Source organism: Bradyrhizobium sp. CCBAU 051011 (assembly GCF_009930815.1).
GTDB lineage: Bacteria > Pseudomonadota > Alphaproteobacteria > Rhizobiales > Xanthobacteraceae > Bradyrhizobium.
Map to the genome: position 1 here is coordinate 5979130 of NZ_CP022222.1, position 111263 is coordinate 6090392.

The 111263-nt window shown below is 61.3% G+C and carries 116 protein-coding genes, 2 tRNA genes and 2 pseudogenes (2 of these 120 only partly in view); 52 read left to right on the plus strand and 68 right to left on the minus strand.

The window, feature by feature from the left end; all coding sequences use genetic code 11:
- A protein-coding gene (locus ACH79_RS27925; protein ID WP_161853803.1) for a hypothetical protein crosses the window boundary here: on the plus strand, positions 1-117 show its 3' portion. 102 nt of this gene lie to the left of the window's left edge; 117 of the gene's 219 nt are visible here — the last part of the coding sequence; its start codon lies beyond the left edge, outside the window; its stop codon occupies positions 115-117.
- Positions 118-399: 282 nt separating this feature from the next.
- On the opposite strand, the gene ACH79_RS27930 is transcribed toward ACH79_RS27925, so the two are convergent.
- Both ACH79_RS27930 and ACH79_RS27935 read right to left on the minus strand, forming a co-directional pair.
- The gene (locus ACH79_RS27930) at positions 400-906 is read right to left on the minus strand and encodes a ferritin-like domain-containing protein (protein ID WP_161853804.1); all 507 of its coding nucleotides are present in this window, start codon (positions 904-906) and stop codon (positions 400-402) included.
- 225 nt (positions 907-1131) lie between these two features.
- Positions 1132-2307: a zinc-dependent alcohol dehydrogenase gene (locus ACH79_RS27935; RefSeq protein WP_161853805.1), complete on the minus strand. Its 1176-nt coding sequence runs from the start codon at positions 2305-2307 to the stop codon at positions 1132-1134.
- Positions 2308-2667: 360 nt separating this feature from the next.
- Here ACH79_RS27935 and ACH79_RS27940 point away from each other — a divergent pair, with 360 nt between their 5' ends.
- From ACH79_RS27940 to ACH79_RS27960, 5 genes are all read left to right on the plus strand, one after another.
- Positions 2668-3393, plus strand: coding sequence for a YihY/virulence factor BrkB family protein (locus ACH79_RS27940; RefSeq protein ID WP_246738156.1), 726 nt, complete (start codon positions 2668-2670; stop codon positions 3391-3393).
- Between the two features lie 306 nt (positions 3394-3699).
- Entirely contained in the window at positions 3700-4101 is a 402-nt protein-coding gene (locus ACH79_RS27945) for an HAD family hydrolase (protein WP_161853806.1), read from the plus strand.
- Between the two features lie 150 nt (positions 4102-4251).
- Complete coding sequence (locus ACH79_RS27950; RefSeq protein ID WP_161856613.1) at positions 4252-4734, plus strand: low affinity iron permease family protein; 483 nt, start codon at positions 4252-4254, stop codon at positions 4732-4734.
- Positions 4735-4802: 68 nt separating this feature from the next.
- The gene (locus ACH79_RS27955; RefSeq protein WP_161853807.1) at positions 4803-5270 is read left to right on the plus strand and encodes a DUF1003 domain-containing protein; all 468 of its coding nucleotides are present in this window, start codon (positions 4803-4805) and stop codon (positions 5268-5270) included.
- Between the two features lie 134 nt (positions 5271-5404).
- Positions 5405-5713 carry a hypothetical protein gene (locus ACH79_RS27960; protein WP_246738157.1) on the plus strand — a complete coding sequence of 103 codons (309 nt, stop codon included), beginning with the start codon at positions 5405-5407 and terminating at the stop codon, positions 5711-5713.
- On the opposite strand, the gene ACH79_RS27965 is transcribed toward ACH79_RS27960, so the two are convergent.
- Positions 5710-6432, minus strand: a complete 723-nt coding sequence (locus ACH79_RS27965) for a hemolysin III family protein (protein WP_161853809.1) — start codon at positions 6430-6432, stop codon at positions 5710-5712. The genes ACH79_RS27960 and ACH79_RS27965 overlap by 4 nt on opposite strands.
- Before the next feature lie 525 nt (positions 6433-6957).
- Between ACH79_RS27965 and ACH79_RS43175 the strand changes: the two genes are divergently transcribed.
- The gene (locus tag ACH79_RS43175; protein ID WP_202639051.1) at positions 6958-7299 is read left to right on the plus strand and encodes a hypothetical protein; all 342 of its coding nucleotides are present in this window, start codon (positions 6958-6960) and stop codon (positions 7297-7299) included.
- Positions 7300-7932: 633 nt separating this feature from the next.
- Here the strand turns inward: ACH79_RS43175 and ACH79_RS27975 are convergent.
- The 11 genes from ACH79_RS27975 to ACH79_RS28015 all read right to left on the minus strand — a co-directional run bounded on the left by ACH79_RS27975 (position 7933) and on the right by ACH79_RS28015 (position 15837).
- Positions 7933-8277: a phasin family protein gene (locus ACH79_RS27975; RefSeq protein WP_161853810.1), complete on the minus strand. Its 345-nt coding sequence runs from the start codon at positions 8275-8277 to the stop codon at positions 7933-7935.
- 1077 nt (positions 8278-9354) lie between these two features.
- Positions 9355-10041 carry a Crp/Fnr family transcriptional regulator gene (locus ACH79_RS27980; RefSeq protein ID WP_246738159.1) on the minus strand — a complete coding sequence of 229 codons (687 nt, stop codon included), beginning with the start codon at positions 10039-10041 and terminating at the stop codon, positions 9355-9357.
- A 253-nt stretch (positions 10042-10294) separates the two neighbouring features.
- Positions 10295-10531 carry a hypothetical protein gene (locus tag ACH79_RS27985; protein ID WP_161853811.1) on the minus strand — a complete coding sequence of 79 codons (237 nt, stop codon included), beginning with the start codon at positions 10529-10531 and terminating at the stop codon, positions 10295-10297.
- Positions 10512-10694 (minus strand): hypothetical protein, encoded by a 183-nt coding sequence (locus ACH79_RS27990; protein ID WP_161853812.1) that lies wholly within the window; start codon positions 10692-10694, stop codon positions 10512-10514. The genes ACH79_RS27985 and ACH79_RS27990 overlap by 20 nt, the downstream gene beginning before the upstream one ends.
- A gap of 313 nt (positions 10695-11007) precedes the next feature.
- Positions 11008-11184, minus strand: a complete 177-nt coding sequence (locus ACH79_RS27995; RefSeq protein WP_161853813.1) for a hypothetical protein — start codon at positions 11182-11184, stop codon at positions 11008-11010.
- 14 nt (positions 11185-11198) lie between these two features.
- A complete protein-coding gene (locus tag ACH79_RS28000) occupies positions 11199-11450 on the minus strand; it encodes a hypothetical protein (RefSeq protein ID WP_161853814.1) in 252 nt (83 codons plus the stop codon).
- Positions 11447-11599 carry a hypothetical protein gene (locus tag ACH79_RS28005; protein ID WP_161853815.1) on the minus strand — a complete coding sequence of 51 codons (153 nt, stop codon included), beginning with the start codon at positions 11597-11599 and terminating at the stop codon, positions 11447-11449. Before ACH79_RS28005 ends, ACH79_RS28000 begins: the two co-directional genes overlap by 4 nt.
- Positions 11600-12616: 1017 nt before the next feature.
- Positions 12617-12997, minus strand: coding sequence for a hypothetical protein (locus tag ACH79_RS28010; RefSeq protein ID WP_161853816.1), 381 nt, complete (start codon positions 12995-12997; stop codon positions 12617-12619).
- A 188-nt stretch (positions 12998-13185) separates the two neighbouring features.
- Positions 13186-13332, minus strand: coding sequence for a hypothetical protein (locus tag ACH79_RS43180; RefSeq protein ID WP_202639052.1), 147 nt, complete (start codon positions 13330-13332; stop codon positions 13186-13188).
- Positions 13333-14088: 756 nt separating this feature from the next.
- The gene (locus ACH79_RS44325; protein WP_246738160.1) at positions 14089-14289 is read right to left on the minus strand and encodes a hypothetical protein; all 201 of its coding nucleotides are present in this window, start codon (positions 14287-14289) and stop codon (positions 14089-14091) included.
- A gap of 783 nt (positions 14290-15072) precedes the next feature.
- Positions 15073-15837 carry an alpha/beta fold hydrolase gene (locus ACH79_RS28015; protein WP_161853817.1) on the minus strand — a complete coding sequence of 255 codons (765 nt, stop codon included), beginning with the start codon at positions 15835-15837 and terminating at the stop codon, positions 15073-15075.
- A 589-nt stretch (positions 15838-16426) separates the two neighbouring features.
- On the opposite strand from ACH79_RS28015, the gene ACH79_RS44330 reads away from it, so the two are divergent.
- Positions 16427-16480 (plus strand): hypothetical protein, encoded by a 54-nt coding sequence (locus tag ACH79_RS44330; protein ID WP_246738730.1) that lies wholly within the window; start codon positions 16427-16429, stop codon positions 16478-16480.
- A gap of 833 nt (positions 16481-17313) precedes the next feature.
- Here ACH79_RS44330 and ACH79_RS43185 read toward each other — a convergent pair.
- On the minus strand, positions 17314-17490 hold the full coding sequence (locus ACH79_RS43185) for a hypothetical protein (RefSeq protein ID WP_202639053.1): 177 nt from the start codon (positions 17488-17490) through the stop codon (positions 17314-17316).
- Between the two features lie 1361 nt (positions 17491-18851).
- Here ACH79_RS43185 and ligD point away from each other — a divergent pair.
- Complete coding sequence (ligD, locus tag ACH79_RS28025; RefSeq protein ID WP_161853818.1) at positions 18852-19739, plus strand: non-homologous end-joining DNA ligase; 888 nt, start codon at positions 18852-18854, stop codon at positions 19737-19739.
- Here the strand turns inward: ligD and ACH79_RS44340 are convergent.
- The 7 genes from ACH79_RS44340 to ACH79_RS28055 form a co-directional block, all read right to left on the minus strand.
- The gene (locus ACH79_RS44340) at positions 19717-19911 is read right to left on the minus strand and encodes a hypothetical protein (RefSeq protein ID WP_246738162.1); all 195 of its coding nucleotides are present in this window, start codon (positions 19909-19911) and stop codon (positions 19717-19719) included. The genes ligD and ACH79_RS44340 overlap by 23 nt on opposite strands.
- A gap of 493 nt (positions 19912-20404) precedes the next feature.
- On the minus strand, positions 20405-21067 hold the full coding sequence (locus tag ACH79_RS28030) for an SOS response-associated peptidase (RefSeq protein ID WP_161853819.1): 663 nt from the start codon (positions 21065-21067) through the stop codon (positions 20405-20407).
- Positions 21068-21070: 3 nt separating this feature from the next.
- Entirely contained in the window at positions 21071-21487 is a 417-nt protein-coding gene (locus ACH79_RS28035; RefSeq protein ID WP_161853820.1) for a hypothetical protein, read from the minus strand.
- Positions 21488-21540: 53 nt separating this feature from the next.
- A complete protein-coding gene (locus ACH79_RS28040; protein ID WP_161853821.1) occupies positions 21541-21876 on the minus strand; it encodes a hypothetical protein in 336 nt (111 codons plus the stop codon).
- 117 nt (positions 21877-21993) lie between these two features.
- Complete coding sequence (locus ACH79_RS28045) at positions 21994-22266, minus strand: hypothetical protein (protein WP_161853822.1); 273 nt, start codon at positions 22264-22266, stop codon at positions 21994-21996.
- Between the two features lie 201 nt (positions 22267-22467).
- Positions 22468-22803: a hypothetical protein gene (locus ACH79_RS28050; RefSeq protein WP_161853823.1), complete on the minus strand. Its 336-nt coding sequence runs from the start codon at positions 22801-22803 to the stop codon at positions 22468-22470.
- Between the two features lie 275 nt (positions 22804-23078).
- A complete protein-coding gene (locus ACH79_RS28055; protein WP_161853824.1) occupies positions 23079-25103 on the minus strand; it encodes an AAA family ATPase in 2025 nt (674 codons plus the stop codon).
- 250 nt (positions 25104-25353) lie between these two features.
- On the opposite strand from ACH79_RS28055, the gene ACH79_RS28060 reads away from it, so the two are divergent.
- Entirely contained in the window at positions 25354-25638 is a 285-nt protein-coding gene (locus ACH79_RS28060) for an HIRAN domain-containing protein (RefSeq protein ID WP_161853825.1), read from the plus strand.
- Positions 25639-25642: 4 nt separating this feature from the next.
- Here ACH79_RS28060 and ACH79_RS28065 read toward each other — a convergent pair whose 3' ends face one another.
- From ACH79_RS28065 to ACH79_RS28075, 3 genes and pseudogenes are all read right to left on the minus strand, one after another.
- Complete coding sequence (locus tag ACH79_RS28065) at positions 25643-26116, minus strand: hypothetical protein (RefSeq protein WP_161853826.1); 474 nt, start codon at positions 26114-26116, stop codon at positions 25643-25645.
- 270 nt (positions 26117-26386) lie between these two features.
- Positions 26387-26584, minus strand: a pseudogene (locus ACH79_RS28070) (UvrD-helicase domain-containing protein); the annotation flags it as partial.
- Positions 26585-27106: 522 nt separating this feature from the next.
- A tRNA-Leu gene (locus ACH79_RS28075) sits at positions 27107-27193 on the minus strand.
- Between the two features lie 188 nt (positions 27194-27381).
- Here ACH79_RS28075 and ACH79_RS28080 point away from each other — a divergent pair.
- Positions 27382-27825, plus strand: a complete 444-nt coding sequence (locus ACH79_RS28080; RefSeq protein ID WP_161853827.1) for a twin-arginine translocation pathway signal — start codon at positions 27382-27384, stop codon at positions 27823-27825.
- A gap of 92 nt (positions 27826-27917) precedes the next feature.
- Here ACH79_RS28080 and ACH79_RS28085 read toward each other — a convergent pair whose 3' ends face one another.
- Together ACH79_RS28085 and ACH79_RS28090 are read right to left on the minus strand one after the other, a co-directional pair.
- Complete coding sequence (locus ACH79_RS28085) at positions 27918-29120, minus strand: FAD-dependent monooxygenase (RefSeq protein ID WP_161853828.1); 1203 nt, start codon at positions 29118-29120, stop codon at positions 27918-27920.
- 7 nt (positions 29121-29127) lie between these two features.
- On the minus strand, positions 29128-29373 hold the full coding sequence (locus ACH79_RS28090) for a zinc-finger domain-containing protein (RefSeq protein ID WP_057833775.1): 246 nt from the start codon (positions 29371-29373) through the stop codon (positions 29128-29130).
- Positions 29374-29623: 250 nt separating this feature from the next.
- Here ACH79_RS28090 and ACH79_RS28095 point away from each other — a divergent pair, with 250 nt between their 5' ends.
- Together ACH79_RS28095 and ACH79_RS28100 are read left to right on the plus strand one after the other, a co-directional pair.
- Positions 29624-30784 carry a hypothetical protein gene (locus tag ACH79_RS28095; RefSeq protein ID WP_161853829.1) on the plus strand — a complete coding sequence of 387 codons (1161 nt, stop codon included), beginning with the start codon at positions 29624-29626 and terminating at the stop codon, positions 30782-30784.
- Positions 30785-30838: 54 nt separating this feature from the next.
- Positions 30839-31591 (plus strand): alpha/beta fold hydrolase, encoded by a 753-nt coding sequence (locus ACH79_RS28100; RefSeq protein WP_161853830.1) that lies wholly within the window; start codon positions 30839-30841, stop codon positions 31589-31591.
- Positions 31592-31606: 15 nt separating this feature from the next.
- Here ACH79_RS28100 and ACH79_RS28105 read toward each other — a convergent pair.
- Positions 31607-32962 (minus strand): annotated as a pseudogene (locus tag ACH79_RS28105) (hypothetical protein); the annotation flags it as partial.
- Positions 32963-33168: 206 nt separating this feature from the next.
- On the opposite strand from ACH79_RS28105, the gene cysE reads away from it, so the two are divergent.
- Both cysE and ACH79_RS28115 read left to right on the plus strand, forming a co-directional pair.
- Entirely contained in the window at positions 33169-33996 is an 828-nt protein-coding gene (cysE, locus tag ACH79_RS28110) for a serine O-acetyltransferase (RefSeq protein ID WP_161853831.1), read from the plus strand.
- A 107-nt stretch (positions 33997-34103) separates the two neighbouring features.
- Positions 34104-34322 carry a DUF3126 family protein gene (locus ACH79_RS28115; RefSeq protein WP_025590201.1) on the plus strand — a complete coding sequence of 73 codons (219 nt, stop codon included), beginning with the start codon at positions 34104-34106 and terminating at the stop codon, positions 34320-34322.
- Positions 34323-34454: 132 nt separating this feature from the next.
- On the opposite strand, the gene ACH79_RS28120 is transcribed toward ACH79_RS28115, so the two are convergent.
- Positions 34455-35168, minus strand: a complete 714-nt coding sequence (locus tag ACH79_RS28120) for a hypothetical protein (RefSeq protein ID WP_202639054.1) — start codon at positions 35166-35168, stop codon at positions 34455-34457.
- Positions 35169-35387: 219 nt separating this feature from the next.
- Here ACH79_RS28120 and ACH79_RS28125 point away from each other — a divergent pair, with 219 nt between their 5' ends.
- Positions 35388-35717: a hypothetical protein gene (locus ACH79_RS28125; RefSeq protein ID WP_057860212.1), complete on the plus strand. Its 330-nt coding sequence runs from the start codon at positions 35388-35390 to the stop codon at positions 35715-35717.
- A 72-nt stretch (positions 35718-35789) separates the two neighbouring features.
- Complete coding sequence (locus ACH79_RS28130) at positions 35790-36320, plus strand: gamma carbonic anhydrase family protein (protein ID WP_161853832.1); 531 nt, start codon at positions 35790-35792, stop codon at positions 36318-36320.
- Between the two features lie 35 nt (positions 36321-36355).
- On the opposite strand, the gene ACH79_RS43190 is transcribed toward ACH79_RS28130, so the two are convergent.
- Together ACH79_RS43190 and ACH79_RS28135 are read right to left on the minus strand one after the other, a co-directional pair.
- Positions 36356-36523 carry a hypothetical protein gene (locus ACH79_RS43190; protein ID WP_202639055.1) on the minus strand — a complete coding sequence of 56 codons (168 nt, stop codon included), beginning with the start codon at positions 36521-36523 and terminating at the stop codon, positions 36356-36358.
- Complete coding sequence (locus ACH79_RS28135; protein ID WP_371419290.1) at positions 36520-36738, minus strand: hypothetical protein; 219 nt, start codon at positions 36736-36738, stop codon at positions 36520-36522. Before ACH79_RS28135 ends, ACH79_RS43190 begins: the two co-directional genes overlap by 4 nt.
- Positions 36739-36857: 119 nt before the next feature.
- Here ACH79_RS28135 and ACH79_RS44350 point away from each other — a divergent pair, with 119 nt between their 5' ends.
- The 4 genes from ACH79_RS44350 to ACH79_RS28150 all read left to right on the plus strand — a co-directional run bounded on the left by ACH79_RS44350 (position 36858) and on the right by ACH79_RS28150 (position 46053).
- The gene (locus tag ACH79_RS44350) at positions 36858-37355 is read left to right on the plus strand and encodes a hypothetical protein (protein ID WP_161853834.1); all 498 of its coding nucleotides are present in this window, start codon (positions 36858-36860) and stop codon (positions 37353-37355) included.
- 226 nt (positions 37356-37581) lie between these two features.
- On the plus strand, positions 37582-37734 hold the full coding sequence (locus ACH79_RS43200) for a hypothetical protein (protein ID WP_202639369.1): 153 nt from the start codon (positions 37582-37584) through the stop codon (positions 37732-37734).
- Between the two features lie 428 nt (positions 37735-38162).
- The gene (locus ACH79_RS28145; RefSeq protein ID WP_161853835.1) at positions 38163-43952 is read left to right on the plus strand and encodes an MBG domain-containing protein; all 5790 of its coding nucleotides are present in this window, start codon (positions 38163-38165) and stop codon (positions 43950-43952) included.
- A gap of 400 nt (positions 43953-44352) precedes the next feature.
- Positions 44353-46053, plus strand: coding sequence for a ShlB/FhaC/HecB family hemolysin secretion/activation protein (locus ACH79_RS28150; protein ID WP_246738732.1), 1701 nt, complete (start codon positions 44353-44355; stop codon positions 46051-46053).
- A 29-nt stretch (positions 46054-46082) separates the two neighbouring features.
- Here the strand turns inward: ACH79_RS28150 and ACH79_RS28155 are convergent, their stop codons facing one another.
- The gene (locus ACH79_RS28155; protein WP_161853837.1) at positions 46083-46970 is read right to left on the minus strand and encodes a dienelactone hydrolase family protein; all 888 of its coding nucleotides are present in this window, start codon (positions 46968-46970) and stop codon (positions 46083-46085) included.
- On the opposite strand from ACH79_RS28155, the gene ACH79_RS28160 reads away from it, so the two are divergent.
- Positions 46969-47328, plus strand: coding sequence for a hypothetical protein (locus ACH79_RS28160; protein WP_161853838.1), 360 nt, complete (start codon positions 46969-46971; stop codon positions 47326-47328). The two genes, ACH79_RS28155 and ACH79_RS28160, sit on opposite strands and share 2 nt — an antisense overlap.
- 75 nt (positions 47329-47403) lie before the next feature.
- Here ACH79_RS28160 and ACH79_RS28165 read toward each other — a convergent pair whose 3' ends face one another.
- The 7 genes from ACH79_RS28165 to ACH79_RS28195 form a co-directional block, all read right to left on the minus strand.
- Positions 47404-47910 (minus strand): hypothetical protein, encoded by a 507-nt coding sequence (locus ACH79_RS28165; protein ID WP_161853839.1) that lies wholly within the window; start codon positions 47908-47910, stop codon positions 47404-47406.
- A 144-nt stretch (positions 47911-48054) separates the two neighbouring features.
- Positions 48055-48942, minus strand: a complete 888-nt coding sequence (locus tag ACH79_RS28170; protein ID WP_161853840.1) for an alpha/beta hydrolase — start codon at positions 48940-48942, stop codon at positions 48055-48057.
- Between the two features lie 23 nt (positions 48943-48965).
- Positions 48966-49430, minus strand: a complete 465-nt coding sequence (locus ACH79_RS28175; RefSeq protein ID WP_161853841.1) for a GNAT family N-acetyltransferase — start codon at positions 49428-49430, stop codon at positions 48966-48968.
- A 258-nt stretch (positions 49431-49688) separates the two neighbouring features.
- Positions 49689-50318 (minus strand): transglutaminase-like cysteine peptidase, encoded by a 630-nt coding sequence (locus ACH79_RS28180; RefSeq protein WP_161853842.1) that lies wholly within the window; start codon positions 50316-50318, stop codon positions 49689-49691.
- 332 nt (positions 50319-50650) lie between these two features.
- Complete coding sequence (locus tag ACH79_RS28185; protein WP_057857240.1) at positions 50651-51268, minus strand: PilZ domain-containing protein; 618 nt, start codon at positions 51266-51268, stop codon at positions 50651-50653.
- A 56-nt stretch (positions 51269-51324) separates the two neighbouring features.
- Entirely contained in the window at positions 51325-52344 is a 1020-nt protein-coding gene (locus tag ACH79_RS28190; protein WP_371419476.1) for an acyl-CoA desaturase, read from the minus strand.
- Positions 52345-52379: 35 nt separating this feature from the next.
- Complete coding sequence (locus tag ACH79_RS28195; protein WP_161853843.1) at positions 52380-53549, minus strand: CynX/NimT family MFS transporter; 1170 nt, start codon at positions 53547-53549, stop codon at positions 52380-52382.
- A gap of 167 nt (positions 53550-53716) precedes the next feature.
- Here ACH79_RS28195 and ACH79_RS28200 point away from each other — a divergent pair, with 167 nt between their 5' ends.
- Both ACH79_RS28200 and ACH79_RS28205 read left to right on the plus strand, forming a co-directional pair.
- Positions 53717-54490, plus strand: coding sequence for an enoyl-CoA hydratase-related protein (locus ACH79_RS28200; protein WP_161853844.1), 774 nt, complete (start codon positions 53717-53719; stop codon positions 54488-54490).
- An 89-nt stretch (positions 54491-54579) separates the two neighbouring features.
- The gene (locus ACH79_RS28205; RefSeq protein WP_161853845.1) at positions 54580-55986 is read left to right on the plus strand and encodes an adenylate/guanylate cyclase domain-containing protein; all 1407 of its coding nucleotides are present in this window, start codon (positions 54580-54582) and stop codon (positions 55984-55986) included.
- Positions 55987-56055: 69 nt separating this feature from the next.
- Here the strand turns inward: ACH79_RS28205 and ACH79_RS28210 are convergent, their stop codons facing one another.
- The 7 genes from ACH79_RS28210 to ACH79_RS28240 form a co-directional block, all read right to left on the minus strand.
- Positions 56056-56784 carry an amino acid ABC transporter ATP-binding protein gene (locus tag ACH79_RS28210; protein ID WP_161853846.1) on the minus strand — a complete coding sequence of 243 codons (729 nt, stop codon included), beginning with the start codon at positions 56782-56784 and terminating at the stop codon, positions 56056-56058.
- Entirely contained in the window at positions 56771-57421 is a 651-nt protein-coding gene (locus ACH79_RS28215; protein WP_161853847.1) for an amino acid ABC transporter permease, read from the minus strand. Before ACH79_RS28215 ends, ACH79_RS28210 begins: the two co-directional genes overlap by 14 nt.
- A gap of 3 nt (positions 57422-57424) precedes the next feature.
- Positions 57425-58087, minus strand: coding sequence for an amino acid ABC transporter permease (locus ACH79_RS28220; RefSeq protein ID WP_161853848.1), 663 nt, complete (start codon positions 58085-58087; stop codon positions 57425-57427).
- A gap of 25 nt (positions 58088-58112) precedes the next feature.
- A complete protein-coding gene (locus ACH79_RS28225; protein ID WP_161853849.1) occupies positions 58113-58889 on the minus strand; it encodes a transporter substrate-binding domain-containing protein in 777 nt (258 codons plus the stop codon).
- A 224-nt stretch (positions 58890-59113) separates the two neighbouring features.
- On the minus strand, positions 59114-59668 hold the full coding sequence (locus ACH79_RS28230) for a PAS domain-containing protein (protein WP_161853850.1): 555 nt from the start codon (positions 59666-59668) through the stop codon (positions 59114-59116).
- 172 nt (positions 59669-59840) lie between these two features.
- Positions 59841-59978: a hypothetical protein gene (locus ACH79_RS28235; protein ID WP_161853851.1), complete on the minus strand. Its 138-nt coding sequence runs from the start codon at positions 59976-59978 to the stop codon at positions 59841-59843.
- Positions 59979-60103: 125 nt separating this feature from the next.
- Positions 60104-60382, minus strand: a complete 279-nt coding sequence (locus ACH79_RS28240) for a hypothetical protein (protein WP_161853852.1) — start codon at positions 60380-60382, stop codon at positions 60104-60106.
- 1421 nt (positions 60383-61803) lie between these two features.
- Between ACH79_RS28240 and ACH79_RS28245 the strand changes: the two genes are divergently transcribed.
- Both ACH79_RS28245 and ACH79_RS28250 read left to right on the plus strand, forming a co-directional pair.
- Positions 61804-62601, plus strand: coding sequence for a rhomboid family intramembrane serine protease (locus ACH79_RS28245; protein ID WP_202639056.1), 798 nt, complete (start codon positions 61804-61806; stop codon positions 62599-62601).
- A gap of 180 nt (positions 62602-62781) precedes the next feature.
- Positions 62782-63210: a CBS domain-containing protein gene (locus ACH79_RS28250; protein WP_161853853.1), complete on the plus strand. Its 429-nt coding sequence runs from the start codon at positions 62782-62784 to the stop codon at positions 63208-63210.
- A gap of 3 nt (positions 63211-63213) precedes the next feature.
- On the opposite strand, the gene ACH79_RS28255 is transcribed toward ACH79_RS28250, so the two are convergent.
- The gene (locus tag ACH79_RS28255) at positions 63214-64299 is read right to left on the minus strand and encodes a patatin-like phospholipase family protein (RefSeq protein ID WP_371419291.1); all 1086 of its coding nucleotides are present in this window, start codon (positions 64297-64299) and stop codon (positions 63214-63216) included.
- A gap of 236 nt (positions 64300-64535) precedes the next feature.
- Between ACH79_RS28255 and ACH79_RS28260 the strand changes: the two genes are divergently transcribed.
- Both ACH79_RS28260 and ACH79_RS28265 read left to right on the plus strand, forming a co-directional pair.
- Positions 64536-65612, plus strand: coding sequence for a hypothetical protein (locus tag ACH79_RS28260; RefSeq protein ID WP_161856618.1), 1077 nt, complete (start codon positions 64536-64538; stop codon positions 65610-65612).
- A 165-nt stretch (positions 65613-65777) separates the two neighbouring features.
- On the plus strand, positions 65778-68258 hold the full coding sequence (locus ACH79_RS28265) for an EAL domain-containing protein (RefSeq protein WP_161853854.1): 2481 nt from the start codon (positions 65778-65780) through the stop codon (positions 68256-68258).
- A gap of 134 nt (positions 68259-68392) precedes the next feature.
- Here ACH79_RS28265 and ACH79_RS28270 read toward each other — a convergent pair whose 3' ends face one another.
- The gene (locus tag ACH79_RS28270) at positions 68393-68956 is read right to left on the minus strand and encodes a nitroreductase (RefSeq protein WP_161853855.1); all 564 of its coding nucleotides are present in this window, start codon (positions 68954-68956) and stop codon (positions 68393-68395) included.
- Between the two features lie 83 nt (positions 68957-69039).
- On the minus strand, positions 69040-71085 hold the full coding sequence (gene thrS / locus ACH79_RS28275) for a threonine--tRNA ligase (protein WP_161853856.1): 2046 nt from the start codon (positions 71083-71085) through the stop codon (positions 69040-69042).
- Between the two features lie 114 nt (positions 71086-71199).
- Between thrS and ACH79_RS28280 the strand changes: the two genes are divergently transcribed.
- Positions 71200-72579, plus strand: coding sequence for a hypothetical protein (locus ACH79_RS28280; protein WP_246738164.1), 1380 nt, complete (start codon positions 71200-71202; stop codon positions 72577-72579).
- A gap of 45 nt (positions 72580-72624) precedes the next feature.
- On the opposite strand, the gene ACH79_RS28285 is transcribed toward ACH79_RS28280, so the two are convergent.
- A complete protein-coding gene (locus ACH79_RS28285; RefSeq protein ID WP_161853857.1) occupies positions 72625-73935 on the minus strand; it encodes an alpha/beta hydrolase in 1311 nt (436 codons plus the stop codon).
- Positions 73936-74227: 292 nt separating this feature from the next.
- Here ACH79_RS28285 and ACH79_RS28290 point away from each other — a divergent pair, with 292 nt between their 5' ends.
- Complete coding sequence (locus ACH79_RS28290) at positions 74228-75601, plus strand: APC family permease (protein WP_161853858.1); 1374 nt, start codon at positions 74228-74230, stop codon at positions 75599-75601.
- Positions 75598-76845, plus strand: coding sequence for a hypothetical protein (locus tag ACH79_RS28295; protein ID WP_371419292.1), 1248 nt, complete (start codon positions 75598-75600; stop codon positions 76843-76845). Before ACH79_RS28290 ends, ACH79_RS28295 begins: the two co-directional genes overlap by 4 nt.
- Positions 76846-76856: 11 nt before the next feature.
- Here ACH79_RS28295 and yidD read toward each other — a convergent pair whose 3' ends face one another.
- The gene (gene yidD / locus ACH79_RS28300; protein WP_161853859.1) at positions 76857-77210 is read right to left on the minus strand and encodes a membrane protein insertion efficiency factor YidD; all 354 of its coding nucleotides are present in this window, start codon (positions 77208-77210) and stop codon (positions 76857-76859) included.
- Between the two features lie 237 nt (positions 77211-77447).
- Between yidD and ACH79_RS28305 the strand changes: the two genes are divergently transcribed.
- A complete protein-coding gene (locus tag ACH79_RS28305; protein ID WP_161853860.1) occupies positions 77448-78377 on the plus strand; it encodes a hypothetical protein in 930 nt (309 codons plus the stop codon).
- Positions 78378-78477: 100 nt separating this feature from the next.
- On the opposite strand, the gene ACH79_RS28310 is transcribed toward ACH79_RS28305, so the two are convergent.
- Complete coding sequence (locus ACH79_RS28310; RefSeq protein WP_161853861.1) at positions 78478-78927, minus strand: iron-sulfur cluster assembly scaffold protein; 450 nt, start codon at positions 78925-78927, stop codon at positions 78478-78480.
- Between the two features lie 232 nt (positions 78928-79159).
- Between ACH79_RS28310 and folE the strand changes: the two genes are divergently transcribed.
- The 4 genes from folE to ACH79_RS28330 all read left to right on the plus strand — a co-directional run bounded on the left by folE (position 79160) and on the right by ACH79_RS28330 (position 83100).
- On the plus strand, positions 79160-79882 hold the full coding sequence (gene folE, locus ACH79_RS28315) for a GTP cyclohydrolase I FolE (RefSeq protein ID WP_161853862.1): 723 nt from the start codon (positions 79160-79162) through the stop codon (positions 79880-79882).
- A 28-nt stretch (positions 79883-79910) separates the two neighbouring features.
- Positions 79911-80339 carry a phosphoribosyl-AMP cyclohydrolase gene (hisI, locus tag ACH79_RS28320; protein WP_161853863.1) on the plus strand — a complete coding sequence of 143 codons (429 nt, stop codon included), beginning with the start codon at positions 79911-79913 and terminating at the stop codon, positions 80337-80339.
- Positions 80340-80481: 142 nt separating this feature from the next.
- Positions 80482-81546, plus strand: coding sequence for a transglycosylase SLT domain-containing protein (locus ACH79_RS28325; protein ID WP_161853864.1), 1065 nt, complete (start codon positions 80482-80484; stop codon positions 81544-81546).
- Between the two features lie 378 nt (positions 81547-81924).
- Positions 81925-83100 (plus strand): DUF2336 domain-containing protein, encoded by a 1176-nt coding sequence (locus ACH79_RS28330; RefSeq protein ID WP_161853865.1) that lies wholly within the window; start codon positions 81925-81927, stop codon positions 83098-83100.
- Between the two features lie 268 nt (positions 83101-83368).
- Here the strand turns inward: ACH79_RS28330 and ACH79_RS28335 are convergent, their stop codons facing one another.
- From ACH79_RS28335 to ACH79_RS28355, 5 genes are all read right to left on the minus strand, one after another.
- Positions 83369-83947 carry an Hpt domain-containing protein gene (locus ACH79_RS28335; RefSeq protein WP_161853866.1) on the minus strand — a complete coding sequence of 193 codons (579 nt, stop codon included), beginning with the start codon at positions 83945-83947 and terminating at the stop codon, positions 83369-83371.
- Between the two features lie 21 nt (positions 83948-83968).
- On the minus strand, positions 83969-84514 hold the full coding sequence (locus ACH79_RS28340; RefSeq protein WP_161853867.1) for a response regulator: 546 nt from the start codon (positions 84512-84514) through the stop codon (positions 83969-83971).
- Positions 84515-84659: 145 nt separating this feature from the next.
- Positions 84660-85439: an NAD kinase gene (locus ACH79_RS28345; RefSeq protein WP_161853868.1), complete on the minus strand. Its 780-nt coding sequence runs from the start codon at positions 85437-85439 to the stop codon at positions 84660-84662.
- A 124-nt stretch (positions 85440-85563) separates the two neighbouring features.
- Positions 85564-87693, minus strand: a complete 2130-nt coding sequence (locus tag ACH79_RS28350; RefSeq protein WP_202639057.1) for an adenylate/guanylate cyclase domain-containing protein — start codon at positions 87691-87693, stop codon at positions 85564-85566.
- A gap of 49 nt (positions 87694-87742) precedes the next feature.
- Entirely contained in the window at positions 87743-88414 is a 672-nt protein-coding gene (locus tag ACH79_RS28355) for a hypothetical protein (protein ID WP_161853870.1), read from the minus strand.
- Between the two features lie 293 nt (positions 88415-88707).
- Between ACH79_RS28355 and ACH79_RS28360 the strand changes: the two genes are divergently transcribed.
- Positions 88708-90288, plus strand: a complete 1581-nt coding sequence (locus tag ACH79_RS28360) for a S10 family peptidase (protein WP_161853871.1) — start codon at positions 88708-88710, stop codon at positions 90286-90288.
- 149 nt (positions 90289-90437) lie between these two features.
- Here ACH79_RS28360 and ACH79_RS28365 read toward each other — a convergent pair whose 3' ends face one another.
- A complete protein-coding gene (locus ACH79_RS28365; protein ID WP_161853872.1) occupies positions 90438-90968 on the minus strand; it encodes a lipopolysaccharide assembly protein LapB in 531 nt (176 codons plus the stop codon).
- A gap of 306 nt (positions 90969-91274) precedes the next feature.
- On the opposite strand from ACH79_RS28365, the gene ACH79_RS28370 reads away from it, so the two are divergent.
- The 5 genes from ACH79_RS28370 (at position 91275) to ACH79_RS28390 (ending at position 94890) form a co-directional block, all read left to right on the plus strand.
- Positions 91275-91589: a His-rich protein BRANT gene (locus tag ACH79_RS28370; RefSeq protein WP_161853873.1), complete on the plus strand. Its 315-nt coding sequence runs from the start codon at positions 91275-91277 to the stop codon at positions 91587-91589.
- 247 nt (positions 91590-91836) lie between these two features.
- On the plus strand, positions 91837-92229 hold the full coding sequence (locus tag ACH79_RS28375) for a hypothetical protein (protein WP_202639338.1): 393 nt from the start codon (positions 91837-91839) through the stop codon (positions 92227-92229).
- 169 nt (positions 92230-92398) lie between these two features.
- A complete protein-coding gene (locus ACH79_RS28380) occupies positions 92399-93454 on the plus strand; it encodes an alpha/beta fold hydrolase (protein WP_161853875.1) in 1056 nt (351 codons plus the stop codon).
- Between the two features lie 303 nt (positions 93455-93757).
- The gene (locus tag ACH79_RS28385) at positions 93758-94471 is read left to right on the plus strand and encodes an outer membrane protein (protein WP_161853876.1); all 714 of its coding nucleotides are present in this window, start codon (positions 93758-93760) and stop codon (positions 94469-94471) included.
- A gap of 179 nt (positions 94472-94650) precedes the next feature.
- The gene (locus tag ACH79_RS28390; RefSeq protein WP_161853877.1) at positions 94651-94890 is read left to right on the plus strand and encodes a hypothetical protein; all 240 of its coding nucleotides are present in this window, start codon (positions 94651-94653) and stop codon (positions 94888-94890) included.
- 101 nt (positions 94891-94991) lie between these two features.
- Here ACH79_RS28390 and ACH79_RS28395 read toward each other — a convergent pair whose 3' ends face one another.
- The 3 genes from ACH79_RS28395 to ACH79_RS28405 all read right to left on the minus strand — a co-directional run bounded on the left by ACH79_RS28395 (position 94992) and on the right by ACH79_RS28405 (position 96464).
- A complete protein-coding gene (locus tag ACH79_RS28395) occupies positions 94992-95246 on the minus strand; it encodes a hypothetical protein (RefSeq protein WP_161853878.1) in 255 nt (84 codons plus the stop codon).
- Between the two features lie 357 nt (positions 95247-95603).
- Complete coding sequence (locus ACH79_RS28400; protein WP_161853879.1) at positions 95604-96047, minus strand: hypothetical protein; 444 nt, start codon at positions 96045-96047, stop codon at positions 95604-95606.
- Between the two features lie 198 nt (positions 96048-96245).
- The gene (locus ACH79_RS28405) at positions 96246-96464 is read right to left on the minus strand and encodes a hypothetical protein (protein ID WP_246738165.1); all 219 of its coding nucleotides are present in this window, start codon (positions 96462-96464) and stop codon (positions 96246-96248) included.
- 328 nt (positions 96465-96792) lie between these two features.
- Here ACH79_RS28405 and ACH79_RS28410 point away from each other — a divergent pair, with 328 nt between their 5' ends.
- Entirely contained in the window at positions 96793-97896 is a 1104-nt protein-coding gene (locus tag ACH79_RS28410; protein WP_161853881.1) for a S9 family peptidase, read from the plus strand.
- A 148-nt stretch (positions 97897-98044) separates the two neighbouring features.
- On the opposite strand, the gene ACH79_RS28415 is transcribed toward ACH79_RS28410, so the two are convergent.
- Positions 98045-98584, minus strand: coding sequence for a MarR family winged helix-turn-helix transcriptional regulator (locus ACH79_RS28415; protein ID WP_161853882.1), 540 nt, complete (start codon positions 98582-98584; stop codon positions 98045-98047).
- A 384-nt stretch (positions 98585-98968) separates the two neighbouring features.
- Between ACH79_RS28415 and ACH79_RS28420 the strand changes: the two genes are divergently transcribed.
- Positions 98969-100549: a porin gene (locus tag ACH79_RS28420; RefSeq protein ID WP_161853883.1), complete on the plus strand. Its 1581-nt coding sequence runs from the start codon at positions 98969-98971 to the stop codon at positions 100547-100549.
- 450 nt (positions 100550-100999) lie between these two features.
- Here ACH79_RS28420 and ACH79_RS28425 read toward each other — a convergent pair.
- Both ACH79_RS28425 and ACH79_RS28430 read right to left on the minus strand, forming a co-directional pair.
- Positions 101000-101074: transfer RNA gene (locus ACH79_RS28425), tRNA-Thr, on the minus strand.
- A 169-nt stretch (positions 101075-101243) separates the two neighbouring features.
- Positions 101244-101660, minus strand: a complete 417-nt coding sequence (locus tag ACH79_RS28430; RefSeq protein ID WP_161853884.1) for a hypothetical protein — start codon at positions 101658-101660, stop codon at positions 101244-101246.
- Between the two features lie 201 nt (positions 101661-101861).
- On the opposite strand from ACH79_RS28430, the gene ACH79_RS28435 reads away from it, so the two are divergent.
- From ACH79_RS28435 to ACH79_RS28445, 3 genes are all read left to right on the plus strand, one after another.
- On the plus strand, positions 101862-102035 hold the full coding sequence (locus ACH79_RS28435; RefSeq protein WP_161853885.1) for a hypothetical protein: 174 nt from the start codon (positions 101862-101864) through the stop codon (positions 102033-102035).
- 161 nt (positions 102036-102196) lie between these two features.
- Positions 102197-102892, plus strand: coding sequence for an urease accessory protein (locus ACH79_RS28440; protein ID WP_161853886.1), 696 nt, complete (start codon positions 102197-102199; stop codon positions 102890-102892).
- A 61-nt stretch (positions 102893-102953) separates the two neighbouring features.
- The gene (locus ACH79_RS28445) at positions 102954-103928 is read left to right on the plus strand and encodes a Bug family tripartite tricarboxylate transporter substrate binding protein (RefSeq protein ID WP_161853887.1); all 975 of its coding nucleotides are present in this window, start codon (positions 102954-102956) and stop codon (positions 103926-103928) included.
- Positions 103929-104003: 75 nt separating this feature from the next.
- On the opposite strand, the gene ACH79_RS28450 is transcribed toward ACH79_RS28445, so the two are convergent.
- Positions 104004-104249 (minus strand): hypothetical protein, encoded by a 246-nt coding sequence (locus ACH79_RS28450; RefSeq protein ID WP_161853888.1) that lies wholly within the window; start codon positions 104247-104249, stop codon positions 104004-104006.
- Positions 104250-104561: 312 nt separating this feature from the next.
- Here ACH79_RS28450 and ACH79_RS28455 point away from each other — a divergent pair, with 312 nt between their 5' ends.
- The gene (locus tag ACH79_RS28455) at positions 104562-105581 is read left to right on the plus strand and encodes an MBL fold metallo-hydrolase (RefSeq protein ID WP_161853889.1); all 1020 of its coding nucleotides are present in this window, start codon (positions 104562-104564) and stop codon (positions 105579-105581) included.
- Between the two features lie 8 nt (positions 105582-105589).
- Positions 105590-106738, plus strand: coding sequence for a CapA family protein (locus ACH79_RS28460; RefSeq protein ID WP_161853890.1), 1149 nt, complete (start codon positions 105590-105592; stop codon positions 106736-106738).
- Positions 106739-106850: 112 nt separating this feature from the next.
- Here ACH79_RS28460 and ACH79_RS28465 read toward each other — a convergent pair whose 3' ends face one another.
- Positions 106851-107006 (minus strand): hypothetical protein, encoded by a 156-nt coding sequence (locus ACH79_RS28465; RefSeq protein WP_161853891.1) that lies wholly within the window; start codon positions 107004-107006, stop codon positions 106851-106853.
- Positions 107007-107517: 511 nt separating this feature from the next.
- Between ACH79_RS28465 and ACH79_RS28470 the strand changes: the two genes are divergently transcribed.
- The 3 genes from ACH79_RS28470 to ACH79_RS28480 are packed head-to-tail and all read left to right on the plus strand — an operon-like array spanning position 107518 to position 109683.
- On the plus strand, positions 107518-107961 hold the full coding sequence (locus ACH79_RS28470) for an Mpo1-like protein (protein WP_246738166.1): 444 nt from the start codon (positions 107518-107520) through the stop codon (positions 107959-107961).
- 33 nt (positions 107962-107994) lie between these two features.
- Positions 107995-109044, plus strand: coding sequence for an NAD-dependent epimerase/dehydratase family protein (locus tag ACH79_RS28475; protein ID WP_161853893.1), 1050 nt, complete (start codon positions 107995-107997; stop codon positions 109042-109044).
- 27 nt (positions 109045-109071) lie between these two features.
- Complete coding sequence (locus ACH79_RS28480) at positions 109072-109683, plus strand: isoprenylcysteine carboxylmethyltransferase family protein (protein ID WP_161853894.1); 612 nt, start codon at positions 109072-109074, stop codon at positions 109681-109683.
- An 18-nt stretch (positions 109684-109701) separates the two neighbouring features.
- On the opposite strand, the gene ACH79_RS28485 is transcribed toward ACH79_RS28480, so the two are convergent.
- Together ACH79_RS28485 and ACH79_RS28490 are read right to left on the minus strand one after the other, a co-directional pair.
- Positions 109702-110640 carry a LysM peptidoglycan-binding domain-containing protein gene (locus tag ACH79_RS28485; RefSeq protein ID WP_246738168.1) on the minus strand — a complete coding sequence of 313 codons (939 nt, stop codon included), beginning with the start codon at positions 110638-110640 and terminating at the stop codon, positions 109702-109704.
- 137 nt (positions 110641-110777) lie between these two features.
- Positions 110778-111263: the 3' portion of a hypothetical protein gene (locus ACH79_RS28490; protein ID WP_246738169.1), read on the minus strand. It continues 270 nt past the right edge of the window; 486 of the gene's 756 nt are visible here — the last part of the coding sequence; the start codon falls outside the window, past its right edge; it ends in the stop codon at positions 110778-110780.

Here is a 111263-nt window from a genome sequence, read left to right on the forward strand (position 1 = left end):
GACGCCACCACCGAAACATTGCGACATGCTGCCGAAGACACGCCGTCCGGTGCCTCGCCGGAGGATGTTGAGACCGTTCCAGTATTCGACCGGGCCGATCTTGCGCCGAAAATCTGAAGCCGCCCGCCGAATGTCAATGAAACGGCGGAATGAGTGAAGGGACCACGATAATGGTTTTCAAGAAACACGGTGTAATCGTCGAGACGTCGACGGAAGCTCGCCAAGCTGAACCGGGTCCGTCGGTGTTATTGTTGCTTGTCGTTAGTCTGAGCCTCGCGGTCATTGTCATGGGCCTTGTCTGGTTCGTTTTCTTCCGTACCTGAGACCTCGCGGGCCTAGCCAGACGGTAGAACGGCCCCAGCGCGGTAGCTGGGGCCGTTTTCGTATCCGGTCCCTTGGTTACGCGGCTTTCGCGGTCTCGGCGTGCTGGTTGACCTCGGATTCCGCGAGCTGACTCAGGGCACTGTCCGTTGCCTTCTCTTCCTTAAGGGTTGCATCGAGCAACTTCACCGCGTCGGCATAACCCAATTCGTTTGCCCAGGTCTTGAGGGTGCCATAACGCGAAATCTCGTAATGCTCGACGGCCTGTGCGGCGGCGAGCAGAGCAGCGTCAAGGGCCGGCATGCCCTTGTACTCGTCCATAACTTCCTTGCCTTCTTCAATGATTCCCATAATGGCATCGCAGGTCTTGCCCTTCGGCGTTTCGTCGATCGACGCGAATACCTGCTCCAGCCGCTCGACCTGGCCGTCGGTTTCGGCCAGGTGCTTTTCGAACGCAGCCTTAAGCTTCGGCGACTGCGCGGCTTTGGCCATTTTCGGCAGGGCGGACAGGATCTTCTTCTCGGCGAAGTAGATATCCTTCAGTGTATCAAGAAACAGATCTTTCAGTTCTTTCTCTCTAGCCATAGGAGCCTCCAGGTTAAATTGCCGGTACCAAACGAGATTGCCGTTGAGTTGTTCCTAGCCGAAGCCACTTTCGCTACGCGGACCAGTCATTCGGCCGCCAGGGTTTAGAAGCGCATTCCCAAACATGAAAAGTAGAGCCACCGTGACCAAGGCCGAGAGCAATAGCGATCCAAAGACAAACGGTTGGAAAAGAAGAAATACACTGTTACGCCTCTCTGCCGAGCACTATCTACCCGGGCGCATGACAACCTTGATGACGCCGTCTTCCTTGTCGCGAAACTTCTTGTACATAGCCGGCGCGTCTTCGAGGCTCGCGGGATGTGTAACAACGAAGCTCGGGTCGATATCACCGGCTTGGATAAGTTTCAGGAGCGGCTGGGTGTAGGCCTGGACGTGAGTTTGACCGGTCTTGATGGTGAGACCCTTGTTCATCGCGGCACCCAACGGAATTTTGTCGCCCATGCCAACGTAAACCCCGGGTATGGAAACTGTGCCGGCCTTGCGACAGCACATGATTGCCTCGCGGAGGACGTGAACGCGGTCCGTCGCCAAAAACGTCGCTGCCTTGACCTTATCGAGAACTGCGTCGGCCGCGCCGTGACCGGACGCTTCGCAACCAACCGCATCGATGCAGCTATCCGGACCACGCTTATTGGTTCGTCTCATGAGCTCGTCGTAGACGTCCGTCTTCGAGAAATCGATCGTGTCGGCGCCGCCGGCCTCTGCCATAGCCAATCGCTCGGGCACCTCGTCAATCGCGATGACGCGGCCGGCGCCCAGGATCAAGGCGGAGCGGATCGCGAACTGCCCTACAGGACCGCAGCCCCAGATCGCCACGGTATCGCCTGGCTCAATCTGTGCGTTGACCGCGGCCATATAGCCGGTCGGGAAGATATCTGACAGAAATAGCGCCTGCTCGTCGGTTATGTTTTCCGGCACCTTGATCGGGCCCACATCGGCCATCGGGACGCGGAGATATTCGGCCTGGCCGCCCGCGTATCCGCCTAGCATGTGGCTGAAGCCGAACAGCCCGGCAGGCGATTGTCCCATGGCTTTGGCTGCCACTTCGGCGTTCGGATTGGTGCGGTCGCAGCACGAAAACAGACCCTTCTGACAGAACCAGCATTGACCGCAGCTGATAGTGAATGGAACGACGACGCGATCACCGATCTTCAGGTTCGTGACTTCGGAGCCAAGTTCGATAACCTCGCCCATATTCTCATGCCCGAGAATATCCCCGCTCTCCATCGTGGGCTGATAGCCGTCAAACAGATGAAGGTCGGAACCACAGATCGCACAGGCGGTGATCTTGATGACGGCATCGCGGGGGTGCTGGATTGCGGGGTCGGGAACGGTGTCTACCCGAACGTCGCCTTTTCCGTGCCAGCACAGTGCGCGCATTAGGTTCTCCTTATGGATCGGCATGCACATTCACGGGTCCATGTCGTCTGAGCGCAACAGCAGCAGGATGGATACGTTCCAAAAATGCTCCTCGTATCCCTCAAGCTTTACACTGGGCTGTCCCGCATCTCGATCCAAAGCGTTGTTTGGCCAAATTTGGAACCGCTCGCGATGTCCCCCATTTGAGAAGGTGAAAGGGCTCGCGATGCTATGGTCGATTGCAAGAGATGCTGCGGGAAATTGGTCGAGCCATAAGGACGCGCGTCAGGGCGCGGCGCTGGCTTATTATTCCGTCTTCTCATAGGTCCCATCATCGTCATCGCAATCGCGGTCGCCGGTCTTTTTTTCGGTCGTGAGGCGGTGAGTGGGCAAGTTGCTGCGTCAATCAAGGACATGCTGGGCGACTCCGGCGCCAAAGCCATCGAAGCCATGCTGGCGGACGCCAGCCGGCCCCAAGAAGGCATGTTGGCGACTTTCCTAGGAATCGGAACGCTCTTATTTGCAGCCATCGGAGTCGTGGTTCAGCTCAAGGACGCCTTAAACACCGTTTGGGAAGTGCAGGAGCAACCGGGACACGGCGTCTGGCAATTCATGCGCAGCTACGTCGTGTCATTGGCTGCCGTCCTGGCGCTTGGTTTTCTTCTGCTCGTGTCGCTGGTTGTGACCACGGGTTTAGCTGCCGTTGGCAAATTTGCCGCTCCCTACATGCAGGAGTGGGTCCTGCACCTCATCAGCATCCTGGTCTCGCTGTCCGTGATTTCCTTGCTGTTCGCCATGATGTTCAAGTGGCTCCCGGATGCGGAAGTCAATTGGTATGACGTCTGGCTCGGCGCCATCATTACCGCCGTATTCTTTGAACTCGGGAAGGCTGCGATAGGATTTTATATCGGCAAACAAGGCCTGGAGTCGACCTACGGTGCCGCTGCCTCGATCATCGTTGTATTAATCTGGGTGTACTACACCTCCCAGATCATTCTCATGGCTGCTGAGGTTACCCGAGCATTTGCCAAGCACCGGGGCTCGATCAAGAAGCGAGATGCCGATAGTCTGCCAAACGTTGCGGAGGCGATCGCGCGAGCACATTAAGACAAAAGTGAACCGTTGCGCGTTCCTGCGGCGGAGGCGGTATGCTGTTTAGCGGTTACATATTCGATCTCGAAGGCACGCTTGTGGACAGCGTGCAGCAGAACCTTCTGAGCCTTCAGGCGTGCTTGGCCACTTCGGCGTTAGCGTTCCCTACGAGCTCCTGCAACTTTATTCCGGACTAGACGGCGACCAAACCCTTCAGCTCGTAGCCCCAGACCTGAACGCGCGCGAGCGGCAGGAGGTGCTGGAAGCCCAAGGGAAAATGTACGAAGCAAATACCTGGGAAGCGTTAAGGCGTTCACGGGTGTGCGGGATGTGTTCGAGGCTCTAAGGGAGGGCGGCGGCAGGATTGCGCTCGCCACGGACTGCAAGGGCCCTGAACTCAGCCATTACCGTTCGCTACTAAATGTCGATGATCTCATCGATGCCATGGCATGCGGGGACGACGTCGAACATGGCAAGCCGGATCCACGATTAGTCGGGCTGGCGCTTCGAAAGCTCGGGATCTCAGCCGGGCAAGCCGAGATCGGAGACACGCCGTACGACGCCGAGGCCGCGAGCGGAGCAGGCATTGCAGCCGCCGGGCTTCTTACAGGTGGGTTTGCCAAACAAGCGCTACTGGAGGCCGGCTGTTTCGCAGTTGCGGATGCGCTGCTTGAACTACCGGCGATCTTTAAAGCAGGTCGCTCTGGCACGGGATGGGTTTAGGCGGCGGCGAGAGACGCTGGGCGGCCGGCCGGGTTACGGGCCATAATGGAACCCAAGCTGACGACGGCTGTTGATGCCGACAAGTGCTGCGAGCCCCAAATCGTGATCGGGCGCAGCGGCGGAGGAACTGTGGGCCGGACTGGAAAGACGATGAGGCAGACCTTGCGGGTTTCTCGCGAGAAGCAGCGCAAGGAGAAACCGACAGGGTTCGCCAAAGTGTTTGGGAATGTGGCCAACCGGACGTCGCAGGCTGCGGGCCACGCCTCGACGTTCATCATAGCTGCCTGCGTGGTGTTAGTTTGGGCCGTTACAGGGCCTTTGTTCGGCTATTCCGATACTTGGCAGCTTGTCATCAATACGGGCACCACGATTGTGACATTCTTGATGGTGTTCTTGATTCAAAATTCTCAGAACCGTGACAGCGCCGCGATCCAGGTCAAGCTCGATGAACTGATCCGCGTCAGCGCGGCTCGTAATTCCTTCGTTGGAATTGAACATCTGACGGATGACGAACTCGAGGAAATCCGGACCAAGTGCGAAACCCGCGCACAGGCAGAAAAAACCGGAGAGGTCTCCGTTGAGAAGACCGGCGAAAAGGCGAGGCGGGCGGCCGATAGAGCGGTGGGGTCGTGACAGCGCTAATCCACCGCAGGACAAACGCGAGATACTCAGATACGGCCACGCGTAACATCGAATCCATTTTGAAACTGGAGAAAGAAGACCAGGAGGCGTTATCGCCGTACCATCGTCTGTCGCACGCCATCGGTTGGTTCGTCGGCACCGTGTATTTCGTGGTGTTCGAATGCGCAATGGTACTCGGCTGGATCGCGTTCAATGTTGGTCTGGCGCCGACGCATTGGACTTTCGACCCGTATCCATTCCCATTGTTAGCCGTTGTGCTCGGGCTAGAGGCCGTTCTGCTGACGTCCTTCGTCTTGATACGGCAGAATGCAATCGACCGTGCATCCGAAAGACGCAATCATCTCGACCTTCAGATCAATCTGCTTGCAGAGGAGGAGGCGACGAAGGTTCTCAAAATGCTCGGAGAGATCGCGGTTCATCTGAAATTGCCCGTTCACGATCCAGACAACAAGGATCTCTCACAACATACGCAGGTCGAATCCATCGCCCGTGACCTGCGCGCGCGGGAGAAAAAGGAAGGCGAATGAGTATCACACCATCCGCAGATTCGAGGTTACGGGGATGTGCGGGTGGTCCATCATGTCGGCAACTCGACTGGAGACCGACGTCTTGATAGCCGAGAGCACTCTCGTGACGGTGTTGGGCGGGTTTGCGGCCCGCATTGACGTCGCTATCTTACCTGCCGCAAGTCAAGAAAGCATGGCCGCGCGACAGCACCGAGGATTTGTCGTGGAAAATGCTGTCGGCCGTGACGTCGGGCCTGGCGCTCTGGATCATCGATGGGCTTGTGAAGGTCGACAGGTTAATCGTGGCTGCAAACGGGGTTGGGGGACCGCTCTCGGGTATCGTGTTGGTCTGCAAGATCCGCGACATGACCGGCGATTATCGCCATGGCGCTGCGCAAGTGTGTCCAACAGCAGGGCGGCTGGGTAAAGCCTCTGAAAAGAATTGCAGGCTTTCGATTCGTTAAGCGATAGCAAGATTCCAGACCGCACTAAAGTGGCAGGCCGCGCCCAACAACACGAATGCGTGCCAAATGGCATTTTGGTAGCGCAATCGCTCCCATAGATGGAAGATAACTCCGAACGTATACAATACTCCGCCAGTTGCGATGAACATTAGGATCGAGCCGGAGAGTGACGCGACAGCCTTGTCGTATGCAATAATGCCGCTCCATCCCATGGCAATATATAACACGACGGAGAGGCGCTCGAAACGACCCGGGAAAAGCAGCCTCAGGACGATCCCGACAGCAGCCGCAGACCATAGGGCGACTAGTAAGGACGCTGCCAAGTCGCGGTCGTTCAGTTGCGTGATGAATGGCGTATAGGTAGCCGCAATGAGGAGGTATATCGCGGACTGGTCAAACCGCCTCAGCAGCCACTTCCGCGGCGATACCGGACAGAGGTTATAGGCCGCAGAGAACACCAGCATAGTAAGTAAGCACAGCGCATAACCTGCAACGATGACCGGATGGATGGATGCACTGGAACCACTTGTCAGGACGATCAACGTCGTCGTTGCGCCCAATCCCACGCCAACCCCAACAAAATGAATCGCTCCATCTGCAATTAATTCGGAACGATCATAATTCCATGGGATCGCACCTACTGCGGTGCGGTGGTTCGCGCTCTTATTCTTTGCAAACCGTCTATCCGTTTCGAGCGCTTCGGAGTCACGTTGATTCATTGATTTCGACGCCGCTAGATTGACCGAGTGCAACGACGCCAACGTTGAAGTGTTCCTGGATGACCGCGCCACAATTGACGACAAAATGTATGAATTGTCGCTCGAATGATGGTCAGCCAATTCGAGAGGCGGATTTTCTAACCGTCCAATCGCGGCTCTTTCGGACTCTCCATGCAACGTTCGGCCTAGACGCAAGGACGGCTTGGATACGCTCGGCTGGATCTCGAAAGCGATCGAACGATGATCGAAACATCGGGCTCGGCCAAATCACGATTGGAGTTCGCACGGCGCGGACGGCTTCGGTTTGATGTGCACCCATTACGATCAGCCCGACGGCGCTCCGCCTCGGCCCGAACGGTACAGAAGCCGGCGCAGCTCGAGCGGAGGGGGCTCCTGGCAGAGCGCATAACCGTATAGGAACTGAGGCGTGCCCCGCTCGTTCACGTACATCACTGCCAATGCTGGCCCGAGGGCTTAGTGAACGAGAGATAGTTGCGCTCCCGCCTACCTATGGAGAGCGCTGGCATGACCATTTATTACTTCGATCTTCGCGACGGAAATGCATTCGTCATCGATGAAGTGGGTATGGAATTACACGACATGCAGAGCGCGCAGGGTACTCTAGCTGGCGTCGCCTGGGACGCGATGCGCGTGGACGGCGCGCAAGGCCAACAAATGATAATCGACGTGCGCGACGCGCACGGACCGGTGATGGAAGTCAAGTTTTCGTTCGAAAGTAACGCCGGTTTCTTTGCCGAACGGTTTTTTGCGCCGGCCCAGCGTCTCCTGCCGCTTACTCCCACGATAAGTTACAAAGTGTACAGAGTTTCCCAAAGCGCGGGTCAGAAATGTCTTGGTCAATTTTGACCAGCGGGCAAATGTCTGAGGCTCCAAGATTTGCCGGTCGGCGGGATACCCGCCCATACCAGGAAAGGAGCGCGTCATGCAAAGACGCCGTTTCAAGCAAGTTGTGCCGCTGGATCAGCGGCTCGAGCAGCATGCTCAGCAGCTTCGTAAGGAAGCGAAGGGCCTCCCCCCGAGCGGTGAACGTGAGAAGTTGATACGTAAGGCTCGGCAGTTAGAGACAGCCTCGGACGTCAGCCACTGGCTGGATAAAGGGCACCCGGCTTAGGAACACACCATGCAGGAAAACCGCGCGTTCATCTTAGGGCCCGATGGCCGGGTGCAGGAATCTGTCGATCTGCTTGCGAGAATGAAGGCGAGGCCATCAAGGCGGCCAAGCAACTTGTCGATGGTCACGACGTCGAGCTGTGGCAACGGATTGCCATTGAGCGGTTCAACCGCCCTGGATAACAAAGAACCGGTCCAATCTGCGAGCGCTCAAATCCACCGTTTCAGCACGTAATAGTTACTTTCGAACGCCGGCCTAGACTAGTGCCGGGGTTTCGTTTCGGGTCGGTCGCCGGTCGTGGCGACTGCGATAAAAAAAAGCCCCGCGATGAGCAGAGCAATTTCACGCTGACACCGCGGGCTAAGACTTTACCGATTTGTCGGGGTCATCTTGGCAAGAAGGCCGCTAAAGGGTTTATAGGATTGCATCGCAAGATCGCGATACAACGCGCCGATCTTCTGCGACTCGGCCATGAACGTCTCGAAAGACGACTTCGCGAATTCGCTTTGCAATTCAATCGCCTTGTCGACCGACTTCACGCCTGAGAGCTTCTCGACAAACAACCTGATATCTTCAAACGATGTCGCGGAGTAGTCGGTGTAAGCTGTAGCAATCGCATGAAGGCCGGCCGGGACGGACTTCATCGATTCATTAACGGAATCGATCTGCTGCGGTAGCGTCCGATTTGCATTATTCTGATGGTCGTTAGACATTCTGATCCTTGGTTAGTGTGTGGTGTGACAATGCTGCGCAACTCCAATGGTTGCTCCGAAAAGGCTGCTCTCGCTTGTTCGTTGCGTGCTTGTGTGTTCGTTTGATGTTATCGCAATTGCCGCATCTAGCGCACCGCTCCACCCGCCGCGAATGTACTCGAACGGGCAAAACTCGGGGCAGCGGGCTCCCACAGAGATCGAACTTCCAAAGTAATCTAGCCAAAAACAACCCTAAGAACGTGATGATCCAGGTAAGCCCGGCAATGACCGACAGTATCAAGGTAGCGTCTCGCGCCGCTTCACCTGGCCCAGGACAGCTTCATTTCCTTCACCGTGTCTCCAGCATTCCGACCTGTTTACAATCTCAGGGGAAAAAACGGCAATAGTTCCGTAAATAAAGAGGCTAGATCCACTTGTGTATACTAGTGCACCTTCGGATTCTCGCGGGAATCGTATCTTATTCCATCACCGCACTGTCCTATGGCTGCTATCGGTGACTGAGAGCCTAGTGCTCCCGCCTGTTACAGCGGAGCCAGCACTTGCCCCACTCGCAAAACATTTGCGCGACTTGCCGCCGTCCTAAGACGCGTGAGCTTCAGCCCGGCGGTAAACCTCCCCGCACTCTTCAGTGCCTCAACTGCGACCGGCCCGACCCTCTAAATTCGCCTACCGTTATAGGCATGATGAAGGCTCTGCAGCCTCCTCAGGAGTAGGCGTGACAGAGCCGCATCGGAAATGGACTGAAGAGGAGGACCAGCTTCTGCTCGCTATGAGGGCTGCGGGAAAGGGGGCCGCTGTGATCGCCAAAGTGCTTAAGCGAACGGAGGCGTCTATTGTCAGTAGGACAGTGATACTGAACCGGCAAAAGCAGTAAGGCCGCCTCAATAGCCAGACCGGTGCCGGTCGAGATCGCCGACCCAACCTGGCGATTGCCAAGTGACGGGCCCCAGCCGGGGGGAATGCTGAGGCCGTCTCTGGGGCCTTTCATGCACAAGTGCCGAGTGCTTTCGGCACGAGTTCGCAACACAAACAAAAGGGGATCGTTCCTATAGAATCTCTGGCCGCCGCAAAGCCAACCTATGGAGTCGGCTCGTCATCCCTTTCAAGCTGAGGTTTTTCATAGAGCACCGCGTTCAATAAGGAGCGGTGCACCTCGATCTTTCCGTTGTAGCTGATCAATCCCAGTTTACGAAATTTGTTCAGGAAGAAGCTCACCCGGGATCGGGTCGTGCCGATCATCTCTGCCAAAGTGCCTTGATTGATCGCAGCATCGATCGGTATCGGCTCTCCATCTCTTCCGAAATTGGCTAGCAGCAGGAGAAGGCGCGCCAGCCGCTTCTCGCTGGAATTGAATAGTTGGTCGATCAAGTCTTCTTCAATGCGATTGCTTCGGGTGACCAAGTACGTCATGAAAAGTTCTGCAAACCTGGGCTCTCTGCGGAGCGCCGCCAGCATCGCTTTCCGGGTTATTGAGGTGATGAGGCATTCCTCTATCGCCCTCGCGGTTCCAACGCGGAACGTCTGCCCGTTCAGACAACCTTCACCAAAAAACTGTCCAGGTTCCAGTATGCCGACGACTGCTTCTTTGCCTTGCTCGGAAACAACGGTCACCTTGACCTTGCCCGATTGGATATAAAAGATCTGATTAGCTTCCTCGCCTTGGGTGTAGATGATCCGGTTTTTTCGATAGTTCTGAATCGTTTTTCCGGTGCCGACTTTGGCTAGAAATGCTTGAGGATCGAACGGTCGCTTTGCTGACTTCACAAGTCCCTCCCATTGGAACCAGCGAAACCTAGTTATCTAAGACCATGGGATGTGGTCAATATTGACCACGCGGCAAATCTTTACGGCGAGAAAATCACCCGTTAGTTCCCGTGTCTACATTCTGTCGTGCACCCGCCTGATCCGCCAGGGGCGCCTTTATGCGAAGCTCAGGGAGCGGTCAGCTCACTACCCGCGTTGCCTGGAAGCGGAAAGGCGCTCGCGCATGAGAAGAGACTCCAATCTATCAACCGCTCTATTTGGCCGGATTTTCGTATGAAGGCTTGGAATAGACCGGTACAGTGCCAATCTCGCGCCCAGCGTCATCGATTATAGATATGCGGCGCTCAGGGTCGTCTTCGGGCTTATCGAGTGAAACGCCGATGGCGAGCACCGTGGCCCTGATGATTGCGTCGGCATCGTTTTCGCAAACGAAGCCTGATGCATCAAAAAGCTTATGGCCGTCTTTAACATCAAAAAAGTAGCGCGGCATCGGCAACCTCTAGTTTGCCAAAACTTGGCAAACAGCAACGTTCCAATAAACACTGCTTTGAGTCGCCGGCGAGGGCGATTTCGACTTCAACCAATACATTAACTTTTCGAAAATGAGCAATATTGACCAGCGCCGGGATCACGGTGAGCCAATGCTGATCCATCACCGTCCCCCTGGGTAGCTACCGGTGACTGAGAGTTCTGTAACGCTCCCGCCTGAACCAAAGGCGATAGCATCATGACCATCCTGCAACCAATTTGCCCCACGTGCCGAACACGAACGGTGTTGGCGCGGGTTACACCCGGCCCCATCGGCTTCGACATCCGGACGTTCAAATGCCCTGCGTGCAATCATGTCGATCAAACTGTGGCTGACCTACTAGCTGACCCGATGAAGTCCGTCACGACGAACGCATGGCTTCGCGGGCAACTGCAAGCGCCGACATAGGGGGCGCCATAGAGGTCGCTCTTGACGTGTCAGGAAATGTCCGAGATCTCCGATTGATCGAGTTCGCGTGTCCGCTTTTCAAAAGCATCGGCGACGCGGAGGCAGGCATCCCGCTTCCGCAGGTCCGTGGTTTCTGCTGCCATGCGGCGCATGTCGATTAATTGCCCCTGTATCTCCGCCAACGCTTTCACTTCGTCGTTGTCCATGGGGTGATCGCGCCTCAATAGCTGGGTCGGTTTCGGTCGTTCTCGGCCTTGTTGGCGGCCTTGAGCTTGATTCGGATGTACTCGGCAACGTCGCCGATTTCGGCCTGCATATCGTTCTCGGAAATGCCTTGGCCCTTTGCCGCGTCGATACAGCGGCGGGTAAGCTCGGCAACGTCCTGCGATGCTCCCGCCGTCCGTAACGGCTCTGCGGCATGAACGCTATTCTCAATCCAGAAGTCGATAAACTCTCGCGCTTTGATCGTCATTTGCCTTTCCCTTTCGAGCAAATCAATAGCGTCGCGTAAGCCAGCTCAGCAACCCGCTTTTTTTTTGCTGCGAGCCGCCCACAAATCTTTTCCGGCGCCGCTGTAAATCCGGCGCCTCCGCAACTTTCGTCAAATGGGATGCCTTTCATGACTAAGATTCTACCGACAGTCGGCCGCGTTGTGTGGTTCACACCTTCAAGTCTTTCGGGCGATGGGTTCTTTGCCCCATATCGACGGCCGAAAGCCGCTCGCGGCGATAGTCTCTCACGTCTTTAGCGACGAGCTGGTGAACCTGGCCGTTTTCGATAGCAACGGCGTTCCCCATAGCCGGACGAGCGTCCCGCTTGGTGCAGGAAGGCGAGGACAACCCCGAACACGGCTACTTCTACTCCTAGATGCCGTACCAGGTCGGGCAGGCCAAGGCCGCGCAAGTCCCGCCCTCATCGAGGCCAACCAAAACGAAGCTGCGCGCGAGACGCTCAATGACGCCGACGCGATCTTTTCTCGGCTGAAAAACCAAAGTGAAGGCCGACTACAACAGCAAAGGCCAAGTCAATTGGCGCCGCGAGGCGCGCGAAGATTTCGACTTTGAGGCCGGCGAACAGCTCAACGGGGAAGATAAGGCGATCTTGCAGGACGCAAGCGCCCGATCGTCCATCTTTATACGCTGTCGGGTTCTGCCGGCCTTCTCGCTTCGGATGGTGGGGTCTGGCGGGGCGGAGCTGTCCCGGTCGGGTTGCCGACATTGGAACGATAGGCCGGGACGCGGACTAAATCGTGCGTAATGAGTCAACTGAAGAAGAGAACGTGGTCGGAAGAGGACCTGGAGCGTTTGAGGGCTCTAGTACTGTCGGGCGCTTCTGCGGTCCGTGCATCTGTCGCGCTGAAGCGCCCGCTTAAGGTGGCAAAATTGAGAGCGAGAAAAATGGGCGTGCCATTTCGACACGACAGCGAATTAAAAAAGGAGCGTCAGCGGAAGCTGATGTCCGGCCCTCAGCGGCCGATTACGTGAACCTCAGGCGCATGAGTGGGCGGACGATTACGTGCTTTGGAAGTCGCGACCTTTCGCGCTGGCGTGTCCTTCGCGGTGGTCGCTCCAGGCTTGATAGCCGGCGTGGTACGGCGCGCCGATAGCCACGCTGCACGTCGTTTCGAACGATCGACCGTTACTGTTTGCTGCGATCGACTTCAGTACCTGTGGGGTTCGAGGACGGCGGCGTAGGGCGGTTGGTCGTTGCTGCGCCCGTAGTCGTGCCAGGGTCGGCGTTGGTCTTGCCCGAAGGCCCCGTACGGTTAGCCGGCTGGGTCTGCTGCGCGGTCTCGCTGGGCGGCGTGGTGCCCGCCTGGTTCATGGTGCTGTTATTCAGGCCATAGAACACGGCACCGAGCACAACCGCGATGGCGATGGCGTACACTGCTATCCTTCCGCCACTGGCGGGACCTTCGGCAAGCTGGGGATCGGCTTGCAGCTCATTGTCGCGACGCCGAATTTCCTCTTCACTCCGGCCCCCACGTTGGGGATCGTTCGGATTGGGTTGGTCTGCCATGAATTTGTTCCTCCGGTAGCGCCCCAGCCAAGCGAATGAACAATGGCGGGCGCGCGCGGATGTTCCGCGCCAATGTTGCGACCCCGGTCTTCCGGTCAGATAGGCGTCCATCTCGATTGAGTGGCTGCATTTGAATCGGCACAGTCGACCAGGACGCGACGAGGCCTGATTGGTGCGTCCAGCCGGCGTCAACCCGGGTGCGGATCGCATTGATACCGCCGCACGGCTTCGCTGACCTTCGCGCGGTCGTGGCGGTCCTCGGGCGGCAAGGCCATGACGGGTTCGTGTATTTCGGCCGGTATGGTCGCCATGTCCGAGAATGGCTTGTTGGCCATTCCCACCACTGCTCGAAGCGTCTTAGGAACAAAAGGACGCAGGCCCGAGGATTGATTCATCGGGTCGCGGTCGTACAAGACTGAAACTAGGGCCTACAATTTAGTCGCGTGCTTCACATTCGCTCAATGCTTTTTCTGCTTCACGCGTCATGAAGACCCCGCGAACTCGACGCTTTTGTTTTTCCGGCGACTATGCGATCAGGCGTGCGCCGCGCGGGCATCTAGAGGTAACAGGTGAGACATATCATTTTCGAGGCGGAGCCTGCCCATTTCAATCGCCTTGCATTTTCTTGCCGGAGGCACGTAAACTTTTTGAGCGAAACTATGTTAGCGTCTTACGGTTGGATCGGGAGATGGCGTTCACCTCACTGAAATTGAGAAAAGTATCGGGCGCCAATCGGATCAAGAGCGCTGATGACGCGTATGCATTTATGATGCACATGCGGCTTTCCGATCAGAACAAACCCCATTGGCAAGTGGCGAGGCAGGCGCTGAACAGTGCCGGCGCGTCAGACGATTGCGAAATCCGGGCTTGGCGGTCGTTTCGGGCGGCTGCGGCCGCGGAAGGCTGGCTTCTGGATTAGGCGCAACGCACCGCACTGGTCGCGCGGTAAACTTCATGGCCGTGGGGCGCCAAATTCGTTTGTTTCTACTCTTGCGCCGTTCAGTTAAGCCGGCCAATTAAGCTATTACCGCAAACAGAAGACCGCCCGAAGGGCGGTCTCGTCTTCGCGATCTGATCTGACTAGACATGAACTAAGCCGGGACCGGCGCCAACGCTGCCGCTTCTCGCGCTAGCCGCTCTGCCTTTAGACGTTCTCGGTTTGCATGAAGGGCCTTTTGCGCCGCTTCATATTCATTCAGCGCTTTGACAGCCTCCCGCTCCACAAACACCTTACGTGCTTCGCGTTCGGCGGGCGTGAGTGTCCTTGGCTCAGCTTGTTGACGATTGATCATTGCGAAATAACGCTCCAACGCAAAATCAGTTCCCTAAGCGCCTTAGGATATGGTTCTTGGCCTTAGCGCAGGGATACGGGCGACACGATCCGAGTCATTATTGCTTCATGGTGCCGCCGGGCGTAGTCGCGTCCCCCTTTTTTTGCGCTGCGCCAGCCGTTCCCGCGCCTTGAGTGCTCGCGTCTTTGGAGCTTCCGGTCGTGCACAAAGATACATAAGAAACCGAAAGTCGGGAAAATCTGAAAGATCGCCAGCCTATCTCGATCAGGCGAATGGTCCGCAACAGCGGCGGTGAATTTCGCAAAACGTTCCGGACTCAACAACCCCGTGCTACGGCAAGCTCTAGGCCGGCTTGTATCCACCGTGCCCTTGTCGCCGAACAGGAACGGGACGTTGATCTTTCTCGATATAGATCCCGCCATCCTGATCGGTTCGAAAGCGTGCGCGTGCTCCATGAGACGACGCGCGGCCTTCTGAGGATCGAGTAGGAGCGAGTAGGAGCGATCGGCCGCGTATTTCATCAGTGCCCCATACGAGCGTACGGAAACCTCGGCCGTATATCAGCGCCGCGCTTTCCCCCAAGCGATTGTGTTCGGTCGTCCCACCTACGCATGATGAGCTCCACGCAATGTGGAATCGCGCACAAAGCATCTGGGTAGAGCAGGGCTGCTTGCGGGTGGTCGAGTACCGAGCGAATCAGCCGAGGGTAAGGTCAGGCATCCGTTCTTCAAGGGGTTGCGGAAGGACGTATGAAAGAACTGGCTGCTGAATTTAGGCTCTCGTCTACCGAGCCGGATCGGGGAAAATCAAGCTCCGCCAGCCACTACGATCAAATGGTTTCCACGCACCGTCCGGCTGGGCAAGTCTGTCGGCAATTGCATAAACGGCCGCTGGATTGACAGCCAGTCCGCAATGGCTTCCTTCCACCTCAATGCTTTCAGACTCAGCAGAGGTTTTCTCTACACAGCCTTGCCACGCGCAAATCCCGTCCGTACGGCTATAAATCGCCGTTGTCGGAACTGCCGGCGCAACCGACATCGCAACATCGTGGACATTGTCCACCGATTGGCCGCTGGCGAGTTGATAGACTTGCCAAGCATTCGTGGATCTCGGACTCCCGCCGAATGGGCTACCAAGCGAAATAACAGACCGAACCTGGTCCGGAGCTATTTTAGCGAGTTCACGGGCATAAATGCCCCCAAGGCTCCAACCGACGATGCTGATCTTCCTGTTGTGGAGGTGGCTAAGCTGGCGCACACAATCAAGCATGCGGTCCTGAACGCCTGCACGGAGACCTCTATTAAGCCCAAGTCCCCAGCCTTTGACCGCGTAGCCTCGACCTTCCAAAAATTTGCGAAGGGGCAACGTTGAGTCGTCACCGGCCATGAGCCCCGGTATCACCAACACCGGGTGGCCATCCCCCCTTGGAGTCAAATGCAAGAGCGGGAGCGCATTCAGAAAAGCCCCCAACTCGGTGAGGGCTCGTCGCCCTTCAAGTAACATTAGAATTTTGGACGGCGGACGAATCGACTGTGTCGCAGCTGACATTTGTGCTCCTTGTTGCGATGCACAAATAGAACCAGGAAGCCGATCGGTTGTTCCTAAGGGTCCCTCTCCCGAGACAACGATTTTGTGTTCCTGTGCAGGAACTTATCTAAGGTTTAACCTGTAGCCACTTGTTAGGAACACACCGGCTCCTCAAATGTTGCACCGCATCTAAGAGGACCTTTCCCATGTCGAAGATTGAAAAAACCAAGAAGCCGGATAACGAAACGCCATCGCCCCAGCCGACTACTATTCCTTACCCATTCGGTTGGAGTTCAGGTTTAGAAAGTCCTCGGAGCCCCCACTGTTAAAATGCTCCGCGTGCCGGGGCAGCGACGTTTAATGAGCTGAAGGGCAAGGCACTTCTCACATTCAGTGGGAGCCGAAACTCAGAGGTCTCATTGAACAAAGCTCTGACCTGAACCGTCTTACTTTCGGAGATGGTCTGGAGGACCGTGGAGCGGCTGAGAGCGTGGATCGAGCATCTAAGGCAGAGGCTGCGGCGGCGTCTGGAGGCGAGACTTACAAAAAGACGATCAGTGCACGCGCCCACGAACTTTGAGAACAGAACGGACGTCCCTCAGGCCGCGACCTGGAGTTTTGGCTTCAAGCCGAGTCCGAGATCAGCGAGCGCCATCCGCAGTAATCAGTGCTTCAGTATTGGCGGCTCAGAGGTGTGCTTGAATGTCTCGATGTGTCGATCCAGTTGCCATAGCTCAACGTCGTGACCATCAACGACCTGCTTGGCGAGCCTGATAGCTTCGACATCATCATCGCATTTTGAACGTGGCCGTCTGGCCCCATGATGTATGCGCGGTAATCCATCGCCGTTCGTCCTATGTCGGAGGTTGAAGACCCTTTGAGCTGAGCCACTCGCTCATGTGGGAGGCGGTTTCCGCAAGCCGCGCCCTGCGAATAAGCCTGTCGCGCTCCACTCCAGGTGGGGTGCCTCGGGCTTCTTTCCGCAGACGCTCGGCTTCTTCCGAAAGGTGGTTGTCGAGGGGATCGATAGGTTTGAAACGCTGCCGTTCCTGCATGGCGGGCTCCTTTCCCTGCCTGCTAGAGGATGGCGGGAGCGCAACCGGCGTTCTCATCACCGATAAATGCCGTGGAACCGTGAGGGTGCTGGCTTGAGTATGAGCTGTCCGAACGGAAAGCGCTGGTCAAAATTGATCACTGAAGGGGACTATCGGAACTCTTGACCTAAATCAAAGGGTCGGACCCCTTCAAGCCGGCGTGAAAAACGAAGGTTCCAGATTCGTGCATCTTGAGCCAGCCGCGCTCAATCGCGAGTTTGAGGCCCGCGCCGTACTCGGCCGGGCTGCCGCGGTCACGGAAGAGCAACGGCTCGTTGATTTTCTCGATGTGGATGCGGCCTTGATGTGCGGCCTTCTCTGGATCGGCAAAGGAGCGAGGGGAAGTTGTATTTCTTACGCCGCGCCTTCGTTACAGCTTGCGGTTAGGCTGTGCTCGTCAATCTCAGGATGGTCTTGTTGGCATCGCCGCAGAGAGCATTTCCAAGGCGGACAGCTCTTCCGCAAGGCGCTTGGAAACAAACTCGCGTTCGAAGTCGGTCAGGCTGGTTTCTAACAGGTGGCGATAGCGCTGAATGTTGCCGCGATGCGTTCGAAGCCGAGCAAAATTCTCGTCAATCATTTTGTACTCCTAATTACTAGTCAAATTGATGGCCGAAAAACTGAAGTCTCCTGTGCTCACCCTCCGTGGTCAAGCATGAATCGTGCCACCTCCCTGACGTAATGCTTCAGGGCGACAGCTTCGCCGAAATGGAACGGATTGGCGCTCGGGCGCTCACACGGTTTTGCCACTTTATCCCGGCATGGTGATTCGGTGCTCGAAAGAGTGCATCTTGAGGAACGGCTCTGGCACATTAGCCCCCAGCCCCGCCGGAGCAGTTTCTTCAAGCCCGCGCAAGTACCGGCCGCACGCCGGCCCCGCGCCGGAGCTTTTCTGGTAGAGCTTCCGTTATGCAGCGATCTCGTTTTGCGATCGTCTTGGAAGTCGTCACCACGGCGGCGATGGCCGCGCTCGTGCTTTACGTACTATTCCCGCCCAACTAGCCATCGATGCCAGACGCAGCTCGGTCAGTGTCGTCTTGATAAGCGACGCGAGGGTCTCGCTGTGTGCAGTAGCGGCCGCGCGACGTCCTCGATCTGGTGCGTAACAGTGTTCTCAAGGCAGGCGGTGATCGAGCAATTGCGCCAACTCAACAACGCGCAGCGGGCGCCGGAAGCGGCGCCACAACAACCGACACCGCGCGTACCGCGGCATCCGAACACCAAGGCACCACCGTTTCCGCGGTTCTCGCCCAACGCCGCGGCCGCTACCGGTCGAGCCGCACCGCACCACCGCGTTCGGCAGATTCATCACCGAGTTGGAGCGCGTGCATCATGCGGTTAATGAGGAGATCATCGATGAGCCCTGTTCGAGAAGAAAGCCGCGGAGCCAATCGTCACCGGGACCGATATCCTCCGCAAAGCCGTTCACGCTCGTAACCGCAGCCCGCATGCGCCCTCACTGATCGCGAGCGAGATCGGAGGCATCGTCACCCGCACGCCGGAAGCGTTCGCCGCCAGCAAGGCCGATCTCTCCGTCGAGATGCTGCAGAAACTGACCGCCGTGATCTATCCACACAGCGAGTTCGACGTCGAAAGCGGCATGCTGCGATCCGCCAACAAGGCGCCCTGTGCTCCGAGCGACCGGGTCCCGGATGGCAAAAGGGCCGCATTCCTGCGGCCCTCCGCCAGCCCAAATTTGTTCGGGATGAAAACACCACGCTGGCAGGAGTAAGTTTATAGCGTTCAATAGGAATGACGATTCCGTAGAAGCACGGTATTTCGAGGCCAGAAACTGATCGGGTAAACCCTGCAAACGGCCCTCGGCGCAACGCCACGATGGTGGGTGAGAGCGGTCACTTCCCCTGATTGTTCGAGATCTTCAGGAAGTAAGTAAAATGCTCGCCATTGCGCGGCGGGCTTTTGTGAGTTTCCTGAGTGTCAATGCGTATTGAGATGCCGGGGTTCATTAAACCCCAGCTTGCCACTTTGAAGAGCAAGGCCCCGAACGGCGGCCAGTGGCTCCATGAAATCAAGTATGACGGCTACCGCGTGCAAGTCCATCTCAACCGGGGTAGGAAGAAGGTCTTCACCCGCAACGGGCTGGATTGGACTAAGCGCTTCACCGAGATTGCCGGTGCGCTGGCTATTCAAGGCGAAGCCATCATCGACGGTGAGGTAGTGGTCGTCCACGAAGGGCGAACCAATTTCTCCGAACTGCAGGCAGAGTTGGCTGCGGGCAGACAGGGTCGGCTCGTCTACTACGCCTTCGATCTCCTCTGGCGGAATGGCGATCTCCGCAAGCTCCCGCAGATCGAACGCAAGCAACTCCTGTCAGACCTGCTGGGTGAAAACGACATCGAACTCCCGGTGCTGTTTTCCGAACATCTCATCGGCGATGGGCAGAAGATGTTCGAGCATGCCGCCAAGCTGAATTGGGAAGGCATCATTTCGAAGCGGGCGGACGCAGCGTATCGGTCGGAGCGCAGTGAGAACTGGCTGAAAATCAAAGCCGTGCAAAACGGGAAGTTCCCTGTTGTCGGCTTTGTCAAAGACCCCAGCGGTGTCGCGGCCCTATATCTTGGCAAGAAGGAAGGCAACGAACTCGTTTACATGGGCAAGGTCGGGACAGGCTGGTCTCGTACTGTTTCCAGCCAGATCAGGAAGCAGCTCGACACGGTCGTCAGCCCGAAGTCGAAGCTAACCAAGCCCATCAGAAAGCCGAAGGCGACATGGGTAGAGCCGCAGTTCTATGCGGACGTTGAATACAGAGACATCACGTCAGAAGGCTTGCTGCGGGCCAGTTCATTTAAAGGGTTGTCTCGGAAATAGCACCGTGGCCGGTGGGCTGGATTTCGCCATCAAGCCAGTCCTGTTCGTCCGCCAATGCCCGCCAACTTGCGGCCATGCGCTGAAAGCGCTTGAAAGACGGTTCGTCTGATCGGCCTTCGGCGAGCCGCAGGCAGTTGTCAGCGTTTTCTCTGAGAATATTGGATTGCTTCATCCCTTTGATGTGGGATTACTGCGAGGTCATTTCAATGCAGTTTTTCGTGATCTCCCTTCGGGTTCCATATTAACGTTTGTTGTGTCGCTTGAATCTTTGAAGACATAGAGTCTTCACCATCACCGCGCGGCATTTGGCTTTTATCGGTGATGAGAACGCATTGCGCTCCCGCCTAGTCAACAAGGGAGTACCCGCGTGATGATAAAGCGCAATCGTTTCAAGCAAACCCAAACGCTGGAAGATCGTCTCGAAGCAGAGGCTGCTAGGCTGCGAGCACAAGCAAAGCTCATCCCTCCTGGTGTTGAGCGCCAGCGCATTCTGCGGAAGGCTAGACAGGCCATTATTGCGTCGCGGATGTCGGAGTGGCTCACCTCTCCAGGTCTCCAGTCTCCGACGTAGGAACAACGGGAGGTCCATGGCTGTTCTCGTCCCCGTGGAACGTTGTCAGCCTAGACACGGGACTAAAGGTAGCGCATTCGGTCGGCTATGTATTTCATGCGGCGGCCTTGTCTTCCTTGTCTGCACCTCGCGCGACGATCGTGATCGTATCGTCCGGCAACGGCCGCTGCAGCGCCTTGGCCTCGTCCCACGGCGCGCGCATCCAAACATCGCGCACCTCATCGGTCATCAGGATGACAGGCATGGCCTTCGGGTGGATCGGCTCGACGACAGCGTTTGGTGACGTCGTGAGAAATCCATAGACATTGTGCGGCCCCGGAATCGGCTTCGATTTCGTGCCACGGTCACCCTTGAACTCGGTCCAAATGCCGGCGAAACAGGTCAGCGGCCGATCATCATTGATCGCGAACCAGACGACGTCCTTTTTCTTGGTCTCCGGGTTCGGCTCTGGCGCGTATTCAGCGAAGCTGTTGAATGGCACAAGGCAGCGGTTCTCCGGCTTCAGCCACATCCGCCAGTGCGGGGAAGACGTGTTCCTGATGTTGGTGACTGGCGGCCCGCCGGTGCGCGGTGGCGGCGGCATGCCCCAGCGCATCATCGTCAGTTCGCGCTCGTCGCCGGCGTTGCGAATCACCGGGGCCGGATAGTCTGGAAACACGCCGGTCATCGGCGGCAAATTACCAACGTACCTGTTCATTACCCGGAATAGGCGCTGAATAGCTTCTTGGTTGGTGGTGATCGAATAAAGATTGCACATGCCTCAGTCTCGCTCGCCGGGCCACCATGTTGACGCCGGGTCGTTGACGGAAATCTTCGCCTGCCGTAGCGCCACCAGGTGGCTGCGCTTGTACGGCCGCCGCCGGAGCCGGGAGCAATCCCTGCACCGCATGTAGCGCTCCAGTTCATGGATCGGCGTCGTCTTTGGTCGCCTGACGATATTCAGCGCGACGGTCTGATGGGTGCTACAGCCAAGGCATTTGACTTCCAGATAGAGGTATCCGGCGTTCAGCGCGTCGCCGAGCGCCGGGGATGGCTGCGCCGGTCCCTGAAAGCCAAGCATTCGCTTATTCCACGCCTCGCACGCCAGCCGGTCGGCGATCTTGCGCGCATCCGCTGCCTGTTCTGCGGCGGCCCGAACCGATGCTCCGTAAATGGCTTCCCGTGACTTGGTGCCCATCGCCTATCAAAGCCGGTCGCCGGGTCTGGCGCAAATCGACCTATGGCTGGTAGTCAGGCATCGCCGGAACCACGGTGAATTGTGGGTGTGGAGAGTCGTCCGTCACGTCGCGCCAGCAGCCGCTTCGTTACCAGCAGTGAAGCAAACGGATGGTTGCGCATGAAATCTTTCGGCGTCAGCATCCGACCAAGCCGACGTTCAAGGCACCCGATGCAGAGGCAGCCGGCCATCGGCTCCATGCCGGCGGCCTCCCAGACTTTGGCCTTGACGGTGTAGACCTCCGAAAATTCATTGACGGTCTGCCTGATGCCTTGATTGCTCCAGCCTGTTCTAGCTGCTGCCGGCTCTTCAGGCCCGGCGCGGTGTTGATGTTGCAGTCGATGCAGCACCAGCTTTCGGGCGCGAGGCCTCTAAGGTCAGGCTGCTTCATCGCATGCCTGCCTTGCGCGTTTTCTTGTTTCGCGCCGCTGCCATTTGCTCCCGCCAGCGAGGATTAAGGCGGTCCATCAGCGTGTCCGACCTTCCGTGGCCTTTGATGGACGGAATGGACAGATGTCATGAAGGCCCTTCAGTTTGCGGCCCAGCTGCTTCTCGATGCAGGCGATGCAAAGGTTATCGTCCCAGCCGAGACCCAACTGGTCTCTCCAGACCTTGGGCGACAGCATGCAATAGTCGCCGATCTCGATGACGTTGACGCCGCAATCCAGACAGACAACGCGGGCGATTTCGGCGGCGGATAATTCGTGGATAAGTGACCGATCATCGTCGTTCGGGATCATTGCGACCTCCATGACAAAAGCGGTGCGGACCGCCAGCCCGTGTCAGCGAAAGGAGGGGTCCGCACCTGACTTGGCACATGCTTGGGCGAGGTGTTCCGCGATGATGTGTGAGGCGCTGACAGGGCCTGTGGCGCGTCAGACCACACCCGGGCGGTGATGCTGTCGATTCCTACTTTGGCGTAATGTCATCTTGACATCAGTTCAGCGTGAGCGGGTACACACACCCGCATTCTGGGAAGGTGCCAGAACCATGCCGAAGGGATCGATCGAGTGACTCGATTTGATCACGCGCAAATCCTTCTGCACCGTAAGCAGGCCGACCGGCGTGTCGTCGGCATTCAGTTCAACGAACGCGGTAGCGCCCATGCGATCGGCGACAACGATCGCCCTGTTGCCGATGCCGCGGGAGATGCCGATCCGGGCGAATTGGCCGTCGCTGGAATTGGTGTCGGGCGACGTGGTGATGAAGATGTCTTCGCTGTAGCCTTCAACCTTGCATCTCAGCACGTCGGCGAACGAAGGGGCTGGTGCAAACATTTGAACGCCAGCGAAACAAAATGCGAGGAGGACTGTATGTCTCATTTGCACACAATTCTTTGGTTTAAAAAATTTGAATCGATCCTGTTTTCCAGAAGGTCGCCGCAACATAAGCCATAAGTCGCGAGTCCGCTGAACTCGCACTTACTGCGCATGCGGCGTCTCGGTGTCAGCCGTTGGCACCCAGATCCTGTCGCCGCTTGCGAAGCGGCCGAGCTCTCGACGGCGACGACATGAATCTTGAGGCCATTGGCGGAAGCCCGGTGCGCTAGCTTTTATTGGAAGGGTTTTCGGCCCGCCGCTTTGTGTTTCTCATAGCGGGCGTTCACCTCCTCGATGAGTCGTTCGAACCGCTCAATGCTCGGGGCAGTCAAAACCTTCGATGGGTCTTTCCCCATCTGAATCATGAATTCCCGCGCTGGCCGTGATTTGAAGAAATTAATTCCCACCGCCTGAAATGCTTCCTCGTACCGCTTCACGATGCGCGGAATCTTGGCGTTAAGGTTGAGGGTCTTTCCTTTTAGCTCTTGGGCAAATGTTCTCTTGACCAGTTCAGCATAGACGGTCGGGTCAATTACATCTTCAATATCGGCTTCAGCGGGAGGGGTAGCGAACGCGGCGGAGGTAAATAACAACGAGGTTTCGCGCAAGATCTTAGATTTTACGAGTTCATCCCGTTGATCATGCCCTGCCTTGTCATCATCTAAAAGAACAATCACGTCCAGCTCTTGCGATGCCAGAAGGGATGTCATGTAGCTCACCTTGCCAGCACCTCCGGCAGGCGTCAGTACCATCTTTTCAACCAAAGGAGCCTTTCCGGATTCGCGAAGGTAATCATTGACTGAAGAGAGAATCCAGAAGTCCGTGACGCCTTCGACGACCAAATTAGCCGTACCGACGAATAGTGTCTGCGAGAGGTTGTAACCCAAGGCTGCCTGGAGAGGGAAAAGGGTGCGCGCGTCGCCGCTTGGGTCTTTAGTGACCTCGGTGCCTTTGTCCGAAATGTTGACAGTGCGGACAATTTCAATCGTGTCCGGCGGAATCATGAACGGCGAGTGCGTCGTATAGACGATCTGATTCTTGTAGTCAGAACGGAAGTGGCTGAGCAAATCCTCCTGCGAGCGCGCGTGGAGGTAAAGACCGGGCTCATCGAGCAGTAGAACCGCGTTGCTGGCTGCGCCTCCCTGAGTATCGGCGGAGAAGGTGACGTAGAACGAAAAGAACCACCGGAATCCACGACTGCGCTCATCGAGATTTACCTCAACCGGATAGTCGGCATTTTCATCGTAAACCAACGTATCGAGGTGTGGTCCGTCGGCATAAAAGCGGACGGTAAGTCTTCGATCCTTCCAGAGTCTTCGCATTTCTTGTGTGATGAGCGCGCTGGCCCTGCTCAGAAGTGTCTGACGCTTTTCGTGGTCACTCTGAAGAGAGTTGATCTCTTTGGGGTCAAATCCCGCCACCTTTGCGAGCCGTGCAAAATTCTTCTCCGCTTCGGTCTCCGGCTGGTTATCGTCGCGCCGCTTCACATACTCAGCAAGATTCTGGTGCCCCGATAGTTCGGGAAAATCTGCTATGTAGATGAAGGTGGGGACCCAGCCAAGAACAAGCGCCTTTGCTTTCCCCTGTGCCTCTTCGAATGTGGAGAGCTTCGTTGCCAAATCTTCGAGTTCAGCGAGCAACGCATCAGGTGCTTCGTCAAGTGTAACCCCGCCAGCGCCAATCGCGCCGCGGAGGGTTTTGCACGTTTGCACCACCGCTTGGCCCCACGCACGCGCATCGTCTTGCTTGTTGACGGCGTCGGTGACCGCCTCGATAGCGGCCTTGGCTGGCCCAAGATGGGGCTCTGGAATATCCGAGACAACCCCCTCGATGACAGGCATCACCCGGCGAACAAGGCTAGTTACTTTCTTCGGGTCAAGCACTGGCGGTTTGATGCCTACTAAATCCACGGAGCTTTGTTTCGCATGATACTTGCGAATGATATGGACCTGTTTGACAGGCGCATGATCCGGAAGAACCTTTGAGAGTTCTTGTATCTGCGCAGCATCAAGTTGCCAGATTGTGCTGACGACGACGGTTTTTGGATGACACTCATTGAGATGTCGCCCGCGCGGAAAATTCTTGACCGGATCGAGGTCCTTTTGCCCGCCAATGGGATTGACGGTCTCAAGTGCGAGCAACAGGTTCGATTTGCCGCTCTCGTTGCGGCCAACGAGAGCTGTAAGCTCCTCGACTGGAATGTTTCCGCTTGATGCAACCGACCGAAAATTCTCAACGGAAAAATTGGTAAGTTTCAAAATCTTCCCCCATGGTGGTCCCAGTTCTTGCGAATCGGGAGCTTACACGATGACACAATGCAGGGTAGCAATACGAAAGTTGGGACGTTTGTCCCGGCTATTCACAGGGCTACTGTGATCACCTTGAGGGGTGCGAAATGGGATTCTTGAGAAGGCTATTCGGCTTTGAGCAAAGGCTAGCAGCCTTGCGCCCAGGGCGCGGCTGGGTCGTGCCGGTGTTGGTGAATCGCACTATCAAAATGTGCTTCAGATGCTCTATCGAAAGAACGGCGGTTCTGGTTACGACATCAAGGTGAGCGCCGCGTTGGTCCCCGAGAATGACAATGCTGCCGATCCTAACGCTGTGCGGGTCGAGATCAAATCTCGCGGCGTTGGCTATCTCCCGCGTGAGTTGGCTTTGGAGTACAGAGCGGCGCTGGGAGAAAGCAGCGGCCAATGCAGCGCCAAAATCGTTGGCGGCTTCGAACTGGATGATGGCTCATCGGCGCATTTTGGCGTGAAGCTGAATCTCGCGTGGCCCCCGCGAATGAAATGACGAGTTAGGCGTCCCGCGTGAAACCAGCGCATAGCCAGCCAATCGCCCAGAAGGCGAGATACGCAACGATGGCGATCAGGCCGGTGATGACAAGGCCCCAACCGAGGATCGAGGGAGCGTCGCCTGTCACGAACGTCGGCGCTGGCTTGGCTGCAATGGCGATCACCTCGTTGAGCGGAGTGTACGAGTGATAGTAGCCAGAGCATCCCTCGACGCTGTAGTCGAGAGCGTTGCTGTATTCCTTCTTTTTGAACTGGTAACCCAGCCGCGCCAGACTCGCGATGCACTTGGCGCTTTGATAGGACGTTTCCGCTGAGTTGTGCCTGTCGTAGGCAATGACAACGGTGGTTGCCACACCGATCAGCGCCACCAGCACGGCAACAACTGCGCCGATGCGTGTGAAGCCGCGAATGAACCTCGCTCCAGCAGACAGCGGTGCAGTCGGGCGCGGCTGGCGATGTGGCTGCAAATCGGTCATCCGTTGTCTTCAGTCCCTTTCGGCTTACATCCGAGGTTCGCACGGTCTGCGAAGCTCTCAAGAAAAATCGCTGCGAGCAATATCGCCGCCTGATTGTTAGCCTGTGGCCGTACCTGTAGGTGAACGCGCCTTTTATCGCCGCGCGGTCATCCGCACAGATTCTAACAACGTGAATAACCGTCGACGGATGATCCTCACTTCGGCTTCAGGTCCTCCCTTGATTCCTTGAAAACGGATACCGTACTTTGTCCTCCGCTGATTTTTGCACGGTACTCGATTTCGGCCGGCACCCTGAACGATCAGATGGGCGACCCGATGGGCGAGGGTGTTGGTCTTGCCGGACCCGGCGCCGGCGATGACCAACAGGGGCGGGGCCGCCATTCCCCCGGCCGCTCCGTGCTCGACGGCTCGCCGCTGCTCGGGGTTGAGGGTTTCGAGGTAGGTTGCCGTCTGCACCTTGGGCGCCATCAATTGTCGGAATAGCCGACAGTCGATGATTCCTGCGGTGATCGCAACCTTTAGACCTCCGCTCGGAGGTGGCATGGCTCTGGGTAGATTCGCTATGATGTGCTGCTCTTGGTTCGCAACATGAGCAGTGGGGAGGCGCCGGCGCTCGGTGACATCTTCGAGGCCTTTGGGTTCTACGTAGTATCTCCCGCCGTCGGCGATGGGGCAGCGATATAGGGCACGCTCACCTCGACGCGCGTGCGTAGCGGGTGTGCATCGGCACCTGAACGAACATGCTTCGCATGGGCGCGCGGGCTGGTTCGGTTTGCGCAATCAACTGGGTTCAGACGCCCGCCTTTTCGCAGCGCGAGCCACCGGTGCGTTATTTCGCGTGGCGCGGTGCCGGACAGCGGCGGCAAAACGAGGCGCTAACAGCGACCTCTCGATGGGCATACCCTGGGACATACCCTCGATCGATTTTTGTGGAAATGTTCGGGCATTAAAAACGTGGGCAAAATCGGTAATTTGGCTGATGTTTCAACGTGGTGCGGGCGGTGGGACTCGAACCCACACGACGTTGCCATCGAGGGATTTTAAGTCCCTTGCGTCTACCAGTTCCGCCACGTCCGCTTAGTCTCAGGAGATCAGATACTTAGCGCGTTTTCCGGAGAAGTGAAATTGGGATAATCTCCGGCCCAAACGCTCCCCACCTTTAAGTGAGCGCACGCCCCAAAGCAAAGCCTCAATGCGGACACTTGGGGTGTTTACCTGCGGCGAGCTTTAGGCAATCTCAACATAATCCACCTAACGAAGGTCTGATGCCCAACTCGTTGTCCCATCGCCGGTTATTCTCGCGCAGTCTTGCCGCGCTGGCGCTGGTTGCGCTTGCGGCCGGCCTGTCCGGCTGCGCCAGCATGAGCGATACCATTTCGCCGGCCTTCGCCGATCCCGCCAAATACGACCTCTACGATTGCAAGCAGCTCGAGCCGGAGCGCAAGAGCCTCGCTGCGCGCACCGCCGAGTTGCAGGGGCTGATGAAGAAGGCCGAAACCGGCGTCGCTGGTCCGGTGGTGGCGGAGATGGCCTACCGCAACGACTACATCGCGCTGCGCGGACAGTCGAAGCTGGCCGACGAGGCCTGGCAGAAGAACCGCTGCCATGAAGCGCAACCGGAAGCCAGGCCGGCGCCGACCCCGCCATCAATCGCGCCGGCTCCCGCAGCCAAGAAGGGCCGCACGAAGGCTGCGGGTAGCGCAAATTAGGGCGTAGCCTGGATGATCCAACTGGTCGTGGGAATGCTCGCCCGATGACGGCCTCCACGATATCAGGGACCACCGCCGTTCTGCCGAAACGCTTACACCCGCCAGTCGTAGATCCAGTTCTGTCGCGCCACCATGCGCTCCGGGCCCATCGCCTTGATGGCGAGATCGCGCGCTAGCGCCAGCGGTCCGGAGAGATGATAGATCCGCCCCTGTTGCCGCGCGGCGCGCTGTACCCGCAGTACGCGGCCGCGCCGCAGCCGGCCATAGCGCTTGAGTGCCGCCGGGATGCCCGCGATATTGTCGCCGGGGCTTTCGCTTAAGGATTTGGCGAGCACGGCGGCGTCCTCAATCGCCATTCCCGCGCCCTGAGCGGCAAACGGCAGCATCGCATGCGCGGCATCGCCGAGCAGCGCGATCGCGCCATCGGTCCATTCGCCGATGTCGGGCAGGGTGAACAGTGCCCATCGCCGCCAGCCGTCGACCGCGCCGATCAGCATGCGCGCGGTCGAAGGCCAACGCTGCGAGGCGAACGCGCTCTTCAGTTCGTTGGCATCGCCCGGTGCGCTCCAGCCCGGCCTGTTCCAGGTTCCCGGCACGATCGCGACCACGTTGATCTGCCGCGCCCCCGAGATCGGGTAGGCGACCAGATGTGCATCCGGTCCCATCCAGAGCTGTACGCGGGCCGAGGTATATTCGCGCGGCAGCGTCGTCGCATCGAGCGTGCCGCGCCAGGCGATCAGGCCGGAAAATTGCGGTTGCACCTCCGGGAACAGATGGTTCCGCACTGCCGACCAGATGCCGTCGGCGCCGATCAGCGCCGCTGCCAGTTCCTGTTGCCGCGCGTTGCCGCGGCGCTGCACCACGGTCAGCCCTTTGGCGTGCGACGTCACGTCTTCGAACTGGCAGCCGAGCCTGAGGTCGATGTCCGGATGGTCGTTGACCGCTCCCAGCAGGGCGGCTTGCAGGTCGGCGCGGTGCATCACCCAATAGGGTGCGCCGGCGCGAAGGCCGGCGGCCTCGCCAAGCGGCAGGCGGGCGATCTCGCAGCCTGCGCGGGCGCTCATGATATTGACGGCCTCGGGCGTCACGGCGCGGGCTGCGAGCCGCGCGCGCAGGCCGAGGTCGACCAGGATCCGGCTGGCGTTGGGCGAAAGCTGCAGCCCGGCGCCGGCTTCTTCCAGCCGTTCGGCCTTCTCCAGGACAATAACGCGAAAGCCCTTGGCTGCGAGCGAAAGTGCTGCCGTCAATCCCCCGATCCCGGCACCAGCAACGATGATGGTGCGCGCGGCAGCCACTGAAGGGTCAGGCGACCTTGTCCCTCAGGACGCATTCCGGCGGCCGGGCTTCGCCGGCGGCGAGGTCGGCGGCAAAGCGGTACAGCGTCGAGCAATAGGGGCAGATGATCTCATTGTCGTTGCCGAGGTCGAGAAAGACGTGCGGATGGTCGAACGGCGGGTTGGCGCCCACGCACATGAATTCCTGCGACCCGATCTCGATTACCGAGACCCCGGCGTCGTTATGGAAATGCGGGACGACATGGTCGGACATCGGGTTTCACCTTGGATAGCAACGACGGGCGCACGCAATCAACGCGAAGCGGCAGGTTCGAAATGCCGCGCACCATAGTGGGGGGTGCCGATGATTCCTAGAGCCGATTCGGGGTGTCCCCGCCGCACATTTGCTCATGCAAATTCGACACAATCTTGTCGTCGGAGAAAAGCCCTTCTTTCGTCGGGGCAGTTGTGTCTTAAAAACGGGATACCATCTAGAGAAAGACGAAAACATTAGGCTTTTTTGGATGAGGCGATTGCGACTCGGTTCGGCTCTGGCAGGGGCGTTGGGATGCCTTGCGCTCAGCGCGGTAGTATGCGCCGCGGTGTGGCCGCACGCCCGCGAGGCCGGCGCCATTCTGGCCGCACAGGACGATCCCGCGGCGCTGTCCGACATCCACATCAATTCCGCCCTGCGGAGCAATCAGGCGCTCATCACCGAGAACATCGACGCCGCACTCGCAGAGGGCGATTCCGATCTCGCCAATAGCTTTGTCGAACTCGCCCGCGACAAAGGCATTGTCGTCAGCGACGAATTGTCGAAGCGCGTCAGCGATGCCGTTACCGACGCGGGTTCGGCCTCGCATTTTGCCAAACGTTTTGCCACCGGTCTCGTGACCGGCAACGCCGACGATGTCGCGAGCCTGTCGGGCACGGTCGCCGGCGATCTCTTCGTGTTCGGCGACATCAGGGACGTCGTGCGCGAAGGCAAGCACCTGGCGACCGGCGAGGAGGTAGACCGGCTGATATTGGGCTTGGCGACGGTTGGGCTTGCGGTGACCGCCGCGACCTACGTGTCAGTCGGCGGGCTCGGACCGGTGCGCGCCGGGCTTTCCATGGTCAAGGACGCCCGCAAGGTCGGGCGGCTGGGCGAGGGGCTGACCAAATGGGCCGGCCGTTCCGCGCGCGAGGTCGTCGATGCGCCCGCGCTGCAACAGGCGGTCGCAAAGGGCTCGGTGCTGCGGCCCGGCCAGACCATCAGCGCGATCAAGGCGGCGTTCCGCGCCGAGAAGGCCGGCGCGCTGGTGCGGCTGGCAAAGGACGTTGGACGCGTCGGCGAGAAGGCCGGCACGCGCGGGGCGCTCGACACGCTGCGCATCGCGCAAGGGCCGAAGGATGTCGCCCGCGCCGCGCGGCTTGCCGAGTCCAAGGGCAGCCAGACCCGCGCTATACTGAAGGTGCTCGGCCGCGGTGCGCTGCTGCTGGCAACCGGTGCCTTCAATCTGACGATGTGGGTGTTCGGCGCGCTGTTGGCGCTGTTCGGTTTCCTGTCGTCGATCAAGGCGACTACCGAGCGGGCAACCGAAGCGTGGCTGCGCCGCAAGAAAGCGCGGCGCTTGAGACAGCAAGCGGCGGCAACATGCGTGCCGTCCGCTCCGGCGCTGGCGGGCGCCGTCGCACACGGCTAGACTTGCAGTCATTGCAAGGTCGCGAATTCCAATCCCCGAAAAATGGAACTGATGATGCCGAGTTTTCATAACGGCGCTGTCGAAATTGCCTATCTCGACGAAGGCGAGGGCGATCCGATCGTCCTCGTGCACGGCTTTGCCTCCAGCAAGAACGTGAACTGGGTCTATCCGACCTGGGTTTCCGATCTGAGGAAAGACGGCCGTCGCGTGATCGCGCTCGACAACCGCGGCCACGGCGATTCCGAAAAGCTCTACGATTCCGCACAATACGAGATCGCCATCATGGCTGATGACGTCATCGCGCTGCTGGATCATTTGGGAATCGAGCGCGCCGACATCATGGGCTATTCGCTGGGATCGCGCATGACGGCGATCCTGGCGCGCGAGCAGCCGCAGCGGCTCCGATCGGCAATTCTCGGCGGCATCGGAATCGGACTGATCGAGGGCGGTGGCCCCGGCGAGAACGTGGCGATCGCGCTGGAGGCGCCGTCGCTGGAGGACGTGACCGATCCGGTCGGGCGGACGTTTCGCGCTTTCGCCGACCAGACCCGTTCCGATCGCCGTGCGCTGGCCGCTTGCCTGCGAGGTTCGCGGCGCTTGATGACATCGGAGGAAGCCGCCGGGATCGGCGTGCCGGTCCTGATCGCGGTCGGCACCAGAGACGAAATCGCCGGCTCAGCCGCGGCGCTCGGGAAAATCATTCCGGGTGCCGAGGTGCTCGACATTCCGAACCGCGATCACATGCGCGCGGTCGGCGACAAGGTCTACAAGATCGGCGTCACCGACTTCCTGTCGCGGCGACAATGAGCGGTCGCGTGCGTCTTCTCCGGCGAATTGCCTGACAGCCGCGATCAGCACCACGGTGGTCGCAAGCCACGCCATCCGCGCGCCGTAGCGGTCATGTGGGCCCGATATCACCGCGCAGATGAAGGCGTTGCCGAGCACGGCTGATGTGACCGTGCCGGCGAGCAAAGTGAGATCGTCGAACGGCCGGCGCAGCACGCCGTGGCCGAACAGGATCGCCGCCAGCAGCATCGATGCCAGTGCGACGGGAATGTGAATCCGGTTGATCGCGGTGAAGTCGAAATGCCAGCGCTGCTGCTGCGCCGCGCGCATCGGCTTCACCTGTGCAGGAAGAAAGCGCTCGATGATTCCGTAGGTATGGCCGAGCCAGACACCGATGCCTTCGCCGGTGGCTACCTGGATCAGTTGCTGAGCCGTCCCCGTCAGCGCCGACTTGGCCTGCCGGGCCGGATACTCGGCCAGCGAATGCAGCACGATAAAGCCCATCTCGTCGTTCAGTCCCTGAAAGCGGCCAAGCGTGTTGAACATGCTGTTGCCCCACAGGAACTGGTCCGCCGTAGCAGGAAGCCGGTCGCGGTAGGGGCAGAGCTTGAAGTTCTGCTTCGGACAATGATCGCGCAAATATTGCGCGACGATGCCGTCCTGCAGCATGCGCCCGAAGGCGACGCCGTAACCGCCGGGCGTCCACGCCAGTTTTCCGGACAGTGCAAAATTGGTCACGAGCAGCAGCGCAGCTCCGGCGACGATGGTGAGGCTGCCTTGCGTCAATCCGGAAACGGAGATCCGCCCGCGCAGAAAGGGGCGCGCGATCCACCCCATGCAGCACAGTCCGAACAGCACCGCGAGCGGCGCACTATGCGTTGCTGTGGCGAAAGCGGTGAGGCCGAACAGGAGGTACTTTTCCGGGATCGAGGTCCGCTTGCCCTGCGCGACCAGGATGAAGAACGCGAGCACGGCGAGGCCCGCAAAAATATCGGTCAGGAGCGTGCTGGCCAGCCAGGGCAGCGAGGTGGTCAGGACCAGCACGAGGCTCATGGCCAGGAGTCGCAATGGTTGGGGCTGGCCCAGCACGCGCAGCGTCAACTGCAGGATCCACAACGTCGCCAGCGCGTTGAACCCGAGGTTGATCCAGAAGTTCGAATCCTCGCCGAAATGAAGATAGAGGCCGAACGTGGTGGAGCGGCTGGGCACCAGATAGCCTTCGTACCACCGCGCCAGATAGCCGCCGGTATCCCACTGGAGCAGGGGATAGCCATTCCACAGGGCGGGGGCTAGCAACATCAAGGGGATGGCGACGGCGGCAATCCAGGCGGCCCGCGCATCCGCAGCGGTCCGCGCCTGCAATATCTGCGTGCTGATGCGACTTTCCCCCATTGACCCCAGCATCCGGAAATGGCCGGCCGGCCGAAATTGACCAATAGTCGGACATTATCCGGCTTGATTTCCGGAATTGATTGACCACCTTGAATTGACCCCGAACGGCATTTGGCAGCGGTTTACTTTGCCGAAGCCTGCCCGGGACAGCCGTCCGCCCGCCGTGCTATCATATCGGCCAACCAAGCGAATTTACGAGAGCCACCATGGCAGTGCATCAGGTCAATCCGCAGGGATCAAAGCTCGCAGCACTCGATCCGATCTGGGACCGTGTCCGGGGCGAGGCGGAAGATATCGTCCGCCGCGAGCCCGAGCTCGCTTCCTTCATCTATTCGACCGTACTGCATCACGACCGCCTTGAAGATTCGGTGGTGCATCGTCTCGCCGAGCGGCTCGATCATTCGGCGCTATCGGGCGATTTGATCCGCCAGACCTATGACGAGGCGCTGCGCGACGAACCCGATCTCGGCAATGCGTTCCGTGCCGACCTGGTCGCGGTCTACGATCGCGATCCCGCAACCTCGCGCTTCATCGATCCGTTGCTCTACTTCAAGGGATTTCACGCGCTGCAGACCCATCGCCTGGCGCACTGGCTCTATCAAAAGGGCCGCAAGGATTTCGCCTACTACCTGCAGAGCCGGTCGTCGGCGGTGTTTCAGACCGACATCAACCCCGCCGCCAGGATCGGCCGCGGCATTTTCCTCGATCACGCCACCGGCTTCGTCTGCGGCGAGACCGCCGTGATCGACGACGACGTTTCGATTCTGCACGGCGTCACATTGGGTGGCACCGGCAAGGAGAACGAGGACCGTCATCCGAAGATCAGGCGCGGCGTGCTGATCGGGGCGGGCGCAAAGATTCTCGGCAATATCGAGATTGGCCATTGCGCACGCATCGCGGCAGGCTCGGTGGTGGTCAAGCCTGTGCCGCACAATGTCACGGTTGCAGGCGTTCCAGCCAAGATCGTGGGCGAAGCCGGCTGTGCGGAGCCGTCGCGCACTATGGATCAGATGCTCGGCGCAATCGGCCTTTGATTTTCCACACTTTCTGCCAGCCGTATTTGTGAAGTTACGGCTGGTAGTCTGCGCCGTCTCGTCCTAAAAACCTCCCGGAAATTCAAAGAATCCGATTGGAGACCGCCGTGGACGTTCAGGAAGTCAGGAAGCTCGACGCCTATCTCAAGCGCGTATTCGGCAATCCCAAGATCCGCGTCGTGCCGCGCCCGAAAAAGGACGACTCCGCCGAAGTCTATATTGGCGAGGAGTTCATCGGCGTGCTGTTCGTCGATGACGAGGACGACGACCGTTCATTCCAGTTCCAGATGGCGATCCTCGAGGAGGATCTGGCCGACGTCGGCTGAGGCGCGTGCCGCGACCTTGCAGGTGGGCAAAGGCGCAATTGCGCCGTGCCCACCATTACCACTCACAATGCAAGTAAGATAATCGGTGGGCACGTTACGCTTTGCCCACCCTGCCAAGCTACGAGTCCGCAGCTAGCCCCTCGGCCCGCGCATCTGCGCCGTCAGCCGCTCCATTGCATTCGCAACGTCGCGCCATTGCGACAGCCAGCTCCGTGGAAAACGGAACGTCAGGTCGGCGCCGTCGACGCGGCGCTCGCTCAGGCACATGCCGGGCGTCTGGCCATCGCGCGAGCAGCGCGCGTTGAGGCTCGGCGACGTGGCGGAGAACAGGTCCTCATTGGCGTAGGGCGAGCCGTCGCGAAAGGCGCGCATCGTCAATCCATCGTCGATCGGTGTTGCCTTCTGCTCAAGGTAGCGCGGATAGATCGTGCGCACCCGCATGTCCGGCGCCAGCGCATCGCGGTGGGCCGATATCGAGACGAAGATCCGGTCGATCGGCTGCACCTTCTCCTCCACGGTATCGGCGCTGACGTGCTTCGGCGCATCCGGCGGTTCGAGCGATGGGAATACGAAGCTGAGATCGACCCGTTCCTGCGGGCCCGAGTGGCGCTGAATCTTGCGCCGGATGGCGGCTGTCGGCACGTTGAAGAGCGTGGCGCCGACGCTGACGGGCAACCGGCCGGGGGCGCTGGCGGGCCGCGCCACCCAGGTCGGCCACAGCAAATAGGCGACCAGCGCGACGGCGCCCGCCGCAATGGTTACCGCGGCCATGATCAGGATCATGTGCGAGCGCGGGTCCCTGCGGGTGTCGCGGGCAAGGTGCTGGGCCGTCGAAAGCAGGGTCATGAATGAAGCATCGGTCGGGAAGGAACCAGGCGAATCATTCCGCGAATATGCCATGGGGCGCGTGATTTCCTCATGATTTCGCGGGAGTCGAGCCCTTCAAGCCATGCGCAAACGAGGTCCCGGCGGCCCGTTGTTAACCTTTCCTTAAGGATGCTGTGGCGGCCGCCGGCCAATTTTGCGAAAGCAGGGCGCGCGGTTTGTCGAGTAGCGGAAGTTGTCATGTCGCCCGAAGCGTTGAATTCCCTGTTCGCCCTGTGCATCGGCTTTGCGTTCGCAGGCGCGCTCGCCAGCGGCTATCAGGCGATGGCGGAGCGGCCGGCGGGGTTCGGGTTGCTTGGCGAGGGCGTGGCGCCGAAGACATTTGCGGCCGTGCCGTTTCTGGTTTTCGCCGCACCCTTCATCATCATGCGCAACACGCTGCGCGGCGCGAAGATCGAGCGCCGCCGCTTCGAATTCGTGATGATGGCGACCGTGCTTTCCGGATTCTGGAGCATGATGTCCGGCACGTTCTTCCTGATGACGCTGCGTGCCGCGGGTGTGCTGGCCTGAGGCTGCCGGCCTGTTCGCTTGATCCCACACCAGCGGCTATGCCAAGGTCTCCACCAACGGAGACCTTTTGTTATGGCGATCTACGAACTCGACGGGCAGGGGCCTGAACTCCCCGCAAACGGAAACTATTTCATCGCAGATACCGCTGTCGTGATCGGCAAGGTGCGCCTGCTGAATTCCGCCAGCGTGTGGTTCGGTGCAGTGCTGCGCGGTGACAATGAATGGATCGAGATCGGCGAAGGTTCCAACGTGCAGGACAATTCCACCTGCCATACCGATCGCGGCTTTCCGCTGACGATCGGCAAGAACTGCACCGTCGGCCACAATGTCATCCTGCACGGCTGTACGCTCGAGGACGACACGCTGGTCGGCATGGGCTCGATCGTGATGAACGGCGCGCGGATACGCCGTGGCAGTATCGTCGGCGCGGGGGCGGTCGTCACTGAAGGCAAGGAATATCCCGAATTTTCCCTGATCCTCGGCTCGCCCGCGCGCGTGGCGCGCACGCTGACACCCGAGCAGGTGACGGCGATGGGAAGCGCCGCGAAATTCTACGCGCTCAACGGACCGCGATTCAAAAACGGACTGAAAAAGATCGGCTGAAGACCGCCGGTCTGCATCCGATATTCAAACGCGGCTCAGCTTCCCTCGCTCTCGTTGGCTTCGCGAGGGCCGGCGACCTTTTCATGCCCGGCGGCCCACAGCGCATGCTCTTCGCTGCCGTTCTGATACGGATTGGCTTCTGCGGGAATGTTCTGACGCGCGGCGAGTTGGCCTTGCTCGAAAGGGTCCGGGTCGGAATTCATGAGGGCGTCCTTCCGGTTTTCGATCTCGTCTTCCGCGCCGTCGCGGCTTTCGAAACGCCGGCGCTCTTTTTAAGCGCATCCTTGAGGTCGATGGGAATGCCGTGCTTCTTGAAGAGGTCCGCGAAGGCTTCGTCGGCCAGTTCCTGAAATGTCGCCATCCGGTCACGGGCAAGCTGTTTGAGCTTGTCGAACGTGTCGTCGTCGAAGGCGATCAATTTGCGCAAGCGCGATCACTCCGGGCGTCGAGCGGTTGTGATTGAATGATCTGGCGCGGGAATCGTTCCGGCAGGAACCAGGTCCGGGAGCCATCGTTGCTCCAAAAAGGAGATTTCCGATGAAGCTGTTATCTGTAGCCGCAGTTGCGGCATTCGCAATCCTGATATCCCCGGCCATGTCACTCGCCCAGAGCGGAAGTGGAAGCAGCGGCGGCACCGGAGGAGGCGCGAGCGCCGGTGGAGCCAGTGCAAGCGGCGCGGCAAGTGGCCCTTCCGCGGGCAGCAGCAGCGCCGCCGGATCGCCGAGCGCGGGCTCGGCGGGCGCGGGCACGCAAGGCATCACCGGCGTGCCGCCTGGTCCGGCCAGTCCGGGCGGATTGAACAATTCCGGCGAAGACCCGAGCGGCGCGCAGAACCCATCCAAGCTTGCGTCACCGCCTGCGCCGGGCACCAACACTGCAGGCTCCGCCCAGTCGTCAGGTCGCGGCGTCAACACCGAAAGCGGTGTAACGACGGGCTCGGGAAGATCGGCGGGGTCAGGAAGCGTTGACGCAGCAATCGCTGAAGAGAACAAAACGGTCGATCGCAAGATCAAGAGCATTTGCCGCGGCTGCTGATCTTCCTCATACAATCGCGTAGAAGTGAGCAAAATTACCCAGCCACTTCCGAGAACTCGTCCTAGAGTTGATCCGGGATCTGAGGATCCGACGCGCATCCGACCCGTGCAGGTCTGAGTCTGATCCGGTCAGGCCCAAATGAACAGCGCCGTCTCGGTGATACTACACCGAGGCCGCTGTTTGATATTCTTGCTGATCCCTTCCGCATCGCATGGGGGATGTTGAAATGCTTACAGCGCCCGAATTGACATTGATGTTTTTGATGGTGGTGGTTGCACTGGGTGCGGCGTTCGTCTGGATGTTCTGGGAGATCGAGCAGACGTTGTCCAGGCTGCGTCGGATGTCCAGACCGCATCGCAAGAGCGACGGCCCGCACTAGAGCATGATCCGGAAAAGTGTGCAGCGGTTTTCCGAAAAGATCATGCTCAAACAAAAAGATAAAGCGGGATGACGATTCGAAGAAAAGTCATCACGCTTTAGCGGACGTGACATTGCGCGGTCTGTCTCGCGCAATGCCTGGCGGCTGGCTTCACGCCCGATATCTGCAATTTTCCGATAAATTGCGCTTGTTACTTGATACATCCTTAGATGGGAACCTGTCAGGTTCCATCTGCACGAAAGCGTGCATGTCTGACAAAGAATTTGGGAGACGAAAAGTTTGCGGTGCCGCCTTAAGCGGATGGTGGTTCAATGATCGTCTCATCCAGGTCGTGTTTTTCGTCGTCCATCCAATCATCCACCAGGGATTTTCGAGCCTCCGTCAGCCTGATCGCGCTGTTATGCGGCCTCAGTTGCGCGCAACCGTCGATGGCGCAATCTCTGCCGACTGGTGGAACGGTGGTCAGCGGGAAGGTTTCGATCGGCTCGACGTCGCCGACCAGTCTGACGGTCACCCAATCGAGCCGGACCGGCATCGTCAACTGGTCGAACTTTTCGGTGGGGCAGGGCTACCAGGTCCAGTTCAATAACGGCGGCGGCGCGACGCTCAACCGCGTTACCGGCAACGTGCCGTCGTCGATCAACGGCGTCGTATCGGCGACCGGCTCGGTTTATCTCGTCAATCCGTCGGGAATCGTCGTTGGACCGACCGGCGTGATCAAGACCGGCGGCAGTTTCGTCGCCTCGACGCTGGATGTGAAGAACACCGATTTCCGGGCCGGAGGTGCGCTGACCTTCAGCGGCAACAGCAACGCCTCGGTCGTCAATCTCGGCAAGATCGGCGCGTCGAAGGGCGACGTCGTCCTGATCGCGCGCCAGGTGCGTAACGACGGCTCGCTGACCGCGCGTAACGGTACCGCCGCGATGGCGTCCGGCAGCGAGGTGCTGCTGAGCGACGGCTCGCTGGGCAAATTGCGCGCCAATGGCGGCAACATCTATGCGCTAGCCGGCAACACCAATGGTGCGATCTCGGCAACGGGCGTTGCCAACAAGGGCGGCCGAGTTTTCCTCACCTCCGAGGGCGGTTCGGTCAATGTAACGCAGAAGGTGGTGGCGCGGCGCATCCAGGCGGATGCTGTGCCGGCGCGGACAAACGTTGCCGGACCGGGCTCGTTCACCGGCGGCGACATCATGGTCAGCGGCGACAAGGTCGTGGTCGGCAGCGCCATCACGGCCAAAGGCAGCAGTGGTGCGGGCGGCACCGTGGTGGTGACCGGCAAGGACGTCACCCTGACGTCAAGTGCAAAGATCGGCGCCAGCGGAACGTCAGGCGGCACCGTGCTGATCGGCGGCGACCGCGCCGGCGGATCGGACGTTACGCGGAAATTCCTCCCGCAGGCCATCGCCAATGCGCAGAACACGACGATCGAGGCGGGCGCAACGATCACGGCGGACGGCACGTCGGGCGCCGGCGGCAATGTGGTGGTGTGGTCGGACGGCACGACGTCGTTTGGCGGCGCGATCAGCGCCACCGGGCTGCGCGGCGGCTTCATCGAGACGTCGGGGCATACGTTCGACTTCGCGGGCGGCAGCGTCAATGCCGGTCCCGGCGGCACCTGGCTGCTCGATCCTGTGGATCTCACGATTAATTCGACGCTTGCCGGCACCATCGCGACCGCGCTCAATGGCGGCAGCAACGTCACCCAGGAGACGAATGCGGCCGGCAGCGGCGGCAGCGGCGACATCACGGTGGCCAGCGGCATCAGCTGGTCGACCAGCGCGACGCTGACGCTGAGCGCCTATCGCAACATCGCGGTCAACGCCAACATCACCAGCAGCGGCGGCGGTGGCCTCGTGCTGCGCGCCGACAATGCCGGCACGGGCACCGGCACCGTGACGTTCGGCGGCGGGCAGGTGTCGACCGCGGGAACGGTCTCGATCTACTACAATCCGACTGGCAGCAGCTCGACCATCAACACCACCAAATACACGGCGCCGACGCAGACCAACTTCAGCGGCAACGTCACCGGCGGCGCTACGCTCAATGCTTCTATGCTGGTCAACACTATCTTTGACCTGCAGAATATCCAAAACAATCTCGCAGGCGTCTATGCGCTCGGCCGCGACGTTGACGCCAGCGCTGCCGCGTCCTGGAACGGTGGCGCGGGTTTCACGCCGGTCGGAGGCATCTCCCTCTTCACGGGGACTTTTGACGGCCAGGGCCAAACCATCTCGAATCTCCGTATCAATCGGCCCTCCGGCCAATACGTCGGGCTGTTCGGCTGGAACGGCGCCTCTGCGATAGTGAGGAATCTGGGGATTCTGAATGTGTCCGTCACCGGCGGCACGGCCACCGGCGGCGTCGCTGGCAAAAACGAGGGGACCATCACGGGCGTCTACACGTCAGGAACGGTCACCAGCAATGCTGGCGCGGGCGGCATCGTCGGCTACAATTACGGGCCGCTGTCGAATGTCTACTCGACCGCCACAGTGAGCGCGCCGTCGATCTATGCCGGCGGAATCGCCGGGTTGAGCGTGAACGGCGGCAACATATCGCGGGCTTATGCCACAGGGTCCGTAAGCGGCGGGCAGAATGTAGGCGGACTGGTTGGCTACTTCGCCGGCAGCTCGCTCACCCAGTCCTATGCCACCGGCGCTGTCAGCGGCACGTCCGGCGTCGGCGGGCTGCTCGGCTACAACGGCGGCTCGATCACGCAGTCCTACTGGGACAGTTACACGACGGGTCAGGCTGGCGGAATCGGTACCGGCACCGCGTCGAGCGGCGTGACTGCAGTGACAAGCGATCCCGCGCAGTCGGCGGCGGCAAACTACGCGTACAAGCAGAGTGCCTATGTAGGTTTCAGCTTCACCGCTGGCAACAAGTCTACCGGCTGGTTCTCGATCGAAGGCCAAACCCGTCCATTCGGGCAGTGGGAATATTCGACCAATATCGCAAACGCGCACCAGCTTCAGCTGATGGCGATGAACCTCGGTGCGAGCTACAACCTCACATCCAACATCGACTTCTCGAGCGACCTTGTCACCGGAGGCAAATATCCCGGCATGTGGTCGGCGGCGGGCTTCTTCCCGATCGGCAGCACCGCCACGAAATTCACCGGAGCGTTCAATGGCCAAGGTCGTACCATTGCCAACCTGACCATCAATCGATCGACCACCGACGATGTCGGACTGTTTGGATATGTTGGCGCGGGCGTAACGGTGCAGGACGTCGGTCTCATCGGCGCCGCTGTAACCGGCAGGAGGGATGTCGGCGCGTTTGTCGGCAATAACGCCGGGACCATCGTGCGATCCCATGCGACAGGCGCGGTGAACGGCACCAACGATGATGTGGGCGGGCTGGTCGGGAAGAACACCGCGACGGGCAATATCACGCAGTCCTATGCCAACGTGACGGTCAGCACCCCCAGCAATTACTATGTCGGCGGGCTTGTTGGTAGGAATGAGGGCGCGATCACGCAGGCCTACGCCACCGGTGCGGTCGGGGGCTTCATAGCGGGAGGTCTTGCCGGCCTCAATCTCGGCACCATCACCCAGACTTACGCGGCCGGGGCGGTGAGCGGCCTTGGAAATCTCGGCGGGCTGGTCGGTGGTCAGTGGGGTACCGTCAGCGATTCCTATTTTGACACGGTGACAACAGGCCGGAACTCCGCCATCGGAACCGGGACCGTCACCGGCGGGATCGGCCTGACGACCAGCCAGATGCAGGATCCGGTCAACTACGCCATCACCTACGCGGGCTGGGATTTCGCCAATGTCTGGTCGGCGCCGAGCGCCGGCTATTATCCGCAGCTCTACGGCGTCAACCATGTCCTGCGCGTCGATCCCGCCAATGCGTCGCGGGTCTACGGCGATGCCAACCCGGCTTTCACCTATACGTACTATGGCCTGCACACGGGCGACACATCAGCCATTCTCTCCGGCCTGTCGCTGTCGACGGCGGCGACGACGACGTCCAATGTCGGCAGCTACGCGATCACGGCTGGCGGCAGCGTCGTAAGCACCGCCGGACAGGCCTATCGCCTGGTCCAAACGCCGGCCACGCTGACGGTCACGCCACGCGCGATCACGGTCACGGCCGACGCCAAGAGCCGCGTCTATGGCGACGCCAATCCGCCGTTGACCTATCTGGTCGGCGGCGCGGGGCTGGTCAATGGTGATACGCTGTCGGGCGCGCTGGCAACGTCGGCGACAGCAACCAGCAACGTCGGCACCTACGGCATTAGTCAGGGCACGCTCACCGCATCTTCCAACTACGCGCTGACCTACAACAGCGCCAATCTCACGATTGGCCAGCGCGCCATTTCAGTGACGGCCGATGCCAAGAGCCGAGCCTATGGCGACGCCAATCCGGCGCTGACCTGGCAGGTCGGCGGGTCCGGACTCGTCAATGGCGACAGCCTCTCGGGTGCACTGGCAACGTCGGCGACAGAAACGAGCAACGTCGGTACCTATGGCATCAGCCAGGGCACGCTCACCGCATCTTCCAACTACGCGCTGACCTACAACGGCGCCAACCTCACGATTGGCCAGCGCGCCATCACTGTGACAGCCGATGCCAAGAGCCGAGCCTATGGCGACGCCAATCCGGCGCTGACCTGGCAGGTCGGCGGCGCGGGCCTCGTCAATGGCGACAGCCTGACGGGCGCACTGGCGACGTCGGCGACCACTGCCAGCAATGTCGGCGTCTACGGGATCACGCAGGGAACGCTCGCGGCTTCGGGCAATTATGCGCTGACCTATACGGGCGACAACCTGACCGTCACTCAGCGCGCGATCACGGTAACCGCTGACGCCAAGAACCGCGCCTACGGCGACGTCAATCCGGCGTTGACATACCAGGTCAGCGGGGCTGGGCTGGTCAATGGCGACAGCCTGTCAGGTGCGCTGGCGACGTCAGCGACGACAGCGAGCAACGTCGGTGTCTACGGAATTAGTCAGGGAACGCTGGCAGCCTCCGGCAACTATTCGCTGACCTATACAGGTGACAACCTGACCGTCACCCAGCGTGCCATCACGGTGACGGCCGACGCCAAGAGCCGCGCCTACGGCGACGCCAATCCGGCACTGACCTACCAGGTCGGCGGTGCGGGTCTGGTCAATGGCGACGCACTGTCCGGTGCGCTGGCGACGTCAGCGACGACAGCGAGCAACGTCGGCACCTACGGGATCACGCAGGGCACGCTGGCGGCTTCCGGCAATTATGCGCTGAGCTATACGGGCAATAACCTCACCGTCACCCAGCGCGCCATCACGGTGACGGCGGACGCCAAGAGCCGGGTCTACGGCGATGCCAATCCGGCACTGACCTATCAGGTCAGCGGAGCTGGGCTGGTCAATGGCGACGCCCTGTCCGGTGCGCTGGCGACGTCGGCGACGACAGCGAGCAACGTCGGTGTCTACGGAATTAGTCAGGGAACGCTGGCCGCCTCGGGCAACTATTCGCTGACCTATACAGGTGACAACCTGACCGTCACCCAGCGTGCCATCACGGTGACGGCCGACGCCAAGAGCCGCGCCTATGGCGACGCCAATCCGGCGCTGACCTACCAGGTCGGCGGCGCAGGCCTCGTCAATGGCGACGCACTGTCCGGTGCGCTGGCGACGTCAGCGACGACAGCGAGCAACGTCGGCGTCCACGGTATCGGGCAGGGCACGCTCACCGCCTCGGGCAATTATGCGCTGAACTATGCGGGCAACAACCTGACCGTCACCCAGCGTGCCATCACGGTGACGGCCGATGCGAAGAGCCGGGTCTACGGCGATGCCAATCCGGCATTGACCTATCACGTCGGCGGCGCGGGTCTCGTCAACGGCGATACGCTGTCGGGTACGCTCGTGACATCGGCGACGGCTTCGAGCAACGCCGGAGACTACGGCATCACGCAGGGCACGCTGGCAGCCTCATCGAACTATGCCTTCACTTTCGTTGGCGCGAATCTCACGATTACGCCGGCAGCCGCACCGCGTATACCGATTGCAGAACTCGGCTCCTATGTGAAGTCGCGGGTGGCTCTGCGTGCGCCGCAGCCGCCCGGGCAGATGCGTGAGTCCGAGAGCATCGAGCAATCGTCTGCCGCGATCGCCTGCACTTCCAGGCAGTGTCTCGAGCTTCCTCATCCCAACAACCGGCGCATCGGCACGCGCGCAAGATTCGTCGATACGATGCAGACGCGTCTGCCGGCCTTCGCCGACAATTGACGTTGATTGCGTGAAACTGCGCGCATTGCGTGCGTCGTTAGAAAATTCTCCTGTTTGGAAGTGGCGTCTGGCCTTCAACCAGTGGCTCTGCACGCAGCAGTTGGTGCAGTCGTCAGCAATTCAACCGTATACACGCTGCAGTTCTGTTGCACCTAAAATTCAACCTTAAACCGTTATTAATCGAGAAACCATAATGGTTGACTTCTTCATTGTTCGCCGTGTGCGACAGAACGTCGGAAGCGTGCAGCCTCATGCGAACTTACATGTCGACATCCCGAAGGTTTGACGGGCTCCGGTCGCCATGATGCTGGCGCTCTCCAAACATTTCAGATCGCCGACACGGTGGACGCGGACCTCCGCGCGCCATGAGAGTGCAATCGGCAGGCGTTGCGCCTTGCTCATGGCCTGCGCCGTTGCGATTGCGCCTGACGCCATCGCGCAGGCGCAAATAGTGGAGCGCAATCTGCCGCCGGAGCCGCCGCGTCGCGCGCCGGCAATCAAGGTCGGTGCCGACGATCTGTTGAAGAGCGATGATGCGACGCCGCTCGGCGTGAATGTTCAAGCCATCGTCCTGATTGGAGCAAACGCCAGCGCGAAGCCGGTAAGCGGCGCGAAGGGTATCGATGTGAAGCAGGTTAGCGGCATCGACACCGCCGACTTGCGCGAGCGACTCATGTCATTTCTCGATCAGCCGCTCAGCCGCAAGGTCATTGCCGAAGTGCAGGCAGCCGTGGCCGCAGCCTATCGCGACGCCGGGCGGCCATTTGTGTCGATCACGCTGCCGCCGCAGGAAGTGTCGACCGGCGTGCTGCAGCTACGCGTGATCCCCTTCAAGGTCGCCAACATCAAGGTGGCGGGAGCCGCGCCCGAGCGCTATCCGCCCAGCCGCATCCGCCTTGTCCCCGGACAGGAAATCGATGCGCGCAAGCTCGAGACCGATCTCGACTGGGCCAACCGCAATCCGTTTCGGCAGGTCGAAGCGGTGTTCGGTCCCGGCAAGGATCTGGGCATGACCGACGTCAACATCCAGGTGACGGATCGCAAGCCATGGCAGGTGTACGCCGGCTATGCCAACAGCGGCACGCTGCTGACCGACCGCAACCGCTATTATGTCGGTGCCAGCGGGGCGCCGTCCGCCGATATCGTCGCGTCCTATCAGCTCACCGGCAGCGGAAATTTCTGGATGGACGATGGGCTGTTCAGCCGGCCTGACGACGCCAGATATGTCAGCCAGGCGGGGCGGCTGCTGACGCCGCTCGGATTGCGCACGAGCCTCGAAGTCGTCGGCGACCACGTGCTGACCAACGAGCGGCCGAACAATCTTTTCCGGATCAAGACCGAAACCAGCCAGGCCTCGGCGATCGTTCGCACCGCGCTGTCCGATCTGCTGCCCGCGACGGCCGGTGATCTGTTGGGCGGCGTCGAGCTCAAGCACCAGCTACGCACGACTATCTTCGATGGTACGCCGGTCGCGGAGGGCAGCGCCGACGTCGCCCAATTGGTGGTTGGATGGAACGGGCGCTGGTCGGACAATCTGGGCACCAACACCCTCGATGTCCGTTTCAAGTCCAATCCCGGCGGCGTTCTGCCAGGCAACAATTCGAACGCCTGGAGCGTCTTCACCAACGGCCGCGTCACCAACACGCAAACCAATTTCGTGACCCTCGAGTATGGCCGCGTGACGCCGCTGCCGAAGGGGTTGTCGCTGAAATCGGAAGTATCCGTGCTGGCGTCGTCCAAGCCGCTTCCGGACACCGAGCGCATCGGGCTCGGCGGGATCCACGCCGTGCGCGGTTATGTGACCGAGGACGGTGCGGTCGACCAGGCCCTGATCCTGCGCAATTCGCTCTACGCTTCGATACCCAACATGCCCTCCTGGATGCCAGGCACGCTGGCGCCGTTCCTGCTGGCCGATGTCGGCTGGGGGCGGGATCTGTTCTCCCGGCGCGACTCCACGCTGTCCTCGGTCGGCGCCGGATTCGATTTTGCGGCCGGAGCGAACTTCAATTCCAAGCTGCTGGCGGCGACGGCCTTGACTGACGGCCCGCACACCCCGGCCGGGTCCTGGCGTGTATCGGTGCAGGCATCGGTCAGCTATTGAGGGCCGCTGTTTCGGTTCACAGATCGAAGCTAGCTCAACACCCCGTACTTCCTGAACCAGGCCTGCATCTGGGACCAGGCGTCCTCGGCCGCGTCCTTGCGGTAGCTCGGGCGATAGTCGGCGTGGAAACCATGCGGGGCTCCGGGATAGATCTTGAACTCGGCAGCCTTCTTGTTGGTCGCAAGGGCTGCCTTGAAAGTCTCTACCATTGCGACGGAAATGCCGGTGTCAGCTTCGCCATAGAGGCCGAGCACGGGCGCCTTCATCTCGGCTGCGAGCTGTGTGGGGCTCTTCGGCCAAACCGGGTTCGGCGGATCGACCAGCGAACCGTAGAACGCGGCGCCTGCCTTGAGAGCGTCGCTGTGGGCGGCATATTCCCACACCGTGCGTCCGCCGCGGCAGAAGCCGATGATGCCCAGTTTCGAAGCGTCGCCGCCCTGCGATTTGGCCCAGGCAACGGTGCTGTCGAGATCGGATAATAGTTCGGCGTCCGGTTTCGAATTCACGATCGGCATGAGTTGCGGAATATCCGCGATCTTGGTCAGATCGACGCCCTTGCGGAAATAGTAGTCCGGCGCCACCGCGAACGCGCCGAGCTTGGCAAGGCGCCGCGTCACGTCCTTGATGTATTCGTGCAGGCCGAAAATCTCCATCGCCACCAGCACCACCGGCGGGTTGCTGACGCCGGCAGGCCGCGCGAAATAGCCGGGCATCTCGCCGTCGGCGAGCTTGATCATGGCGTCACCGGCCGTGAGGCCGTTGGTGTCGGTCTTGATCACGTCGGCACGCACCGGTCCGGCCGCCAGCGTGTAGCCCGCCGCCACGGCGGCCGACGCGGTCATGAAGCCACGTCGAGAGAATGGTGCGACCCTGGTCAGTCCGATGACATCCGAGGTCGGCAGGGATTCGGCGCTCATGGCGGCTCTCCTTTTTTGGGAGGCGCATTCGGCTTGCAAACCGGCGCGAGCGCAAATCACCTGCTTGGGAGATGTCAGCCGGGGGCACAGTGCAACGCCCAAAAATGAGGCACAAAAAAAACAAGGCCGTCGACGCAGTATACCGTCAACGACCTTGCCAGCCCCGGATATTGAAATCGGCTCACGCCATCCGGTGAATTTCAGGATGCCCGCGATTCATCCGGCGATGTGTGAACCAGTTCACAAAGTGGAAAAAAGTTGCGGCAACGCCTGCCGCAACTTGTGGAAAATATCCCGCCGCAAGGCCGGTGCAATTTCGCGGCCGACGTCAGTGATGAAAATCGGCCGATTGCCATAGTGAGCGCTGAAGATCGCTGCACCGGCCAGACAAAACCCGAGCAAGAATGTTGTCGCCGAACTCGGTCCCGGCCAGTTAGCCGCGCGCCTTGGCGCGGCTGCGGTTCGCCGCCCTGCTGGAGCGGGGCGTTGCCTTGACCGACCGCTTGCGCGGCGCAGGCGATGCGGCGGGTTCGGAGGCCTGCGCGCTGGCAAAGGATTGCCGCAAGCCTTCGATTGCCTCCGTGAGCGTTCCGACCTGCTCGGAAAGCTTCTTGTTATCGGCCTGCTGCGCGGAGAGCAGGCGGCGGACGGTCTGCAACTGGTCCTGCACCACCTGCAATTGATCGATCGATTCCTGCTGCGTCGCTTCCAGGCCCTTGGTCTTCTCGACCAGTTGCTCGGATGCCTGCGCCGTGCGCGCCTGCAACTGCCGGGCCGCGACTGCGCGATCGGTCTCGGGAGCGCTGCCGGTATAGGCGCGCCACAGGGCGATAGAACTAACTCCAAGCACGACAATGACGAGGGCCACAGCGGCGATCGCAATCGGCTGTCCGCCGAAACGCGCGATGGGGCTGGCACTCCGGGGGGTGAGTTCGATCATGCGACTCCAAATCCGGACGTGATTCCAAAGTTCCAAAATAGCACAGCCATGCTGCCGCTAAAACCCGGGATTTGCCGGGCGGGGCGGGGATTCCGGGCAAAACCCCTCGCGATCAGGGGTTGAGCGAGGGAGTGGGTCCCTGGGCTAACGGATATGCGCCCGGATGAACTGGCCGGCGCCGGCCAGCGCGCGGCGGCCGTCTTCGAGATTGGCATTCCAGACGGGCCAGGCGTGGATCATGTGCGGCCAGATCTGCAGTGTGACATCGACATCGGCAGCTCCCGCAGCCTCGGCAAGCCGCGCGGCGTCGGCCAGCAACGTCTCGGCGGATCCGACCTGGATCAGGACCGGCGGCAAGCCTGCGAGGTCGGCGAACAGCGGCGAGATCAGCTGATCCCTCCGGTCGACGCCCGGCGGCGCGTAGGCATCCGCGAGCTCATCGAGATAGGCCTTGTGGATCAAGGGATCGACGGCGTCCTTGGTCTGCAGCGTGCTGCCCGACATCGTGAGATCAGTCCAGGGCGAGACCAGCCAGGCACAGGCCGGCAAGGCCTCGCCGGCCGCCCGCAGGCGGTTGATCAGGGCGAGCGTCAGGTTGCCCCCGGCGCTGTCGCCGCCGACGGCGATACTTGCCGCCGCAATGCCTAGCCGGCGCAGGAAGCGCCACGCCGCGAGCGCGTCTTCATGGGCGGCCGGATAGGGATGTTCAGGCGCAAGCCGGTAGCCGATCGCAAGGGTGCGGGTGCCCGCCGCGCGCCCGGCTTCCGTCACCAGGCGGCGGTGGCTGACAATCGAGCCGGAGCAATATCCGCCGCCGTGGAAATACAGCAGCACGCGCGATGTCTCGCTGCCCGGCACAGTCGACCACTCGCCGGCGACACCGTCGCAATCGACCGCCTCGCATTGTACGTCAGACGCTACCGGCCAGATCGATCCGACTTCGTCGAGCCGTTGCCGCCGCTCCGACCAGCCGACCGGCCGCGGCTTTGACGTCAGCAATTTGCGGATGGCGTCGATCTCGCGTTCTGCCATGTCGTCCTCTCGGATTGTCCGCGCTACAAAAGCCCGCGATAGACGCCGGGCTCGGAACCCTCGATCGGTATCGCGCCGACTGCCTTTGCGTAGAACTCGGCAGGGCCCACGCCGCCGATGATGGCGTAGCCATATCCCTGCTGCTTCATGGTTTCGAGGCAATTGAACAGCAGCGCCTTGCCGATCCCGTGCTTTCTTTCGTTCTGGTCCACTCCCGTGGGCCCAAAGAAGTTGGGACAGGTCGCGTCATGACAGGCAAACCCAAGAATGCTCTTTTGCCTGATGGCGATGAAGCAGGAGACCGGTTGCCGGGAGAACGCCACATCGACTTCGCTGGCCCACGCCTCGCTGAAGTTCTGGCGGACCCAGGCGACGACCTTGTGCTTTTCCGGAGCCAGCGCGCGCCGCGTCGTGATACCCGCTTTGCTCAGGCGCTCGAACACGTCGCGGGAGGCAGGCAGCGCGTAGAGCTTGACCAGCATGTCCATCGGCGGCGGCTTTCCTTCAACGATTCAGCTCGTGCATTATCGCGGTTGGGCGAGCACTCGTAAATCTGTTGGTGGATGTTGCAGGCGCGCAGCTGCCTAGGACGACCGTCTGCCCGGCGGCAAAAGCGGACGGCCAGCAAATGGCTCTCTAAAAAAGTTGCGGCCACCCTTTGGGGGAAGGGTGGCCGCGCGCGAACCGGTCTGGGACGGGGAGGGGTGGGGATGTGACCGGGTCGCGGGTTCGTAGATTCCTTCTCGTTATCGATCGCGCGACGACGCGGTGGCGACCGCCGGCCGGCCGTCACCGAGCGAGACCCACACGTTCGGGTCGCTCTGCGACTGACGCTTGACGAAGCGGTAGCCGGTCTCAGTCCAAGCCAGGACGTTTTCGTTCTGGTTGTCGAGAACGAACTCGCCCTTGTCGGTCTTCACCGTCAGCACCGCGTGGCCTTCGCCCTTCTTGTCGCGCACCACCGTGATCAGCAGCGCCTCGCGCGGCCATCCGGCGTCGACCAGCATCTTGCGCTTCAGAAGCACATAGTCCTCGCAGTCACCGTAACCGTCCGTCGGCAACGACCACTTTTCGATCACGCCCCAATGATCCATGTCGGTGATCGGCTTGATGGTCTCGTTGACCCACTTGTTGACCCGCAGCAAATCCCGCCACGCCGTCTGCGACATCACGATGTCGCGCGGCTGAGACGCGCCGCCGCGGCATTCGCTGGCGTTCTCGGCGCAGAATTCGACCCAGCCGATCGGCGAACGTGCGGCCTCGCCCAGGCTGGCGTAGAGGGCGTCACCGGCTTTCGCCGAGACGCTCATCGAAGCGTTTATCCCTAACAGGACGGCGATGATCGCCAGTCCCTTCCCCTGTCCCCTGAACAACATCGTGGCCCCCGTTTCTTGTTGGGACCATGTTTCGCACAAAGGATTTGCGCCGCCGCTAAGTCAGGCAAGTACATTTGACGTGAATACTAGTAAAAGGCGCGGCGAATTCGATCTATACTTGAATCGAATTCGACTAAAATTTGAAACAACTGCAATTGATTCAAATTTTAGGGATTAACGCCTGTGACGCTGCAAATCGCAGGGATTGCGCGGGCAAAAGCCCGGCGCGTTAACCTACCTTGGCGGGGCGCCGAACGGCGAAAAGGCGGTATCCGGCAATGCGGATACCGCCTTTGAGGCTGAAAAATCAGGGTTTTTTGGCGGTTGGCGCTTTACCGCGCGGTAACCGCATCTTCGAGCGTCTCGGCAATCTGCTCATGGACAAACTCGAGAGCGAAGCCTTCTTCGAGGTTTCGCACCACGCGGGACTGCACCTTGCCGAGCATGACCAGAGATTTCAGCGGCGGGCGGTTCTCCGCGGCGATCGCGGCGCCCGACAGCGACAGGTCGATGATGCGGCAGGTCATCTTGCTGCCGTCCTCGAGCGTGAGCAGGGCAATCGGATTGCGCGGCACGATCCGGTCGTGGCGACGGTCTTCCGGCAGATTGAGGATATCGCGGTTGGCGAGCCAGGTGAGCTGGGCGGCGAGCTTGTCGCGCTTGCGGGCGGTCGCGCCGACCGTCATGGCAAAGCCGTTGTCGATGATGCGGGTGATTTTGCCCTCGACCCGGCCGATATGGTCGAGATAGGCGATCACGCGGTCACCGACATTGCCGATCCCGGGTGCGAGCAATGCCAGTCCGCCCGGCGACATGTTAATAATCTGGCAAGGAAATTCGCGCCGATCCGGCAGCATGTAGCGGCCGAGCAGGTGGACCTTGACGCGCTGAAAGCGCCGTCGCTCCTCGGCGGACGGGACAGTAACTGTTTTCTTTTGCGCAAACGACATCTTCGCCACCAGACAGCCGGTCCTTCGGCGTCGGAAAGACCCTAAGGCCGACAGGGTTAACGATGTGTTAGCGGCGGTTGCAGGAAGTGCGGGCATTCACGCAGTCTGCGGTCGTGGCTCGATAGTTCCGACGTTTTTTCCGCCGTCATTGCTTTCAGGGGAGCAGAGCCGCCGGGCGCGAACGCTGCAACGCCTTCCGTACTTCCCAAACGCCGTAATCCCGGCCGTTGGGGGATCTCGTCCGGCGTTTTGATGTTGCTCGCAAGGCCAATGGCTTCGAGAGTCTTGATCAACCACCAGCCGAGGTCGATCTGGCCGGGAAAGAGGCCCAGCTTGGCCGAGCCCGGAAATGCGTGGTGATTGTTGTGCCAGCTTTCGCCCATGCTGATCAGCCCGGCGATGCCGACGTTGTATCCCTGGGCCGCCGCGCCATCGATGACCCAGCTCTGTCCACCGCTGCGATGGGAGAAGTGACCGATCAGCCAATGACCGGTTACGCAGACACTTATGCGAACGAAGATGCCCCAGACCAGCCAGCTCCAGCCGCCAATCGCGAAAAACAGAATTGCCCACGGCAATTGCTGCCACATCCACGTCCGCTCGACGAATGCATAAAATCGGTCGCCGGCGAGCCGTGGCTCGAGCCGAAATTCCGGCGGATGCTTCAGCATCAGCCTGCAATGCATTTGCCACCATGCGTCGCGCCAGAAGCCGGCACGGTGACAGGAATAATCATGGCAAGCTGACTGACGTTGCGCCCAGTCGCGAAAATCGTGCAGCCGGACCATGCCGTAGGGACCCGCCATTCCAACCAGCGTTCCGAGATAAACGCACAAATGCTCGACCCATAGCGGGCAATCGAAGCTGGAATGAATCAGGCGCCGGTGCATACCGACGGAGTGCCCGAAGCAAAGGGTTACGCCGCTGGCCACGACAAACAGGATAATCGCGCTCCAGGAAATGAAGATCGGCGCAAGGATGATCGCCATCGCCGTCATGCTGCCGATCCAAAGCGATTTCGCCGGCGCCCACTGCACGATGCCGTCGAGCGGGTCGGTATTGTCGTCGGCAAAGATGCGTTCGGAGCCCGGCTGCAGTTGCAAGATCGTGCCTACCTCGGCGAATCCTGCTGGTTCAATAACACAATCCGGTTGTATCCCCACAACAATACTGGACAGGCAAGCAGGGCCGCCGTTCCGAAGTCGAGTGCCGCCGCAGCGCTGCCGGTCCATTTGGCGATGGCGCCGGCGATCGCCGGACCAAGCATCATCACGGCGAAAAAGACGGTGAAGAAAATACCCATCCCGATCGCGCGCGTCTGAGGCTGCAACACGCTCGCGGGCAGGCTCATGATCGGCCCTGCAGGCAGAGCGCTGATCGCGCCGATTGCAATCACAATGGGAATCACCGCCTCGCTGCGAGGCAGCATCAGCATCAATAGCGCGAACAGGACGCACCCGATGACAAGCACCGATTGCGGCCGCTCGGTCCAATCAGCCAGAAATCCGCCGGCTATTCCGCTCAACGCCGCGATCCACAGCACGATGCTGATGGCCGAGCCGGCCGCCGTGATCGACCAGCCGCGTTCGACCAGCAGCGTCGGACCGAAACTGAAAATCATCGTGAAGCCGATGTTGAAGATACCCCAGATCAGACCCGCGATGATCACGGCGAAAAGCGTGTTGCGGTTGAGCCGCGAGGCGGCTGACGGCGCGGCTGCAGCAGTTGATGGCGATCGATAGCCCACAACAAGAAGCGGGATGCCGAGGCCGATCAGCGCGGCAACCGAAAGATAGGCGGCGCTGACACCATGGACGGTGCCGATCATGGGCAAGACCAAAAGGGAGGTCGCGATGCCGACTGGCCACGAATTGACGAAGATGGCCATCGCGGTCGCGAGTTCCTTGCCGGCGAACCAGTCGGTGACCATTTTCGTCATCATGACGCCGAGCAAGACGGCGCCGCTGCCGGCGATCAGCCGTCCTGCAATTTGCCAGCCCCAGGAGTCTGACGCCACCATGGCGAGTTGGCCGGTCAACATCACCGCCAGCGCAACTGATACGGCACGCTTGTCGCCGATCCTTTTTCCGACCGCGCCGCCCGGCAGCGACAGCGCAACGCCCGGTGTGAAATAGAGGCCGATCAGGAGTCCGATATCGGCCAGGCTGGCATCGAACTTGGCGCCGAGCAGCGGCGCAACCGCAGCGACGCTCTGAAACTGGAACGCCACGGTCAGCCGCACAATGAACAGGACGGCCAGAATACCCCAGCGATTGCTCAACGCTCGCTCCTCTCGGGGTAAACAATCACTGCGCCGATATTGGCACAGTGATGGCGGTATCGCCTATTTCTGTACCAGTTGATTGAGGTCCTTCTTCCGGTACCATTAGGGGTATCTGTCGCGCCCGGCCGGGCCGGCCAAAAATGCCTGTGAACGGAGGTTGCGAGATGCCGGGAGTGAAGCGCGAGCGTGATGGCAATGTCAGCGTGCTGACATTGGATGAGCCTGAAACGCTCAACGCGATGACGCCTGATCTGTTGGGCGATCTCGCCATCGCCATTGGTGAAGTTACCGACGATCCGCAGGTGCGGGCGCTGGTGCTGACGGGAGCCGGCCGCGGCTTTTGCTCCGGCCAGAACCTCAAGGCCGCGCAGATCCTGGGCGACGACCTCGCGGCCGGCGTGATGAAGTATTACTGGCCGGCGTTCAAGGCGATGCGAGAATGCCGCGTGCCGATCGTGGTCGCCGTCAACGGCGTTGCGGCTGGCGGCGGGTTCAGTCTGGCGATGGCGGGTGACATGATCGTGGCGGCGCGCTCGGCACGCTTCATCCAGGTGTTCAGCCGCATCGCGTTGGTGCCCGATCTTGGCTCGACCTGGCTGTTGCCGCGTCTTGTCGGCCGGCAGCGCGCGCTCGAACTGATGATGACTAACGAGCCGCTCTCGGCGGACCAGGCGAAGGAATGGGGATTGGTCCGCGAAGTGTTCGACGATGCGGCGTTGCGTGACGGCGCTCTCGAACTGGCGCGCAAACTCGCCGAGGGTCCGACGCGTGCTCTCGTCGCGACACGCCGCCTGATCGATGACAGCGAGCATGCCAGCTATGCCGACCAGTTCCGCCGCGAAATCGAAACACAGGCGGAGATCCGCCTGAGTGCAGATGCGGTCGAAGGGCGCAACGCTTTTCTCGAGAAACGGGCGGCCGTATTCAGCGGCCGCTGATGTCCCTGGCTGTTATTGTCACGATCCGTTGTTGAAGGCGTTAGGCCGAAGCAGTTTCCGCCCCGCATTCTTTCATGTAGCATTGTCGCATGAGCGAAGCAGAGACCTTGTTCGCGGCCCTGCGCCAGTCGGCCGGCGACGACGTGGTGGACATGCTCGAGCGCATGGTGCGGGATGCCCCGGATCATGCCTTGAACAAAATGAACGCGCTTGACCTCGCTGCCAAGGAAGGCCTCGCCGAGGAACGGGTCGTCGCGGCACTGCTGAATGCGGTGGCGCTTGGCATCTTCGAGATGACATGGAATGTCATGTGTCCGAGCTGCGCAGGCGTTCTTTCCGCCAACAAGAGCCTGAAGACGCTGGACAGGAGGCAGTACAATTGCGCCTTTTGCGCCGCCGGCTATGAGACGACGCTCGACAACCTCGTCGAGGTGACCTTCACGGTGAGCCCGCGCGTGCGAAGGATATCGGCCCACAACCCCGACGATCTATCCGTGCCCGAGTATTATCGCCAGGTCTTTTGGAGTTCGGCCATCGACCTTCCAACGGATCTAGAGAGGATGCTGGACGAGGTCACGCTTGAAAGTGTCGACTTGCCGCCGGGAGAGAGGGCCATCCTCTCCCTGCATTTACCGGCGGGCACATTGATTGTGTTCGATCCCGTGACACATACGGCGCAATTCCTTGAAGTAAGCGGCGGGCAGACGAACGAACGCCAGAACCTGTCCGTGATCTTCAACAAGGTGCAGGTCCCGGTCGAAACCATTGCTTTGCATCCCGGGCCACTGCGCCTGACCCTGGAGAACCGTACCGATAGCCGGGTGCTGCCGGCCGTATGGATGGCGAACCAGGCGTTGGACAACCTCCTCAGCCGCCGCAAGCCCATTCTCACCGCGAAACGCCTCCTCACCAATCAGACCTTCCGCGACCTCTACCGGACCGACACACTTGCCATCGGCCAACGTCTCAAGATTCTGAGCCTGACCTTCCTGTTCAGCGATGTGAAGGGCTCGACGGAGCTTTATGAGCGCGTCGGCGACCTCGTCGCCTTCGATCTCGTCGACGAGCATTTCCGGCTGCTGCAGGAGATTATCGTCTCCGAAAGGGGCGCGGTCGTGAAGACCATCGGCGATGCCGTGATGGCGACCTTTGAGACGCCTGACCGCGCCATTGCCGCCGCGATCCGCATGCGCGAGGCGATGAGCGATCTCGGCGCCCAGCGTCAGCATCAGAGTTTGCGTCTGAAGATCGGCATCCATGAAGGATCATGCCTTGCGGTCACGCTCAATGCCCAGCAGGACTATTTCGGTCAGACCGTCAATATTGCTTCGCGTGTCCAAAGTCTTGCGGCATCGCGCTCGATCGTCGTGACGAAATCCGTGGTAGAGAACGCGCAAACTCAGACACTACTGGAGTCCAACGGGCTAAAACCAGCGCTCAGACGCGTCGCGTTGAGTGGCATCGAGGACGAGGTGTCGGTCTACGAGATTTCTTGACGCTGCGGTTCGCTGAAGCTGCACGTCAGATCCTGCGGACGCCGCTCCCGCAGGCAACGCGCGGCTCCGTTAGCTGACCTGGCCGACGAACTGTTGCAGTTCCGGTGTTCGTGGCGCGGCGAACACCTCCTTAGGCACGCCTTCCTCATGCACCTTGCCGTGGTGCATGAAAACGAGCTTGGTGCCGACGTCACGGGCGAACCGCATTTCGTGCGTCACCAGGATCAGCGTCATGCCCTCGCGCGCCAATTGCTCGACGACGCGCAGCACCTCGTTGACCAGTTCGGGGTCGAGCGCCGAGGTGATCTCGTCGCACAGCAGAACCTTCGGCCGCATCGCCAGCGAACGGGCAATGGCGACGCGCTGCTGCTGGCCGCCGGAAAGTTCGCTCGGATAGGCGTCCATCTTTTCCGACAGCCCCACCTTGGCCAGCACCTCGGCGGCGGTCGCGCGTGCTTCCGCCTTCGATACCTTGTTGACGACGGTCGGCGCCAGCATGACGTTCTCGGCCGCGGTCAGATGCGGAAACAGGTTGAACTGCTGGAACACCATGCCGACATGGCGGCGCAGCTCGCGCAGGTTGGTGGCGGCGCCACCGACCTCGATGCCGTCGGCGGTGATGGTGCCGGACTGATAGGTCTCCAGCCCGTTGATGCAGCGGAGCAGGGTGCTCTTGCCCGAGCCGGAGCGGCCAATGATCGCGACCACGTCGCCCTTGGCGATATCGAGCGAGACGCCCTTCAGCACCTCGTTCGGACCAAAACTCTTCCTGACGTCACGAATGCTAACGAGCGACATTGAGGCGGCCTTCGATTTTCTTCGCCCACCACGACAGCGGGAAACACAGACAGAAATAGATCAGCGCAACCAGCGAATAAACGAGGAACGGGCGGAAGGTCGCGTTGTTGAGCATGGTGCCGGCCTTGGTCAGTTCGACGAAGCCGATGATGGAGGCGAGCGCCGTGCCCTTGATGACCTGCACGGAGAAGCCGACGGTGGGCGCGACCGCGATACGCGAGGCCTGCGGCAGGATCACGTAGCGCATCTGTTCGATGTAGCTGAGCGCCAGGCTGGAGGACGCCTCCCACTGGCCCTTCGGGATCGCTTCGACGCAGCCGCGCCAGATCTCGGTCAGGAACGCGCTGGTCCAGAACGTCAGCGCCAGCGTCGCGGCCATCCACGGTGAGACCTCGACGCCGAACAGCGCGATGCCGAAGAAGAACAGGAAGAGTTGCATCAAGAGCGGCGTGCCCTGGAAGAACTCGATGTAGATCTTGGTGAACCATTCCAGCGGCGCAATCCGCGAGGTGCGCATGAACAGCAGGATCAGGCCGACGATGCCGCCGCAGAAGAACGCGATCAGCGACAGCACGATCGTCCACTGTGTGGCGACCAGGAGGTTGGAGAGGATGTCCCAGAAGCTGAACTGCAGCATGGTTCACCTCGCCTTGAAGATGACGCGGCCGAGCGCGCGCAACAGCGAACGCGTCAGCATCGCCAGCAGGAGGTAAGCCAGCGCGACCAATAGGTAGACTTCGAAGTTGCGGAAGTTCCGCGACGCAATGAAGTTCGCGGCATAGGTCAGGTCTTCCGCCGAGATCTGCGATACCACCGCCGAGCCGAGCATGACGATGATGATCTGCGACGACAGCGCCGGATAGATTTTTCGAAATGCCTGGTTGAGGACGATGCGGCGTAGCACCTCCCACTTGGTCATGGCGAGGCTGAGACCGGCCTCGATATGTCCTTTCGGAACCGCCTCGATGCCGGCGCGGATGATCTCGGTCGAGTAGGCGCCGAGATTGATCACCATCGCAAGAAAGGCGGCCGTGGTCTCGCTGAGTTTCAGCCCGAGCGCGGGCAGGCCGAAGAAGATGAAGAACAACTGCACGATGAACGGCGTGTTGCGGATCAATTCGACATAGACCGCGACAATGCGGCCGAGCCAGGCCGGCCCAAACGTGCGCGCCGCCGCGCCCGCGGTGCCGACGGCGACGCCGACGACCGTCGACACGATCGTCAGCACGATCGTGAAGACGAGCCCGTACAGCAGCACGTTCCAGTAAGGCAGCAGTTCGGCGAATTGCAGTTTGTAAGACACCGCGGCGTCCCCCAACGCTTCGCGTCTAGAAGCCGGGCGGCAATGGCGCCTTCAGCCACTTCTCCGACAGTTTGCCGATTTCTCCCGATGCCTTCGCCTTGGTGATGATCTCGTTGACCTTGGCGAGCAGTGCCGGCTCATTCTTGTTCAGCCCGACATAGCAGGGACTGTCCTTGATGACATATTTCAGCGTCGGTGCGCGGGCAGGGACCTTTTCGGCGATGGCCGCGGCCACCGTGTTGCCGGTGGCGATCAGATCGACCTGGCCGGACACGAAGGCGGCGATGGTAGCGTTGTTGTCCTCGAAGCGCTTGATGGTGGCATCCGGCGGCGCGGCTGATGTCAGCGCCTGCTCCTCGATCGCGCCGCGGGTGGCGCCGATGGTCTTGCCCTTGAGATCGGCCGCGCTCCCGACCGCGATCGCCTTGGTGCCGAACACGCCGGAGAAGAACGGCGCATAGGCGATCGAGAAGTCGATGACCTTTTCGCGTTCCTCGTTCTTGCCGAGGCTGGAGATCACGAGGTCGGCCTTGTTGGTCTGCAGATAGGGAATGCGGTTGGCGCTGGTCACCGGAATGATCTCGGTCTTCACCCCGAGTTCCTTGCCGATCAGGTTGGCCATGTCGATGTCATAGCCCTGCGGCTTGAGATCGAGGCCGGCGGAGCCGAACGGCGCAAAATCCTGTGGCACCGCGATCTTGATCACCTTCGACTTCATGATGGAGTCGAGGGCGTCGGCATGGGCCTGCGTCGCCACCGCAGCAGTGGCAATTGCAGCGGCAAGCATCAATCTCTTCAGCATTCTTTGGATCTCCGAGGTCACGCCAATGCTTCGCCCCGATATCATTATCGGTGCGCTGTCATTTCGATGTGGCCCGGCTCCACGTCGTTGGCCGACCCTGCCTGACGCCTCGCATTTAGGCAATGCTCGGCGGTGCTTTTTTTGGAGGCTTTTGTGGGTCGTTTTCGAGCACGCCTGCCACCATGCGCTGTGCTGGCGGTACCTGGCGAATCTGCGGTTGCTGCTTACCGCAGACCTTCATACACCATGAAGCCGCGCGCGATTGCGAGCTTGCGCAGGGCGCGCGGAACCAGCTTTTCCGGCCGGTGCAGATAGCGCCACGACGTTATCTTGAAATCGCTGATGGTGCCGAGATCGCTTTCGAACGGCGCCAGCAATCCGGTCAGGCTGATCGGCGCGTGCGCCCGGTTGTTGAAAGGCAACAGCAGCAGCTCCAGATGCGCCGTCGTGCCATCCTCAGACGTCGCGGTGATACCGGCAATGGCCGCCAGCATGTCTTCCGCGACGTAAGTAATGATGTCCTCGATCTCGCGGCGGCTGTCCGGGGTGAACAGTGCGGGGAAGCTGGTATCCTTGAGATCACGGCCGAGCAGGGCGCAGACCCGCGTCCCGGCAACGCGAAACGGGTAACCGGCGTCGTTGTCGTAGGACAGCACGAAAATGTCGCCAAGCAGCTCGCGTACCGCCCCGGGTTCGATCTCGCTGCGGTCCGGCGCCCGCGCATCGCCGCGTTTCGCATCCCAATAGGCGAAAAACTCGCGGCTCGATGGGTGTTTCATGTCGTGTCCTCGCCCCCCGGGTTGCCTGGCGAGACACTTCTGTCTCGCTTTTGCGCAACACGCCTTCCCTCGGCTGTTGTGCAGGACAGGCTTTGCAGCGTCCATGCCGCCAACGCGATTTGGCCGCGCGCGGCGCGGCTTTGCGTTGTTAACGTTAAATTCACCATGCCTCTTAAGAAGTCAGCGACTTGCGCCGCTTCCCTTTGGCCAGCGCGGCGGTAACGGTTGCGGTCACCGCGTCGATGACGATCGCCTTGATTTCCGCTTCGGTCAGCACCTCCTGCGGATCCTCGACGTTGGCCAATTCCATCGGCCGAACGTGGTTTTGCGATCAGGCTGCTAGCCGAGTTTGTCTTTACGGGAAAGCGAGGCTCATACCGCGCAGGATGACCGCGCAGCACTCAGGTCAAGTGCGCTGCCGCACTTGGCGGGTTCCTAACGTTTCTGAAATTCGTGCGGGACGGTCCCGCTCGGATAGCAAAGCTTGTCCCTGCTATCGACGTCGGCGCCATCACCGCATTGGATCGGCGGGATCCGACCGAAATCTTTTGCGTAAGGCGTCATTCCGATGGCGATCAACACCAGCAAGAGAACGCCGCTGACGGCTTTGGTGAGACGGGATAGCGGGTAGATCCTATCGATGCCGTCGAGCACGAGCCAGACGTAGAGCAGCGCTGATGCCGCGAGAATCGCATATCCGGCCGCACGCGTCATCGATCGAGGATTCTGGACGGAGAAGGGTGACGCCACTCGGGCTTGCCTTGCGCTCGATCCGCCGCTTGCCAGCACATGGCACCAAGCCGCATCGACAGTCCGCCAACGACGTAGAACACGGCGCCGAGGATATTGAGCATCATGACGCGCATCGAAGATATACGATCAGCACGAGGATACCCCACTGAAACCAAAGGATCGCTGCGATTTGGAGGGTTTCCATTCTTCAATCCGAATGGTTCGTGGGATCCAGCGGCTCCGGAGTAAAATTCGGCTCGCCAGGCTCCGGCTTTGGATTGGGACGCGGCGGCTTCCGGGGAGGTTCCGGCTTCTTGATCGGCTTTTTGAGGAACTTGAAGTTGTACATTGAACCGTCGCCCGACGAACACGATTCCACTACCACGAGTTGTTTCATCTTTCTAGCTTCCAGCAAAGGTTGGAACCGGACGGAGTTGGTTCCCCAGGCGGCCACCACATTCCTTGCTTGGTTTTGCGCAGCCGCTATCGGGCTCACGGAGATTCTTGTGAGCTTCGGGATGTCCAGATCGCCGGCAAGGTCGGACCCCACAGCCGAAGGTAGGAGCGGAAGAAAGCGAGCCGGCATAGCCGGCGCTGTCTTGATGAAGTTCCTGCTGGATCGTTGGCGGTTGCAGCGTAGAGAGCGACAGACGCAAACGATTTGATCAGCAAGCCGCTTTCGACGAGTTCGCCAAAAAGTGCGCTTCGCTTGTGTGTCGACAAAGAACGATCGCGGCCGCGCCGTTGAAATCAGTACCGCAGGTTCTGTTGCAGGATAGCTTCGAGATATAGCGGCGGCGGTCTGTTCGGCTGTCCGATATCGAGAGGGCCGTTTCGTTTGTGAGAAGTGCAGCAAGCGAGGCGAGTCTTTAAGCCGTCCAAGAAGGCAAGGGCACCTAGGCTCGAATCGCGAACAGTCAAATGCTGGGGCGCCTGCGTTGTTAACGTTAAATTAACTGTGAGGTTGGCGAAGGCGGGACGGCGTGCGTAAGGTGGAACGCATCGGACGGCGTCGCTTTATCTTCAAGTTCTCGGCGCAGTTGGTACACGGATGGCGTCAAACAGTTTGGTCATCGCGCGGGGAGGGGTGGGGATCTGATCCCGGCTCCAAGGGGCGCGAGAAGATCAGCAAGTAAAGGGAGGATGTTCTCAGCATCCTCCCCTTTTTCTATTTTGGCTTTTCGCCAGCGATATATCGTGTCCCGGATGGGGCACGCAGTGACGCGACGCAGAGCCGGGACAAACGGTCTGCGCCGTGGGTCCCCGTTTCTGCGTCGCACCGCCGAGTGGCGCTGCGCCGCGTCCGGGACACGGATAGGTGTGATTGTGCACTTGCACAGGGCAGGCAAAGCCGCCTATCTGGGCCAATATGCCGCGAAGCACCAGCTAAGGTCCTGGATCCCTTGGAATCCCAGTCGTACTCATCCCCGGTCGAGCCGCCGGACGCCCCGCGTGAACCGATCCTGACGCTGCCCGGCGCGCTGACGGCCTATATCGCGCTGATCGCGGCGATTCACTTGCGGGTGCTGCTGCCGGTGGAGCTGGAGAACTGGACCATCGACGTCTTCGGTTTCATTCCGAAGCGCTACGATTCCACGCTGCTCAAGATTACCTTTCCCGGCGGAGCCGGGGCCAAGGTCTGGACCTTCGTCACCTATTCGCTGCTGCATGCCAATCTCAGCCATATCGGTTTCAACATACTGTGGCTGCTGCCGTTCGGCAGCGCGCTGGCGCGCCGGTTCGGTCCGGTCAGGTTCTTCGTATTCATGGCGGTGACGGCGGCGGCGGGCGCGCTGGCACATCTCCTCACCCATGAGCACGCGATCGCGCCGATGATCGGCGCCTCTGCCTCGGTATCCGGCGCCATGGCCGCCGCCATCCGCTTCGCGTTCGTGAAGGGGAGCTTTCTTTCGTTCCATCGGGGCGATGCGGATGCCGCGGCGAAGGTTCCGGCGCTGTCGCTTTCCCGGGCGCTGCGCAACGGCCGCGTGCTCGGATTTCTGGCGGTGTGGTTCGGCGTCAACATCATCTTCGGCCTCGGCTCGATTTCGATCGGGTCCGAAGGCGCCAGTGTCGCCTGGCAGGCACATATCGGCGGATTTCTCGCCGGCCTGATGTTGTTCTCGCTGTTCGATCCGGTGCCGCGTGCGACGCCGCATGCTGCGGATTCTTCATCGCCGGACGAAGCCGGCCGCGTCTGATCGCCGCTTGCGGGTCAGGGCGATTTCATCCATCATCGTCACGAACTGCAAGCCGAGGCACGCGCATCACCACTTTGCTTGCTGACCGCGCCCCCGAAACGAAACCGGCGCGGAACTGTTGATTGAAGACTCGCGAACAAGTCGGGCCCTTGCGGGCGCGAACCGATTCAGGAGGCGACAATGACGGTACGTGCAATTCTCGATACCAAAGGACATCAGGTCCTGAGCGTTGAGCCCGACGCCAAGCTTTCGGCTGCGGTCAAGCTGCTGGGCGAGAAAAAGATCGGCGCGGTGCTGGTGATGAACCAGGGACGTCTCGAGGGCATCCTTTCCGAGCGCGACATTGTCCGCGTGCTGGGGGAGCGAGGAGCCCGGGTATGTGAGGAGCCCGTGAGCGCGGTCATGACGCGCAAGGTCGTCAGTTGCCGGGAGTCCGACACTGTCGCCGGCATTATGGAAATGATGACGATCGGCAAGTTCCGCCATTTGCCCGTGGTCGAGGACGGCAAGGTGGTGGGTCTGATTTCGATCGGCGACATCGTCAAGCGCCGCGTCCAGGAATACGAGGCCGAGCAGGAAGCGTTGCGCGACTACATCAAGACGGCCTGATCGCTATTCCTTCTCCGCCTTTTCCACCGCCGCCGCGGCTTCGCTCGCCGCCGTCGGCGGCACCAGAATGTGGATCGCTTCCTGGATCGAATCGATGGCGCGCTCGGCGGCGCGCGCGCCATGGGCGATCAGATCGTCGGCGCGATGAAAATCGAACCAGCCGATCTTGCCAACGCGGGGCGAGATCAGGAGATCCGGCGGATCGCCGGCAAGCCGTGCGCGGGTGATGCGGTCCTGCATGATGTTGAAGGCATCGACCATTACCGAGGAGATGCCGGGCCGTCCGCCGCCGCCGAAGAACTCACGCTTCATCGTGCGCTCCGCAGAGAAGAATTTTCCGATACCGCGTTTCCGCGGCTCGGGTTCGGGCAACGCTTCCGGCATCACCGAGACCGAGACGCCGGGTGTCGGGCCGTGGGAATAGATCGTCGTGGAGTGCGCAAAGACGTCGCTGGAAAGATTGGCGGCAATGACGATTTCGGCGCCGAGCGCGCGCGCCGCCGACACCGGCACCGGATTGACCAGGGCGCCGTCGACCAGCCAGCGGTCGCCGACCAGGACCGGCGAGAATATGCCGGGCAGCGCGTAGGACGCGCGCATCGCATCCACCATCGGGCCATGGGTCAGCCAGATCTCGTGGCCGGTGCGCACCTCGGTCGCTACCGTGGCAAATTTCACCGGCAGATCCTCGATCAGGCTTTGGCCCAGCGCGGTCTCCAGTTGGGCCGCGAGCTTGGCGCCGCCGATCAGGCCGGAGCCGTTCAGGCGGATGTCGAGATACGAGAGAACGGTCCGCGGCTGCAGGCTGCGGGCCCATTCTTCCAGCGTGTCGAGATGTCCGGCAGCATAGGCGCCGCCGACCACGGCGCCGATCGATGTTCCGACCACGACATTGGGAATGATTCCGTGGGCCACCAGCGTCCGCACGATGCCGATATGGGCAAAGCCGCGCGCGGCACCGCCGCCCAGCGCCAGTCCGATCACCGGCCGGCGGATACTGCCGAGCCCTACCTTGTCATGGGCCTTACCTTGGGCCTTATCTTGGGCATCGGAGCTCTTTTGGCCGCGCCCCATCCAGCTATCCAACACGCAAACTCTCCTGCGGCAGCAACGATATTCGGCGCGGCGCGGCCGCGCCAGAATAGACTATCCTGATCCGGATGCATGGTTTACGCCCCGGTGAAAATCGGCCTAGGCAGGGAATGTGACTGGACCACGACCGCAGCAGCGGCATGAGGTTGCCCGCACGGGTTCCGCCATGGCCGTCGGCCGGACTTTCGCCACCAAGGCTTGAATTTGCCGCGTTTTCGGTGAAAAGCATGGCCATGATTTCGGGCGGCAATGGCATTGCTGGAAACGGGCAGGGCGGACGGCCTTTCCCGGCGCTGGTGCTTGCATTGGCGCTCGTCGCAGCGCTTTCGGTCCCGGCCTCGGCCCAAATGTTTTCGGATCGCCCGCCACCGGTGCCGCCGGCTGCGGTTCCTGATGTCCAGACCGGTCCGGCCATGAATCTGGCGCCGCCTTCGGGGACCGGCACGATTCCGACCGTTCCGCCGCCGCTGAACCAGCCAACCATTGTGCCCCCCTCGATCGCCACGGTCCCGCCGGCAGCGGCGCCGCCGCCGGCGGCCGCAGCTCCAACTCAGGGGGTACTGTCACTGACGGCGCGCTACGGCAAGGACCTCCCGGTGATTAATGGGGGGCTGGTGTGGCGGGTGTTCGCCGACAAGCCCGACGATACCGGCACTTTCAAGCTGATTCGCGAGGAGCGCGGCGCGACCCCGAACATCGTGCTGCCGCCCGGCAACTACGTCGTTCACGTCGCGCTCGGCCTCGTCAGCGCGGTGCGGGCGGTGAGCCTGAAGGCGGAGACCGACCGCGTCGCCTTCGTGCTGCCGGCCGGGGGCTTGCGCATCGAAGGCCGCGTCGGCAGCAGCAAAATTCCGCCGAACCAGATTTCGTTCGCGCTGTACAAGGGCAGCCAGTTCGAGGGCGGCGCCGAGCGCAGCCCGCTGCTGCCGAGCGTTCCCGCCACCGACGTCGCGCTGCTGCCCGAGGGGACCTACTACATCATCTCCAACTATGGCGACGCCAACTCGGTCGTGCGCTCCGACATTCGGGTCCAGGCCGGCAAGCTGACCGACGTCACCGTCAGCCACCGCGCGGCGGTGATTACGCTAAAGCTCGTCAGCGACCGGGGCGGCGAGGCGCTCGCCAACACCGCATGGTCGGTCATCACGCCGGGCGGCGACGTCATCAAGGAATCGATCGGCGCATTTCCGCGCGTGGTACTGTCCGAAGGCGAGTACCGGGCGATTGCCAAGAACGAAGGCAAGGTGTTCGAGCGTCCCTTCAACGTCGTCAACGGCGTCGACGGCGAGGTCGAGGTCATCGCGCGCTGACCGTCTGCGCGTCGGACTGTCATAGTCTCTAATGTGCACTAACCATCGCACAGCTTAAAACTGTCATAATCGCCATATCGGCGTACCGCTGCCGCATTTTTTACACAGCCTTAAACCCGGCTGCATTGGATGCCCGGGGATTGAGTGCGCGTAGCGGGGCAGGGCATGGTTGCGGCCAACAGATCATCGAAAAGATCATCAGAGAAATTCAATACCGAAATGTTTGCCGACGTCGCGGTTTTGCAGCGCAAATGGCAGGCCGCGTTGCGCCCGGGCGAGAATTTGCCACGCTACGAAGACGTCATGCTCGGTAGCCTTGGCCGGCTTGCGGACCATGTGGTGTTGCTTCGCGACGACGACGACACGCTCGCCGTCTCGCACAGCGGCCGCTATGTCCAGCAATGGCTCAATGATGATCGCTGGGACATTCCCTTGAGCGCGCTGCCGCCGGATTGCGCGACTGCGCTCGGCGAAGCCGCATCTCACGCGCTGCAGAACGGCCGTCCGTATCTTGCAGCGGGGCATTGCGTGCGCGACGGGCTGGTTCGAACTTATGACGTGCTGGCACTGCCGACGTCTTCGCGTTGGGGCGCCACCTTGGTCGGCGCCTATGTCAACGAGCGCGACGCACAATTCAATCTGCTGGATACGATCTTCTCGGCGACCGACGAGGGCGTATTGTCGCTGGCCGCGATTCGCGATGCGAATGGCAATCCGTCCGATTTTCAGATCGTTCATCTCAATCAGGGTGCAGCGCGGCTGCTGCGGCAACCGTCGACGGAATTGTTGTGGCACCGGCTCGCCGCGGGCGGAAACCTGCTGTGCGCCCCGGAGATAGTTCGGCGTCTGCGCGAAATCATCAGCAGCGGCAATGGTGGCCAGATCGAAATCGACAGCGAGGACCGCTGCCTGCGACTGGGTGTGACCGCGTTCGGCGACATGCTGTCGCTGACGGTTTCCGACGTCACGGCGCTGAAGCGGAGCGAAGTTTCGTTCCGCCTGCTGTTCGACAACAATCCAATGCCGATGTGGGTGTTCGATGCCGAGACGACCCAATTCCTCAGCGTGAACGACGCGGCCGTGCAGCATTACGGCTACGCTCGCGAAACGTTCCTGCAGATGCAACTTCGCCAGATCTGGCCAGCGGACGAATGGGCAAGCCACAGCCAGGCGCTGCAGCAGCTCGGCGACGTCTATAATTCGAGCCGCGACTGGCGGCATCTCAAGGCCGATGGCAGCGAAATCCATGTGCTGACATTCGGACGGCGTGTCGCCTTCGATGGGCGCGACGGCTATCTGGTTGCCATCGTCGACATTACCGAGCGCCGCAAAGCGGAAGCGCGGATTGTGCACATGGCCCATCATGACGGCCTGACCGACCTGCCGAACCGCGACTTCTATCAGGACCGCCTTCGCCAGGCGCTGGAGCGTGCGTCCGGCAACAGGCGCGTCGCAGTACTCTGCGTCGATCTCGACCTGTTCAAGAACGTCAACGATTCATTCGGTCATCCGATGGGCGACCGACTGCTGAAGCAGGTGGCCGAGCGGTTGAAGTCCGAGGTTCGCGGCGACAATCTCGTCGCCCGGCTCGGCGGCGACGAATTCGCCATCGTGCTGGCCTCCGATGTGTCGCCGAACGAGGTGAGCGACTTCGCCGACCGCCTGATCGGCGTGCTGAGTGCGCGCTATGACCTCGACGGCATCGAGGTCATTGTCGGCGCCAGCGTCGGTATTGCGCTGTCGCCCGGCGATGGCGCGACCTGCGAGGAATTGATGCGCAACGCCGACATGGCGCTCTACCGCGCGAAATCCGATGGCGGTGGCGTTCATCGTTTCTTCGAGCCCGAGATGGACCGCCAGGCGCAGAAGCGCCGCGATATGGAGCGAGATCTGCGCCGGGCCTTCGCCAAGGGCGAATTCGAACTGCACTATCAACCGCTCGTGGATATTGCGGCCAACCGGATCAGCGGGTTCGAATCGCTATTGCGCTGGCGCAGTCCGGAAGAGGGCATGATCTCTCCAGCCGATTTCATTCCGGTCGCAGAGGACATCGGATTGATCGTGGGGCTCGGCGAGTGGGTGCTGCGCGAGGCCTGTTCCGAGGCGGTGAACTGGCCGGAAGACATCAAGGTCGCCGTCAACCTGTCGCCCGTTCAGTTCCGCAGCCGCAACCTGGTACAGGCGGTGATTTCCGCGCTGGCGCATTCCGGTCTGTCGCCGCGCCGGCTCGAACTCGAAATCACCGAATCGGTCTTCCTGGCCGAGACCGAGGCCAATCTGGCGATCCTGCATCAGCTTCGCGAACTTGGCGTCAGCATATCCATGGACGACTTCGGCACCGGCTATTCGAGCCTGAGTTATCTCCGCAGCTTTCCATTCGACAAGATCAAGATCGACCGCTCGTTCGTGAAAGACCTCGTCGCGCGTACCGATTGCGTCGCGATCGTGCGAGCCATCTCCGGTCTCGGACGCAGCCTGAACATCACGACGACGGCCGAAGGCGTCGAGACCACGGACCAGCTCGACTGGCTGCGCGCCGAAGGCTGTAACGAAGTGCAGGGTTTTCTATTCAGCGCGGCAAGACCGGCAGCCGAACTGGCAGCGTTGCTGTCCGGGTTCGACAAGCGAGGCTCGAAGGCCGCCTGAGGCAATGGCAACTCGTCATGCCCTGACTTGATCCGGGCATCCATCCTCTTCGCAAGAGTCTTCTCGAGATTCAAGAGTCTTCTCGAGATTAATGGATTGCCGGGTCAAGCCCGGCAATGACGGCCGCGGCGAATTTAGAACCGCGTCACGATATCCGACAGCGTCGGGCGCGGGCGGTCTTCGGTTGGTTTCGACGGTGTTCCGATATGGATGAAGCCGGCGAGTTTTTCATCCGCCTTCAATCCTAGCCCGTCGAGCACGTCGCGGTCGAACGCGAACCAGCCGGTGAGCCAGCAGGCACCGTAGCCTAGCGCAGTGGCCGCGTTGACGATGTTCATCGCGCTCGCGCCGGCCGACAGTTCCTGCTCCAGGGGCGGTACTTTTGGGTGCGGTCTGGTGAAACTAACCACACCGATCACCAGCGGTGCATCCATCAGCCGGCGCTTTTCGATCTCGATATCGGCGGTCGGGGCTGCCGGATTCTTTTTCGCGAACACTCGCGCGATGACCTCGCCAGCGCGGAGGCGTCCGTCGCCTTCGAATACGATGAAGCGCCACGGCGTCAGCTTGCCATGATCGGGCACCCGGGCACCGATGGTCAGGATGGTGTCGAGTTCGCTGGCCGTCGGGCCAGGCCCGCTCATTTCGCGGGGCTTCACCGATCGGCGGATCTTCAGGAGTTCAAGGGCGTCAGGCACGAAGTTTTTCTCTCGTCGGGAATGGCTGTGCTAAAGATAGTGGCGCAGCCGGTCCAGCGGAAGCCGATTTAGACCGATTATGATCAGGCTGCCGCTCGCGCCCGCTTCACGTCTGGCGGCGTTGCCTCTTCGACGAGGGCGGCCAGCGCCTCGTCGGTCGGCATCACCTTCTGCCCGTCGCTGCCGAGCCGGCGGATCGAGACCGAATGGGTCTCGGCTTCCTTCTTGCCGACGACGAGCAGGGCCGGGATTTTTGCCAGCGAATGCTCGCGGACCTTGTAGTTGATCTTCTCGTTGCGCAGGTCGATCTCGACGCGCAGGCCCGCCCGCCGCGCGGCGGCGGCGACCACCTTGGCGTATTCGTCGCCTTCGGAGGTGATGGTCGTCACCACCACCTGCGTCGGCGCCAGCCAGAGCGGGAAATTGCCGGCGAAATGCTCGATCAGAATGCCGATGAAGCGCTCCATCGAGCCGCAGATCGCGCGATGCACCATCACCGGTGCCTTCTTCGAACCGTCGGCGTCGATGTAGAACGCGCCAAAACGTTCCGGGAGGTTGAAGTCGACCTGCGTGGTGCCGCATTGCCAGTCGCGGCCGATGGCGTCGCGCAGCACATATTCGAACTTCGGCCCGTAGAACGCGCCTTCGCCCGGGTTGATCTCGGTCTTGATGCGGTTGTTGCCGCTGGCCTGAATTTCCGCCAGCACCGTTGCCATGACGCGCTCGGCGTGGTCCCACATCTCGTCGGTGCCGACGCGCTTCTCCGGCCGGGTCGAGAGCTTGACCGTGAGTTCGCCGTCGAAGCCGAAATCGGCGTAGGTCGACAGGATCAGTTCATTGATCTTGAGGCACTCCTCCGCAAGCTGCGCTTCGGTGCAGAACACATGCGCATCGTCCTGGGTGAAGCCGCGCACGCGCATCAGGCCGTGCATGGCGCCCGACGCCTCGTAGCGATGCACCACGCCGAACTCGGCAAGACGCAAGGGCAGGTCGCGGTAGCTCTTCAGGCCGTGCTTGAAGATCTGCACATGGCCGGGGCAGTTCATCGGCTTGAGCGCAAACCAGCGCTTGTCCTCGGCCTCGTCGCCGGCCGACTGCGCCGCGAACATGTTCTCGCGGTACCAGTCCCAGTGACCGGAGGTCTCCCACAACACCTTGTCGAGGATCTGCGGCGCATTGACCTCGTCGTAGTCGCCGGTCAGGCGTCGGCGCATATACGCGATCAGCGCCTGGAAGATGGTCCAGCCCTTCGGGTGCCAGAACACGACGCCCGGGCCTTCTTCCTGGAAGTGGAATAGGTCGAGCTCACGGCCGAGCTTGCGGTGGTCGCGCTTCTCGGCTTCCTCGATCTGTTTGAGGTAGGCGTCGAGCTCTTCCTGCCTGGCGAACGCCGTGCCGTAGATGCGGGTCAGCATCGGATTGTTGGCGTCCCCGCGCCAGTAGGCGCCCGCCACCTTCATCAGCTTGAAGGCGTTGCCGATCTTGCCGGTCGAACTCATGTGCGGGCCGCGGCAGAGATCGAACCAGTCGCCCTGGAAATAGATCTTGATCGGCTCGTCGCCGGGAATGGCGTCGACCAGTTCGACCTTGAACGCCTCGCCCTTGTCGCGGAACACCTGTTTTGTTTTTTCGCGATCCCAGACCTCTTTGGTGAAAGGCTTGTCGCGCGCGATGATCTCGCGCATCCGCTTTTCGATCGCGGCAAAGTCTTCCGGTGTGAATGGCTCGTTGCGGAAGAAGTCGTAATAGAAGCCGTTCTCGATCACCGGGCCGATGGTGACCTGCGTGCCCGGCCACAGCGACTGCACCGCCTCCGCCAGCACATGGGCGCAGTCATGCCGGATCAGTTCCAGCGCGCGGGGGTCTTCGCGGTTGATCAGCTCGATCCTGGCGTCGTCCGAAATCGGATCGTTGAGATCGGCGACCACGCCGTCGAGCGCCATCGCCACCGTGCGCTTGGCCAGCGAGGGCGAGATGCCCCTGGCAATGTCGAGGCCGGTGATGTCCTTGGCGAATTCACGCTTGGCGCCGTCGGGGAAGGTGAGGGTGATCTTTTGCACGGGTTCGGCCGGTTTCAAATTGGCGAGGCCGAACTGGAATCCCGATGCGGGCGTATTCTGGTCAGGCATTGGCATCTCCTAGAGCTCACTCCTGCGAACGAGCGCAGGTAAGCGGGAAAGCAGCGGTATAGCAGGGGATTCGGCTCCTGCAATCGGGCAATATCGAGAAAATCACGCCATATCGTGATCACAAAGAACGGCAAGGGCCGATCGTCCGCCACCAGGGATTGCCGGACTGACGCGCATTGTCTAGCCTTGCGTATTGCGCCGCTGCTCGCCCATTCGCCCGATTGTGCCGGTCTGACGATGTTTCGTTTTCTCGTTCTCGCAGCCCTGCTGCTGGTCAGCGGCGAATTGCGTGCCGAAACGCCGGCCGAAAAAGCCGGCTTTGCGCCGAGGCTGATCATCTACAACGCCAAGGGGCCGGCCAATTCCTGCGGTCCGGGTTGCGACCGCTGGATCGCGATCGAGGGCCAGGTCGATGAGGGAGCGGCGGCTCGTGTCAGCCGCTTCCTGCGTGACGCCAAGGACACCACGCGCCCGATCTATTTCCATTCGCCGGGTGGTTCGGTCAGGCCGTCCTATGTCATCGCCCGGATGCTGCGCGGCAGGAAGGCCGTTGCCCGGATCGGGCGCACCATCGCAACCGCCTGCACCCGCGGAACCCAGGTGGACGCGGCCTGCCTCAAGATCAAGACGGCCGGCGGTGAGGTTGAAGCCGAACTGACGACCCGCAACGCCATGTGCAATTCGGCCTGCGGCTACCTGCTTCTCGGCGCCACGACCCGCGAGGTTGCACCCGATGCCGTCATGGCCGTTCATAACTCCAGGCTGACGCTGGTCGTTCACGGGTCGATCCCGGCACAGGTGATCGCCGAATACAAGCAGCGCCGCATGGCCAGTGCCGATCGCGAGCGCGCCGCGTTCGTCACCTCGATGGGCGTCAGCCGTGAGCTGGACGATCTCATCAAGACGGTAAAGTTCGAGAGCCTGCACGTCCTGACACGGGCTGAGCTCTATCGCTTCGGTATCGACAAGCGTTCTCTGCTCGAAACGCCCTGGACATTCGAAACCGCGGCGCGCCCCTACGTTCGCAAGCTCGCGTCGGCCAGGCAGGGTGACGGCACATCGTTCCGTTCGATGGAGTGGCGGCTGTTCTGCGAGGCCAAGACTCGCGCCAGGCTGATGTTCGTCCGGGAAGCCGACCAGGACGCCGGCAGCAACAAGGACGTCAACAAGACGGTGATGTTGATGGCGGGTCCGGAAAAATCCGTGGCCTTTGGCAGGTACCCCGCGCGTGTCGGCAAGTTCGAAATCTGGAGCGACATCGTCGCGCCCGAGGCCATGGAGGCAATGCTGGCCGCTCCCCGCCTGCAGATGGGCGAACGCATGCCAGCGGCGGAAGGCAAGACCGACCTGTCGACATTCGACATCGACATGCTTGGCCTCGGAGCGGCGTGGACGCGGCTCTTGGCGTCGTGCCCCGCCAACAACCCGCGGCCTGCGGCGGCATCGACCAATCTCAACGCCGATCCCGCAGCCGCGGCAAATCCGGCGAAGTGACCACGAGATTCGATTCGGTGCGCTCGCCGCGGGTGACGAAGCCGGCTAGCGGTTTGCGTAGCTGGCGATCTGGGTCAAAGCCGGCGTTGCCGCCATCTTGACCAGCACGTCCTTGATCGGATGCTCGGTCCAGGCCTGCGTCACGTAATCGCGATGGGTGACGCCGTCAGGCGTCTGCACGAACACGACGCTGCCGGGCCGCAGCGGCCCGTCCATGCTCTCGGTGACGGTGATGCCCTTGTCGCGGAGCATCTGCATCAGCTCCAGGTCGTGCCGCTTGGTGTAGCGGGTGTACGAAGAGACGAAGAAGCCGGTCCGGTTCTTCTCGATCCAGGACGCGAACTTGTCGAGTTCACCATAGACGGCGTCGAGCAGGAATACGCCGCGGACGCGATTGGGAAGGCCGCCGACCTCCAGGCTCCAGGCGGTCGGCAGGAAGCCGCCGCTATAGCCGACGATCACGATCGGCATGTTCGCAAACGCCTGCGCCGACTTTGGATCGCCGTAGAGACGGGCGAGATGGCCGGCCGATTCATCGATGAAGCGCTTCAAGCCGCCGGGCTGCCAGAACTTGCCGGCCGAGGAATCGGCGGCGTTGACCGCCATTTGCGGTGCAAGCAGCACGGCGTTGACGCCGGAATCGGTGATCTGCTGCGGCACCAATTGCCGGTCGCGGACGTCGCGCTCGAGCGTCGCGCCGTTGCCGTGGAAGAACACCACGATCACGCCGGGCTTTTTGACGTTGAACGTCTCGGGGACATGCACCAGCACGCGGCTGTCGTTGTAGGTTTCGTCCTGCCAATAGACCCGGCCGCCATAGCTGCGGTGGCCCTTGCGGTCGCCCTTGGTGATGTTCAGGAACGGCTCGTCCGAACGTGGATTGGTGCCGAAATAAGGGAAGGCGGACGACTTCATGCTGACCAGCGTGGTCGGCTCTTCACGCCCGGTGCGGGGCAACGTCATCGTCGGCGTCAGCGAGGCGACCCTTACGGATTCGGTCCTTACCGCGCGCGGCTCCGGTTGCGGTGTAAGCGCAACCTGGCGCTGGATCCGCGGCAGGCTTTCGCCGTCGGTCGGGAAACGATCGGCGAATTGCGGCTGGAGGAAGCGGTCCTCGAAAGTATCGGCCGAAGCCTGCGACTTGGCGGCGCGGGATTTGGCGCCGTCCGTGTTCGCGGCCAGAATGCCGGCGTTGGGCGCCTTGCCGCACTGAACGAGCACAAAGGATAGCGGCACGATCAGCGCAGCCAGGGCGACCCAGTGCCATCGCAGCTGCAGGACGCGCCGCGGCCCGGCCGACAACGCCGACCGCATGGCGCGACCAATTGTCTGGAATTTCGGATTAGCTCCGACCATCCACCCCAATGTCCCAAGATCCACCGTCAACCGGGGTTAAGCTTGCACGCGGCGACGTTAAGCGTCCGGAAAAACTCCCCACATCCGGACGCTCGAGGAGACCACCCAATCGTGTCGCGATTGTGGGACGGTCACGATGTTTTCGCAATCCAGCAGGCACGGGGCCAGATCGCGGTACCATCGAACCTATTTTGGGTCTCAATTTAAACCCTTGTTAACATTGCTTGAATTGAGAGGCGTCAACCTGCACGATGCAGCTCTCGGCTGCGGGCGCTTGAAGGTGGGGTCCGAGATGGCGGCATCAGAAGCGGGAAGCCCGGCTTGGCCTGGCTCGCTCACCAGTGGCGGCTCCACCGTTTCGGTCCTGGTGGCGGTTGCCATCGTCGTTGCCGACATGGTCGGCGTCGGCGTCTTCACCAGCCTCGGCTTTCAGGTCAAGGACATCCCGTCAGGCTTTTCGATCCTGCTGCTGTGGACGGTCGGTGGCATCGTCGCGCTGTGCGGCGTGTTTTCATACGGCGAACTCGGCGCGATGTTTCCGCGCTCGAGCGGCGAGTACAACTTCCTCGGCCGGGCCTATCACCCGGCCTTTGGCTTTGTGGCGGGCTGGGTTTCGGCGACGGTCGGATTCGCCGCGCCTGTCGCACTGGCCGCCATGGCCTTCGGCGAGTACGGCAAGTCCGTGCTGCCTGATGCGCCGCCGCTGGTGCTCGCGGTCGGCGTGGTCTGGCTGGTGTCGCTGGTGCAACTTACCGGGGTGCGGCACTCCTCGACCTTCCAACTGGTCGCGACCATTCTGAAGGTCGTGCTGATCCTGGCCTTCCTGGCCTGCGGTTTCGTGATCGGCACAGCGCAGCCGGTGTCGTTCACGCCATCAGCTTCCGATTTCACCCACATCGTCAGCGCGCCGTTCGCGATCAGCCTCGTCTTCGTGATGTATTCGTTCTCCGGCTGGAACGCGGCAACCTACATCATCGGCGAGGTGCGCTTGCCCGAGCGCAACGTGCCGCGGGCGATGCTGATCGGGACGCTGATCGTGCTGGTGCTGTATGTCGCGCTCAACGCGGTGTTCCTGCATACCGCGCCGATCGACAAGCTCGCCGGCCAGATCGACGTCGCCCGCATCTCCGGCAGCTACATTTTCGGCGAATTCGGCGGCCGCATCGTCGGCGCGATGATCTGCTTCGGGCTAATCTCCTCGATCAGCGCGATGATGTGGATCGGGCCGCGCGTCATGATGACGATGGGCGAGGATCTTCCGTTGCTGCGTCCGTTTGCCCGCCGCTCCGGCAACGGCGCACCGGCCTACGCCATCCTGTTTCAGCTCACGGTCGCCAGCCTGATGCTGTTCACGCGCAGCTTCGAGGCGGTATTAGAGTTCATCCAGTTCGCGCTGCTGTTCTGCTCGTTCTTCACCGTGCTCGGCGTGATCAAGCTGCGCATCACGCACCCCGATTTGCCGCGGCCGTACCGCGCCTGGGGATACCCCGTAACGCCTCTCGTCTTTCTGCTCGTGACCGGTTTCATGATGTACTACCTTTTGGCTGAACAGCCGCTGCGGTCGATGCTGAGTATCCTGATCATGTCGTCGGGCCTGCTGATCTATGCCGTCTTCCGCAAGCGGGCGGATCCAGGTCCTGTAGCTGTCTCTTCGGGTCGCGAATGAACGTGCTGCATTCCCCGAGAATGGTGACGTTTGCGGCTTTCATGCTGCTGGCGACCGTCGTTACCGGCCAGGCCCAGACCGTAACGGTGGACGACACCGCGAAATTTCTCGCGGGCATGATGCCGTCGGCGGACTCGCCGCTCGCGCCGCTCACCAGGGATCCGGCCTGGCAGCGCCACGCCAAGTTCTTCGACGGTGCGTTCGAGCAGCTTGAGCAGCGGCAATTGTCGAAAATCCGCGCCTGGGCGGACACCAACCTGGCGGCGCCGCGGCCGACCATGTTCTACATGTTCTCTGGCCCGGACTTTCTCTATGCGAACGCGTTCTATTCGAAGGCGTCGACCTATGTGCTGAGCGCGCTGGAGCCGGTTGGCTCGGTGCCGGACCTGACGCGATTGCCACGCGGCGGCATCGCGTCGGCGCTCTACAATGTCGAGCGCTCGCTCGGTTCGATCCTGAGCTTCAGCTTCTTCATCACCAAGCAGATGAAGACCGATCTGCAGGCGGGCCAGATCAGCGGCACCTTGCCGATCCTCTACGTGTTCCTGGCGCGCTCGGGCATGACCGTCAGAAGCGTCACTCCGATTTCGCTGGACGACAAGGGCGCGGCGTACACCGCCGGCGAAAATCCCGGGCCGAATGCCGTGCGCGGCGTGCGTATCATCTTCGCCGGAGGCGATGGGCAGGAGAAGACGCTGTACTACTTCTCGACAGATCTTTCCAATTCCGGCGTGCGGGCGAGCGGGTTCCTGAAATTCTGCGAGACACTCGCGCCGGGCAACAGCCTGATCAAAAGCGCGTCATATCTTCCGCATTCCGGCAATTTCACCACCGTGCGCAACTTCCTGCTCAACAACAGCGCCACCATCATCCAGGACGATTCAGGAATTCCGCTGGCTTATTACAGCACGAAGAAATGGCGCTTGTTTCCGTTCGGCCGCTATCTCGGACCGATCGACGAATTCCCGGATCGCTACCAGGAGTCATATGCTGCACTCTTCCGCCGCGCGCAGCCGATCGATTTCGGCATCGGTTATCGCTGGCGCACGGCAGAAACGAATGTGCTGCTGTCGGTGAGATTGCCGGACGATGGATCGCCCGCCATTGACGCCACAGCGTCGACTGAGGCGCCGCCGCCACCATCGCGCCCGCGAAGGCCGCGACCGCCGGCGGATATAGCGCCGCGGCCGCCGGCGGATTTCTGGCCGCAGCAGCCGCGAGGCGGATTTTTCTTCTGGCGCTAAGCGCGTGGCGCTCACGAAGGGTTGACGCCGCGCCAGCGTCCGTAGCGCCATGGCAGATACCATCGCGCACCCGGCGGTGCCGTGAGCGGCACGTTGTCGATGCCTGACGTTCCCCAGGGCTGGCAGCGCAGGATCCGCGCCAGCGTCATCCAGCCGCCGCCCCACAAACCGAAACGCTCGATCGCTTCGTCGCCATACACGGAGCACGTCGGCAGATGCCGGCAGTTGTAGCCGACCAGCAGCGACAGCGTGTGCCGGTAAATCCAGATCAGCGCGCGCCCGGCGTTGCGCGGCAAACGGGACACTCCGTTGGCACAATCCGTGCATCGGTTGTGTGATGACGATGACTGATCTGCGGGCGTCATTCGAGCTATGTACGTAGTTTTCCGGGAGTTCCCAAGCAAGGAACTTAAGACGTGCAGATATTTACGCCACAGTTCGCAACTATCGCACCGCAAAATGCCGGAGCAAGCCAAGGTATTATGGACGACACAGGACAGGACAGTTACCGTTTTGACGACGCATCGATGACAGAATCATTTCGTGTCGAAACGGGACCATTACCATCACCCGTTGATGGGGGCTTGGGGGAAGGAACCAAATTGAGGTTTGCAAGGTCGCTAAAATTTCGCGGCTGGGCGCTTCTCGGCGCCACCGCCTTCTGTCTCGCATTGCCAGGCGCAATCACGACGCTGGGCAACTCGGCGCATGCCGGCGGCGTCCTCGAAGAACGCAAGCAGCCGATGCATTTCAAGTGGAATGCCTGCCAGCCCGATTGCAGAGGTTGGGTCTCGGCCGTCGGCATTGTCACGTCGGATAGTCCGCGCGAGTTCGAGGAATTTGCAAAAAATCGCCAACTCGCCGGCGCGACCATCGTGCTGGATTCCAGCGGCGGCTCGGTCAACGATTCCATCGTGCTCGGCCGCAAGTTCCGCAGTCTGGGTATGTTGACCACGGTCGGCACCACCGTGCGCAAGCAGACCCCGAATGGCGAACGCACCAGTGTGGCGCCGGAAGCCTATTGCGAGTCGATGTGCGTGTTCCTGTTGCTGTCGGGCAAGACGCGTTACGTGCCGCCGGTCGCGCATGTCCGCGTGCACCAGATCTGGATGGGTGACCGCGCCGACGACGCCAAGGCTGCAAGCTATAGCGCGCAGGACCTGATGATCGTGCAGCGCGACATTGGCCGGCTCACCAAATACACCTTCGAAATGGGTGGCACCGGCGATTTGCTGTCGCTCGCGCTCAGCGTTCCGCCTTGGGAAGATCTGCACGAATTGTCGCGCAGCGAATTGCGCCTGAGCAATCTGGTCACGACCGATGCGGTCGCCGACGTGTTCCCGCAGGACAATTCATCCGTGCCGATGGCCGAGGCAAAGCCAGCCAAGCCGCAGGATCGCTTCGTCAGCTCCGCCATGGAAGGCGACGCGCAGCCGCAGCAGGGCAAGTCGACCAAGACCGCCGAAGCCGCGGTTCCGACCGGCGGCAATGCGACCGCGCCAGCGCAACCGGCCCAGCCGCAACAGAAGTAGGTTTCAAATTGAAGCCGTCATTCCGGGGCGCGCAAAAGCGCGAACCCGGAATCTCGAGATTCCGGGTCTGGTCCTTCGGACCATCCCGGAATGACCAGCCTTACGCCTGCGCCGGCTGCTTGGCCCTGGCTTCGATCTGGCCAATGGCATCGACCACGGCGTCGAAGGTCAGCAGGGTCGAGGCGTGGCGGGCCTTGTAGTCGCGCACCGGCTCGAGCAGGGCGATGTCGGCCCATTTGCCCTGCGGCGGACCGCCGTTTTCCTTCAACATCTTGCGCACGGTTTCTCGCAACTCACGTAACTCGTCAGCGGTCGAGCCGACCACATGGCTCGCCATGATCGAGGAGGAGGCTTGTCCCAGCGCGCAGGCCTTCACGTCATGGGCGAAGTCGGTGACCACGGGGCCTTCCATCTTGAGGTCGACCTTGACGGTCGATCCGCACAGTTTGGAATGGGCGGTGGCGCTGGCGTGGGGGTCGGGGAGGCGTCCGAGACGCGGAATATTGCCCGCAAGCTCGATAATCCGCTTGTTGTAGATGTCGTTCAGCATAGATCCGGGTCCCGGGCTCGGCTATGCGAGCGCCCTTGGCGGCTGGGTTTCACCGTCCTATATATGAACAGGAACGGCGGAAAAACAGCCCGGCCGTTTGCCGAGGGCGGCCCGACATGGAAACCTGTCCGGTCGCCAGCGTTTTGAGGATGGGACTCAGGCGTCCGGCGGTAAACCGCCCCGTCTGCCCGGTGACACTCCGGTCTTTGCGGGCCGGTCGAACGGAGAAGACATGGACGCATTGATCAAATCCCTCCGCCCAGGCAAGCCTTCTGACGCCAAGCCTTCCGAGGTGAAGTCACCCGATGTGGCGCCGGAAACCCGTCCGGCCGAGCTCGATCCCGCCGAATTCTTGGCTGCCGCCGTCCGTGCCGACCTGCCGCGCCCGTCGCGCGCCGAGGCCGAACACGCCGTGCAGACGCTGCTGAGCTATATCGGTGAGAATCCCGGCCGCGAGGGCCTTTTGGATACGCCGCGCCGGGTGGTCGAAGCCTTCGACGAACTCTATCAGGGCTACCACCAGTGCCCGGCCGAGGTGCTGGACCGCACCTTCGGTGAAACCGCCGGTTATGACGACTTTGTTCTCGTCCGCGACATCGAATTCACCTCGCAATGCGAGCATCACATGATGCCGTTCTACGGCAGGGCGCATATCGCCTATACGCCGGTGGAGCGGGTGGTTGGCCTCTCGAAGCTGGCGCGCCTGACCGATATCTTCGCCCGCCGCCTGCAGACCCAGGAGCACCTGACCGCCCAGATCGCGGCTGCGATCGACGAGGTCTTGAAGCCCCGCGGCGTTGCCGTGCTGATCGAGGCGGAGCATACCTGCATGTCGGTGCGTGGCGTCGCCAAGCATGGCGCGATGACATTCACCAGCCGCTTCACCGGCATGTTCCGCGACAATCCGGCGGAGCAGCAGCGTTTCCTGTCCCTGGTGCGAGGACCGAGCCGGTAGCCTCGCCGAAATTTCCGCGAGGAATACCGTGTCGACATCAGCAACTGTCAACGAGCGCGAAGAGGGGCTGGCCTTCCAGCCCAAATTCGACGCGTCGGGCCTAGTGACCTGCGTGGCGACGGACGCGGCGACCGGCCATGTGCTGATGGTCGCCCACATGAATGACGAGGCGCTGCGGAAGACGATCGCGACAGGCGATGCTTGGTACTTCAGCCGCTCGCGCAATGCGTTGTGGCGAAAAGGTGAGACGTCGGGTCAGACCCAGCGCGTGGTCGAGATGCGCACCGATTGCGATCAGGACGCGGTCTGGATCCGTGTCGAGCAGACCGGCGCCGCATGCCACACCGGCCGGCACTCATGCTTCTACCGCAAGGTCGACACAGCGGATGGCGGCACGCGCCTGTCCTTCGTCGATGCTGACCGGCAGTTCGATCCAGGCAAGGTTTATCGCAAGTGACCTCGTTATTCCCGGAACGACCGGCACGAGCGCCCTTAACCCGCCATTAACCATGATTGCGGCAGTCTCGACCGCGGAGGTCCTGATTGCCGGGGCCTTATGAGCCCGCGCGAGGTTTCGCGAGGAGCGGGGCAGCGGAGACATGGCGGTCGACACAACAAGCGCCACGGCTGCGGCAGGTGTCGATCCCACGCGCGCGAGGATCGCGGGCTCGATCAAGCAGGCGGCATCGACCACCGGCGCCAGCTTCGAATACCTGCTCGCCACCGCGAAGATGGAATCCAATTTCAACCCGAAGGCGGCCGCCACCACCTCGTCGGCGCGCGGGCTGTTTCAGTTCATCGACCAGACCTGGCTCGGCACGGTGAAGGAGGCGGGACCTCATCTCGGCTACGACAAATATGCCGACGCCATCACCAAAAATTCCGACGGCCGCTATTCGGTCGACGATCCCACCGCGCGCGCCGCGATCATGCGGCTGCGCGACGATCCTGAGGCCGCGTCGGCGATGGCGGGGGTGCTGACGCAATCCAACAGCTTCAAGCTGACCGGCAAGATCGGCCGCCGCCCGACCGATGCCGAACTCTATATGGCGCATTTCATGGGCGTCGGCGGCGCCGGCAAACTGATCCAGAGCGCCGAGGACAATCCGAACGCCTCCGCCGTGCGGATGTTTCCGAACGCAGCGGCGGCCAACCAATCGATCTTCTATGACCGCTCCGGACAGCCGCGCAGCGTCTCCGAGGTCTATTCGGTGCTAAGCACGCGCTACGCGGCTGCCGCCAACTCGCCGGTGACGCGCACGGCGATGGCGGCCGCAGGCGGCGACCTGCCAAGGCGCGTCACGGTGGCGAGCAACGCCGTGCCAACGGCAACCGCAATCGACAACGCGGCCTATCTCTCGAGCTTCCCGGATCAACGCGCCGTGACGCCGGTCGCAGCAGCGTCGCAGACCGCCTCGCCCTCGACGGACCCGATCTTCCGCTCGCTGTTCCAGGCCGGCGAACGCACCCAGCCGATCTCGCCCGCGGTGCAGGAATTGTGGGGCAGCAATTCGTCGCTGACCTCGGTTACGCCAGCAACCTCGGTTGCGCCAGCAACCTCAGTTGCTTCCGCGAGCACGGCATTGTCGGGCCACAAGCCCGAGGTCCGCGCCCCCGGAAGGCTCGATCTGTTCAGCGACCGCAACGGCACGTTCTCAAGCTAGCGACAGAGGAGGGTGTCCGGCAGGATACGAAGGCTTTTGGACGTGCCTGTCACGAAGGGGCTGCCGGATTCTTCGTTCGCTCGCGTCAAGCCTGAGTTGTACGCGGGATTTCCTACCGGATGTACCAACGCCATCTTCTGGTGAACCGCTCGAGCGCTTCGGCGATCTTCATCGTGATCGGCTCCCGGAAAAACCGGGAGAGGAAAGCATCCATTATCGCGATGCGGTCCTAAAACATTAACGAGGCGTTGTGTCTCCCTTAACAAAACGTCAATAAAACCAGCCGTTTATGGTGAACCCTTTGTTAAGCGTCGTGGTTTATTTTTTCTAATAGTGGCATCGCGTTCCGGTGTCGTTTGAGGTTGCGTAGCCAGGACCATGATTGTTCGGCAGTTCATCAGTTGGATTCGTACCGCTCCGGCAGGCGAGCGGGCAGAGGCGACGCGGGCGTTGGCGCGGGCCTGGTTGATTTCAGATCTCAGCGACGACGACCGCATCGCCGCCGAAGGCGCGCTTCTGATGCAGCTCGATGATCCGTCGCCGCTGGTTCGCCAAGCGATGGCGGAAGTCTTCGCTCGCAGTTCGGATGCGCCGGCCGCGATCGTGCAGGCGCTATCGCTCGATCAGCCCTCGATCGCGCTTCCCGTCCTCGAACATTCGCCGCTTTTGATCGATGCCGACCTCGTCGACATCGTCGCCACCGGCAACAGCGACATGCAATGCGCCATCGCGCGCCGCCTCCATCTGCCGCCTTCGGTGTCGGCCGCGATTGCCGAAGTCGGCTCGGCGGCCGCAGCGCTCGAACTGATCGAAAACGCCTATGCCGAGCTGGCGCCGTTTTCCTGGGACCGCATCGTCGAACGTCACGGCCATCTCGCCGCGATCAGGGAATCGATGCTGGTGCTCGAAGGCTTGCCCGCCGCGACCCGCGCGGCGCTGGTTGCCAAACTTTCCGAGACGCTGGCGCAATTCGTCGTCGCGCGGAACTGGCTGAGCGCCGACCGGGCTGGGCGGCTCGCGAGCGAGGCGCGCGAACGCTCGGCCGTGAACATCGCGGCGCGTTCGCGCGGCGAGGACATGGTCGGGTTGATCCGGCACCTGCGCGCCACCGGGCAACTGACCGCGGGCCTGATCCTGCGCGCGCTGTTGTCGGGCAATCTCGACCTGTTCGATGCTTCGCTCGCCGAACTGGCCGACCTGCCGCTGGCCCGCGTCACCGCGCTGCTGCACGACCGCGGCGGCGCCAGCCTGCAGGCGCTCCTGATCCGTGCTGGCTTCCCCGAATCGACGTTCGGTGCCTTCCGCATCGCGCTCGAGGTCAGCCATGAGACCGGTTTTGTCGATACGGTCGGTGGCGCCGCAAGATTGCGCCGCCGCATGGTCGAGCGCGTGCTGACCTATTGCGAGACCGACCGCAAGGCTGCCGAACCGTTGTTGATCCTGCTGCGGCGTTTTGCGACCGAGTCCGCGCGCGAGGAAGCCCGCATGTTCTGCGAGGAACTGGTCGCCGACGAAGCGTTCGTGCCGCCCGTGCGCGATCTGATCGCGGCGTAAGGTTTGAGATTTCGTAGGGTGGGCAACGCGAAGCGTGCCCACCATTTTCTAGCAGCACAAGGATGGTGGGCACGGCGCAAGAGCGCCTTTGCCCACCTTACGAAGCTGCAGCAACATATTCGGTGTCGTCCCTGCGAACGCAGGGACCCATAACCACAGCCGTTTGTGGTTACGTGAAGTCATCGACCAGCATGTCTTAAATCGAGAAGCCCTGGCGTATGGGTCCCTGCGTTCGCAGGGACGACGCGTGGAGAAATCCCGTCTTGTCCTACTCCGCCGGAACGATGCTCGGCGCCAGGATCGCTTCGAGATGCTCGGGTCGGTCGCGGTTGACCTTCAGCAAAAACTCGTCCGCGACGCCGCGCAGTTGTTTGCTGAGCTTGCTCGCCATCACGGCGGTGTCGAGCTTGGTGCGTTCGCGCACGATCGCCTGAATGGCGTTGATGTGGTGGGTGATCAGCTCAGGTGGGACTTGGTCGAGGTCGGGCGCGTGTTCGATGATGCGGCACAGGCTTTCGGCGGCAGCTCCAGCGGAAGGGAAGCCGAAAGTGGCGGCGTCGCCCTTGATGTCATGGGCGGCGCGAAACAGTTCTTCGCGGTTGTCGACGGTGAATCCGTCGCGGAGGATGACCGCGTGCGCGGCAGAGAGACGGTCGGCCTCGATCGCCATCCACGTCTTGAATTCGCCGGACAATCCCGCGAGCGCCTTTTCCGCGCGCCCAACGGGATCGTCGAGATCGGATTCGGGAACGCGCAGCAGCACCTTGCGTAGCGGATTGGGCTGCGTGATCACGTGGTGATCGGCAAACGATTTGACCTGTATCGTGCCTAGCTTTTCTTTGGCCATGATGGTCTCTCCAGGCTCGCGCTAGACGTTCGAACGCGCTTTGTCGAGCAGCGACGGCTGCTGCATCACTTCCACCTCGCCGCCGACGCGGCGCTCGGGGCCGATATAGGTGTTGTTGGTGTTGCGCCGGCGGTCCGGGCCGAAATAGGTCTTGGTCTTGATGAAGGGACGCGGGCTGGCGACGACGTTGAGGATGCGCTGGTAGAGGCCCTTGGCCGAGATCGGCTTGGCCAGAAACTCGGTGACGCCGGCGTCGCGCGCGACCGTCACGCGCCGCTTCTCCGAATGTCCGGTCAGCATGATGATGGGGGCGTAGGGATTGCCCTTGGATTCCGGCTGCCGGATCATCTGCGCCAGTTCGAGGCCGTCGAAGATCGGCATCGCCCAATCGGTGATGACGATGTCGGGCACGTAGTGGCTGTACATTTCGAGCGCAGTGGCGCCGTCCTCGGCCTCATAGACTTCGCGCGCGCCGAACGAATGCAGCAACGTCCGCAGGATGCGGCGCATATGCGGATTGTCGTCGCAAATCAGAAATCGCAGCTTGTTGAAGTCGATGCGATACATGGTCCGGCCCGGCCCAGCAAAACGGTATACTGGCGTTAACCATATCGCGGCGGCCGTTAAGGAATGGTTGCGAAGCGGGCGTATTGGACTTGCGCGACACCATTTTCAGACAGGGGATTCAGTTCCAAGCCAGCCCCCGACGGCGTCAGGACCCGAACTGCTCGCGCAGAATGCGTTCCTCGAGGCTGTGACCGGGGTCGAACAGCATCCGCATCGAGATCGTCTTGTCCGAGAGCACCTCGACGCGGCGGACGTCGCGCACGTCGTCATGGTCGGCGGCGGCGGCGACGGGGCGCTTTTCGCCCTCGAGCACCTCGATCACCACGAAGGCGGAGTTCGGGAGCAGGGCGCCGCGCCAGCGTCTGGGGCGGAACGCGCTGATCGGGGTCAGCGCCAGCAGCGCGGCGTTGATCGGCAGGATCGGTCCCTGCGCTGACAGGTTATAGGCGGTGGAGCCGGCCGGCGTCGCCACCAGGATGCCGTCGGCGATCAATTCCGCCATCCGCTCGTGTTCGTCGATCAGGATACGCAAATGCGCGGCCTGGTTGGTCTGGCGAAACAGCGCGACCTCGTTGATGGCGTGATGCAGATGCACCGCGCCATGCACGTCGGTGGCGCGCATCAGCAGCGGATTGATCAGGGATTCCCGGGCCGCTGCCAGCCGCGTGTGCAAATCGTGCGTGGTGAATTCGTTCATCAGGAAGCCGACGGTGCCGCGATGCATGCCATAGATCGGCTTGCCGGAGCGCATATGGGCGTGCAGCGTCTGCAGCATCAATCCATCGCCGCCGAGCGCCACCACGACGTCGGCATCGGCGGAGGCGTGGTTGCCGTAGAGCTTGACGAGCTGCGCCAGCGCGGCCTGCGCCTCGGCGCTTGCGCTCGCGACGAAGGCGATCCGGTCGTATCGCTTGGAAGTGGCCATGGGACGACGAACTCACAGCTGGCGCCGGATTGCGCCGCGCTCGTCTATACACCTTGTCGGGGCTTGTCGAGATGGCCGGACCGCCCTTTCGCGCCGGTAACGTAAACCGGCGGTCATCGGGATGTCATTTTTCCTGCAATGTCCGGATCGGGTCCCAGTCCGGGCCCGGCGGATTCTGGGCCAATTCCCGGGCCCGCGCGGCAAACAACGCCGCAGGGCGGTCGATATCGGCCGAATGGCCGAAACACTCGGCGGCGCGTTCGAATTCGCGGGCCCGCCAGTGCGCCAGCCCGTCGGCGTAGTTGGCGATCAATGTCTGCTGCGCGGGCGTCAGCCCGGCCGCCAGTGCCAGCAACTGGTAGATTTTCAGCGCCTGGGTTCGTCCCTTGACCCTGATGGCGTCGAGTTCGCGCCAGGCGAAGGCCTCGCCGGCCAGCGCAACCGTGGTCTCGGAAGCGATCACGGTGGTGCCGTAGAATTTGTTGGCGCCCTCCAGCCGCGACGCCAGGTTTACGGCGTCGCTCATCACGGAGTAGTTGAAGCGTCGCCGCGATCCGAAATTGCCGACCAGCGCCTCGCCGGAATTGATGCCGATCCGCTGTGCCAGTCGGTATTCCTGGAAGAGGGGTGAAGAAGCGTTGAGCTCGGCAAGCTGCTTGCAGCAGTCCAGCGCGGCGCGCGCCGCATTGGCGGCATGATCGGGATCGTCGGCCGGCGCGCCGAACACCGCCACGACGGAGTCGCCGATATATTTGTCGACATATCCGCCATGGCTCTCGATGACGTCGGTCATCGCCGACAGATATTCGTTCATCAGCTCCATCAGGCCGTCGGGCGACATCTTTTCCGCGATCAGCGAAAATCCTTCGATGTCGGAGAAGAACACCGTCACGTTGCGGGTCTCGCCGCCGAGCTCAGGCAATTTGTTCGACGACAGCATGCGGTTGATGACGTGCGGGGCGAGATAGAGCGCAAAGCTCTTTTGCAGCAGGCGGCGGTCCTTGTCCGCGACGACAAAGCGGAAGCCGATCGTGGCGGACAACGCGGCAAGGCTGGCCAGGAACGGCTCGACCACCGGCAGCGCCAGCGCATGGTTGAAGGCGATGGTCGCAACCGCCACGCCAAGCACGATCATGCCCGTCCAGGCCGCGAACGCGATAACCGGCCGAAACCGCCAGGCGGCTGCCGCAGCGAGCGCGGCAACGAGCGCCGCGATCAGCAAGCGGGGAAGCGGACCGGGTTCGATCACGCCGTTGCGCGCGATCAGGTTGTTGACGGCCGTGGCATGGATATAGACGCCTGCGATCGTGCTCTTCTTGAAGCCCGCGGCGACCGGCGTGCTTTCGTTCGTGCAGCGCGGAGCGCGCGCGCCTTCGATGCCGGTGGCAAAGCGCTTGGACGTCTGCTGACGGTCCTCGATGTCGAGAACGCTGCCGAAGATCACGACCTTGCCGGCGAACCAGCGCCGGAAATAGTCCTTGTCGTTCTTGACCGCGCAGGCGCGCAGATCGGCAAAGGTGAAGGTCGGAATGTCGTCGCCGCCGCCTTCGAAATTCAGCGTCATCGTGTTCGGCACGCGGCCCGGAACCTGGTAGCCGGCGAGCGTCAGCCTGCCGCGCTCGTCGAATTCGGGGGCAGCGCCCAGCGCCCGCGAGGCCAACTCGACCGCCATCGAGGGCACCCTCGTGCCGTTGACGGCAAAACTCAGCGGCATGCGCCGCAGGATATCGTCGCTGTCGACGTGGACGTTGAGCGGGCGGATGTTCTGCTGCTGGCGAACCGCGACGCGCTGCCCCGGCGACGGCCGGACCGGCTGGTTGCCGCCCAGGATTTCTCCCAGCACCACCTTGCCGTTCGCCGACGCACCGGCAAGTGCGCGAAGAAAATCGCGGTCGAAGCCGCGCACTTTCTCTCCCAGCATGCCTTCGCCGAACGGAATCTCCGACTGCTCGATCGATGCGGGGATTACCATGTCGAAGCCGGCAACTTTGGCGCCGCCTTCGAGCGTCGCTGACAGCACGCGCCCGATCTCGCCGGTCCAGGTCAACATCGGCGCGCCCTTGAACGGGGCGGTGCGCAGGCTCTCCTCGTCCATCGCGACGACGACCGCCGGCGAAGCGGCGGGATCCTGCCTTCGGCCGAACACATCCCAGCGCAGCGCCGTGAGGATATCGAGGGAGAGCCCGCGGATCGGACGGGCGGCGGGAGAAACCGATGCGGCGGCGCAAATCAGCGCGATGGCGGCGATCGCCATCCTGTTGCGCGTGCTGCGCCTTACTCTCAAGCTGGAAGGTCCGCCACGCCTATTCCATCCGCAACAGCCGGCCGACAATCGGCGTCGCGCCGGGCTTGGCCTGCGTATCCACCCGGAACACGATTTTCGACGACTTGAACGAGGCGGCGTAGAGGCCGCCGGGCGCCAGCGCGACGTTCTCGCTGGCGAAATCGAGGAACCGTCCCTTGAGCTGGGTGCCGCCCAGACTAATTTCCTGACGCTCATCCGGCACGTCGAGGCGCCGAATCACTAGCTTGCCGCGTCCCTTGGCTTCCACCAATGGCGAGGCGCCATAAAGCGTGAGCTGCGGCTGCGGCAGGGAAGCTGCCTTGGTGCTGTCGACGCTGCGCAGCACGGTGGCGGCGACGCCGCTGGTCTCCCGCGTCGTCACGTTCGCCTGGTTGGCATCGCAATTGGTCTTTTCGGCTTTGACGTCGGCGAGGTGAACGGCGCTCTCCTCGGTGCCGACGACGATGGTGCCGGCGCCGCTGATCGTCTCGCGCCGGCATGACTTCAGATAGCTGAGAATGACGGAGCCGCCGTCGCCGACCTTGATGACGGCCTTGGGCGTCACATAATCCATGAACTCCGCGCCGGTGACCTTGCCCTGAACTTCCTCGACCACCGCGGACGGCGAATCTGCCGCTGCCGGAGAAGCCAGCGCCAGCAGTCCGAGACAGACAGCAATCGTACGTTTCATTTGTTGGGACCCCATTGAAAAGCGCAGGTTCATTAGTCGCGCCAGCGCCAGAATGGTTTCATGGATGGATCAAAAAACCGGGCAAATACGTTCGCGGAACCGACCGATAGCACCTAACCGCCGGCGGGGACAATCAGCGGACGTGGCGGGCTACTTTCTCACGGGATGCTGTCGGGATTGTGATTTTCGGGCAGGTTTCTCCGTGTTGTGCACCACCACCCCATTGTCGCAGTCTTGCGGCAGAATCCGTAAGGAGCGGCTGGATCGCGGGGCGCGCGCGCAGGGAGCAAGGTATGGCTTTTCGTTTCACGGCGGCGCGCCCCATGCGTCTTGCCGCCATCCTTCTGGTCGTGTGTTGCGTAGGCAGCGCGCGCGCCGAGGAGGCGAGTTCGCCCACCTCGCAGCAGCCGGGCGCGGCTACGCCGTCACCGTCGCCATCGGGCCAGAAGGGTGGAGCCGGGCGGGGTACTGCCGCGCCGCCGCCGTCTGCGGCCGAGCAGCACCGCCTGCCGCCGGATTCGACCACCAGGCAGACGCTGGCGCTGCCCGGCCGCACGCTCAACTTCACCGCTACCGCCGGCTCGATCCGGCTGTTCGACGACAAGGGCGAGCCTCAGGCCGATATCGCCTACACCTCCTACCAGCTCGACGGCGCCGATCGCGCCAGCCGGCCGGTGACGTTCCTGTTCAATGGCGGCCCGGGCGCGTCGTCGGCCTGGCTGCAGTTCGGCGCCGCCGGTCCCTGGCGGGTGTCGATCGCGGGTGAAGGCGCGGTGTCGTCGGCGACGCCCGATCTGCTGCCCAACGCCGAGACCTGGCTCGACTTCAGCGATCTCGTCTTCATCGATCCCGTCGGCACCGGCTACAGCCGCTTCGTTGCGACCGGCGAGGACGCGCGCAAGCGGTTCTACTCCGTTGACGGCGACGTCAGCGCGGTTGCGCTGGTGATCCGGCGCTGGCTGGAGAAATACGACCGCCTGCAGTCGCCGAAATTCGTCGCGGGCGAAAGCTATGGCGGCATCCGCGGACCGAAAATCGTGCGCAATTTGCAGACCCAGCAGGGCGTCGGCGTGCGCGGGCTGATCCTGGTTTCACCCTTGTTCGACTACCGCGACTTCTCCGGTTCGAGCCTCCTGCAATACATGAACACTTTGCCGAGCATGGCGGCGGTGGCGCGCGAGGCCAAGGGAGAAGGCAAGGTGACGCGCGCCGACCTCGCCGACGTCGAGCGCTATGCGCAGGGCGAATTTCTGACCGATCTCGTCAAGGGACAGGCCGACAAGGAAGCGACGACGCGGCTGGCCGACAAGGTTGCGTCATTGACCGGCATTGATCAGGCGGTCAGCCGCAGGCTTGCCGGCCGTTTTGAAATCGGCGAATTCCGCAGGGAATTCGACCGCGGCAACGGCCGCGTCACCGGACGTTACGACGCCTCGGTTTCGGGCATCGATCCCTATCCGGATTCGAACTACTCGCATTTCGGCGATCCATCCGGCGATTCCCTGATGGCGCCGCTGACGAGCGCGGCCGTCGACCTCACCACGCGCAAGCTCAACTGGCGCCCCGATGGTTCGTATCACCTGCTCAACGAGGCCGTGTACAGGGGCTGGGATTTCGGCCGCGGACCGGCCGAGTCGGTCTCACAGTTGCGCCAGATTCTGGCGCTCGACCCGAAAATGAAATTGCTGGTCAGCCACGGGCTGTTCGATCTCGCCACGCCTTATTTCGCCTCGAAGGTCATTCTCGACCAGTTGCCAGCCTATGCGCGGTCGGACCGGGTGAAACTCGTCGTCTATCCCGGCGGCCACATGTTCTATTCGCGCGACGCCACGCGTCAGGCGTTTCGTGCGGAAGTCGAGAAGGTGATGAAGTAAATTCGAAAACAAAAAAAGTCGGCGCAGTCCTTGCAACTGCGCCGGCTTTTTCTTCGTCATTGCGAGGAGCGAAGCGACGAAGCAACCCATGTCGCGGCGTGAAATGGATTGCTTCGCTTCGCTCGCAATGACGGGGAAAAGTCAATACCTCAATACACAAGCCCCGTGCCCGGCGCCTTTTCCAGCGCGGCGGCGAGCGAGCGATATTCCTCGCTCGAGGTGCCGGTGAGCTGAGCGATCTTGTTCAGGTGAAATTGCGCTTGATCGCGATTGCCCTGTTCGACCTGCCACAGGCCATAATACTGCCAGGTCTTGACGTGGTTCGGATCGGCCTTCAGCGCGCGCTCGTACCAGATCTGCGAGACCTTGTAGTCGCCGAGCTGACGATACGAATAGCCGATCAGATTGGCGACGGCGGCTGTGTCGTCACGGCCGAGTGCCTTCAATTGCGCGATCGCCGCAGCATAGTCGTGGCGCTCATAGATCGTGGCGTAAGCGGCGCGATAGCCGTCGGCAAAAGCGGTCTCGCTGCCGGGACGGGCTTCGCTGGATTTCTTCTTCTTTGGCGGCGGCGGTGGATCGTTGTCGGGCGCGGCGTAAACGACGGTAACGACAGGGGCTGCCGCAAGCGTGAGCGACAACATTGCGAGAGTCAAAAGCCTGATCGCTAACTTATTCATGCATATCTCCTGATGGCCAGCCCGGCGATCCTACACCGAAGCCCGTTGGTTTGAACACCTGGCGGTTGAAAACATTCCCGGATGCCTTTCACCGCGATTCCGCCAATTTTCATCGGCGGCCCGTCGTCAGCGGACATGACGAAGATGTCATTCAGATGAACGGAGCTATTCAGATGAACGGAGTCCGAAAGTTCGATTCAGGAGGGGTTCAGCGCGCGGCCGCTAGCGTCGCTTGCATGATCGGCGAGCCCTTCCGTTCGACCGGAGTGCCCGCGGGTCCCAAGGGAAAAGGAAAAGGAGATAACCATGCTCAAGACCATTTCCGCAGCGCTCGTTGCCGTTTCCGTTCTCGCCGCGCCTGCACTTGCCGGCACGCCGGCCAAGACCGCGCAGGCACCGGCGAACAAGACCGTTCAAGCTCCGGTGAACAAGAGTGCGCAGGCGCCTGTCGTCAAGGCGGAGCAGGGCAAATCGAAAGCGCTGAACGCCAATGCCAAAATGGGCCGCCATCACAAGCACTACCGGTATCATCGCCACCACAAGCACATCGGCTCGCTGAAGGCGCATGCGAAGCCGCACGTCGCGGTCAAGCAGGTGACGCCTTCCGCGAAGCGTAGCTGAATCTGATTCGCCGGCGCGTTTCGCCCCCATTGCCCCCCGCGCCAGCGAATGTCAGGCCAGCCCACGCGCCATTTGCTTCGCTAATGGCCGTGGGCTGGCGCGCGCTCAATTTTTTGAGAGCCGCGTGAGGGGATAACCGAGTTGCGAATTCCATTCCGTCGCCGATCGGTCTAAGAGACGGCGATCGGGCAGGGGAAGAGTTCGCTTGAAGGTTTGCTTGGGGCGTTCAGTCAAAATCGCAGCGATCATGTTATTGCCGATCGCGCTTTCGGCCTGCGCGGCCAGCGACGAGGGCAAGCCGATCACCTTTACCGATGATCGCGGCATCTCCAGCCAGCCATTTCCCAAAAATTACCGCGCCGAAGTGCTGGCGTTTCTGAAGACCTATCTCAACAATCCCGTCGGTGTGCGCGACGCTGCCATGGCCGAGCCGGTCGAGCGCGTCGTCGGCGGGCGGCAGCGCTATCTCGTCTGCGTGAGGTTCAGCGCCCGCGAATCCGAGGGCGGCTACCGCGAGCCGCGCGAACGCGCCATCCTCTTTGTCGATGGGCGGCTCGACCGCATTATCGAAAACGCTGCCGAGCCTTGTGCCGGAGCAGCCTACGCGCCGTTCGCGGAACTGGAGAAAATGACACGCTAGTGACGCGCGCTGCGTTGCTGCCAGCTCCCTCCGCGCGTCTCCCGCTCCTCCACACGAGAGTGTGATGGTGTGCATCGTATCCGATTAAATCGCAACGATTGACATCGAGCCGGGCAGAGCATTTATATCGTGTCCGATCTAATCGTGTAAGATGTAGGAGCGATATCTCATGTCCCAGCCCGTCACGCCTGACCGCCGCCGCTTCCTCAGCGCGGCCGCCATATCCCTTGCCGCCGCACCATTCGCCATGAGCGGGGCCCTGTTCGCCCAGTCCGGCGACGCCAGACCCGGCGCAGGGGCGGTCAAGCCGGGCACCCACACCTCCTTTGCCGCGTTGAAGCAGATCGAAGCTGGCGTCCTCAGTATCGGTTACGCCGAAGCCGGGCCCACCAATGGTCCCGCCGTCATCCTGCTGCATGGCTGGCCCTACGACATCTACGCCTTCGTCGATGTGGCCCCGGTGCTGGCATCGGCAGGTTTCCGGGTCATCGTGCCGTATCTGCGCGGCTATGGCACGACGCGCTTCCTCTCGGCCGATACGCCGCGCAACGGCCAGCAGGGCGCGCTCGCCAATGACGTGATCGCGCTAATGGACGCGCTCAAGATTGAAAAGGCGGTAGTGGCCGGCTTCGACTGGGGCGCGCGGACCGCCGACATCGTCGCCGCGATCTGGCCGGAGCGCGTCAAGGCGCTGGTCTCGGTCAGCGGCTATCTGATCGGCAGCCAGCAAGCCAATGCCAAGCCGCTGCCGCCGTCGGCCGAACTGCAATGGTGGTATCAGTACTATTTTGCGACCGAGCGCGGCCGGCTCGGCTACGAAAAATACCGTCGCGAGTTTTCCAGGCTGATCTGGCAGCTCGCCTCGCCGAAGTGGAGTTTCGATGACGCCACTTTTGAGCGGAGCGCGGCGTCTTTCGACAACCCCGACCACGTCGCCATCGTGATCCACAATTACCGCTGGCGGCTTGGCCTTGCCTCGGGCGAAGCCAAATACGACGAGCTGGAAAAGCGGCTGGCCGAGTTTCCGGTCATCTCGGTCCCGACAGTCACCCTGGAAGGTGACGCCAATGGCGCGCCCCATCCGGACCCCAGCGTCTATGCCAAGAAGTTTTCCGGCAAATATGTCCACCGGCTGCTCACCGGCGGGATCGGACATAACCCGCCGCAGGAAGCCCCGCAGGCGTTTGCCGATGCCATCATCGAGGTGGCCGGTTACGGAGGATGAGGGAGGATACAGCCGCCGGCGGCCACCCGCCTCTGGCGGCGTTCCCGAGGCGGAACCGTGAACGAATTCCGATCACTTTTCGGCGATGCTTGAACCTCGCTTTATTCATCCCCGACATCACCTAAGCGGGAAATCCCCCGGTTAACCTCGAAAAAAACCTTTACATGCGAGGGAACTGGAACGCTTTGTTGCTTTGCCGTCACTGCAGCGCGCCGTCGGGTCGCAGGCCAATGCCGCAAAGCAACCTAAATGAGGTCACGTTGTTTGGATTGATATCCGCAACGTTCGTAACGGGGATAGACGATGAAGAAGTTACTGCTCGGCGCTGCCGCGCTGGCCGCCATGGCGGCTCCAGCCTTTGCGGCCGACATGCCGCCGCGCCCCTACACCAAGGCGCCGGCCTATACCGCGCCGCAGGTGGTCTATAACTGGACCGGATTCTATCTCGGCGGCCATGTCGGCGGCGCCTTCGCAGGCAGCAACTCCCTGCAGAGCAGCGACGCCCGCTTCCTTGGCGGCGTGCAGGGCGGCTTCGACTATCAGTTCGCGCCGAACTGGGTGCTGGGTGCCGAAGCCCAATATAGTTGGCTGTCCGGCGGCGGTAATAATGGCACGGTATTTCCGGGCGGCACCGTCGTGACCTCCAACACCGACCAGCTCGGCTCGGTGACCGGCCGGCTCGGCTACACCTGGGGCCCGGCGCTGCTCTACGCCAAGGGCGGTTACGGCTGGCGGGATGGCAACAATCTCGGGGTATCGGTGGCCGGCGTGCCCGCAGGCTTCACCACCAGCGGCAACCGCAAGGACGGCTATACCGTCGGTGGCGGCCTCGAATACATGTTCGCCCCGAACTGGTCGGCCAAGGCCGAGTATCAGTACTATAATTTCGGCAGCACCACCTTCACCTCAGGCCCGGCTGACATCACCGGCCGTAGCTTCCGCGACGACGAGCACACCGCCAAGGTCGGTGTGAACTACCGGTTCGGTTGGGGTGGTCCTGCCGCTTCCAGATATTGACAGCGACTTTTGGTATCAACATGCGCAAAGGCCGGCTTCACGCCGGCCTTTTTGTTTTGGGAATGCGGAAGGCGAGTGTGCGACGCAGGTTTTAGCGGTCGCAAAAAAATTTCGCGCTGCATGCAACTTTTCGTCATGATCCGATATTATGGTTCCGGCCGGCTGGTGGGACAACGAACATGCGTGCTTTTGCGTTAGGGCTGATCATTTCCGCGGCGGCGTCTCCGTGCCTTGCCCAAACTGTCCTGAAATCCGAACCGCTTATCCTTGCTCCCTATGAAATCGCCTTCGTGCAGGATCCCTCATGCGGGGTCGGCAAGGTGCGCAAGGTAACCGGCGCGATCAGGGGACTGCACCGGCGCAAGGCCTGTGTCACCCTGTCTGCGGAACAGGCATCGCTGGCCTCGGCGACGCCGTAAGAACCGATTTTCCGCCTCGGATGTCGTCCCGGCAAACGGGACTCACTGGCCGAGGCCGGTCGCTTGCCTGGTGTCCGACCGTCTTTTTGACGCCAACTGCCTTATGACGCCAACTGCAATTCCGTCTGCGCGTCGCGCTCGGCGTCGGCCTTGTTTCGGGCCGGGTCTTCATGCGGCTCGAGCTGGCACGGCTTGATCTCGTAATCATGGTCCAGCACCGGACGGGGGCCGGCATTGCCTCGCTCGGATACAACGTCGACCACAAGGCCGCTCTTCTGGGCAATCTTCCAGACATCGGCCGCGGTGGGATAAGCCTTGCTGAGCTTGGCATCGTTTGAGAACAGCGCGTAGGGCATTGTCGGCTCCGGTAAAAACGGTCAACGCGGAAGCCAGGTCCGGGTTTCGGGCTTGGCTGCCATGTCGCCATTCCACAGGCTGTTTCGGGAGCAAATTGGCTCGTTTCGGCCCATTTTCGTGGAGTCTCTGAGTCTTTAACGAGCCGTAAATCCCGGAAAAAAGAATCCCCGAGACTCCCCGGCCAGAATCGCCGGATGGTTCCGGCCATGAGAACGAGCCTTCAGACCTCCTGCCAGCGTGTTCAACTCACGCTGACCGTTTGCCTGCTGGTCGCCTGCGCGGCCAACATGGCGCTGGTCTATGCTTGGCTCTGAACGTCGCACGCATATCGGGGAGGGCGGTCCGGCGTCTAACGTCTACTTCGTCGGCGGCTCGCCTTCCCGGAGCGAGGCGTGCACCCTGGCCATGGTCGCGCTGCAATAGGCCTCCCGCTCGCGGTTGAACCGCTCTTGATGCGCGCGGAAATTCGCGACCCGCGCCCTGATCTCGGCCTGGAAATCGTCTCGCAGGTCGAGACGCGGGAGGGGAGCAGGCCTTGATAGCTCCTTCGGCATGTCGATTGGCGCGGGGACGGCGGGCGTCGTCTCTACCAACACAGTGTTGATGTCGGGCAACGGCATGACAGGCAACGGCATGTCGGGCAATGGCGCGGCTGCGCGGGCGGACTCGACTAGCTCGACGGCGGGCAGGGCAACCGGCGCTGCGATCGTCTTCTCGGCCTCCGGCATCTTGCCGGTTACCGATTGCACGAACGCCATCGTCTGCGCGATCAGGAGATCGCGTTCCTTCATCCATTTCATGGAAACACCTCGGCCCAAGCCACTCCATCAAACGGCTTTTGTGGAATCAAGCGGCCGCGGAGGTAACGGTGGATAACACCTTTGCTTTTGCGCGCAAGGTGACAAAACGGTGACAGTTCGGTCTGCTGGCGGGCAGATGCGGGCGTCACGCCGAGCGACGATGTCACTCCTGCAAGCGCGGGTTGTTTAATGCCGGCGCTAGCGTTCGCGGGGATTTGTGTTCGGGACGAAGGGCGCGCCGATCACGCGGACCGGCGGCTGGTCGTTGACATAGATGATGCGCTTGTCGGCTGTCGGAGCCTGCTCGACGCCGGTGGCTCGATCGGCGAGCCGAACCGGCTGGTCATCCAGCCCAAACAGCATCGCGCCTCCTGCAATCGCCACGCTGACCAATGTGACGGCAGCCAGCAGAACCATGTTGCAGTTTTCTTCGCGAATTCTCATGGAAGGAAAACGTAAGGAGCGGGCCCTGGTTCCTGGCGCGTCAGCGGCGAGCGGAGCAAGTGCAGGGTGCGATCCGAGAACCATGCTGGAACTGCATTTTTAACGAGCAGGTGATCCGCGAGCTTTTACCAGTTGCGCGAGCCTGGTCCGATATGAGTTGCCCCAAACAAAATTGCCGGCCGAAGCGTTGGCTAACCCTCGAAACTATCCATATGTATGCTTGCATACATACAATGGTTGCATTTATACAACATGATAACCCGGCAGGTTGAGCTGTCGCTGTGCGGATTCTGTTACTGACATGAACGTTCATTTTAGTCCGGGAGGCTGGATTCAATGGCCTGACTACGAAGAATTCTCGATCGAATTCGTGAAGCTGCTCGGCATGGCCCAGGAAGGCGGCTCGTTGATATCCGAATGCTTCCTTGCTGCTAGCCGAATTGATCCAAGCGACGGCGGCGAGTCCTGGTATCGGGAATGGACCAGGATGGCGGAAGCCAACAATGCGCGCGCCAACGCTTCCCTGGAGCGAGGTCATGTACTGACCGCACAAAGCAACTGGCTCCGCGCCCTCAATTACTATCAGGTGTCAGCGTTCGCATTCGATATCGCCGACAAGAAGCAGCAGGGCGCAATCGAAGCCATGCGAGTCTGCGCTCGCCGCTACATCTCACATTTGACGCCTGCCGGCGAGGTCGTGGAGATTCCCTGGCAGGAAGGTCACGCGCTGGAAGGATATTTTTTGCCAGCGGCAACTTCTGGTCGCGGACCTGTCGTCATATGCATGGGCGACCCGGGGCATCGGAAGGAGGAATATCTCTTCAAGGTCGCGCGCTACGCCCGCGAGCGGGGAATGTCGCTGCTGGCGGTGGACCTGTTTGGCTCGGACGCAAGCACCAAATTCGAAGACGTCGTCGCTCCCCCCGACCTGGAAACGTCGATCAGCCACGTAGTGGACTACCTCACGATGAGGGATGATATCGACGAACACCGGATAGGAATTCTCGGTGACGGGGCAGGATCTTCCTTTGTGGCGCGCGGCGTCGCTCTCGACAATCGTTTCACCGCGGCGGTTTGCGACGGCGGAATTTGGGATATGCAGGAGCGGGCTTTTCTGATGGGCCGTCTTCCGTCGGGCCCCGGGAATGCTGGGGCTGACGGCGGCTGGCTCAGGCGAAAATTCCGCTGCCCAGTCCTGATTACCTTGGGCGCAGAGGGCTGGCTCGAAAGCGACCGCGCGACCCATCTGTTCGAACGGTTGAAGGTCGATCAGCCCGACATTTCACTAAAAATCTTCGAGGGCTCCGAAACGGCCTCCGCGCAAGGGCATAGCGACAATCCCACGCTCGCCAACGAGTTCATTTTCGACTGGATGGCCGACCGCCTCAAGTTGGCAACGAACTAGAGCTTGATCCGGACCCGCAGGGCCGCGTAGCGGTTTTTCCTCGCGATAAACGCGAACGCGTTTGCGCGGAGATCACGCTCAAACAAAAAGATAAAACGGGATGATGCTTCGAAGAAAACTCATCGCGCTTTAGCCGGGCGGCAGCAATTCATATGCCTATGGCAACCTTCAGGCTGGCCTTCTCAAGGCGGTTCTTCAGTGCCGAGAGTTTGCTGGTAAACTCGCTGAGTTCACGGTCACTGAACTCCGCAAAGATGAAGTTGTTGAGCTCCTCCTGCTGAGAAGCCAGGCTTGCGATGTGCTTATAGGTCTTGTCTGTCAGGGACATCTGCACGACCCTGGCATCGTCCTCCGATGCCTTCCGGCGCATGAAGCCTTTCTTCTCGAGCATTTTCGACTGGGTCGTTACGAAGGACGGGTCAACGTGGAGCATCTTTGACACCACCTTCACCGGTACGCCCTCTCCCTGATCCAGATCGGCCAGCGCCATCAGGATCATCCATTGCGGGCCGCTGATGCCGAGGGCTTTTGCCCAGAAATAGCGAATCTCCTGGAGATGCACGTTGATGGCGGCGATCTCCCAGGCGAACTGCCGGGCGATGTCGTGATTCTGCCCGCCGAACTCATGCGAGGCTCCGCGCTTGGCGCGGCTTGGCGAGTCCGGTCCCTTCCGGGTTTCCTGTCCCATGGCGCTTCCAGCTCCAAGTCTGCCCGAAGCAGCTTAGCTGATTTCATAACAAATTCATCCAATTGCGGAGAGTACATGCGCCATTTTGGAAGCAAATTGGCCTTTGGGGCTGTGTGGCACCGGCGACACAGTCGTTTGGTATCGATATAGCTGAGTTCATAAAGTATTTTGATTACGTAAGTTGCGCATGCATAGTTCTGAAGACGGTCAGGGGGGTCCTCGATCGTTCCGTTTTGGTGGTTCGCTTAAGTCCCTCGCGTTCATGCGGGTGTGTCCGAAGGCGCGAAGCGACTGAGCGGTTTTCATGAACGGGGGCGGGCCGTCCTCTGGGGGATAAGTCAGAGGTCCGCCCTCGTTCTGCAGAGAGCAACTTGGAGGTTTAACATGAATATGATCAAGAGCCTTGTTCTCGGCTCAGCGGCGGGTCTGATCGCCATGAGCGGGGCGCAGGCGGCCGATCTTCCGGTCAAGGCCAAAGCGGTCGAGTACGTGAGGATCTGCTCCCTGTATGGCGCGGGTTTCTTCTACATCCCGGGCACCGACACCTGCATCAAGCTGGGTGGTTATCTGCGCGTTGACACCACGTTCAACGGCGGCGTCTATGGCGGTCCGTTCTATAACGGCGACGGCGGCCAGGGCAATCGCTACCGCGATTACTTCCTCTCCCGTTCTCGTATGGCGCTGACGGTTGATACCCGTACCGCCACCGAATACGGCGTTGTCCGCACCTTCGGTCAGGCCGACTTCCAGTTCCAGAACTTCGGAACGACCAACCCGGGCACTGCCGCCACCACCGGCCAGCCCCTCAACAACGCGCTGCTCTCCACGGCAGGCGGCGGCTATGTCGCGGTTGAAATGGTGTTCATCCAGTTCGCTGGTTTCACCTTCGGTAAGTCGGCTTCGGCCTACGCGACCCCGTGGAATGGCTATCCGGGCAACAACAACTCGTACCTGATGGGCGGTCCGGACTACGTCACCGGCGTCAACAACATCCAGTACACCGCCCAGTTCGGCAACGGCGTGTCGGCCACCATCGGTCTCGATGATCCGTCCGTCTTCAACCGCACTGCGGTCTGGAACATTGCCAACGGCATCAATGTCAACGGTGTCGGCACCAACGCCTACAGCGGCGTGCACGCTCCCGACATCGTCGGTAACATCCGCGTCGACCAGGCTTGGGGTCTGTTCCAGATTTCAGGTATGGCTCACCTCGTGAGCGCTACCTACAACACCCTCGGCGCCGGCGGCGCTCCGACCAACCTGTCGGAAATCTCCGGTCACCCCGAAGACAAGTGGGGCGGTGCGGTGACGGCTGCCTTGCAGATCAAGAACCTCCCGACCGGTGCGGGCGACGACATCAAGATCGACGCCACCTACGCCAAGGGTGCCACCAAGGCTGTGATCTCGACGAGCGGCGGGTCGCCGAACTTCGCGATGTTCGGTGACACCGGCATTGCCGGCGGCTACCAGAGCGTTGGCTTCGGTGCCGTCTCCGACGGCCTGTACCTGCCGGGCGTCACGAACGGCATCATCCTGACCTCGGCTTGGGGTATCCGTGGTGCGTTCAACCACAACTGGGATCCCTACTGGTCGACCAGCCTCTGGGGCAGCTACGCCTCCGTCCGTTATGACGGTGGTGCCAACGACAACCTGGCTGGCATCGCGTCCGCCAAGGGCGTCTACTGCGCAGCCTTCGCGGCAACTCACGCCGGTCAGACCGGTGTTGCTGGTAACGGTACCTACAGCTGCAACCCGGACTACAACATCGCCCAGGTTGGTGTGGTCACCCGCTGGACTCCCGTCAAGAACCTGACGTTCTCGGCTGAAGTCGGCGCATTCTTCCTCGACCAGAAGATGGCTGGCAGCTCGACGTTCACCGCGACTGCTCCGAAGCCGAATGCTCTGTACGAGTTCAAGGACCAGAGCACGGTGTTCCTGAACGTTCGCGCTCAGCGCAACTTCTGATCCCGAAAGACTTGAAACACTAGGAGAACCCCCGGCAGGCAACTGCCGGGGGTTTTTCTTTGTCGGATGCTCATCTTCGCAAATGCTGGCCCGGCATCAGGTGATGCGTAGACGGCGGAAAGAGATCGGTGGACTACCAGAAAAAGTCTGGAAACGATAAAAAATGGAAAAATGTGATTTACTCATGTAATTATATAATCTAATATGGGCTCAAGTGGTCAGTTGCTAGCTGGCTGCCTGTTGATCTTGAAGGGGCGCAATATTCCTTCATGATAAACCTCCGAAACCTCCGGCAATGCCCTGCCGGAGGTTTTTACTTTTTCAGGGCATGTGCATTCCATGATTCGGAGCGTGCCGCGCGAGCGGCGGCTTCCTCTCGGCAAGAAAAGCTCTGCTGTCGGAAGTGGGCACAAAAAAAGCGGAGTGCTGCGTGCCTTGAGACTTGGGACATGGTGCCGGCTGAGGGGATTGAACCCCCGACCTTCGGTTTACAAAACCGCTGCTCTACCGCTGAGCTAAGCCGGCGAATTTGAAGCGATAGGCGAGCGTGAAATATTCCCGCCGTGGGCCGATCTTCGCGGCTCGAATACCAGACTTGTCCGCAAAGGGCCAGAACCTCGGCGAGTCTCTCGCCGTCGGCCGCGCATGAAAAAGGCGGCCTTTCGGCCGCCTTTTCGTGCTGATTCGGCTGGTCTCACTGGCAGATGTGCCTGCGGCCGTCGTCGCCGCGGAACCAGGTGCCGGGGGTGCAGACAAAGCCGTTGCGCCGGGCGTATTCGTCGCCGCCGATCGGGGCGGCGATGGCGGCCGGGGCAGTGGCGATCGCAGCCGCAGTGCCGACCGCGCCGCCGCCGACGCCGGCTGCGACATCGGCGGGCCAGAAGCCACTGTTGTCATAACGGTTATAGCTGTTGCGCCAAGCGCGGTCTTGATAGGCCTGCCGCTGGTAGTAGCTGCTGCTATAGGGGCTTCCCGGTCCCCGATTCTGGCAATTGGCGTTCGGATAGAACTGCGCGCAATAGCCGGGATTGTAGATGACCTGCTGCGCCAAGGCGGGGGTTGCCAGCGCGGAAGCGAAGATCGCGGCGGCTAGCATTCCATATCTTGTCATGGGGAGTACTCCATTGCGGGGGGGACGCGAGCTAAGCGTGCATATGCTTGATCGTTCCTCGGCAGGCGCGCGCGCCGAGACAACCCAGCGTGATGCCCTGCGCGGATCGGCGCGAGATCTTGCGATTTCGGTTGTGCGATCTCCACACTGGTGTGAAGTTCCGCCCGCCGCCGGTTGATCAGCCACGAGAAATTCAGGGAAATGCACGCAGACGCGCGACGTCGATTACCGTCATTTCCTACGGCAACACGCTGCTACGGGTTCACCAACCCGGCTGCCGACGGGTCGATGCTGCGCACCACGCTCTACAACGAGCAGGCCGACCGCCGCTCCTGGGCGTCGATGAAAAGCCTGTTCGATGAAGTCTTGACCTGACAAAGACTTCCAGCTGGTATTTCATGGCGTTTTCGAGGAGCCTGGCTCGGACTTGACCCGCGGGCGGGCTACCGGTTCGTGTGAAGAAGACGCAGGCAAAATCCAAAATGAGAAGTTCGGGCTTGAGCCGGACTTCAACTGATACAGCGAGCAGGGGGCGTATGTTCGGAATTCTGGGGCTGGGGTTCTTGCTGGGCATGCAGCACGCGCTCGAAGTCGATCATATTGCCGCCGTCTCCAGCATCGCCGCACGCCGCAGCCATGTCGCCGATATCGTCAAGCACGGGCTGACCTGGGGGCTCGGCCACACGCTTACTCTGTTCGTCTTTGCCGGCGCTGCCATCCTGCTCGGCCGCGCGATTCCGGACGGTTTTGCCCGCCCGATCGAGACCACCGTCGGCCTGATGCTGGTCGGCCTCGGGGCGCATGTGCTGTGGCGGCTGTGGCGCGACCGCGTGCATTTCCACCGGCACGGCCATGACGACGGCACGGTGCATTTCCACGCCCATAGCCATGCCGGTGAAACCACGCCGCACGCCCGCGCGGCGCACGCGCATGACCACGGCTTCCGCTGGCGGACCCTGCTGGTCGGGTTGATGCACGGCATGGCAGGCTCGGCTGCGCTTCTGGTGCTCGCGGTGACGCACGCCTCCAGCCCCGCCGTTGGGCTCGGCTATGTCGCGCTGTTCGGAGTCGGCTCGATGATCGGCATGGGGGCGCTGTCGACAGTGATCGCGGTGCCGCTTGCGGTCTCTGCGCGCTCGCTTACCTGGGCTAACCGCGGCCTGCAGGGGGCCGTCGGCCTTGCCACGATCGCGATCGGAATAATGACGGTGGTCGAGACGGTGCTGGCCTGAGGCCCGGCTCGCCTCGGCGTACAGGCCGGTGAACAATTATAGCGTGCTGGGAGGAGACAGGATGAAACGCCGAGATTTTCTGGCCGGAAGCGCCGCATGTTCGTTGGTCGCGGTGACAGGCAAGGCGTTCGCGCAGGCCGGGCCGCTGACCAGGATCATCTTTCCGTTTGCGGCCGGCGGCGGCGGGGATGCGCTTTGCCGGCTGCTGGCGCAGCACATCGCCCCATTGCTCGATCGCAACATCATTGTCGAGAACCGGACCGGCGGCGATGGACTGATCGGCATCAAGGCGGTGAAGGGGGCTCCTCCCGACGGCAGCACCATCCTCGTCACCACGGGGCCGACGATGTATCTGCTGCCGATGGTCGAGACCACACCGAGCTTCGACGCGGCAAAGGATTTCGTTCCGGTCAGCCAGCTCACGCGCTTCGAGTTCTGTGTGTTCGTCGGTACAGCCGTCCCGGCCGACGTCAAGGACTTCAAGCAGTTCGTCGCCTGGCTGAAAGCCAATCCGGACAAGGCGACGTTCGGCGTGCCCAGCAACGGCACCATTCCGCATTTTACGGGATCTCGGCTCGAGCAGGCGCTCGGCGTCAAGCTGACCCGCGTGGCCTATCGTGGCAGCGCGCCGATCATCAACGACCTCGTCGGCGGCCATATGCCGTTCGCGATTTCCACGCTGACCGATGCCATCCCGCAGCATCGCGCCGGCAACGTCCGCATTCTCGCGGTCGGCAGCGCGGCGCGTTCGCCGTTTTTGCCGGAGGCGCCGACCCTGCGGGAGAGCGGCGTCGATCTGGTGGCGGATGCCTGGTACGGCATGTGGCTGCCGGCAGGCGCTCCGCTGGATTTTGCAAAAAAGCTGAGCGAAGCGGCGGCCGCCGCGCTCGCCAAGCCGGAGGTCAAGGAAAAGCTCAGCGCCATCGGCCTGATCCCGGTCGGCTCGACGCCGGAAGGCCTGACGAAGGAACTCGCCGCCAACACCGCCTTCTGGCAGCCGATCGTGAAAGAGACGGGCTACAAGATTACGAATTGAGGATAGACGCTCGGCCAATCAGACGAAAAAAATGGCCCCCTTGAAGGGGGCCATTTTCACTAGTCAGCGTCTTCACTAGTCGTCCCAGTAATGACGCCGGATGACGACGCCTCGGTCGCCATAATAGTTGCGGTGATACCATCCGCGATGCAGGCCGCGATCGCGTTCATAGAATCCGAAACGGGGACCGCCGTAGTAACGGTCGCCGTAATAGTCCCGATCGCCGCCCACATAGACGCCGAATCCGCCTGCGCTTGCGGCCGTGGGCGCACCGACGGCGACAATCGCCAAAGCGGCCAGCACGTAAGCGAGTTTTCTCATTGTTCCTCTCCACTCGTTGTTACCGCGAATAAAACGAATGCCGACGTGGCCTGTTGCAGGGAACACCGAGAAACTTTCTTGAATGCATGTTCACCATCATGGCAATGAATGATCATTGCACCGATGGCACCGCGATGCGCGCTCGATCTAGGCCGGTGCGGAGTCCAAAAATCTGCTTAAATCCGGAGGTGCATCAAGCATTGACCAAAATCGACCTGGCATAGAAGCTTGGCATAGAAGGAGGGTTCCTTGGGCCGTGACGGTAGAGTGACGCACAAGTCGCGTGAAAACCCTGCTGCAGAATAGTTTGTCATGCGACCGATCTTCCATCCGAGCCTGGTCAACGGTCGCTACGGCGACCCGACGGTCTATGTGGAGACACTGTTCAAAACGCACAGTGTGCTGTTCGATCTCGGGGAAATCGCGTCGCTGTCACCGCGGAAGATACGACGCGTCGATCGGATCTTCGTCTCGCATGCGCATATCGATCATTTCGTTGGCTTCGATCATCTGCTCCGCTTGCTCGTGGGACAGGAGAAAACCATGCATCTTTACGGCCCGGCCGGCTTTGCCGAGCGTGTCTTTCACAAGCTTCAGGCCTATCGATGGAATCTGGTCGAAAGCTACGGCGCCGATCTGGTCTTTGTGGTCAGCGAACTTGAGACGCCGAACTCCATCTCGACCAGGCAGTTCCGGTTGAAGACGGCTTTTGCCGCGGAACCGCCAGTGTCGAAGACAATTCTTGACGGCGTCCTATGTGACGAGCGGGCCTGCCGCGTCTCAGCCGCTATCCTCGAGCATGGCACGCCTTGCCTCGGCTTTGCCCTGCAGGAAGCGGCCCATGTCAACATCTGGAAAAATCGACTATCCGAGCGCGGGCTTCCGGTCGGTCCGTGGCTGCAGTGGCTCAAGCAGGCGGTTGTGGAAGGCCGTTCGGACGATCATTTGATACGGATCGATGGTGCGGCAGCTTCGGGCGATCGCCTCGAGCGGCTTGGGTGCCTGCGTGACCTCCTGACGGTCACCGCCGGCCAGAAAATTGCCTATGTTACGGATGTTGCCGATACCCCGGCCAATCGCGCCGCCATTGTGGCGCTCGTTCAGAATGCGGACATCCTCTTCATTGAGGCGGCATTCGCGGGAACGGATGCCGCGTTGGCGAGGGACCGGGCCCACCTTACAACGGCGGCTGCCGGAGAAATTGCGCGGGAAGCCAATGTGCGCCGCGTCGAGCCGTTTCACTTCTCTCCGCGCTACGCGGGAGACGAGGTGCGGATGCTGGCCGAGGTGATGACGGCGTTCGGGGATCCTGCATCCGACGCAAAAACCTGAGCGGTTTCATGCTCGAGGAAAGACATTTGCCGGCTAAGCATCGGAAATGGGTGCGGCTCTTTCTGTGCGGCGATGTCATGTGCGGCCGCGGCATCGACCAGGTGTTGGCGCACCCCTGCAGCCCCGAGATTTACGAACACTACCTGCGATCGGCGGAGGAATACGTGCTGCTCGCCGAGCAGGCGAACGGGCCCATTCCGCGGCGCAACGGGCCCTCCTACGTTTGGGGCGCCGCACTGGGCCAGTTGGAACGCATGCAGCCGGATGCGCGGATCATCAATCTGGAAACGGCTGTGACCCGCAGCAACGACCGCGTGAACAAGGGAATTAACTACCGCATGAGCCCCGAGAATGCAGAATGTCTCGCGGCGGCCGGGATCGACTGCTGTGTATTGGCCAACAACCATGTGCTCGATTGGGGCCGCGCCGGCTTGCTGGAGACGCTGACCACCTTGCAGAAACTCAACGTCAAGGCGACGGGCGCAGGACGCAACGATCATGAAGCGCGCGCACCCGCGGTGCTGATGCTTGGCAAAGTGCGGCTCTTGATCTTTTCGTTTGGATCGACATCGAGCGGCATCCCTCTCGAATGGGCCGCGACGTCAGACGCGCCAGGCGTCAACCTGCTGCCTGACCTCTCTGAGACGAATGCGTCTGACGTCGCCGACCAGGTCATGGCGATCAGGAGGCCGGGCGATCTCGTCGTCGTTTCAATCCATTGGGGATCCAATTGGGGCTATCACATTCCCCATGAGCAGCAAATTCTGGCCCGTGCTCTCATCGACAAGGCAGGCGTGTCGATCGTTCACGGGCATTCTTCGCATCATCCGCGAGCGCTCGAAATTTATCGAGACCGCCTCATTCTGTATGGCTGCGGTGATTTCCTGAACGATTATGAAGGCATCGGTGGTTACGAGCGCTACCGCGACGACCTTGCCTTGATGTATTTCGCCGACCTGGATCCGACGAGCGGAAGCCTTCATGCGCTCAAACTGGTTCCACTGCAGATCAAGAACTTTCGTCTCTCCATTCCAACGTGGCGGGACATCGAATGGATCCAGCAGACCCTGGATGGGAAATGTCAGCAGTTTGGAACAAGGGTCGTTCTTGATTCCGAACGGCAGCTTGTCGTTGTCGGCCCTGGGGCAGGGACCTAACTCTGGTCACAAGCCGGCGTCGCAGCATCGAACCAAGGAGCGACCGGCCAAACGAAGCCCTTACCCCAGTTGATCAGCTGGTCCGTTATCTTCAAGGCGCCGCAGGCGCCACTCACCGAGCGCCGAGGTCTTCGCCGACGATGAGCTTCGGATGAAGGTCTGGTGTTGATCGGCCCGACGAGAGCGTCTGGCTGACTTCGACGATGCGCCCTTGGGCATCGCGCTCGACGCTCGCCTGAGCCGGCGCTGCATTCTGGTCGCCCGCCAACAGCTTTTCCAACCAGCTGAAAATTGACACATTTGCCTCCCGGGATCTTATGGCTTCATCCCGATCTTCTCCCTGATCGCGGAGTTGGGAGCGTCACGTCCGAGCGATTGCGCTGGTGCTTGGCGTCGCGGGTAATGCGTGTAGTCACGAGACGGTCAGGACTGCTCGGCTGAACGGCAACACCTGCGGGAAATTATCGCATGGGTGCCGGTTCCCCAGACAGGTACGGTGCTAATCGCCTGAATTACTACATGATTTGTCAATGCTGGTATTCGCGCGCACGCGATGGGCTGCGAAATGTGCCGCGCGCTTTGACTTGATGATGATTCCCGGGTTTAGCTACCCTAATTTCTCTGATGGGAGTTGGCCATCGAAGCAGGTGCGCCGGGTTTTCGGTTGACCCATCTGGCCGCATCTGCTGACAGCAGGGGATGAGCACCGCATGGGTTCATATTTTCGGCGGCAGCTTGCGGATTACGTTGAATATCATCGTGACCCCTGGAACTGCGCGATGCATGTCTTCGGCATCGTGTTCCTGTTCCTGGCCGCTATCCTTCCGCTCAGCCTGTGGCCGATCACGGTATTCGGGATTCAGACCAGTGCGGCAACCATCGCTGTCATACCGGTGCTAGTCTATTGGTTGTTGCTCGACTTCGCGCTTGGCGCCGGGATCCTTGCAGCCGCGGTCGTGTTGCTCTCAACCGCTGCCGTGATCGTTGGTCATACGACGACTGTCGGCATGTGGTCACTTGCGGCCGTCCTCATTGTTGTCGGCGTCGCATCGCAGATTATTGGGCACCGCGTGTTCGAGGGGCGGCAGCCGGCGCTGGTCGACAATCCGACCCACCTGTTGCTGGGCCCAATGTTCGTCATGGCGAAGCTGTTTATCGCGTTGGGCTTTCGGCGCGATCTCGCCATCATCATCCAAGGGCAGCCGCAAGGTGCTGCATCTTGATCGCGGATAGTTCAGCTCGAGTGCACCTGTAGCATGACGCGCATACTGGTCACAGGCGGTAGTGGATTCATCGGGAAGCACCTCGTCTCGGCGCTTATCGCGCGGGGTCGGCAGGTGAGGGTGCTCGATCTTCAGCCACTGCCTCGCGCATTGGCGCAGGTCGAGTCTGTCAGGGGATCGGTGCTTGATCGGGACCTGGTGGACCGCGCGATGGACGGGGTCGACGAGGTCTATCACCTGGCTGGCCTGCCGGGGATGTGGATGCCGCGCAAGGCCGATTTTCACACCGTCAATTTCGGTGGCACCGAGATCGTCATTGAGACGGCGCGCAAGCGCGGCATAAAGCGCTTCCTGCACTGCTCGACGGAATCCATTCTATTCCGTGCCTCGCCATCGATGGCTCCTGTCGATGACGATGCGTTGCTGCCGGACGACATGCCGGGTCCATACACGCGCTCAAAAATGCTCGCCGACCGGTTCGCGATGGAGGCGGCCGCATCCGGGTACCCGGTCGTTATCGGCTGTCCCACCATGCCCGTTGGGCCCTATGACCACAACGTTACCCCGCCAACGGCGATGCTCCGGTATTTTCTCAACCGACGCCTTCAATTGCATCTTGATTTTGTCGTGAACCTCGTCGATGTGCGCGACGCCGCCGAAGGGCTGATCCTGGCGATGGAGCGCGGACGCGCCGGACATCGCTACGTGCTCGGTGGCGAAAGCATACCGCTAAGACGCGTTCTCGAACTCATGGCTGAGGTCAGCGGCCGTCGCGTCCGGTGCATTCACGTGAACGGCAAGATCGCCGAAATGGTCACTGCAACGCTGGAGTTCATCTCCGATCACGTGACGCGCCGGCCTCCGTCCGGTACGGCCGAAGGCGTTCGTATCGCATTGCGGGCGGGGGCGTTGTCGATCGAAAGAGCGCAACGAGAGCTGGGCTATGCGCCGGGTCCCGTAGAACCCGTATTGCGTGAAACCATTGCGCATCTGCTTGATGCCGGCAACAATCAACCTGAATGGGACTCAGCGCCGAGTGCTCGCTCTCGACCGTTTCACGTCGAGCGCCGGCTCGGCGGTTGATCCCTTCGTTTAAGGCGGTCCACAAACATGCAATGGTTTACTTTCGCCTTGAGTGGCTGGACCACGACCTGGCCCACACAATTGCTCGCCATCATCTGGATTTTGTGGGTCATCAGCTGGGTCGTCGCATCGTTCTGGTCCGGGCAGACCAAAAAGAATGTGATGAGCTCGGACTCGCTCAAGTACCGCTCTCTCATTTACATGGGAGCGACTCTCTTCTTGCCTTTGACCGGCAAGCTCCTGGGGGAAACGCCGCTCTGGCAGTTTGGCAATTTCGGCGTCTATGTGCTGGCGTGCCTTGTTCTGGCGGGGATCTCGTTCACCTGGTGGGGGAGAATTCATCTCGGACGTTTCTGGTCGAACGCGATCACGCACAAGGAAGGCCATCAGGTCATTGACACCGGGCCCTATGGCATGGTGCGCCATCCGATCTATACGGGGCTTATCGCCGGGATGCTGGTGACGGGTATCGCGGTCGGAACTGTGACTGCGATGCTGGGTGCGGCGCTGATCTCGCTCGGGATGGGGTTGAAGGCGCGCATGGAGGAGGGCTTCCTCACGGCAGAACTCGGTGCGGATGCCTATGGATCGTATTGCCGTCGCGTCCCGATGCTGATTCCGTTCCTGCGGCCGACCTGACGCTGCAACATCTGCAATCTATCGTTTCGGTCGCGGTGCCGGTGATGTCGCGACAGGTGGCACAAGACGGCGCGGAATCAGGACGCGCTGGCCAACTGACAGCGGTGCACTGTCCGAATACTGATTGGCCTGGGTCAGCGACCACAGCGGTACGTGGTTAAGCGCCGCAAGCCTCTGCAAGGTATCGCCCGAACGGGCGAATTGCTGCGTGCCGCTGTCCCACAGCTCCAGCGGGGCATCGGGAGGAACGACGTAGCGCAGCGGCAGCGCCTCTCCCTTGGGCGGCAAAGGCGTCGCCGGAAGCTGTGCAATTGCCGTCACCAATTGCTCGTGGACGGAATCCATCTTGTCGATGTTGATGTGGGTGACTTCCTCGTGCTGCTTCAGATCGAAGCTGGCGTAGTGACCCTGGTAACCCTGCTCCGCCACCACGTCGCCGCCGCCCAAGACGCTGTCGGACAGGAAAATGTTGATGAAGCGCTCGACGTTCAGCGGCACCTTCGGGCTTGCGTGAGCAGGATCGATGGTGACCACCAGGCTTACCGAGATGTTTTCGGATTTCAGAATCCCGGCGAAGGTCAAGGCGCACAGTCCGCCCATCGAATGACCGATCAGGACGATCGGCGCAGCATTGTCACGGTAATCGCGGATAGCCTGATCTGCGATCAGCCGGCAAATGGTGAATTCATAGACGTCGGCCCGAATACCGGCTTCCTGGAGGCGCTTGGTCAGGCGGTCCATTCCGCGCGAAAAGATCGGACCGAGCGCGCCCCGGAACAGATAGACGCGCGCCTGCGGCTGGGTCGCGGCCGGAGGCGCATCAGGAGCGACCGTCGCGACAGCAGGGGCCGTGCGTGCGACCGGATCGGCCACCGCCAGATTGCAAGCAGCCGACAAGATGCAGGCGGAAAGGGCCGTACGGATCATCACCGCCGCAACCTGCGTCGGACTTGTCATGCACATTCCGCTCGCGATTTGGGCGTAAGGCTACGCCTGACCCTGAATGCCGGCCGGCCGCGCCACCCGACGCTCTCGGGGTGATCTATCGTCGAGAAATCGGCAGAATTTGCGGCGCTTCAGCGACGGCGTTTGTACTACTGGCGTACCGCTGCGGCGCGTGCCGCGCCTGATCTTGACGCGTCTGCCGCTCCAGGCTGCCGCGGCTTCGGCGCCCTCGAAGCCGGTGCGGATCGGCCGAACACGACTGCGTCGATCTCGCTGATCACCTTCCGCTGCATGATCTGGTTCTTTTCGATGGACATGTGCCCGACGCCGGGAACGTTCTGCACATTGATATTCTCGAGCTTGCCCTGGAACTGCGCGGTCTTCGCAACCGGCTCGCCATTGCCGTTGGCGATGTAGAAGTTGACGTAGCGTCCCACGCGCCCCGACAGCCTGGTGCGGAACACCGAATCCAGGCCGATGGCCAGCTTCACAGGAGCGCCGAGCTGATCCAGCTTGGCGACCATGTCGGGCAGTGCAGTCGCACCCGAGGAATGGCCGACCAGAATGATCGTCTTGATCCGGCCGCTCTTGTACGCGATGGCGGCTTCGTCGGCGAGCGATGACCACGAGGCGAA

What these genes read in the sequence shown, in the direction of transcription:
- ACH79_RS27930 (WP_161853804.1), bottom strand. Translation starts at nt 906, where the DNA reads ATGGCTAGAGAGAAAGAACTGAAAGATCTGTTTCTTGATACACTGAAG.
- ACH79_RS27935 (WP_161853805.1), bottom strand. Translation starts at nt 2,307, where the DNA reads ATGCGCGCACTGTGCTGGCACGGAAAAGGCGACGTTCGGGTAGACACC.
- ACH79_RS27950 (WP_161856613.1), top strand. Translation starts at nt 4,252, where the DNA reads ATGAGGCAGACCTTGCGGGTTTCTCGCGAGAAGCAGCGCAAGGAGAAA.
- ACH79_RS27965 (WP_161853809.1), bottom strand. Translation starts at nt 6,432, where the DNA reads ATGAATCAACGTGACTCCGAAGCGCTCGAAACGGATAGACGGTTTGCA.
- ACH79_RS43175 (WP_202639051.1), top strand. Translation starts at nt 6,958, where the DNA reads ATGACCATTTATTACTTCGATCTTCGCGACGGAAATGCATTCGTCATC.
- ACH79_RS27975 (WP_161853810.1), bottom strand. Translation starts at nt 8,277, where the DNA reads ATGTCTAACGACCATCAGAATAATGCAAATCGGACGCTACCGCAGCAG.
- ACH79_RS27985 (WP_161853811.1), bottom strand. Translation starts at nt 10,531, where the DNA reads ATGCCGCGCTACTTTTTTGATGTTAAAGACGGCCATAAGCTTTTTGAT.
- ACH79_RS27990 (WP_161853812.1), bottom strand. Translation starts at nt 10,694, where the DNA reads ATGGATCAGCATTGGCTCACCGTGATCCCGGCGCTGGTCAATATTGCT.
- ACH79_RS27995 (WP_161853813.1), bottom strand. Translation starts at nt 11,184, where the DNA reads ATGGACAACGACGAAGTGAAAGCGTTGGCGGAGATACAGGGGCAATTA.
- ACH79_RS28000 (WP_161853814.1), bottom strand. Translation starts at nt 11,450, where the DNA reads ATGACGATCAAAGCGCGAGAGTTTATCGACTTCTGGATTGAGAATAGC.
- ACH79_RS28005 (WP_161853815.1), bottom strand. Translation starts at nt 11,599, where the DNA reads ATGAAAGGCATCCCATTTGACGAAAGTTGCGGAGGCGCCGGATTTACA.
- ACH79_RS28010 (WP_161853816.1), bottom strand. Translation starts at nt 12,997, where the DNA reads ATGGCAGACCAACCCAATCCGAACGATCCCCAACGTGGGGGCCGGAGT.
- ACH79_RS43180 (WP_202639052.1), bottom strand. Translation starts at nt 13,332, where the DNA reads ATGGCCAACAAGCCATTCTCGGACATGGCGACCATACCGGCCGAAATA.
- ACH79_RS44325 (WP_246738160.1), bottom strand. Translation starts at nt 14,289, where the DNA reads ATGATCAATCGTCAACAAGCTGAGCCAAGGACACTCACGCCCGCCGAA.
- ACH79_RS28015 (WP_161853817.1), bottom strand. Translation starts at nt 15,837, where the DNA reads ATGTCAGCTGCGACACAGTCGATTCGTCCGCCGTCCAAAATTCTAATG.
- ACH79_RS43185 (WP_202639053.1), bottom strand. Translation starts at nt 17,490, where the DNA reads ATGATTGACGAGAATTTTGCTCGGCTTCGAACGCATCGCGGCAACATT.
- ligD (WP_161853818.1), top strand. Translation starts at nt 18,852, where the DNA reads ATGCGTATTGAGATGCCGGGGTTCATTAAACCCCAGCTTGCCACTTTG.
- ACH79_RS44340 (WP_246738162.1), bottom strand. Translation starts at nt 19,911, where the DNA reads ATGAAGCAATCCAATATTCTCAGAGAAAACGCTGACAACTGCCTGCGG.
- ACH79_RS28030 (WP_161853819.1), bottom strand. Translation starts at nt 21,067, where the DNA reads ATGTGCAATCTTTATTCGATCACCACCAACCAAGAAGCTATTCAGCGC.
- ACH79_RS28035 (WP_161853820.1), bottom strand. Translation starts at nt 21,487, where the DNA reads ATGGGCACCAAGTCACGGGAAGCCATTTACGGAGCATCGGTTCGGGCC.
- ACH79_RS28045 (WP_161853822.1), bottom strand. Translation starts at nt 22,266, where the DNA reads ATGATCCCGAACGACGATGATCGGTCACTTATCCACGAATTATCCGCC.
- ACH79_RS28050 (WP_161853823.1), bottom strand. Translation starts at nt 22,803, where the DNA reads ATGTTTGCACCAGCCCCTTCGTTCGCCGACGTGCTGAGATGCAAGGTT.
- ACH79_RS28060 (WP_161853825.1), top strand. Translation starts at nt 25,354, where the DNA reads ATGCTCTATCGAAAGAACGGCGGTTCTGGTTACGACATCAAGGTGAGC.
- ACH79_RS28065 (WP_161853826.1), bottom strand. Translation starts at nt 26,116, where the DNA reads ATGACCGATTTGCAGCCACATCGCCAGCCGCGCCCGACTGCACCGCTG.
- ACH79_RS28080 (WP_161853827.1), top strand. Translation starts at nt 27,382, where the DNA reads ATGCCCAACTCGTTGTCCCATCGCCGGTTATTCTCGCGCAGTCTTGCC.
- ACH79_RS28090 (WP_057833775.1), bottom strand. Translation starts at nt 29,373, where the DNA reads ATGTCCGACCATGTCGTCCCGCATTTCCATAACGACGCCGGGGTCTCG.
- ACH79_RS28095 (WP_161853829.1), top strand. Translation starts at nt 29,624, where the DNA reads ATGAGGCGATTGCGACTCGGTTCGGCTCTGGCAGGGGCGTTGGGATGC.
- ACH79_RS28100 (WP_161853830.1), top strand. Translation starts at nt 30,839, where the DNA reads ATGCCGAGTTTTCATAACGGCGCTGTCGAAATTGCCTATCTCGACGAA.
- cysE (WP_161853831.1), top strand. Translation starts at nt 33,169, where the DNA reads ATGGCAGTGCATCAGGTCAATCCGCAGGGATCAAAGCTCGCAGCACTC.
- ACH79_RS28120 (WP_202639054.1), bottom strand. Translation starts at nt 35,168, where the DNA reads ATGACCCTGCTTTCGACGGCCCAGCACCTTGCCCGCGACACCCGCAGG.
- ACH79_RS28125 (WP_057860212.1), top strand. Translation starts at nt 35,388, where the DNA reads ATGTCGCCCGAAGCGTTGAATTCCCTGTTCGCCCTGTGCATCGGCTTT.
- ACH79_RS28130 (WP_161853832.1), top strand. Translation starts at nt 35,790, where the DNA reads ATGGCGATCTACGAACTCGACGGGCAGGGGCCTGAACTCCCCGCAAAC.
- ACH79_RS43190 (WP_202639055.1), bottom strand. Translation starts at nt 36,523, where the DNA reads ATGAATTCCGACCCGGACCCTTTCGAGCAAGGCCAACTCGCCGCGCGT.
- ACH79_RS44350 (WP_161853834.1), top strand. Translation starts at nt 36,858, where the DNA reads ATGAAGCTGTTATCTGTAGCCGCAGTTGCGGCATTCGCAATCCTGATA.
- ACH79_RS43200 (WP_202639369.1), top strand. Translation starts at nt 37,582, where the DNA reads ATGCTTACAGCGCCCGAATTGACATTGATGTTTTTGATGGTGGTGGTT.
- ACH79_RS28145 (WP_161853835.1), top strand. Translation starts at nt 38,163, where the DNA reads ATGGCGCAATCTCTGCCGACTGGTGGAACGGTGGTCAGCGGGAAGGTT.
- ACH79_RS28150 (WP_246738732.1), top strand. Translation starts at nt 44,353, where the DNA reads ATGGCCTGCGCCGTTGCGATTGCGCCTGACGCCATCGCGCAGGCGCAA.
- ACH79_RS28160 (WP_161853838.1), top strand. Translation starts at nt 46,969, where the DNA reads ATGGCGGCTCTCCTTTTTTGGGAGGCGCATTCGGCTTGCAAACCGGCG.
- ACH79_RS28155 (WP_161853837.1), bottom strand. Translation starts at nt 46,970, where the DNA reads ATGAGCGCCGAATCCCTGCCGACCTCGGATGTCATCGGACTGACCAGG.
- ACH79_RS28165 (WP_161853839.1), bottom strand. Translation starts at nt 47,910, where the DNA reads ATGATCGAACTCACCCCCCGGAGTGCCAGCCCCATCGCGCGTTTCGGC.
- ACH79_RS28170 (WP_161853840.1), bottom strand. Translation starts at nt 48,942, where the DNA reads ATGGCAGAACGCGAGATCGACGCCATCCGCAAATTGCTGACGTCAAAG.
- ACH79_RS28175 (WP_161853841.1), bottom strand. Translation starts at nt 49,430, where the DNA reads ATGGACATGCTGGTCAAGCTCTACGCGCTGCCTGCCTCCCGCGACGTG.
- ACH79_RS28180 (WP_161853842.1), bottom strand. Translation starts at nt 50,318, where the DNA reads ATGTTGTTCAGGGGACAGGGGAAGGGACTGGCGATCATCGCCGTCCTG.
- ACH79_RS28185 (WP_057857240.1), bottom strand. Translation starts at nt 51,268, where the DNA reads ATGTCGTTTGCGCAAAAGAAAACAGTTACTGTCCCGTCCGCCGAGGAG.
- ACH79_RS28200 (WP_161853844.1), top strand. Translation starts at nt 53,717, where the DNA reads ATGCCGGGAGTGAAGCGCGAGCGTGATGGCAATGTCAGCGTGCTGACA.
- ACH79_RS28205 (WP_161853845.1), top strand. Translation starts at nt 54,580, where the DNA reads ATGAGCGAAGCAGAGACCTTGTTCGCGGCCCTGCGCCAGTCGGCCGGC.
- ACH79_RS28210 (WP_161853846.1), bottom strand. Translation starts at nt 56,784, where the DNA reads ATGTCGCTCGTTAGCATTCGTGACGTCAGGAAGAGTTTTGGTCCGAAC.
- ACH79_RS28215 (WP_161853847.1), bottom strand. Translation starts at nt 57,421, where the DNA reads ATGCTGCAGTTCAGCTTCTGGGACATCCTCTCCAACCTCCTGGTCGCC.
- ACH79_RS28225 (WP_161853849.1), bottom strand. Translation starts at nt 58,889, where the DNA reads ATGCTGAAGAGATTGATGCTTGCCGCTGCAATTGCCACTGCTGCGGTG.
- ACH79_RS28230 (WP_161853850.1), bottom strand. Translation starts at nt 59,668, where the DNA reads ATGAAACACCCATCGAGCCGCGAGTTTTTCGCCTATTGGGATGCGAAA.
- ACH79_RS28235 (WP_161853851.1), bottom strand. Translation starts at nt 59,978, where the DNA reads ATGGAATTGGCCAACGTCGAGGATCCGCAGGAGGTGCTGACCGAAGCG.
- ACH79_RS28240 (WP_161853852.1), bottom strand. Translation starts at nt 60,382, where the DNA reads ATGACGCGTGCGGCCGGATATGCGATTCTCGCGGCATCAGCGCTGCTC.
- ACH79_RS28250 (WP_161853853.1), top strand. Translation starts at nt 62,782, where the DNA reads ATGACGGTACGTGCAATTCTCGATACCAAAGGACATCAGGTCCTGAGC.
- ACH79_RS28260 (WP_161856618.1), top strand. Translation starts at nt 64,536, where the DNA reads ATGATTTCGGGCGGCAATGGCATTGCTGGAAACGGGCAGGGCGGACGG.
- ACH79_RS28265 (WP_161853854.1), top strand. Translation starts at nt 65,778, where the DNA reads ATGGTTGCGGCCAACAGATCATCGAAAAGATCATCAGAGAAATTCAAT.
- thrS (WP_161853856.1), bottom strand. Translation starts at nt 71,085, where the DNA reads ATGCCTGACCAGAATACGCCCGCATCGGGATTCCAGTTCGGCCTCGCC.
- ACH79_RS28285 (WP_161853857.1), bottom strand. Translation starts at nt 73,935, where the DNA reads ATGGTCGGAGCTAATCCGAAATTCCAGACAATTGGTCGCGCCATGCGG.
- ACH79_RS28290 (WP_161853858.1), top strand. Translation starts at nt 74,228, where the DNA reads ATGGCGGCATCAGAAGCGGGAAGCCCGGCTTGGCCTGGCTCGCTCACC.
- ACH79_RS28295 (WP_371419292.1), top strand. Translation starts at nt 75,598, where the DNA reads ATGAACGTGCTGCATTCCCCGAGAATGGTGACGTTTGCGGCTTTCATG.
- yidD (WP_161853859.1), bottom strand. Translation starts at nt 77,210, where the DNA reads ATGACGCCCGCAGATCAGTCATCGTCATCACACAACCGATGCACGGAT.
- ACH79_RS28310 (WP_161853861.1), bottom strand. Translation starts at nt 78,927, where the DNA reads ATGCTGAACGACATCTACAACAAGCGGATTATCGAGCTTGCGGGCAAT.
- folE (WP_161853862.1), top strand. Translation starts at nt 79,160, where the DNA reads ATGGACGCATTGATCAAATCCCTCCGCCCAGGCAAGCCTTCTGACGCC.
- ACH79_RS28325 (WP_161853864.1), top strand. Translation starts at nt 80,482, where the DNA reads ATGGCGGTCGACACAACAAGCGCCACGGCTGCGGCAGGTGTCGATCCC.
- ACH79_RS28330 (WP_161853865.1), top strand. Translation starts at nt 81,925, where the DNA reads ATGATTGTTCGGCAGTTCATCAGTTGGATTCGTACCGCTCCGGCAGGC.
- ACH79_RS28335 (WP_161853866.1), bottom strand. Translation starts at nt 83,947, where the DNA reads ATGGCCAAAGAAAAGCTAGGCACGATACAGGTCAAATCGTTTGCCGAT.
- ACH79_RS28340 (WP_161853867.1), bottom strand. Translation starts at nt 84,514, where the DNA reads ATGTATCGCATCGACTTCAACAAGCTGCGATTTCTGATTTGCGACGAC.
- ACH79_RS28345 (WP_161853868.1), bottom strand. Translation starts at nt 85,439, where the DNA reads ATGGCCACTTCCAAGCGATACGACCGGATCGCCTTCGTCGCGAGCGCA.
- ACH79_RS28350 (WP_202639057.1), bottom strand. Translation starts at nt 87,693, where the DNA reads ATGGCGATCGCCGCCATCGCGCTGATTTGCGCCGCCGCATCGGTTTCT.
- ACH79_RS28355 (WP_161853870.1), bottom strand. Translation starts at nt 88,414, where the DNA reads ATGAAACGTACGATTGCTGTCTGTCTCGGACTGCTGGCGCTGGCTTCT.
- ACH79_RS28360 (WP_161853871.1), top strand. Translation starts at nt 88,708, where the DNA reads ATGGCTTTTCGTTTCACGGCGGCGCGCCCCATGCGTCTTGCCGCCATC.
- ACH79_RS28365 (WP_161853872.1), bottom strand. Translation starts at nt 90,968, where the DNA reads ATGAATAAGTTAGCGATCAGGCTTTTGACTCTCGCAATGTTGTCGCTC.
- ACH79_RS28370 (WP_161853873.1), top strand. Translation starts at nt 91,275, where the DNA reads ATGCTCAAGACCATTTCCGCAGCGCTCGTTGCCGTTTCCGTTCTCGCC.
- ACH79_RS28375 (WP_202639338.1), top strand. Translation starts at nt 91,837, where the DNA reads ATGTTATTGCCGATCGCGCTTTCGGCCTGCGCGGCCAGCGACGAGGGC.
- ACH79_RS28380 (WP_161853875.1), top strand. Translation starts at nt 92,399, where the DNA reads ATGTCCCAGCCCGTCACGCCTGACCGCCGCCGCTTCCTCAGCGCGGCC.
- ACH79_RS28385 (WP_161853876.1), top strand. Translation starts at nt 93,758, where the DNA reads ATGAAGAAGTTACTGCTCGGCGCTGCCGCGCTGGCCGCCATGGCGGCT.
- ACH79_RS28390 (WP_161853877.1), top strand. Translation starts at nt 94,651, where the DNA reads ATGCGTGCTTTTGCGTTAGGGCTGATCATTTCCGCGGCGGCGTCTCCG.
- ACH79_RS28395 (WP_161853878.1), bottom strand. Translation starts at nt 95,246, where the DNA reads ATGCCCTACGCGCTGTTCTCAAACGATGCCAAGCTCAGCAAGGCTTAT.
- ACH79_RS28400 (WP_161853879.1), bottom strand. Translation starts at nt 96,047, where the DNA reads ATGAAATGGATGAAGGAACGCGATCTCCTGATCGCGCAGACGATGGCG.
- ACH79_RS28405 (WP_246738165.1), bottom strand. Translation starts at nt 96,464, where the DNA reads ATGGTTCTGCTGGCTGCCGTCACATTGGTCAGCGTGGCGATTGCAGGA.
- ACH79_RS28410 (WP_161853881.1), top strand. Translation starts at nt 96,793, where the DNA reads ATGAACGTTCATTTTAGTCCGGGAGGCTGGATTCAATGGCCTGACTAC.
- ACH79_RS28415 (WP_161853882.1), bottom strand. Translation starts at nt 98,584, where the DNA reads ATGGGACAGGAAACCCGGAAGGGACCGGACTCGCCAAGCCGCGCCAAG.
- ACH79_RS28420 (WP_161853883.1), top strand. Translation starts at nt 98,969, where the DNA reads ATGAATATGATCAAGAGCCTTGTTCTCGGCTCAGCGGCGGGTCTGATC.
- ACH79_RS28430 (WP_161853884.1), bottom strand. Translation starts at nt 101,660, where the DNA reads ATGACAAGATATGGAATGCTAGCCGCCGCGATCTTCGCTTCCGCGCTG.
- ACH79_RS28435 (WP_161853885.1), top strand. Translation starts at nt 101,862, where the DNA reads ATGCACGCAGACGCGCGACGTCGATTACCGTCATTTCCTACGGCAACA.
- ACH79_RS28440 (WP_161853886.1), top strand. Translation starts at nt 102,197, where the DNA reads ATGTTCGGAATTCTGGGGCTGGGGTTCTTGCTGGGCATGCAGCACGCG.
- ACH79_RS28445 (WP_161853887.1), top strand. Translation starts at nt 102,954, where the DNA reads ATGAAACGCCGAGATTTTCTGGCCGGAAGCGCCGCATGTTCGTTGGTC.
- ACH79_RS28450 (WP_161853888.1), bottom strand. Translation starts at nt 104,249, where the DNA reads ATGAGAAAACTCGCTTACGTGCTGGCCGCTTTGGCGATTGTCGCCGTC.
- ACH79_RS28455 (WP_161853889.1), top strand. Translation starts at nt 104,562, where the DNA reads ATGCGACCGATCTTCCATCCGAGCCTGGTCAACGGTCGCTACGGCGAC.
- ACH79_RS28460 (WP_161853890.1), top strand. Translation starts at nt 105,590, where the DNA reads ATGCTCGAGGAAAGACATTTGCCGGCTAAGCATCGGAAATGGGTGCGG.
- ACH79_RS28470 (WP_246738166.1), top strand. Translation starts at nt 107,518, where the DNA reads ATGCATGTCTTCGGCATCGTGTTCCTGTTCCTGGCCGCTATCCTTCCG.
- ACH79_RS28475 (WP_161853893.1), top strand. Translation starts at nt 107,995, where the DNA reads ATGACGCGCATACTGGTCACAGGCGGTAGTGGATTCATCGGGAAGCAC.
- ACH79_RS28480 (WP_161853894.1), top strand. Translation starts at nt 109,072, where the DNA reads ATGCAATGGTTTACTTTCGCCTTGAGTGGCTGGACCACGACCTGGCCC.
- ACH79_RS28485 (WP_246738168.1), bottom strand. Translation starts at nt 110,640, where the DNA reads ATGACAAGTCCGACGCAGGTTGCGGCGGTGATGATCCGTACGGCCCTT.